This is a genomic window from Bacillus sp. MUM 116, assembly GCF_001866655.1.
Lineage (GTDB): Bacteria > Bacillota > Bacilli > Bacillales > Cytobacillaceae > Neobacillus.
Window position 1 is genome coordinate 57,672 of record NZ_MLYR01000046.1, and the last position, 89,362, is coordinate 147,033.

Consider the following 89,362-nt stretch of genomic DNA (forward strand, 5'->3'; position numbering starts at 1 on the left):
ACCCCTTGGAAAGGGCTACTCCCACTTTCCCTATATGTTCTTGAACATTGTTTTTAACTTCCTTTGCCCCCGAAGTCATGGATAGGTTCATATTTGTACCGGTATCACCATCGGGCACGGGGAAAACGTTTAACGCATCTACCATTTTTGCATTTGCAGCAAGATGATTTGCACCTTGAATCACCATTTCCGCAAAACGTTTTCCATCTAAAGCTGTTATTGACACAAACCTTCCTCCTTACTGAGGTTCGTACTACGAACTTATGGGTTCGTCACTCGAACTCCCTGAACGTAAATATTTACCGAGTCAACGGCAAGTCCAACAGTTTTATCGAGGGTGTATTTTACCTTTGATTGCACGTTGTGGGCAACCTCGGATATTTTCGTTCCATAACTGACGATTATATACATATCAATATGTACTTCCTCATTATCTTGGCGAACAATAACTCCACGTGTAAAATTTTCTTTTCTTAATATTTCTGTAAGACCGTCTTTAATTTGATTTTTTGATGCCATACCGACGATTCCATAACAATCGATTGCTGCTCCTCCAGCGATGGTAGCGATTACTTCATTTGAAATATCAATTTGTCCGAACTTTGTTTTTAATTCAATGGACATGAATCGTTCCCCCTTTTGGAAATTGCTCCTTGACTTACAGTCATTTTACTATAGACATTAGAATAATAAAAGTCATTGTTATTATTCTGAGCTTTTTCGCATTAGGTTTTATTTCATTCGCTATGAGATTTGTCCACTAAAGCGCCAACCGCTTTTCTGTTGTCAAGGAATTTTTCTTGAAACCTTTCTTAACAAGTATTGCAATCATACAGGTTGTATGATAAATTATTAAGGTATCTTTAGACTAGAAAATATGGCACGGCCATTTTTCTATATCCAGATGAAAGCATCTGAAAATGTAAATGCTATATAGCTTTTGGTGTTAAGGAGGGAAATCATTATGCCACGTAAATGTGTAGTAACTGGAAAGAAAACAACAACTGGTAACGCACGTTCTCACGCTATGAACGCAAACAAGCGTACATGGGGTGCTAACCTACAAAAAGTACGTATTCTTGTTGACGGAAAGCCAAAGCGTGTTTGGGTTTCTGCAAGAGCGTTAAGATCTGGTAAAGTAGAGCGCGTTTAATAAAGAAATGTGGGGCATCCAATTAGGATGCCCTTTTCTTTTGCAATTATTTTTTTATCAAAGGCTATTTTCGCATAGATTGTTGTTTTTCGTATAAGTTCATCAACACGTATAACTAAATGCTTCGTGGCATCTTTTCGTAAGAACATTTGCGAAAATTGCCTAGAAACTTAAGTATTTGATCCTTATTAAGGTCCAAAGCAACAAAGTTTACGAAAAGAGCCTTATCAAACAAAAAGCACCCGGATAACGGGCGCTCAACTCAATATATCTATTCGTTTTTCTTAAAAGCCCCAATCATCGCTCGGACAAGTCCGCCTAAAAATTTCGGCAGTTTAATCGTATAAAATTTCATACTGTCCCTCCTCAACGTCATCCACATCTCTTTTTCAAAGCCCTTACCATATTATTCAATCAAATGAAATCAGTACCATATTAATCATGACTTCTTATCACTATTAATATGCCTTCAGAAAATGAAAAAGTACCATGATCACTAATAAGTTCATTACTAATACATAGTGTGGAGCCGAGGGAAATATGCTGATTTTTTAATGGATATTTAAAGCCTTCAAGTGTAAGATTCTCAACATTGGGGGTAACGGGTATAAAAGAAATGTATTTTTTATCTGATTTTTTTTCTATTTTATAGCTTCCCGGTTCCTTTACCCAAACCTCATTAGAGCGATCTATAATATGGATGGACAATTGATTTTGCTTTAACAATGAATGAATTAATAATTGAACATTGGCAAATAGATGATCGAGTCTGCCTCCGGTTGCTCCAAATAGACGGATTTTATCGGGATTTTGATTTATAGCCCAGTCCAAGGCCAACTCCATATCCGTTTCATTTTTTTCAGGCTCGAATCGATTCAGTTTATTAACTTTCCCTTCAATGAAATCAAGTTCCCCAGGTGTAACCGAATCAAAATCTCCAAAAGCAATTTCGGGTGTAATATTTCGTTTCAAAAGTTGATAAACCCCACGATCCACACCTACCCATATTACATTTTCATCTGAATAAAGATCTAAATCAGGCAGATCCTCTTCAGGCCCACCAGCCAAGATGTTAATAATCATGTAAGCCCTACTTTCCATAGTGAAAAAGCCAGCTTTCGCCGGCTTTTTCAGATTATCCTCGAATCATAGATATTGCTTTTGCATAATCACTTTGATTATATACAGCCGAACCTGCCACAAGCACATTTGCTCCTGCTTCAATACAAAGTTTGGCCGTTTCAGGATTTACTCCACCGTCAATTTCAATTTCTAGGTCAAGTCTCTTTTGTTCAGCAAGTTCTTTTACCTTTTTAATTTTAGGCAAAACTTCAGGTATAAATTTTTGTCCCCCAAATCCCGGGTTAACGGACATTAATAATACCATTTCAACATCTGCGATAATATGCTGAATTGTCTCCACTGGTGTCGCTGGATTTAAAACTACCCCCGCTTTTACACCCAAAGATTTAATATAATGGATGGTCCGATGGAGATGGCGGCATGCTTCAACATGGACGGTGATAATGTCCGCTCCCGCTTTTACAAAAGCTTCAATATATTGGTCGGGATTTTCAATCATCAAATGAACATCAAGCGGAAGCTTCGTGACAGGACGAATCGCATCTACGATTAAAGGACCAATCGTAATATTCGGCACGAAATGACCATCCATAACATCTACATGTATATAATCTGCTCCTGCTTGTTCTACCGCTAAAATTTCTTCCCCCAATTTTGAAAAATCTGCTGAAAGGATTGAAGGTGCAATTTTTACCATGGTTTAATACCTCGGCTTTCTCTCTTTAATTTCCTTTAAAAAATCCAAATAGTGCTCATAACGATAGGATGGAATCGCGCCTAATTCCACTCCTGCTTTTACCCCGCATTTTGGCTCACTCACATGAAGGCAGCCGCGAAATTTACAATTTTCACTCGCCTTTTCGATTTCCGGAAAACAAAAGGTTAAATCTTCGGCCTCAATATTGATGAACTCCAACGAACTAAATCCAGGTGTATCAGCAATTAGACCATTACCAATTTTGATCAACTCAACATGTCTCGTTGTATGCTTGCCCCGGCCAAGATGGGTTGATATATCATTGGTTTTCAATTCAAGATCAGGTCGCAGGACATTTAATAATGATGATTTGCCCACACCCGATTGACCTGCAAAAACGGATATTTTATTCTCGACATGAGGATTGAGACGTTCAATTCCTGTCTCAGTTTCCGAAGAAGTAAGGATTACCTCGTATCCGGCTTTTCGATATTGTTCCGCATATTCTGATATGGTTTGTAATTCTTCCTCGGTCGTAAGGTCCATTTTTGTAATACAAATAAGCGGCTTAATATGATTAAATTCTACCAAGACCAGAAAACGGTCTAATAAAACCGTGCTAAAGTCCGGTTCAACCGCTGAAAAAACGAGAATAGCCTGGTCAACATTTGCAATGGGCGGACGAATTAACTCGTTTTTTCTTAGTTTTACTTCGAGAATATATCCTTCTTGATCATTTTCTGCTTGGAAGATGACTTCATCTCCAACCAGAGGGGTAATCTTATTTTTTCGAAAAATCCCTCTTCCGCGGCATTGGATTAATTCGTCATTATGAAGGACATAATAAAAGCCACTTAATGCTTTGACAATTTTACCTTCTGGCATAGCAACACTCCCTGCCTCTTACATGTCTTTACTACTTTAATAAATAGTTTGGATTCTTTCATGCTTTTCGGCTATTATTCCTCATCTGAGTATTTCTTATTTTCATCAATGATGACTTCATTATCCCTGATTACCTTATATCCCGCTTTTTTCCCATAAGGAATTTTTAATTCAATTATTTTTTTTGTGTCCGCTGTGATCGCAAAACTTTCAGCCGGTTCTGTCATACTATGATTCATATCTTCAATAAAAATTCGAATCTCTTGTGGTGTTCCCGGTGTTACAGGCTGGTAAGGGATATTCAATTCGATTGAAACATTTTTAGGCGGTTTTTCCTCTTTTCCTTTCGAAATAACGACAGAAATATTGTAACCTTTTTTTAATTGTGCTCCTGGTTCAGGTGATTGGGAAATTACCATACCTTCCGGAATTTTATCATCATATTTTTCTTCAGATGTATCAATAGTCAGTCCGGTTTCATCGGCATAATCCTGTGCCGCTTTTTTTGTATATTGTCTCAAGTCTTTTAATGCAAAGGTTTCCGGTCCCTTGCTTACCTCAAACTTAAGAACTGTATCCTCCGGAACGATGTTTTCTCCGCTAACCGGATTTTGACTAATAATGGTCCCTGGATCACTGTCGTCATATACTTCAGTTTTAATGATATCTTTAAAGTTTTTTCTTTCTAACAATTGAACGACATCATTATATTGCCGTTGCGTATAATCTGACAGTAGGTATTTTTCTTTCCCTGAACTAATATAAAGCGTAATTTTTTGATTTTCTTTTACCGTTTCCCCGGCTTTAGGGTCCGTCTTAATCACATGTCCTTCCACAACTGTTTCATCGGTTATTTCGATTTTATCACCAGCTTGAAGCCCTTCTAACTTAAGCTTTGAAACTGCATCGTTAACATTCATTCCACTAACATCCGGAATTTTTATATCTTTTGAAGATAATAGGCCGGGTAAATATAAAAAAGAAAAAAGTCCGAGAAGTGCAAGAATGATAAAAGTGGAAATCAAAACAATCGGCCATTTTTTACGTTTCTTTTTATTATTTCCATTTTTCACTTGTTCGTGATGTTTAATGTTGTTTTTATCAGTATTATGAACCAATGTTTCATCGTGGTTTGGATATGGCCGATCATTCGTGATAACCGGGATTGCTTTCGTTGCTTCATTATCAACAGGAATCTCAAACTTCCGCTCATGCATTCTTTCCGGATTAAGGGCTGTTCTTAAATCCTCCTCCATTTCATCCACACTATTATAGCGAAGGAATGGATCCTTTGCGGTTGCTTTTAAAACAATATTTTCAACACTTTGCGGAATGTTTGGATTCCATCTTCTTAGTGAAGGTGTTTCCGATTGAAGATGTTTTAAAGCGATCGAAACAGCTGACTCACCCGAAAAGGGCAGTCTGCCTGTTAATAATTCAAACATCACAATACCCAGTGAATAAATATCGGATTTTCGGTTCGCCATACCTCCTCTTGCCTGTTCTGGTGATAAATAATGAACAGAACCCAAAACGGAGTTAGTTTGCGTGATACTTGTAGCACTTAAGGCCATCGCAATCCCAAAATCGGTTATTTTCACATTCCCACTTCGATCAATCAAAATATTATGTGGTTTAATATCCCGGTGAATAATATGATTTTGGTGGGCATCAGTAATGGCAGATGTCAATTGTTTCATGATATCTATTGCCTCTTCAACAGGAAGCGGTGAACGCCCCTGTATGTATTGCTTTAATGTTTGACCATCGACATATTCCATAACAATATAATAAATAGAATCTTCTTCACCTACATCGTAAATACTAACAATATTGGGATGGACCAGACTAGTTGCGGATTGGGCTTCTCGATGAAAGCGGCGAATGAATTCCTCGTCATTGGCGAAATCAAGGCGCAGGATTTTGACCGCAACATCACGATCTAAAATCATATCATGCGCTAAATAAACATTTGCCATGCCACCTCCGCCAATCATTTCAAGGATTTTATAGCGTCCGCTTATTCTTTTCCCAATAATCATTTATTTTCACCCTCTTTCATCGTCATCAAACGCTAATATGATCAGGGTGATATTATCTTCGCCGCCATTATCATTGGCTATTTTAATAAGTGTTTCTGCTTTCTTTTCAAGGATATCTCCGTTTTGGAGAATTTGAACCATTTCTTGTTCTTTAACCTTATTTGACAGGCCGTCGGAACATAAAAGAAGAAAATCTCCTTCCTCAAACATTATGGTTTTGATATCAATTTTTATCTCCTGTTCAGTACCTAAAGCCCTAAGGATAACATTTTTTCTCGGGTGATGTTCCGCATCCTCTTTTGAAATCTGTCCAGATCGAACCAACTCGTTCACAAGGGTGTGATCATCTGTTAATTGCTGAAATCCGCTTTCATTTAAAATATAGGAGCGGCTGTCACCAACATGAGCAACAGTGGTAAATCTGTCTGTTACAATAATGGCCTCAATGGTTGTTCCCATTCCTTCACATTCAGGATTATTTTTTGAATGCTCAAACAACAGCTTATTTACTTGATTGATATTCGTTTTAAGCCACTCTTCCGCCGAATCGGCTGTTAGCAACCCCTCTGATTGGTCCCATAAATCCTTTAAGTGTGCGACAGTCATTTCACTGGCAATGTCGCCCGCCAAGTGGCCCCCCATGCCATCAGCTACAATCGCAAGAAAGTGTCCATCCTTATTTTGGAAAATCCCGCCATTATCTTCATTATTTTGTCGTACTTTTCCTTGATCCGTTTTAAAAACAGCTTTCACTTATCTTCACCTCGTCTCCTCTTTACGCTCCTTTGCACGAAGTTGTCCACATGCAGCATCAATATCATGGCCGTGCTCCCGGCGAATTGTTACATTTATTCCATGCTTTTTAAGCGTTTTTTCAAAAGCAAAAATTTGATTTCTTGGGGTACGGACATAATCCCTTTCCGGAACATAGTTAACCGGGATAAGATTCACATGGCATTTTACCCCTTTTAACAAGGAAGCAAGCTCCTCAGCATGTTCTACCGAATCATTCACATTGCCAAAAAGTCCGTATTCAAAACTAATCCGTCTTCCGGTCTTATCGATATAATATCGTACTGCTTTCATTAAGTCATCAAGTTTATAAGCTTTATTGATTGGCATTAATTTTGACCTTAATTCGGTATTTGGAGCATGGAGAGAAATAGCAAAATTAATTTGCATATCTTCATCAGCAAATTGGTAAATTTTCGGAATGATCCCGCTAGTAGAAACAGTGATGTGACGTGCACCAATATTCAAGCCTTTATCGTGATTAATGATTTTAAGGAAAGAAAGCATATTGTCATAGTTGTCAAACGGTTCTCCAATCCCCATGATGACAACTGAGCTTACTCTTTCATCTGTTTCATCAAGTGCCTGCTGTACATTGACAACCTGGGCAACGATTTCTCCTGCTTCTAAATGCCTTTTTAATCCACCCAATGTTGATGCACAGAAGGTACAGCCGATTCGGCATCCTACTTGTGTGGTCACACAAACCGAGTTCCCATACTCATGCCGCATGAGTACTGTTTCTATGGAATAGCCATCATGCAACTCAAATAAAAATTTTATCGTGCCATCCGACGATGTTTGTTGAATGACAGTTTTTAAAGTAGTGACAACAAAATGCTTGTCGAGTTTTTCCCGCAGCTCTTTTGATAAATTATTCATCTCTTCAAAGGAAGAAATTCTTTTCTTATACAACCAATCAAAAATTTGTTCGGCGCGAAATGGCTTTTCTCCGTTTTCTGACAGCCAGTCCTTTAATTCATGAAGCTGCAAAGAATAAATGGATGGTTTTTTATTTTCTAATGTCGTTTTACTCTCTGTTGTATTTAATTGTTCCAACTTGTTACCCCTTCTTTCTTAATGCTGCAATATAAAAGCCATCCGAGCCGAAATCCTGAGGGAAAATTTGCAAATCAAAACCGGTAATCAAAGATTGAATGGCTTCCGGCATACGGTCTTTTAAGGTTAAATCCCCTTCAAATTCAGGATGATCCAGTAAAAATGCTTTTATCGTTTTTTCATTTTCTTCTTTATCAACGGTACATGTACTGTAGACAAGTATTCCACCTTGTTTCACTAAAGGGGAAACGGCTTTTAGTAATTTTTCTTGAATGGCACTTAACTGTAAGATATCTTCTTCTTTTTTTGTATATTTCATATCGGGTTTTCTTCTGATTACCCCTAAACCTGAGCATGGTGCATCGAGCAAAACCCTGTCAAAGGATTCTTCAGGATATTGATCTCCAACTTTCCTTGAATCCATTACGATTGTTTTAATATTACCTAAACGTAAACGCTTAGCGTTATCTTGAATTAATTTTACCTTATGTTCATGCAAATCAATTGAATATACGACACCTGTATTGTGCATTTTTTCGGCGATATGTGTACTTTTTCCACCGGGTGCTGCACAGGCATCCAATATTTTTTCATTCACTTGGGCGCCCAAGGCATAAGCTGCAAGCATCGAGCTTTCGTCTTGTATCGTGAGGTACCCTTTCTTAAAGGCATTCGATGCGGCTAAATTTCCCTTTAATGACCGAATTGCTTCCGGGATGATTAGGCTCTTTTCGATTAGGAATCCTTCCTCATCAAGCTCCTCGATACATTCTCTAATTGTGGTTTTCTCCAGATTGATTCTAGCCGTTTGTAATGGCGCCAGAACATTCATTTCACACATTTCTTTCGTCTTTTCATAGCCAAATTGTTCTACCCATCTCGCAATAAGCCATTCAGGATGACTTGTTGCGATGGAAACCCGCTGAATTGGATCGTTAATCTCGTCTAGGGACGGAATCCCTTCGCGCTGAATGCTCCTTAGAACACCATTGACCAAGCCGGCAATCCCTTTATGGCCCCGCCTTTTCGCAATTTCAACTGCTTCATGAATCGCTGCCCGGTCCGGGATTTTATCTAGATAGACCATTTGATATAGCGTTAGTCTTAGGAGATGAGGAACCCAAAATTCCAATTTCTTGCTATTATTTATAAAAGGTTTTAAAAAGAAATCCAGCGCCATTCTCCTTTGAAGCGTTCCATAGGTCAGTTCCGTCAGTAATCCTACATCAATAGGAGGGATTTGGTTTTTCTCAATCGTACTGTTTAATAGCAAGTTGCTGTAAGATTGATTTTTTTCAATCGCTGCCAATAAATCCAGTGCAGCTTCACGTACATTTTTTCTTTTTGTTGTCATATTACTCCCCAAGTCTTTCGCCTGCTGAAATTTTCGAACCTGCTCCTCGTAAAAAATCTTTAGCCGTCATTTTGGTTTTCCCGGATGGCTGAAGTTCGGTTATTTTAATCGCAGTTTCGTCTCCCGTGCTAACCACCAGACTATCTTCTTGAATTTCAACAATCGTCCCTGGTGCCTCACTTTTCGGAGCTTTTACCTTTTCAGACTGCCAAATTTTCAAAACCCGACCATTTATTAACGTAAAAGCTACCGGCCAAGGATTTAAACCGCGAATATGATTATAGATATCCTTCCCAGATTTGCTCCAATTAATTTTTTCTTGTTCCCGTTTTATATTTGAGGCAAAAGTCGCAGCAGCATCATCTTGCGGAATCGCGGTAAGAGTGCCTGCCAATAGCTTCGGTATTGTGTCAGATAACAAATCTGCACCTGCTTTACTTAATTTATCGTGCATAGTTCCTACATTGTCTTCCCCCGTTATTGGGACTTCAACTTGTGTTAAGATATCCCCGGCATCAAGCTTTTCCGCCATATACATAATTGTAATTCCTGTTTTCTTTTTGCCTTGGATAATCGCATAGTGGATGGGAGCTCCCCCACGCAGTTCAGGAAGCAGGGAGGCATGAACATTTATACATCCATAAGAAGGTGCATCAAGAAGTTCCTTTGGTAAAATTTGTCCAAATGCCGCTGTTACAATTAAATCCGGTTCCAATGCAAGAATTTTCTCAAGTTCTGTTTTTTCACGTATTTTTTCAGGCTGATAGACCGGGATTCCATGCTTTATGGCTTCTACTTTTACCGGCGGAGGGGTTAACACTTTTTTTCTTCCTACCGGACGGTCCGGCTGGGTCACCACTCCGATGACATCATAGCCGTCTTCGATGATTCGGCGCAATACTGGTACGGAAAAATCTGGCGTACCCATAAAAACAATTTTGGTCATTTATTGTTCTTCTCCTTTTAACTCGTCTTCCTCAAGGTATCTAGTTACTTTTGAAGTGAATAAGACTCCATCAAGATGATCCATTTCATGTTGAATTGCCCTTGCAAGGAATCCTTCCGCTTCAAAAGTATATTTTTTCCCTTTTCGATTTAATGCTTCTATCTTTACATAATTGGCTCTTGAGACTTCCCCAAAAAGTCCGGGAAAACTTAAACAGCCTTCTGGCCCAGTTTGTTCCCCCGAGGATTCTAAAAGCCTTGGATTAATCATTTCAATGGTACCATGATTATCATCAATATCGACAATGGCAATTCGCTCGTCAAGTCCAATTTGCGGAGCGGCCAGCCCGACTCCATCATATTGAATCATCGTATCATACATATCATCAAGCAATTTTCCAAGCTTCCGGTCAAACTTTGTAACAGCTTTACACGGCTGCTCAAGAATTTCCGCAGGGTAATTTACTATTTTACGTATCGTCAAAGTTGTTCCTCCAAATAAGAAAAGCGCAAGTGCCTTGGTCAGCCCCGACAAGGCTTTAGTTCCTTCGGTGAAGTCGTTTTATAGACTTCATCGGCATGCCTACATCACTGATTTTTCATCCTTGCTGGCATCTGACCAGGTGAACAGACTTCCTCGAATATGCTTTGCCGCAGGAGCAGATATGCAACCTTGAGGGGCAGGACGCTTGTGCTAGACAATTTTCTAAATCGAAAAATAAAAAATAAGAATATTATTACTACTTATTTTCACCAAAAGTTTCTTTTCGTAATCTAAAAGACTATATAATCAAGTGAACTACATTAAAATAAATGGATTTAGATCAATCGAGACATGTAATCCATGGGCCGTATCTTTTTGATATTGATCAAGAATCGTTTTAAGTGTTCTGGAAAGGTCTGGTTCCCGCTTGTATTTTATCAAACATTGATAACGATATCTATTATTAATACGGGGAATAGGCGAGGCTGTTGGTCCTAAAACAACTGTTTCATTCGAAACCTGCGAGCGGATATAACCCGCAATCTTTTCGGTTACCGAAACGACTGTCATCAACTGCTCGTGACTGACTGTAATCAGGGTTAAGAAATAAAATGGCGGATAATGATGGACTTTCCGGACCATCATTTCCCTTTGGTAGAAAAGGTCATAATCTTGGGTTCCTGCGAGTTCAACACTATAGTGCTCAGGTGTATAGGTTTGAATAATCACTTCTCCCGGCAATTGATGCCTTCCTGCCCGCCCGCTGACCTGTGTTAATAATTGAAAAGTTTTTTCAGAAGAACGAAAGTCTGGCAAATGCAGCATTGTATCTGCTGAAAGGACGCCAACAAGCGTAATGTTCGGGAAATCGAGCCCCTTAGCAATCATTTGTGTACCTAAAAGAATATCTGCCTTACCGTCCTGAAAGTCTTGTAAAAGTCTTTCATGTGCCCCTTTTCGACCGGTCGTATCTACGTCCATGCGGATTATCCGTGCTTCGGGAAGGATTTTGCCCAGTTCCGCCTCCACTTTTTGTGTACCTGTTCCAAAATAACGAATATGATCACTTAAACATTCCGGACATTGCTTCGGTACATAGCTTTCATACCCACAATAGTGGCATTTCATTTGTTCACTCGCCCGATGATAGGTTAATGAAATATCACAATTCGGACAATTAATTACATAACCGCAATCACGGCACATAACAAAAGAAGAATGACCACGTTTATTTAAAAATAAAACAGACTGCTGTTTTTTTTCCAATCGATCCTTCAGCTTTTCGAATAAGCTTCGCGAAAACATCGACCGATTTCCTTCCCGCAATTCCTCACGCATATCAATGATTTCCACTGATGGGAGGGCTTGATTGTTCATCCTGTTAGGCAATGACAAAAGCTCATAGACCTTTTTCTGTGCACGCGCAAATGATTCGAGAGAAGGAGTCGCACTGCCGAGCACAACAGGGCAGCCATAAGTTTTCGCACGTTTTATTGCCACTTCACGTGCATGATAGCGCGGCATATCTTCCTGTTTATAGCTTGTTTCATGTTCCTCATCGATAATGATTATTCCAAGGTTTTCAAATGGTGCAAAGATGGCTGACCTGGCTCCGACCACCACACTCACTTCCCGGCGCTGAATTTTCCGCCATTCATCATATTTTTCACCGGCTGACAAACCGCTGTGCATGACCGCAACTAAATCTCCAAACCTTCCTTTAAATCGATTAACCATTTGCGGAGTGAGAGCTATTTCCGGAACAAGGACAATCGCTTCTTTCCCCTTTTCAAGGCAATCTTGAATAGATTGCAAATAGATTTCGGTTTTACCGCTCCCTGTAACACCATAAAGTAAGAAAACTTTATGCTGGTTTTCGTCATTTGCCTTTAAAATCGGTTCAATTGCCGCTTGCTGCTGCACGGTTAAGGCCAAGCTTTTCGTCCGTTCAAATGTTCGATGCTCGTATGGGTCACGATAAACTTCTTCATCCCATTCAACAAGAAGATTCTTTTCAATTAACGCATTAATTGTACTTTTCGTCGTGTGCAAATGATCCAATAATTGTTTTAATTCAACTTCACGATTGTTTTCAATAAAATATTTCAGGACTTCTTTTTGTTTAGCGGCCCTTTGCGGGATTCGTTCCATTTCAACCATTAATTCAGGAAGAGAAATCGATGGCCTTACTTTTTTAATTTGTTTTTTTTTAAGTTTTTCCTTTACCTCATAGATGACTTCAAGATGTCCTTTAGCCGCTTCCCTCTGGAGCGTAGGAACAATCCCGGATTTAAGAGCCTCGTCCCAATAGATCGTTCCGTCCTGATGAAAAAAGGATGGGAGCGGCTCCGGCAAATCATGCCTTTCAACACCGACGGCAAGTTTAACCTTTTTCTGATATTTTGCCTTTAAAGCTGCGGGCAGCATCGCTTGATAGGCAAAAATTTTAAAACAAAGGGTATTTTCCGTCAGCCAGTTTCCAAGATCCAATAATTCTTTATTTAAGACAGGTTCAAGATCCATTGGCTCACATATTTCTCGTAACTGTTTAAACTCTGAATGGTTCTTCAGTTCGGTCACAAACCCTTGTATTTTTCTCGGACCAAATGGTACGATTACCCTCATTCCCGGCTGAATCGTATCCTCCCATTGATGAGGGATTAAATAGTCAAAGGGTTTATCGGTTTGCTTAGTTGGAACATCCACAATAACACTAGCAATTTTCATTTTCCGCCATGTCCTTTAGAAGAGAAGAAATTTCTTCAATAATTTTTTCGGCAACATCATGCTTTGTCATCATTGGCAATTCTTTAACCGTTCCATCTCGTTTAAACATCGTCACAATATTCGTTTCCGTTCCAAATCCCGCACCCTCTGCTTTAACATTATTGGCAACAATTAAATCGGCATTTTTGGCATGTAATTTTTTGCGGGCATATTCCTCGACATTATTGGTTTCAGCAGCAAAACCAATCAGCACTTGCTTAATTTTCCTTTTTCCTAACTCAGCTAAAATATCCTTGGTCCTTTCAAGCTCAATTACCGCATTCCCCGGTTGTTTTTTAACCTTTTCATCATGAACGATTTTTGGACGATAATCGGCAACAGCGGCTGTTTTAATGACAACATCAGCATCTTCAAAAAACTTGAGAGCCGCTTTATACATTTCTTCAGCACTTTCAACCCTTATTACATTTATTCCAGCAGGATTTGGCAGAGATACGGGTCCGGAAATCAAAATAACATTTGCACCATTTTTCCTTGCTTGTTCTGCAAGAGCGAAACCCATTTTTCCTGTTGAGTGATTTGAAATAAACCGTACCGGGTCAATCTTCTCCCTAGTCGGTCCTGCAGTAATGACGACAGTTTTTCCTTTTAACAAGGGTGATTCTTTTTGGAAAAACGTAAGTACCAACTCTACAATTTTTTCAGGTTCTTCCAAACGCCCTTTCCCAACATAGCCGCAGGCAAGATAGCCTTCACCCGGTTCAATAAACTGATAACCAAATTCTGCTAAAGTGGCTAGGTTCTTTTTCACCGCCGGATGGTCATACATATGTACATTCATGGCCGGTGCTATCCATACAGGTGCCGTAGTCGCCAAAAGGAGCGTTGTCAGCATATTATCGGCAAGGCCGTTTGCCAGTTTGGCAATGGTATTAGCTGTTGCCGGGGCAACGATTATGAGGTCTGCCCAATCTGCAAGATTGATATGGGCAATTACATTTGGATCTTTTTCATCAAATGTATCGATATATACTTCATTTCGTGATAATGCTTGAAAGGTTAATGGGGTTACAAATTTTGCAGCAGATTCACTCAAAATCACTTTTACCTGTGCGCCTGCCTGTACTAGTTTGCTTGTTAAGGCAGCGGCTTTATATACAGCTATTCCTCCAGTAACACCTAATACGATTTTTTTATCTTGTAACATAAAGAACCCCCGCTTCTATTCCACACTAATTCATTACTTTTATTATGCTAGAAAAAAACCAAGATTTCATCTTTTTCCTCTGTAATTCTACAAAATTCGTTCATTAGAGTAAAAATAAAAAGGTCTGACACATAAGGAGCTCCTTTGCCGTCAGACCTTCTTTTTTGTTTTCCGGTAGAAATAAGGTTTACTTATTCCGCTGATGTTTCTGGTTTTTTGGAAATACGGTAGGTAAGTTCACCGCTGTAAATTTCTTCAAGTGCTTTTCCTACATATTTATAGGAAACATATTTAGGCATTCTTTCATCTCTTACTTGCGACATAACACGGGCGCGTTTTGCTGCCACGGAAACAAGCGAATATTTTGAGTCAATCTTTTCAAGTAATGAATCAATAGAAGGATATAACATTCTATTCAACCTCCAACAATTTTTTATAGCGATGCTCAACTCGTACCCTGCGGCAATGCTCTGCCATGATAATCGCTTTTATCCGTTCACAAGCGAGCTCAACCTGATCATTTTCCACGACATAATCATATAATTCCATCATTTCAATTTCTTCCCGTGCAGACAGCATACGATTATGAATTAAGTCTTCTGTTTCCGTTCCTCGTGTTACAATCCGATTCTTCAGTTCAGAAAGACTTGGCGGCATCAGGAAAATAAATAATCCTTCTGGAAATTTTTCACGAACCTGGCGGGCACCTTTCACCTCGATTTCTAAAAATACATCTTTTCCGTTATCGAGGGTTTCACGCACATAATCTACCGGTGTGCCGTAATAGTTACCGACAAACTCAGCATATTCTAATAACTTCCCTTGTTCAATTAATTTCTCAAACTCTTCTCGTGTCTTAAAGAAATAATCGACTCCATCCACCTCGCCTCCACGCGGCTGACGTGTTGTCATCGATATGGAGTATTCAAAGGCTGTATCAGGATGTGAAAATATTTCCTTTCGAACCGTTCCTTTTCCAACTCCTGATGGTCCCGAAAGTACGATGAGTAATCCTTTTTCTTGCATATTTCTTACATCCTACCCTTCATCTATAATTTCATCCCGGTCGGCTAATCGATGTGCCACCGTTTCTGGCTGGACCGCTGATAAAATAACATGGTCGCTATCCATAACAATTACAGCACGTGTACGTCGTCCATATGTAGCATCAATCAGGGAACCCCGGTCCCGTGCATCTTGAATAATTCTTTTTATTGGAGCAGATTCCGGGCTAACGATTGAAATAATTCGATTGGCCGAAACAATATTCCCATATCCAATATTAATCAATTTAATTGACATGTCTCTCATCCAATCATCAATAATATATTTTGACCGTGGAAAACTTTTTCTAAACAGGAACTATTCGATATTTTGAACCTGTTCCTTTAGTTTTTCAAGCAAACTTTTGATTTCCACTACCTTTTTGGCAATGCTGGCATCATTGGCTTTGGATCCGATTGTATTTGCCTCCCTGTTCATTTCCTGTACAAGAAAGTCAAGCTTTCTTCCAATCGGCTCCTTTTCATTCAGCGTTTGACCGAATTGCCCGATATGGCTATTTAGACGTGTAATCTCCTCATTAATATCTGCTTTATCAGCAAATACGGCAACTTCCGTCAGAATTCTTGTTTCGTCTATTTGACCCTTTAGCAGTTCCTGCATTCTTTTCATTAAGCGGTCTTGATAGCTCTGAAGAACAAGCGGCGCGTACTCCTGAAGCTCGTTAATCTTTTTTTCTAATTGAGTTAACGAAGAGAGTAAATCCTTTTTTAGTTCCTCGCCTTCGGCCAGCCTCATCTGTTTTAATAATTGAACCGCATCCCCCGTTGCAGCAAGAACTAAATTTTCAAGCTCTTCATTCCCTGTTTCACTTTCTTCGATATGTATAAGTTCACTATTATTTAGTAAATCCTGAAGGGTTACTTTTCCTTCAATCTCATACTTTTCACGGGCACTATTGATAAATTGGTAATATTCCTCAATTAATTTCCAATCAACATGAATCTTGCGGGTAACAGCACTTTCTCCTTCAATGCTCACATAAACCTCAACTCTGCCCCGGCGGATTTGCTGATTTATTGTTTTCTTCAGTTTATCTTCAATTTTCAAGAGCTGCCTCGGCATCCGAATATTGAATTCACAAAATCGGTGGTTAACTGTTTTCACCTCAACAATTACCGAAAATGACTCCGATTCCTTTTTACTTCTTCCAAACCCTGTCATGCTAATAACCATTCTGCTTACACATCCAATCTACATTAGATGATCGGTTTCGATAAAAAAGGTAATAGAGTTTCCTCTACTACCTTTTGGATTATATCATACTTTATTTTGTTTTTCTTAACAAAAATGAACCGGCCAGTAAAAAAGTTGGAATCGAAGATAAACCCAAGATTAATAGCCAATCCTTGGCTAAAATCGGCAGTGTATGGAACACAGGCTGTAATGGCGGATAATAAATGACCACCAGTACAAGTAATAAAGAAGAAATTACTGCCCAAACGAGATATTGATTTCCAAACGGATTCCTCGAAAGGACCGATTTTTCACTGCGGCAATCGAAAACATGAATCAACTGCGCCATAACGAGTGTTGCAAACGCAATTGTCTGTGCATATTCAAGACGACTTGAGTCGTTATGATAGACAATCATAAAGGCAAGCAATGTGACTAGTCCAATTAGAAATCCTCTTGAAACCACTTTCCAGCCCAAACCTCTTGAAAAAACACCTTCATTTGGACTGCGGGGTTTCCGTTTCATTACATTCTCCTCAGGTTGGTCAAGCCCCAGTGCCATCGCAGGCAAGCCGTCTGTTACAAGGTTTACCCAAAGAATTTGAATAGGTACTAATGGTAACGGAAGACCCAGAATCATGGCAAATAACATCACCAAGATTTCTCCTACATTGGAAGCAAGTAAATAGCGGACGAATTTCCGGATATTTTCATAAATATTTCTTCCTTCTTTAATAGCTGCCTTTATGGTCGCAAAGTTATCGTCCAACAATACAAGCGCCGATGCTTCCTTTGCAACATCGGTACCGGTAATACCCATTGCAACGCCAATATCTGCCGCTTTGATTGCTGGTGCATCATTAACACCATCACCTGTCATCGCGACAACATGTCCTTTATTTTGTAATGCCTTTACAATCTTTAATTTATGTTCCGGTGAAACCCTGGCAAAAACTGAAACATCTTCAACCACATTTTCAAGGTCCTCTACTGACATCTGGGCTAATGCCTTCCCATCCAGAACCTTGCTTTTATTCGTTAGAATTCCAAGCTGCGTGGCAATCGCTTTTGCCGTAATCACATGGTCACCGGTAATCATAACCGTTTTTATACCTGCGTCTTTACATTCTTTTACCGCATCTTTCACTTCGGGCCTTGGCGGGTCAATCATTCCTTGGACACCGATAAAGGTTAATTTCTTCTCCGCTTCATGTTCACTTAAGATAACGGTATTGGCGGGAACCGGTTTAAAGGCAATAGCAATCGTTCTTAATGCCTTTGCGGCCAGCCCGTTAATCGCATCCTGAACTTTATTCTGTATTTCCTGTCCCAAATATTGTGTTTTTTCGTTCCAAAGGATGGATTCACAATTTCCTAAAATGACATCTGGAGCACCCTTCGTTACAATAAAATGTCTTCCTTGCTTATCCTTGACATGCATACTCATCATTTTTCTTGCTGAATCAAATGGAAATTCATTGATAATCGTAAATTCCTTTAAGAGGGCAGGCCGATCAAATCCTGCTTTCATAGCACTGACAAGGAGGGCCCCTTCTGTTGGATCACCATCAAGAATGATTTCCTCTTCATTCATGACTAATTCAGAATGATTACAAAGCATTCCAAAAATCAGCATTTGCTGCAATGCTTTCTCATCCTTGGGATGCACTGTTTTTTCATTCCGATAAAACATCCCTTGCGGTTGATATCCGACTCCGTCCACCGTCCATGTATGTCCGCCGCTCCAAAGATGAGTAACCGTCATTTTATTTTGCGTCATCGTTCCCGTTTTATCGGAACAAATAACGGAGGCACATCCAAGTGTTTCGACTGCTTGTATTTTTCTAACAATTGCATTTTTCCTAATCATCTTTTGAACACCAAGCGATAATGCGACCGTTACAATAGCCGGAAGACCTTCAGGAATTGCTGCAACCGCCAGTGAAACTCCCGCTAAAAACATTTCATATAATTCGTGACCTTGAATAACCCCAATTACCACAACAAGCAAAGTTAAAAATAAGGCTACCGTGATTAAAATTTTCCCTAACTGCTCCAAACGGCGTTGCAGAGGTGTTTCCTGTGATTCAGCATTTTGCAGTAAATCAGCAATTTGCCCCATTGCTGTTTTCATTCCGGTACCAATAACAACCCCTGTTCCACTGCCTCTTGAAACCATCGTGCCCATAAAACCTATATTTTCCATATCACCAATTCCCGGATTAGCTGTTTGTAAGGCCTCAATCGATTTAGACACAGGAACAGATTCACCAGTGAGGGCTGATTCCTCTATTTCCAGGCTTTTCGATTCAATGATACGGACATCTGCGCCAATCCGATCTCCGCTTGTAAATTTAAGGATATCGCCAATTATAATTTCTTTTGAAGGAATTTTAATCCACTGACCATCCCTTAGTGCTGAAACTTGCGGTGCTGATAATTCCTTCAATGCTTGCAATGATTTTTCTGCTTTTCGTTCTTGAAAGAATCCTAAAAACCCATTAATAATGACAATTGCGATAATGGCAATTGCATCAATATATTCGCCAAGCAGACCGGAAATTAAAGTCGCCGCCAGCAGCACAAGGACCATAAAATCTTTAAATTGACTAAAAAATAAGAGTAAAGCCGATTGCTTTTCTCCCTCGTCCAATTCATTATAACCGTGCTGGGCAATACGCCTTTTTACTTCCTCCGTTGATAAACCAGAAGAAAAGTCGGTTTCTAAGACCTTTTCTACTTGTTTAATCTCCATTTCATGGAACTTCATCCGACCATCTCACTTCCCCCTCTAATAGACATACTTAATAGAATACATATTCAGACTCGTCCCAAAAAATGCTATTATATAGTTTAAAATAAGACAGGTTTTAATTGAGTACGATATAATTGATGTATAGAAGATTGTAAAGGATGTTTTTCCATGTCATTTGATGGTTTATTTACAAAAGCAATGGTCGATGAACTTTCCCGTTCCTTAAAAGGGGGAAGGATTAATAAAGTTCATCAGCCTTATAAAAATGAAGTAATATTAACAATCCGTGCGAATGGCGTAAACCAAAAGCTGCTTTTATCCGCACATCCAAGCTATGCGAGAGTTCAACTGACAAACGAAGGTTATGAAAATCCAAGTGAACCTCCTATGTTTTGCATGCTTCTCAGGAAGCATATTGAAGGATATATTTTAGAAGATGTATACCAAGTAGATAATGATCGGATGATTGTTTTTGCAATTAAAGGCCGGAACGAAATCGGGGATATTAGTTACAAGCAATTAATCATTGAGATTATGGGAAGGCACAGCAATATTGTATTAGTTGATAAAAGCCGGAATCTCATCCTTGATAGTATTAAACACGTTTCCTTCGCGGTTAACAGCTACAGGGCTATTTTACCAGGACAGCCGTATGTCTTCCCTCCTGAACAAAATAAGCAAAATCCCTTTCAAGCAATGGAAGAGGACGTGTTAAAGAAGCTGGATTTTAATAGCGGCATGCTGGATCGGCAGCTTGTTGAACAATTTTCCGGAATATCTCCGTTATTTGCAAAAGAAGCCGTTCTTCAAAGCGGACTTGCTAATCGCACAACACTGCCAAAAACGTTTATAAGTATGATTAACCAGATTAAAAATGGCAATATTACTCCGACGATTATATCATCAGCCGGAAAAGATTCGTTTTATTTATTTCCGCTTCAACATTTAAAGGGAGAATTCAAAGAATTTCCAACCCTTAGCGAAATGCTGGATCGTTTTTATTTTGGCAAGGCAGAGCGCGACAGAGTGAAGCAGCAAGGGAATGATATTGAACGTTTTATTATCAATGAAAAGGAGAAGAATGAGAAAAAAATTACCAAGTTAAAAGTCACCTTACGTGATGCCGAACGAGCGGATCGATTTCAGCGTTTCGGGGAACTGTTAACAGCAAACCTATATGCTGCTAAAAAAGGGATGAAGGAAATAGAGGTTCTTGATTATTATGATGAATCGGGTGGAACCGTTGTGATTCCGCTTGACCCACGAAAGTCACCTTCAGAAAACGCACAAAAATATTTTTCAAAATATCAGAAGGCCAAAAATGCGGTATCAATTGTCGAAGAACAAATAGAATTGGCACTTGAAGAAGTAGCATATTTTGATACTTTAATGCAACAGATCGTAAGTGCATCACCTAAAGATATTGTTGAGATTAGAGAAGAGCTTGTTGAAGGAGGCTATATCCGCGACCGCCAGAAACGTAATGGAAAAAAGGGGCAAAATGCAAAGCCTGTGCTCGACCATTATATAGCAACAGATGGAACTGAGATAATTGTTGGAAAAAATAATAAGCAGAATGATTATTTAACCAATAAATTGGCTGCAAGGGATGAAGTTTGGCTCCATACGAAAGATATCCCGGGGTCACATGTTGTGGTTCGCACTAAGGAACCTTCCGATGATACGATTTTAGAGGCAGCAGTACTTGCCGCATACTATAGTAAGGCGCGTAATTCAAGCTCGGTCCCAGTGGACTTTACAAGAGTTCGATTTGTTAAAAAACCGAGCGGGGCTAAGCCTGGATTTGTAATTTATGATAATCAGCAGACGGTTTATGTAACTCCGGACGAAGAATTGGTATTAAAATTGAAAAAACATTAAAAAGACCCCGGGATTCCGGGGTCTTAACATTTTTATTCAAACCGCTTACTCCATTCAGCTGGGTTCTTGCTCCAAGTTAAAAGGCTGTCTTTATCGTTTTCACTAATATAGCCTTTTTCGATTGCTGTTTCGACTAATGTTGCAAAGTCCGTTAAAGAGGCTGCAGCAATTCCTTCCTGCTCGAATGCTTCTTTCCCCTTTCCAAGTCCATAAGTAAAAATCGATACAGCTCCAAGCACGTTACAACCTGCTTCTCTTAATGCCTGAACAGCTGTAATTACACTGCCGCCCGTTGAGATTAAATCTTCAACTACAACAACTTTCTGTCCTTTTTCAGCTTTCCCTTCAATCTGATTCCCTTTTCCATGGCCTTTTGGCTTCGAACGAACATAACACATCGGTAAATTCATTAGTTCACTCACCCAAGCTGCATGCGGAATGCCGGCAGTTGCTGTTCCGGCGATAACCTCTGCATCAGGGAATTTCTCAACAATCAGTTTACTTAACCCGTCTGCAATCGCTCTGCGCACTTCAGGGTAAGATAGAGTTAAACGGTTATCACAATAAATCGGGGAGCGAAGACCTGAAGTCCAAGTAAATGGATCATTCGGTTTTAACGCAACCGCATTAATTTCTAAAAGTTTTTCTGCAATCAAATGTTTCATATTGTTACTCCCTTCCATGCTTCCATCCATTGTTCATAACTTTTTAATGGGTCAGCCGACCTTGTAATCGAACGCCCCACGACAATGGAAGTGACACCGGTATTTCTAGCAAATTCCGGAGTTGCCACGCGCTTTTGATCTCCGATATGATCGGAAACCATGCGAATCCCCGGGGTTACTGTATAAAAATCCGAACCGAGTTTTTCCCTAATGGCTCCTGCTTCCCAAGCTGAGCAAACGACCCCATCTAAACCTGCATCCTTTGTCAACGCTGCATAGTGAAGAACGGAATCCATCAATGAACCAGGAATCAGCTGTTCGCGATTCATTTGTTCCTCAGAAGTACTGGTCAATTGTGTCACCGCAATACAAGCAGGGCGCTTACGGCCAGCAGAGGTTCCAGCCTCTAAGCCTTCCAATGCTGCCTGCATCATTTCCTTTCCTCCGGCAGCATGGACATTTACAAGATCGCAATCAAGGTGAGCTAAACCTCTCATGGCACTTTTAACGGTATTGGGGATATCGTGAAGTTTTAAATCTAAGAATATCTGATGCCCAGCTTCCTTTAACATATTAATGATTGAAGGGCCTTCCTGGTAATACAGTTCCATGCCTACTTTTACAAAAAGCTCTTTACCACTAAAAGGCTGTAAAAACTGTTTTACTTCATTTCCATTCGCAAAATCAAGAGCGATGATAAGCGAGTTGTTCATGCTGCTTCCAGCTCCTTCCTTGACACTCACTAATGTGATCAAATCCCAATTTATCTAACAACACAGGCAATTCTTCAATAATCGTTGGGCAAACAAATGGATCCACGAAGTTGGCTGTACCAACAGCCACAGCACTTGCTCCGGCATAATAAAATTCAATCACATCTTCTGCAGTAGCAATCCCGCCCATGCCGATGATTGGAATGTTAACTGCCTGACTGACCTCATAGATCATTCTGATCGCAACCGGTTTTACTGCTGGGCCTGAGAGACCACCTATACGATTGGCTAGAATCGGTTTTCCTGTTTTTAAATCGAGTCTCATTCCCACGAGTGTGTTGATCATCGTTAAACCATCTGCACCGCCATCTTCCACTGCTTTAGCCATTTCCACAATATTGGTTACATTGGGAGAAAGCTTAACATAAACCGGTACCTCGGAAACTTCCTTGACTTTACGGGTTAATTGCTTTGCTACTTCGGGAATCGTTCCAAAAGCAATTCCACCTGTTTTTACATTTGGACAAGAAATATTAAGTTCAAGGGCATGAACGTTCGGAGCCTTTGAAATTTCCTTCGCAACCGCTACATAATCTTCCTCAAGGGAGCCCGCGACATTTGCGATAATCGGAACATCAAATTGCGAGAGCCATGGCAGTTCTTCCGAAACTACTTTTTCTAGACCAGGATTTTGCAGCCCGATTGCATTCAACATTCCAGCAGAGGTTTCTGCTACACGAGGTGTCGAATTCCCAAACCTTGGCTCCGCTGTTGTTGCTTTAATCATGATCGCTCCAAGAACACTTAAATCATAAAACTTGCTATACTCCTTGCCAAACCCAAAACAGCCTGATGCAGGAATAATCGGATTTTTTAAGTTTAAACCTGGCAGTTTAACATCTAAGCGACTCATATTAAAACCTCCCCGGCACGGAAAACAGGTCCATCAATGCATACTTTTTTATAGGAAGTAGTTGAATCGTCCGTTTTACACACACATGCAAAGCATGCCCCTACACCACAGCCCATCCGTTCCTCTAACGATAAAAATAATTTCTTCTCAGAATAGCCTTGTTCAATGGCTCTTAACATTGGTGTCGGCCCGCAAGTATAAATAATATCAAATGATAATTCCTTCATTACATCAGTAACAAATCCTTTATGCCCATAGGATCCATCTGCAGTAGCAATATAGGTTTCGCCATTTTCCGCGAACTTTTCTTCATAAAATACTGCCGATTTTGTTTGAAATCCAAGGATATGAATGACCTTGACCCCTTTAGCACGTAATTGATTGGACAGCTCGTAGAGAGGAGGCACTCCAATGCCTCCACCAACAAGCAGTGCTGTTTCGCCTACAGCTGCTTCTTCAACCGGAAACCCATTTCCAAGCGGTCCCAAAATATCAAGTTCCAAACCTGCTTTCATTTCTGCAAGCAACCCAGTGCCCTGACCTTCCTTCCGATAAATCATCGTAAATTTTTCATCATCGTAGGATGAAATACTAATTGGTCGTCGCAATAATGGATCCCATCCGCCTGTAACGCGAATATGGACAAATTGTCCGGGAGCAGTTATATCCTTAACAAACTCGGCTGCCACGGTAAGCTCATAAATATCTTGAGCTATTTCTTCTTGGCTAATGATTTTGCACATCTCTTTGCGGATCATGTCAAAACCGCCTCTCTTTTTTTCTCGACTGTCATCGCTTCAGTAGAGAAGTTCATTGACTCAATTACCTTAAGAATTGCATCAGCAGTATCTAATGATGTTAAACATGGAACGCCATTTTCAACGGCTTCACGGCGAATTCTAAATCCATCACGTTCCGGCTGCTTTCCTTTTGTTAATGTATTAATAATGAATTGTACTTCGCCATGATGAATAACATCTAACAAAGTTTTTCCTTCTGAACCAATTTTACCAACTACTTTAACCGGTAGACCGGCAGATTCTAATAGGCTAGCGGTTCCGCTAGTTGCCATGAGACGATAGCCAATGGCCGAAAACCGTTTCGCAAGCTGCAACGCTTCATGCTTATCTTTATCTGCAATCGTAAATAATACCGTTCCAAACTTTTGGATGTTCATTCCAGATGCCACTAACCCTTTATAAAGAGCTTTTTCTAAAGTTACATCTTTACCCATTACTTCACCTGTTGATTTCATTTCAGGCCCTAAAGTAATATCGACATCTTTCAATTTCGCAAATGAGAAGACTGGAACCTTTACAAATACGCCTTCCTTTTCTGAAACAAGTCCTGGCATATAGCCTTGCTCGATAATGGATGCACCTAAAATCGCTTTCGTAGCAATTTTCGCCATCGGGATATTTGTAATTTTACTTAAAAACGGTACCGTACGGCTCGAACGCGGGTTAACCTCTAGTACATAAACTTGATCGCCGGCTAAAACATATTGAATATTTAGTAAGCCGATTATATTTAATCCTTTTGCCAATTTCACCGTATATTCAGCAAGAGTCTGTTTTACCTCTTCGGAAAGTGTTTGCGGCGGATAGACTGCAATCGAGTCACCAGAGTGAACCCCGGCGCGTTCGATATGCTCCATAATTCCCGGTATCAATACCGTTTCACCGTCACAAATTGCATCGACTTCAATCTCTTTCCCGGTTAAGTAACGGTCAATCAACACAGGGTGTTCAGGATTAATCTTCACAGCATTTTTCATATAATGAAGCAGTTCTTCTTTACGGTAAACAATTTCCATTGCCCGGCCGCCAAGGACATAGGAAGGGCGGACAAGAACTGGATAACCAATTTCTTCAGCAATTATTAGTGCTTCTTCCACCGATAAGGCTGTTTTACCAAGAGGCTGCGGAATGTTTAGCTCTTCAAGGGCTTGTTCAAATTTATCGCGATTTTCCGCACGGTCCAAATCCTTAAGGCTTGTTCCTAAGATTTTAACTCCATTTTCTTCAAGCTTTGATGCAAGGTTGATTGCGGTTTGTCCGCCAAATTGAACGACAACTCCAATTGGATTTTCCAAATCAATGATGCTCATTACATCCTCAATGGTAAGCGGCTCAAAGTAGAGCTTATCGGAAATACTGAAATCAGTCGAAACAGTTTCCGGATTATTGTTAATAATGATAGCTTCATAGCCGGCTTCTTTTAGCGCCTTCACAGAATGAACCGTTGCATAGTCAAATTCGATTCCTTGACCGATGCGGATTGGTCCGGAACCCAAAACCACTACACTTTCTTTTCCTGTGACAACAGACTCATTTTCTTCTTCATACGTTCCATAATAATATGGAGTTTCCGATTCGAACTCTGATGCACATGTATCTACCATCTTATAAACCGGGACAATCCCAGTCTCCTTGCGCAGATTGTAGATATCTTGTTCCTTACTATTCCATAGTTCTGCAATCTTTTTATCCGTAAATCCTTTTTGTTTTGCCTCAATTAGAATTTCCTTTTCGAAAGGTTTCGCAGTAAGCTTTGTTTCAAGCTCGATAATTCCTTCAAATTTCTTTAGGAAAAACAAATCAATTTTACTCCATTGATGAATAGTTTCAATAGATAGACCGCGTTTTAAGCCCTCTGCAATGTAAAAGAGACGCTCATCCCCTGCTTTACGGATCCGCTTTTCAATTAATTCATCGTTGATATCCGCCGCACCATTCAATTCGAAGTGGTACACACCAGCTTCTAAAGAACGGATTGCTTTTAACAGCGATTCTTCAAATGTACGCCCGATTGCCATAACTTCGCCTGTTGCCTTCATTTGCGTTCCAAGCGAACGGTTTCCTGACTCAAATTTGTCAAATGGCCATCTTGGAATTTTCGTTACAACATAATCAAGTGCCGGTTCGAAGCTTGCATAGGTTTTTCCTGTAACCGGGTTCAGCATTTCATCCAGCGTTAAACCAACAGCAATTTTCGCTGCCAGCTTGGCAATTGGATAACCTGTCGCTTTGGATGCAAGAGCAGATGAACGACTTACCCTTGGATTTACTTCGATGATGTAGTAGTTAAAGCTATATGGGTCTAGAGCAAGCTGAACGTTACAGCCTCCTTCAATCCCAAGAGCACGGATAATTTTTAAAGATACATTTCTTAACAGCTGGTATTCGCGGTCACTTAAGGTTTGGCTAGGTGCCACGACAATGGAGTCGCCCGTATGTACTCCTACCGGGTCGATGTTTTCCATGTTACAAACAACGATGGCATTATCATTCGAATCACGCATGACTTCATATTCAATTTCTTTGTAACCGGCGATGCTTTTTTCGAGCAGACATTGATGAACCGGGCTGTTTTTCAAGCCGCTGGTAATGATTTCTTCTAACTCTTCAGGACTATGACAGATCCCGCCGCCTGTTCCTCCAAGAGTAAAAGCTGGACGGACAATTACAGGGAAGCCAATTTTTTCAACAAATGCCTTTGCTTCCTCTAATTCATGAACAATTTCACTATCAGGTACCGGCTCGTTTAATTCATTCATTAAGCTCCTGAATAATTCACGGTCTTCAGCCTGGTTAATTGCCGATAACTTTGTTCCGAGAATTTCTACTCCACATTCTTCCAAAACTCCTGATTTTGATAACTCAACGGCAAGATTAAGGCCTGTTTGCCCTCCGAGTGTTGCTAAAAGTGCATCGGGACGTTCCTTGCGAATAATGCGGCTGACAAATTCCACTGTCAGCGGTTCGATATAGACAGCATCAGCCATCTCTGTATCCGTCATAATCGTCGCTGGGTTTGAATTTACAAGAATAACACGGTAGCCTTCCTCTTTAAGGGCAATACAAGCCTGGGCACCTGCATAATCAAATTCTGCGGCCTGACCAATTACAATCGGGCCTGAACCGATAACTAAAATGGAGTTAATATCTGTACGTTTAGACATTCGTTGTTACCTCCTGTTTATTAGCTTCCAGCATCGTAAGAAATTGTTCAAACAATTCATTTGCATCTTCCGGTCCTGGTGATGCTTCCGGATGATATTGAACGGTAAATGCCGGATAGTCAAGGTGCTTCAATCCTTCGACTGTCCCATCATTTAAGGCAATATGAGTGATAGCTAACCTTGTATTTTTTATTGATTCCTCTTCAACTGTGTAGCCATGGTTTTGAGATGTTATCGCAATTTTTCCAGTTGCAAGATCTTTTACCGGGTGGTTAGATCCACGGTGACCAAACTTCATTTTCTTAGTGTCTGCCCCGCAGGCAAGAGCAAATAATTGATGACCGAGGCAGATTCCGAATATCGGGATCTTCCCCAAAACTTCTTTAATCATATGAATTGCTTCTGGAACATCTTTTGGATCCCCAGGGCCATTCGAAAGCATGATTCCATCGGGGCGCAATTGAAGAATTTCTTCTGCAGTTGTACGATATGGAACGACAACGACATCACAGCCACGCTCATTTAATTCTCGTAATATTCCATGTTTCATTCCAAAATCAACAAGGACGATCCTTTTTCCGCGTCCTGGACTCGGATAGGAATTTTTCGTAGATACCTGCCTTACCTGATCAATCGGGAGGCTTGTTTGTCTTAAGCTGCTAAGGACTACATTAACATCTTTATCAATACTGCAAATGGCTCCCTTTAATGTTCCATATTTACGAATTATCCTTGTCAATTTACGTGTATCAATCCCGGAAATACCAGGAATTTTCTTCATTTTAAAGTACTCATCTAAGGTAAATTCACTTCTCCAGTTGGATGGAAACTCGACTGCTTCCTTTACAATAAATCCTTTTACTGCAGGATTTATGGATTCAAAATCATCACGGTTAATCCCATAATTTCCGATCAAAGGATAAGTAAGTGTGACAATTTGTCCGCAGTAGGATGGATCCGAAAGAATCTCCTGGTAGCCTGTCATTCCAGTGTTAAAGACGACTTCTCCAACTGTATCAAGATGGCTTCCAAACCCTTCACCGATAAAAACTGATCCATCTTCTAAAATTAGCTGAGCCTTCATTTAGATACACTCCCTTTTTCCCATACTATTTTTCCTTCTGCGATTGTCATTTCCGGCCAGCCCTTACATTTCCAGCCGCCAAATGGAGTATTTTTACCTTTTGATAAAAATTCATCCGGGTTAATTACTTGTTCATCCGATAAATTCAAGAGTACAAGATCTGCTGGTACACCAATCTCAATTTTTCCATATGGAAGTCCAAAAGCTTCAGCCGGCTTTCTCGTTAAAAATTCTATTAATTGCTCCAACGTGATAATATTTTTCATTACAAGATGTGTATAAAGCAGTGGGAAGGCCGTTTCTAACCCTACAATTCCAAACGGTGCCAATTCCATCCCTTCACTTTTTTCTTCAGCAGTATGTGGAGCATGGTCGGTTGCGATAAAATCAATTGTTCCATCCAAAAGTCCTTCAATTAAAGCGTTCCGGTCAGCAGTATCACGAAGCGGCGGATTCATTTTATAATTTGCATCAAGTCCTGGAATGTCATCTTGTGAAAGTATTAAATGATGTGGAGTTACTTCTGCTGTGACATTAATACCAGCTTGTTTCGCATCTCTAACCACCCTGACAGACTCCTTTGTGCTTATATGGCAAACATGATAATGGCAGCCTGCTGCTTCGGCAAGTAACACATCTCTGGCAATTTGGACAGATTCGCAAACAGATGGAATTCCGTTTAATCCATTATTTTTTGCAAATGTTCCTTCATGGACACAGCCTTTATTAATCAAGGTATTTTCTTCGCAATGGGCAACTATAGCCATGTCAAGCTCTGCTGCTTTCCGCATGGCTTGGAGCATCTTTTCAGCGGACTGTACCCCTACCCCATCATCAGTAAAAGCAAATGCCCCAGCTTCTTTAAGTTCATTAAAATTTGTCATTTCCTGTCCGAGCTGACGAATCGTGATAGAACCATATGGCAATACACGGACTTTGGCAGTTTCCTGTATTCGATTTTGCAGCCACTCCATTTGATCTTTACAATCCGGAACTGGTCTTGTATTAGGCATTGCTGCAACAGTGGTAAAACCACCTTTGGCCGCTGCTTCTGTACCGGTTTCAATGGTTTCCTTCTTCTCTCCACCAGGTTCACGAAGATGAATATGTAAATCGATAAAACCTGGTGAAACAAGTAGCCCAGATGCATCTATCTTTCGATCAACATCAACATTAATGTTCTTTTCTATTTTCGTAATAATTCCATTTTCTATTAAGATATCTGATAATTTATTTTCACCATCAAATGCTATATAATTGACGTTCTGAATAAGTAGTTTCATTTGTAAATCCTCCTTTAATGCTTTCAATTGATCTTTTTAATACAGCCATTCTAACAAATACACCATTTTCCATTTGTTTAAAGATTCTTGACCGCTTGCATTCGACCAAGCTATCAGCTATCTCCACATTACGGTTTACAGGGGCTGGATGCATAATAATACTGTTTGCTTTCATTCGCTTTTCCCTCTCTAGGGTAAGTCCAAATTTATTGTGATACTCAGATGCTGTAAAGCTTCCCTTCTTTTGATGACGTTCATGCTGAACACGAAGAAGCATAACAACATCGGCATCTTCTATTGCTTGATCTATCGGTTTAAATCTTGATGAACTTAAACTATAATTATCGAACCATTCTTCCGGACCTGAGAAAACGACATCTGCTCCCAGTCTTGTCAATGTATCCGCATTGGAACGTGCCACCCTGCTATGTCTTATGTCTCCAATAATGGAGATTTTTAGCCCAGTAAATCCCCCGAATTCCTGATAGATGGTTAAAAGGTCAAGAAGCGACTGTGTCGGATGATGACCGCATCCATCTCCTCCATTAATAATCGGGATATTAACCTTTCCGACTAGATCGTCAAAGTACCGATCCTGTTGATGACGAATGACAATTGTATTAACTCCAATGGATTCAAGAGTTTTAACCGTATCATACAATGTTTCCCCTTTTTGAACGCTCGACGTCTGGACTTCAAAAGGAATGACATTCAAACCTAACCGTCTTTCGGCTACTTCAAAACTGCATTTCGTTCTTGTACTATTTTCAAAAAATAAGTTCGCAGAAAACATTTGCCTTTCCGGACGCCATATCATTCCTTCCGCAAATCCCTGTGCATCCTCTAATATTTTATAAATTTCCTCTACCTTCAATTCATTTGTGGTTAATAAGTGCTGTAACAATTAAATCCCCACCCTTCTAGATATGAAAAAAAACACCCTGACCAAATGATTAGGGTGTAAAAACTTTGTACTACACCCTTATAAGCCTCTCAGGACTTCATTTAAAAGGTTAACAATATTATGCTGATTTCCGTTCTTTCACTAATTCATCTTCTTCAAACATATTTTCATTCACTGGAGGTCTTCCAGGAAGAATAAGGTTAAGTAATACGCCGAAAATAGCTGCTAAGGCCATCCCTTGAATCTGGAATGAGTCAGATACTTTAAGGAATGCTCCGCCAATGCCAAGAACAAGGATGACAGATGAAATGACTAAGTTTCTTTTGTCACCAAAATCAATTTTACTATCAACTAACATCCTTAATCCTGAAGAAGCAATAATTCCGAATAAAAGGATGGATACGCCGCCCATAACCGGTGTTGGAATGGTGCTGATTAATGCTGAGATTTTACCAACAAAGCCAAATATGATGGCGAAAACCGCTGCTCCGGCAATCACATAAACGCTGTAGATACGAGTAATTGCAAGGACTCCAATATTTTCTCCATAAGTTGTTTTAGGTGGCCCACCAATAAGTGAAGAAATGAGTGTAGCTGTTCCATCACCAAGGATCGAGCGGTGTAATCCTGGATCTTTAATGTAGTCATGCCCGACTACTTTGCTTAGGACCAGCTGGTGGCCAATGTGTTCAGATAAGGTAACAACAGCAACAGGAACCATTAAGAGTACTAAATCCAAAGTGAATTTTACTTTATAACTTATGAACGGAAACATAAAATCTGGAAGTTCAAACCAATGTGCTTTTAAAACAGGACTGAAATCAACAATTCCTACGATTAAAGCGTAAATATAACCAACGATGATCCCCCCTAAAATTGGGATGATACTTAACATACCTCTTAAGTAAATCGAGAAAACAATCGTTGCTGCAAGCGTCACAAGTGCAACAGAGAAATGAAGCAGACTATATTTATGTGTAACTGGATTATTCATCGCCATGCCAACTGCTGTTCCGGAAATTGCTAAACCAATGACAATGATGACTGGACCAACAACGACTGGTGGCAGCAATTTCATGATCCAACGATAACCTGCCTTACTAATAACAAGTGCAACAATTCCATATATGAGCCCGGCCATGAACGTACCGACCATTGCTGCTCCTGGTCCTCCGGCCGTTTTAGCGGCAATAATTGGCGCGATAAAGGCAAATGATGATCCAAGATAGGCAGGAACTTTAAATTGTGTAATTAAGAGAAAGGCTAAGGTTCCAAGACCACTTGAGATCAATGCAATCGCTGGACTTAATCCAACTAGATACGGCACAAGAATGGTGGAACCGAACATTGCGAATAAATGCTGTAGACTTAAAGTTAACCATTGTCCCGGTTTCGGAACATCTTTTACGCCTAAAATTGGTGAGTTTGCCATTTTTTCTCCTCCAGTTTTGCAAAGGTGTTTAACATTAGTTTGGTTCTATTTTTCATTAAAAAACCTCTTTGTCCATGATGGCACAAAGAGGTTAGAAAATTACCGAATTTTGAATAATAACCCGGTTTTTTCCTCTTTGTCAGCCTCACGGGACTGCATTTAAAAAGGATATCTTTATTTGTCGTAAATACTAACTTGATCAACTTTGTCAATTTCCGCTAACTCAACCACGATTTTTTCCATACTTGATGTAGGAATATTTTTCCCTACGTAATCTGCTCTAATCGGAAGTTCCCGATGGCCACGGTCAACTAATACTGCTAGCTGGATAACGGATGGACGTCCCATATCCATTAAAGCATCTAAACCTGATCTTACCGTGCGCCCCGTATATAATACATCATCTACAAGAATAACTTTTTTATCGGTAATTTCTGCTGGAATATTAGAACCTTTTACAAGTGGTTCTTGATTTTCCGTTCTCTTCGTTAAATCATCTCGATATAAGGTAATATCCAATTCTCCTACTGGGATAGGTTTACCTTCAATCTCTTCAATTTTTTTTGCCAGGCGTTCTGCCAAATAAATTCCTCTTGTTCGAATCCCTACAAGGACACATTCTTCAATGCCCTTATTTTTTTCAATAATTTGATGAGCAATTCGGGTTAACGCTCTCGAAATCGCCTGCTCATCAAGAACAAGTGCCTTTTGATTATTCATAAAAAAACCTCCCGCTGCTCAGCGAGAGGTTAACAATTCTGAAATTAGGCATAATCTTCCCAATCTCATAAACCGTTACCTTCTCAGCCTCACAGGACTGATTTAAAGGTCATATTCAACTATTGTTATCTTACAATACTTTTCATCCAAGTGTCAACGATTATTTCGTAAATATTCATGCAGCCGCTCAAAATCATCCGGCAATGGTGCTTCAAATTCCAGATATTCCTGAGTTCTTGGGTGAACAAATCCAAGTACCCCCGCATGCAATGCCTGCCCGTCAATATCAAGTGTTTTCTTCGGACCATACTTTGGATCTCCTGCAAGCGGATAGCCGATGTATTTCAAATGAACACGAATTTGATGTGTTCTCCCTGTTTCCAATTGACATTCTACAAAAGAATAATCTTTAAAGCGCTCAAGCACATGAAAATGCGTTACCGCATGTTTTCCGTCATCAACCACAGTCATACTTTGCCGGTCTTTCGGATCCCGTCCAAGCGGAGCGTCAATTGTACCAAAATCATGCGGGATAACCCCATGAACAATTGCTTTATATTTGCGGGTTACAGTCTTTTGGACTAATTGATTGACTAAGCTTTCATGCGCCATATCGTTTTTCGCTACCATCAATAGTCCCGAGGTATCTTTATCAATTCGGTGTACGATTCCAGGACGCAGGACTCCATTGATTCCCGATAAATCCTTGCAATGTGCCATAAGTCCATTCACAAGGGTGCCTGTTAAATGACCCGGAGCCGGATGAACGACCATACCTCTTGGTTTATTTACGACCAATACATCTTTATCCTCATAATAAATATCCAAATCCATTTCCTCTGGGATGACATCGAGGGATTCCGGATCTGGAATGGTAATTTCAATAACATCATTTACTGCACATTTATAATTCGTTTTTACCACTTGTCCATTAACAAGAACGTTTCCGTCCTTTATCCATTGCTGGACTTGTGTTCTAGACCACTCTGAATCAAGGGTTGAAATTACTTTATCAATGCGGTCACCCTTTTGTTCCTCAAGAATGGTGTGTTCCATTTTCTCCATAAGATTTCTCCTTTGATTCTCTCTCATCACGCAGCATCGAAATCATTAATAAAATTACACCAATTACTAATGCCGAATCTGCAATATTAAATACTGGAAAATTATAACCAAAAATAAACGTATGAATAAAATCGACCACTTCCTTACGAATTACGCGGTCAATAAAATTCCCGATTGCCCCTCCAAGCATAAAGGAAAGGGAAATCCCCAGCAGCCATTTCCCTTTGGCAGCTTTTTGCAGGTAGTAAATTAAAGCAAAAATGACAACTAATGTGATAACGTAAAATAGCCACATTTGTCCTTGTAAAATTCCCCATGCAGCTCCTCGATTTCTGTGGGAGGTAATATAAAGAAAATTTTCAATGATGGTGATACTTTCACCAAACTGCATTTTACTTACAATTAGCCACTTCGTAATTTGATCCAATACAATAACAAAAATCGCAATTAAGTAATAAAACACTAAGAAATACCTCCACATTTAACATACTTCCTTAGCATTTTAGCATAATAAATGGCGAAACGACAATGTGATGGGTTAAAAAGAGGAATTTATCGGTTTTTTATAATACTTAACTAAGGATTCTGAATCCTTAGTTGTCTTTAACGTGGGGATCATTCTTAATAAATCATCCGGCAATAATTCACCGGAAATTTCACATTGGCCATACTGGCCTTTTTCCATTTTTTCCATAGCGAGATTAATGTCTGCAAGCTCTTCCTCCAAAATCGAAGTAATCCACTCCTGCTTGCTCTTTCCTTTTAATGAATATTCAATTTCTTCTTTTGTTTGACGGAGTTCCAAAAACAGCTTTTCCTGCATGGCATTCATAGTTGTTACCTCCGTTTAAATTAGTGTTACCTTATTATCTCCAGGAGGTCAAAGCTGACACGGGCAAACATTTGACAACCACTACAACAATTAACGGAGGTGGAAAAAATTAAAAGCGGAAGCGCTTTGATCAACCCCGACAGCTGCTTGCGGACCTGACGGTGAAGTCGTTCTTTGACTTCATTGGCATGCCTACATCACTGAATTTTCATCTTTGCAAGCATGCGACGAGGTGAACAGTACTTCCTCGAATATTCTTTGCCGCAGGAGCAGGATAGAATAGCGACCTCGAGGGGCTAGGCGCTGAGGCTAGATAAAATTAAAAGCCCTGTGCTTTTCACAGGGCTTAATCTTAAGCTAAATGTGTATAATTTTCTTTTACAACTTGCGCACAGCGTGGGCAAAGTGTTTTATGCTCTGGATCTTGACCAACTTCTTTTGAAACGATCCAGCAGCGTTCACAGGTCTCACCTTCCGCTTTGGTAACAACAATAGCGGTATTATCCAGTTTAAGCGCATTTTCCGGAGCATCCTCCATAGATCCTGCCACTTTAAAATCGGAGACAATAAATAACTGTTGTAAGTTTTCGTGAATCGAATCTAAAAGAGCTTTTGTTTTGTCATTTACATAAAGCGTAACTTTTGCTGTTAACGATTTTCCAATAACCTTTTCATTTCTGGCTTCTTCAAGTGCTTTTAAAACATCATCGCGAAGTTTCATGAAAGCAGTCCATTTTTCTTCGAGCTCTTTTGCATTTGCATAATCAACATACTCTGGAAGATCTGTTAATTGAACACTTTCTTCCCGAACAGCAGGGATAAACTTCCAAACTTCATCAGCTGTATGAGAAAGAATCGGTGAAACCAATTTCGTTAATGCAAGTAAAGACTCATATAATACAGTTTGGATCGCACGGCGTTCATGATTGTCTTTTGCCTCGATATAAAGGACGTCTTTCGCAAAATCCAGATAGAAAGCACTTAAATCAAGTGTACAGAAATTATTTACCGAATGATAAATGGCTGAGAACTCATAATTTTCATATGCGTTCCGGACCGATTTAATCAATTTATTTAATTTTACCAGCATAAATTGGTCAACTTCACGCAGGTTTTCAAAGGCAACTTTATCAGAAGCCGGATTAAAGTCTGCCAAGTTTCCTAACAAGAAACGGAAAGTATTACGGATTTTTCTGTAAACCTCTGCCACTTGCTTCAAAATCGCATCAGAAACACGAACATCGGCCTGATAATCGACTGAAGCAACCCAAAGGCGAAGAATATCGGCGCCAAGCTGATTCATAACCTTTGCCGGTACAACAACATTTCCAATCGATTTACTCATTTTTCTACCTTCTCCATCAAGGGCAAATCCGTGGCTTAGCACCCCTTTATATGGAGCTTTTCCAGTAACAGCTACTGCTGTGGATAATGATGAGTTAAACCAGCCGCGATATTGGTCAGATCCTTCAAGATAAAGATCAGCCGGGCGAACAAGATCTTCTCTTTCAAGTAACACGGCTTGATGGGAAGAACCGGAGTCAAACCAAACATCCATAATATCTGTTTCTTTTGTAAAATTGCCATTCGGGCTGTCAGGATGGGTAAATCCTTCAGGAAGCAAATCTTTCGCTTCACGTTCAAACCAAACATTTGAACCAAATTGACGGAATAATTCAGATACATGATTAATGGTTTCGTCAGTGATGATTTCTACGCCATTTTCTGCATAAAATACCGGAATTGGCACACCCCAGACACGCTGACGGGAAATGCACCAGTCACCGCGGTCACGAACCATATTGAATAACCGTGTTTCCCCCCAGGCAGGAACCCATTTTGTTTCCTTAACCGCTTCAAGGAGTTCATTACGGAAATCCTTAATGGAAGCAAACCATTGTGCTGTTGCACGGAAAATCACTGGTTTTTTTGTTCTCCAATCATGTGGGTAGGAGTGTGTAATAAACGAAAGCTTTAACAGTGCTCCTTCTTTTTCCAGAGCCTCTGCAATCGGCTTATTCGCTTGATCATAAAATAATCCTTCAAAACCAGGTGCTTCATTTGTCATATGCCCTTTATCATCCACTGGGCAAAGTACATCTAAACCATATTTTTGCCCGACATAGAAGTCATCTTCTCCATGGCCTGGTGCAGTATGAACGCATCCTGTACCGGCATCTGTTGTAACATGCTCCCCTAACATAACTAATGAATCACGGCCATATAATGGATGTGCAGCAATAATATTCTCTAATTCAGAACCTTTTACCTTCTGAATAACTTCTGCATTTTCCCACCCAATCTCTTTTGTAACGGCCTCTAAAAGGGCTTCAGCCACTAAGTATTTATTTCCGTTTGCCGATACAACTACATAGGTCAATTCTGGATAAACAGAAATTCCCAAGTTTGCAGGAATCGTCCAAGGAGTTGTCGTCCAGATCACAATTTGGGTATCGGTATCAAGAACACCTTTTCCGTCCTTCACCTTAAAAGCAACATAAATTGATGGTGACTTTTTGTCTTTATATTCAATTTCTGCTTCAGCAAGGGCAGACTCACTGGATGGTGACCAATAAACCGGTTTTAAACCTTTATAAATATAGCCTTTTTTCGCCATCTCACCGAATACTTTAATTTGTTGGGCTTCATACTCCGGTTTTAAGGTAATATATGGGTTTTCCCAATCACCGCGAACTCCGAGACGCTTGAATTGAGTTCGTTGGTTATCAATTTGTTCCAATGCATATTCAGTACAAAGCTTTCTGAAATCTGCAACACTCATTTCTTTCCGTTTAACGCCTTTGTTGGTCAACGCCTGTTCGATTGGCAGGCCATGTGTATCCCAGCCGGGAACATATGGTGCATGGTAGCCGCTCATCGATTTATAGCGAACGATAAAATCTTTTAAAATTTTGTTAAGCGCATGCCCCATATGGATATCACCATTTGCATATGGAGGACCGTCATGTAGGACAAACATTGGACGCCCTTTCGTCCGCTCCTGCACTTTTGCATAGATATCGACTTCTTCCCATTTCGATTGAATTTCGGGTTCTCTTTGCGGAAGATTACCCCTCATAGGAAACTCAGTTTTTGGCATTAATAACGTATCTTTATAATCCATTTTTCTTCCTCCTGTGATTCTATACATCAATCATAATAGCCATTTAAAAAATAAAAAAACCCTCTCATCCCAATATAGGGACGAGAAGGTTTATTCCCGCGGTACCACCCTTATAGACAGGCACTTATCGCACCTATCCCCTTAAGCATTCGTAACGTGAATAATACGCCAAAGTCTACTTTCCTAAAGGAGTTCGACCCGGGACTCAAGGGTGATCTTCCAATTTTTCACTTTACCAGGCTTCCACCCTCCCCGGTTCGCTAAAAAAGCATTCGAAAAATTGTACTGTCCCTTTCACCGTCATCTTCCATCTAACTAATCTGTTAGAAAATTATATGCTATAACATTACGATTCGTCAAGCTAATGAATCTTCTTCTTCATGAACTTTAAGTTCTGTAGCATCAATTTCGTACTCTAATAAATGGTCCCAGTCATCAGTATTTAACATATCTAGCTGAGCTTCAATCAGCATCTTAAATCTTGTCCGGAAAACCTTGGACTGTTTTTTTAAATCCTCTATTTCCATCGCAATTTTTCGAGCTTTTGATAAGGATTCATTCACAATCCGGTCTGCATTTTTCTCGGCTTCTTTAATAATCAGCTTCGCTTCCTTTTGCGCGCTGCGTTTTACCTCTTCCCCTGCTTCTTGAGCAATCACAATTGATTTGTTTAATGTTTCTTCAATATTTACAAAATGGCTTAAGCGCTCATTCATTTCAGTCAAACGATCTTCCAATTCTTTTTTCTCACGAAGAACTAATTCATAATCCTTAATCACTTGATCAAGAAATTCATTTACTTCATCTTCATCGTAGCCTCGAAAACCTTTATTAAATTCTTTATTGTGTATATCCAACGGCGTTAAGGGCATGATGCCACCTCCATCAATGTTTGCATCGTATGTATTAAAAGTAATATTCGACAAGGTTTTCAATTTTCCTGCTGAAATTCAAATTATTTTTGTTTTCCAACATGCATTCGCCATTTTTCTTTCTTTGTTTTGCCATCAATTGACAATATTTTCACTCTGCCATGTCCACGGACAGAAATTAAATCACCTGCATAACAATCAAACGAAGGGCTTTCGGTTACGGTCCAGTTCACTTTCACTAAACCTTGCTGAATCAAGAGTTGTGATTTTTGCCGGGACAAATGATGAATTCCGGATACCACCGTATCCAAACGTAAAGAAGAAACAGTCAATTCGCTTTCAACCCAATTATCGTGAACAGAAATTGCCTGGTCAAGCTTCAGTTCCTTTATTTTTACAGTGGTCCGTCCAATGGATTGCAAATTCAATTTAATATAATCACTAACCTCCTGCGAAGTAAAAAATTGAACTCTCTCATTTTCAAAAAGTATATCACCGAATTTTCCCCGCTTTAAGCCCAATGACATTAAAGTACCTAAAACTTTTGGATGCTCAATTGTCACAAACTTTGCGGGGTATTCAATTTCAAATAATGCAATTTGGAAATCATTGAGATTCTCCGAAAAATAATCAGGGATAATCAATGCTCTTTTTCTTTCCATTCCGGACTTTCCGCCAAAAATACGGTATTGAATGGAGCCATTTTCCCCAATCAGCACCTTTAAGATATGCTGTTCTCTTGGGTCAAGAAAATCAGTTAATTTAGGAGCATACGAGGTTTCTACATAATCCTTCCAATGTAATACCTGATCAATAAAATCCCGTTCTTCGGGCCGAAAATGCTGATAAATATTCATAGAAGTCTCCTTACATCCCTTAAAAACCCGGATTTAACCAATCCAACTTTGAACGGCCCTTAAACCAACCGGAGCATAATATAGAACGAAAAATGCCGCCAAAGGAGAGATGTCCATCATACCAATTGGAGGAATAATCCGTCTGAATGGCTCAAGGAATGGTTCACAAATTCGTGCAAGAAAAGAACCAATTTGCGAGCTGCTCATATTTGGAAACCACGACATTAAAATATAAATAATTAAAATCCAGCGATAGATTCCAATTAAATCAATTAAAAGAGTAAAAATTAAATTCATTTCCGCTTACCACCTCGTATCTTGAAATTCTCTTTCGTTCATCAATGCTTCTGTAATATTACCTGACACTTCAACATTATCAGGGGTGCATAAAAAAATCCTATCGCCAATTTTTTGAATTTCTCCGCTGATGGTATAAACAGCACCGCTTAAAAAGTCTACAATTTGCCGGCCTTGTTCCTTATCAATTCGCTGCAGGTTAACAACAACGGCACGGCGATTTTTTAAATGGTCGGCAATTTCCGTCGCCTCAGAGTAGGTTCGCGGTTCGACAAGTATCACCTTTGAAGACTTTTGTACACTTTGCAGGCTTACGACATTTTGCGGTTTAACCGGAGGCTTTAGTTGTTTCACCGGTTGCTGAACCGGTTGCTGAACCTCTTCTACGATTTCCTCTTTTTCATCATATTCCTCATCTAAAAAGAAAAATGTTTTTAATTTTGATTTTATACTCATCACAATCCACTCCTAATCATCTTCACCGACTAGTGCTGTTCCAATTCTTACCATCGTCGCACCCTCTTCGATTGCAATCGTAAAATCATTAGACATTCCCATTGATAGCTCTTTACAAGGGGCATAATCCAGATGAAGTTCCTTAATTTGATCCCGCAGCTGTCTTAACGCTTGAAAACAATCACGTAGCACATTTTCGTCGTCTGTGAAAGGGGCCATTGTCATTAAACCTTCAACCCGAATATTTTCAAAAGACTTCAGCTGTTTAATAAAAACGATTGCTTCTTCAGGTGTTAACCCGTGTTTGGATTCCTCTTGAGAAACATTCACCTGAACAAGGCATTTTACCGGGTTTTCGGCACGCTTATTGATTTCTTCTGCCAATGAAAGTCGATCCAATGAATGAATATATTCCACTTTTCCGATGATATTTTTTACTTTCCTTGTTTGTAAAGTGCCTATAAAGTGCCAATTAGGCTTGTCCCCTAACACTTCCCATTTCGCAAGAAGGCCTTCATCCCGGTTTTCACCCAGATTTAAGATCCCAGCCTCGACTGCCTCCTGTGCTCTTTCTGTACTTACATATTTGGTAACGGCAATTACTTTAATTTCATTCGGGTCACGATTTACTTTACGACATGTTTCTAGTATTTGCTGATTAATATGTTCAAGTTTTGCTGCTACTTTCATAAACGATTTAGCTCTCCTTCCAGCCAATAAAACTCATCATTCTTCCTGACCTGCCTCTATCACGACGGTGAGAAAAAAATTCTCTTTCGTCGCAACTCGAGCACAATCCGGTCACAAGAATATTTTGATCGGGTACACCCGCTTTCATCAAGATTTGCCTATTAACCTCACGCAAATCTAATGAATACTGACCTTCATTTACTAAATTATATGGTTTTTTCTCGACATCTTCTAGTGCTTTTTCTACAAAATGAATCACACGGTCATCTACAATATAACATTTTTCACAAATAGACGGTCCAATAGCCGCAAATATTTGATCAGGATTAATTCCTTCCGCTTTAAATGCCATAACCATTTGGAAAGCAATTTCATTTACTGTTCCTTTCCATCCGGCGTGGGCGGCTCCAATCATGCGGTGTTCTGGCGCGATAAAAAAAAGAGGGACGCAGTCAGCAAAGCAGAGCGTTAATAAAATGCCTTCTTCATTTGTATAAAATCCATCCGTCCCTTTAAAAGAATGATCATAGTCAACAGATCCTTTTCCTCGATCTGTCTTCGTGACCTTTTGTATCACAATATCATGGATTTGTTCAGCCCCAACCCATTGGTTCAGAGGGAATTGCAGCATGTCAGCTACCCTCCCTCTGTTTGTACAAACATGAACGGGGTTGTCCCCGACGTGAAACCCCATGTTTAGCTGCTCGTATTCTCCTTTTGAGTCTCCTCCATTTTTAGTTGATATACCGGCAACTAAACCTGGAAATTGCTCCATCCAGTTTTGTATGGTAAATACTGATTGATTTTCTTTAAAAAATGGTTCCATTCTTTAACCTCTTCTTTTTTCTTTAGTTTACCATGAATAGCAAAAATGGTCACCGAAGGGCTAATGGATTCCTTTTTTATGCTTCATCTGAAACTTTTTCCTCAAAGCCTTTATAGCGAACCAATATTACATCTTGGCCAATTTTGATAATATTCTTCCAAGGAATAACGATATCTTGATCCTTACCAAATATACCCAGGACTCTGCCACTCCCGCTTATAACTACGGCCTCTATTCTTCCAGTTGATAAATTTATTTCAATATCGCCTATATTCCCTAGCCTTTTTCCATCCGATACATTGACAACATCTTTTATTTGAAAATCAGAAATTTTAACCATTCCTATTCACTCCCATTTTTCTATATACTATAGAGAATATATGATGAAAAAATGAGATTTATTTAAAAATGAACAAGAAAAAGCGGAAGCGACTTGGTCAGCCCCGACAAGGCTTTAGGTCCTTCAGTGAAGTCGTTCTTTAACTTCATCGGGATGCCTCCATCACTGAATTTTCATCCTTGAAGGCATGCGACGAGGTGAACAGTACTTCTTCGAATGCGCTTTGCCGAAGGAGCAGGATAGTAACCTCGCGGGGCTAGGCGCTGGATAATTAAATAAAGCTGCCCAAAAGGACAGCTTTAATTTTGGATGTTTTTATTCATTTGCCGGATTGCGGCTTTCTCCAAGCGGGAAACTTGTGCTTGTGAAATGCCAATTTCATCGGCTACTTCCATCTGAGTCTTTCCTTGGAAGAACCTCTTTCTCAAGATTAATTTTTCGCGGTCATTTAATCGGCGCATGCCTTCTTTTAAAGCAATCTCTTCTATCCAGTGGATGTCTTTATTTCGTTCATCACTTAATTGATCCATTACATAAATAGGGTCGCCGCCATCATTATAAATCGGTTCGAAGAGAGAAACTGGATCTTGAATCGCATCAAGTGCAAAGACGATTTCTTCATGGGGAACTTCTAACACCTTCGCAATTTCCTCGGCAGTTGGTTCCCTTGATGTTTCGCTCATTAATCGTTCTCTAACCTGAAGAGCCTTATAAGCAATATCTCTCAGGGATCTGGAAACTCGAATCGGATTATTGTCACGTAAATACCGACGAATCTCTCCAATAATCATAGGTACCGCATAAGTGGAAAACTTTACATTTTGACTTAAATCAAAGTTATCTATTGATTTCATAAGTCCAATACAGCCGACTTGAAACAGGTCATCAACAAACTCGCCACGATTATTGAATCGTTGAATAACGCTTAACACGAGTCGCAAATTTCCGTTGACGAGCTTTTCACGGGCAGTTAGATCGCCCTCTTGCATTTGCTTGAAGAGTAATCTCATTTCTTCGTTTTTTAATACTGGAAGCTTTGATGTGTCCACACCGCAAATTTCAACTTTATTTCGAGTCAATCATTTTTCCCTCCTCACAGGAGCTGCTGTACAAAAAACAGTATCTCCTTGAGCAGGAAAAATATGCACTTTTCCTTTGTACCTGATTGACCCTAATTAAGCGAAAATCATGATAATGTCCCGAAATTCTTAGCTTTTTTCTTTAGAAAAATTTTCTTTTTTTCCAAGACTAAACCATTTTATTGAACTCTTTTCTTAATCGTTTGATAATTCTTTTTTCTAGTCTCGAAATATAGGATTGGGAAATCCCCAGCATATCTGCCACATCTTTTTGGGTTTTTTCTTCCCCATTAGTCAGTCCGAAGCGAAGCTCCATAATTTGCTTTTCGCGATCTGTTAACTGATGAAGAGCTTTTGTTAAAAGCTTACGATCCACATTTGCTTCCAAATCCTTTGTAATGATATCATCATCTGTCCCTAGTACATCAGAAAGTAATAATTCATTACCATCCCAATCAATATTTAATGGTTCATCAAATGATACCTCTGAACGAATTTTATTATTTCTTCTTAAGTACATCAGAATTTCATTTTCAATACATCTCGAGGCATATGTAGCAAGTTTAATTTTCTTTTCCGGGTTAAACGTATTAACAGCTTTAATTAAGCCGATTGTACCAATACTGATTAAATCTTCAATATTAATCCCTGTATTTTCAAACTTTCTGGCAATATAAACAACAAGTCTTAGATTTCGCTCAATCAAAATGGATCGTGCCGCTTTATCTCCGCCAGGTAATTTTTTTAAAAGCAGCTCTTCTTCATCTTTGCTTAATGGAGGAGGTAGTGCTTCGCTTCCGCCAATATAAAAAACTTCATCCGTTTTAAATCCTAATTTGATTAATAGTTTATACCAGTAATAGGCCAAGCGTAGTCTCCATTTTTTCATGCAAGTTCCTCCTTCTAAAAATATGTTTTTCAGAGTATAGTAATATTAACTTACTTTCACTGTTTTCCCTGGCTGTCTGGGTCCAGTAAGCATTTTTGGATGGACGATGCATTGGAAGGCATCATCGGGAGAAAGCTCTTGCATAGTAAACGATACAAGACCCTTTTCACAAAGAAAGCAATCACCGTTTTTCTCAATTAAAATAGAGTCAGGCTTTACCGCCATAATTAGCTGATGCTCTTGTCCAACCACGCGATAAGGAATAATTCGAAGCTTGTTTTGCCAATCTGAAGGAAACTCTTCCTCTCCCATTAATAACGTCTCCGTGTTAGCTGCCATCTGTTTTATTGGTTCTGACATTCCCTCCATTTGATTTTTAATTGAAATAAACATAACGGGAAGTTTCGTTAAAGGATCATACAGTTGATTTCCGCTATCCACCAATCCTTTGAATACATATGTCTCAGAATTGATCGTCAGGCTGACACTGACAATTTGGTCAAACTGAATCTTCGTCATCTCCATCCCTTCCACATTCTTTTTTGAGAAGTGCCATGCAATCGGGAACCCGATAAAAACAAACATCCAGCTGATTGGATCCCCAAATCCCTTTAATCCCGCAAGCAACAGGGAGTCTGTCTGAAGGAAATAGTGCGCCCCAATTAGAGCACCACCAATTAAAAACGTTGAAACATATAAGGTCATTAGTGCTTTAATAAAAAAAACCAGACGTTTATATCCAAACGTGACAAGAATCATCAAAACGGAAAAGAGAAGTTTTGTAATCGGGTGGTTTGAATAGTCATGTACGGGTGTAAAAGATAATAAGATGATCAGGGACCCGATAAATCCACCAGATAACAACCTCCATAAACGAATTGTTCTCTTTAAAAAAATCGCCGTTAAAAAAAGGAGTAGACTATCAAATAAAAGGTTTAGGGCCCAGATTATATCTAAATAAACAACCAAACAGCTTCCCCCTTCATTGATTCCCCCAAAAATAATAATGAACACTCATTCCCTTTTCTATTAATCTGTATTTATCTTGTTTAGGAAAAAGTATAACTCACATTGAGCGCTGAAGTGTGTCACTTTCTGTAATCAAAAAAGCAGAAATTTTCACTAGATGTCAGGGATTTTGTCGTATTTTTCCAAAAAAAAGCGGAAGTGCCTGTTTAGCGATGTATGGACTGGAGCTGGACAATTCTCAAAGAGGATGCAATTCTTCCTTATCATTCAATAAAAGAAAAGGCGCAGTCCATTAATGGACTGCACCTTTTCTTTTAATAGATCCTATCTTCTACGGTTACGATTTCTTAAGAAAGTTGGAATATCTAAAGCTTCTTCCTGAGAACCATTTGCGTTTGTATTTCGAACTGATTCTTGTGGAAATTCTTCACGCTTTGGCTCTCTTTTAACGTTTCCGATTGATGGTTTAACCTGGCCAAATGATGGACGGGCCGCTTTCGGCTGCATGACTTCCTCATTAAATCCGGTAGCAATAACAGTAACGATGATTTCATCCTTTAAATTATCATTAATAACAGAACCAAAAATCATGTTTACTTCCTGGTCAGAAGCTGACGCAACAATATCGGCTGCCTCTTGGACTTCATATAAGCTCAAGTTAGAACCACCGGTAATGTTCATCAACACACCCTGTGCACCATCAATAGATGTTTCAAGTAATGGGGAACTAATTGCTTTCTTCGCAGCTTCGGCTGCACGATTTTCCCCAGATGCAATCCCAATCCCCATTAATGCCGAACCTTTATTCGACATAATGGTTTTTACGTCCGCAAAGTCCAAGTTAATTAGTCCTGGGACAGCGATTAAGTCAGAAATACCTTGTACCCCTTGACGAAGAACATTATCCGCTTCACGAAATGCTTCAAGCATTGGTGTACTCTTATCAACTATTTCTAAAAGACGGTCGTTAGGAATGACAATTAAGGTATCTACCGCTTCTTTCATAGCCGCAATTCCACCGGATGCCTGTGTCGAACGTTTTTTACCTTCAAAGGTAAAAGGACGGGTAACAACACCGACTGTCAAAGCCCCAAGTTGTCGGGCTATTTGAGCAATAACAGGCGCCGCTCCGGTACCAGTACCGCCACCCATTCCGGCTGTAACGAATACCATATCCGCTCCGCGCAAAGCTTCTTCTAATTGTTCCTTGCTTTCTTCAGCAGCTTTCTTACCTACTTCCGGATTGGCCCCGGCACCTAGGCCTCTGGTCAATTTTCCGCCAATTTGCATCTTCACTTCTGCCTTTGATAGATTTAAGGCCTGTGCATCCGTATTCACTGCAATAAATTCAACGCCTTGAACCCCATGTTCAATCATACGGTTGACTGCGTTATTTCCGCCCCCGCCAACACCGATTACTTTTATTGTAGCAAGAGAATCTAAATTGGTATCGAACTCTAACATGACAAATCCTCCCTAATTCGTCGATTTTCCTTTTCGTATGCTTATTCGAAAAAGTAACCAAGGATTTTTTTTACTTTTGATGACATTTTTTCTTCTGGCTGCTTTTCTACCTTTGCTTTTGGCTGTTGTTGTTGTTGTTGTTTTGGGACTTTCTTTTCAATCGGTTCCGAAACTGGCGATGGTGCAGCAACAGTCCCCCCTGGTAATCTAGCATTCTTGTAAGCATATTTTATTAAACCAACAGCTGTCGTATATTGAGGCTCTCTTACTCCAATATAATCAGGTATTGCTATGCGAACTCTATTTTGCAATATCACCTGGGCAAGTTCCAGTACGCCTTGCATATTTGCGATTCCTCCGGTCAACACATACCCGCCAGGCAAATTATTAAAGCCTTTCCGTTTCATTTCATGTAAAATCAAGTCAAAGATTTCTTCTAATCTTGCTTCGATTATGTCCGAAATTTCAAGCTGGTTAAATTGTTGATGCTGATCGCTTCCGATAATCGGAACACTGAAAACTTCATCTTCTGAAGCTTCATCATAGAAAGCATGTCCATTTTTAATCTTTATTTTTTCCGCATCCTCGGTAGAGGTACATAAAACCTTTGACAGATCATTTGTAATATGATCTCCGCCTACCGGCAAAACACTTGTTGATTTCAAATGACCTTGTTCGAAGACCGCCAAAGTCGTTGAACCGCCGCCAAGGTCAATTAAGGCCACACCGAGATTTTTTTCATCCTTTGACAAGGCAAAGGAACCGGCTGCGAGCGGCTGAAGGGTTATATCTAGAATTTCCAGACCTGCCCGTTCAACACATCTAAGTGTATTATGCAGAATGGTTTTAGAACCGGTAATAATGGTCCCTTCCATTTCTAAACGGACGCCAATCATTCCACGCGGATCATTAATTTCATCAAGTCCATCGACAATAAATTGTTTGGAAACTACCCCGATAATTTCTCTCTCGGGCGGAATGGAAACCACTTGGGCCGCATCGATCACCCTTAGAACATCATCATTGGTAATTTCTCGATTTGGACTAGAAACGGCGACAACCCCATGACAAGGCTGAAGCATGACATGATTCCCCGTGATTCCGACAATAACCTGTCTGATTTCCATCCCAATCATTCTTTCTGCCTGCTCGATTGCTTTCTTTATTGAATGAACGGTTTCATCTATATCTACAATTGATCCTTTACGCAAACCTTCCGACTTTACATTCCCGACACCAATTATATTTAATGCGTCATTGACCATTTCACCAATGATAACTTTTACACTGGATGTACCGATGTCAAGACTAACATATATTTCATTGCTGTTCATTCTTTGGCACCTCCTTTAGCATTCCTTCAGTCGAACAACAATTTTATTTTGTTCAAGAACAGATTCAATTACATATCTTATAAAATTATTCGTCACAACTAAATGATTCCCTTTAAAATTCGTCAACTTTTTTCTAATTTTTCTTTGTTAGATGACCATTTTGCAATTAAAATTCTTCGAATAACAGCAATATTTTGAAATAACCTGACTCCAAAAGCAAATACTGCCGCTAAATACAAGTCTACACCAAGATGGACACCTAGAAAAGCTAAACTTGCTGCTAAGATTATATTAAAAAAGAAACCCGAAACAAATACTTTTTCATCATAAATATTTTGCAGATTTGCCCGAATCCCGCCAAACAAAGTATCCAAAGCAGCGAGAACTGCGATCGATAAATAATTTGAATATTCTTCGGGGATTCGGACTTCTGTAGATAATCCGAGAACAGTTCCAATGATTAATCCAAGTATGGGAAGCCACATCAATGATTGCCTCCTTCATTCCCTTTAACCGGCTCCATATAACGAATACGTATTGGATTTTCATAAGCAGGAACCGTCACTTTTGTTTTGGGCGAAGATACGATTAATCTTAAATTTTCAACATAAAACTCTTCAATTGACTTAGATACCTTCATGCGATTATACAGTTTTTCCGCAGTATCGATACTGTCGACAACTACTTTTACTTCTATTGGCAGACTGTTAATTGTATGTCCGTCAATTTTTGTTTGGCCATTGATATCACGAATAACGGTAGTGTTAATAACTCTTTGTCCGTCAATCGAAACAAATTTCGCCTCATACATATTTAATTCATTCAATAATCTTTGTAAAAGATCTGGAGGAACCTCCCTGGTTACAGGAGCCCCTAATTCAATTTCCTCAAGAGCAGGTTCAATTTTTAAGGTAATACCGGGATCTGTAACTTTGGTTAAACCGGCTTCTACCTTTAATTCATTCAATGTTTCCTTAAGGACTTGTTCCTTACTTTGCTTATGTTTTGATTCATATGCAGTCAATTTTTCCTCATTTGAACGAATTTCACTTAAGAGTGCCGACTCCAGTTCCTTCTCCTTCAACAAATCTTCACGAATTTCCCATATATCTCTTGTATCACGATCTACCGGTTTTTTAATCGTTTGAAATTGAATCGCAATCATAAAACCGATGATGGCCATGATTAAAGTAAAGCTTAAGTTTTTTTGAGGTTTGTCCACTTTTTTCACCTAACCTTTTATAAGAAAAGCGCAAGCGCCTTGGTCAGCCTCAGGCATAGCACAAACCAAGCCGGCCGAAAGGTTGTTCTTTAACCTTTTGGACGGATTGGCTTGTGACCTCGAGGGGCAGGACGCTTGCGCTGGACAATTCTCGAAGTCGACATTTTCTTTCTTATCTTAAAATATTAAAATGTGGACATACTTAAGAGCTTAATTTCCCAAAATCGGATTCATAGTAATTTCATCATTTTCTTCGAGGGTAAACACAATATTATCATTCACAAGCTGATCCTTTACCCCTCCGGTAAGATTCAATGCCGCAGACAAAACATCAGGGTCGCCGATTGCCGTAATTACAAATGGTGCCGGATGTTGCACACCATCAACCGTAATAACAGGACCATTGCAATTTATGTAGGAATGACTAGTTAATCTTTGCCCATTGATGGCAATAGCCGCTGCACCCGAAATGTATAATTCGTTTACTACTTTAAATACATGAAATTCATGTACTAAATAATTATTGACATTTGTCACTTTTGGATCATAAGCACCGTCGGCCAGGGCTACTTTGACCCCTTTGCCTTTCACCTTTACCTTTCCTAAAAACATTCGGTATTTCTCAGCATCCTCAGCAAGGTTATAAAAAGCTTTAGCTTCTTTTGAAAGATTTTTTTCATTCTCAAGAACCAAATTTTGTTTTTTAGCCAATTCCTTTTCCAGCTTCCTGTTTGTTACCTTTTGTGCATTCAACTGGTTTCTTAAATCAAGGGTTTTCTCCCACTGCCGGTCTGAAAGCTCTCGCGTATCCCTTTGCTTTTCTTTTTGAGTTAAATGATATGAGAAGGCAATCATATACCCAAGCACTAAACACACAAGAGACAAAATTACATGATTACCCTTGACCTTTATCCTTTTCACTTTTTTGTTCCTCCGTCTTTGTATCATATGCCTTGAAATATGAGCCAACTTCCAAGTCAATTACACCTTTTTTATTTGGATCTAATTGGCTTACGATTGAAGGATAATGCACCATTTTTTCTGAAAAACTTCTTAAAGTTGCACTCACTTCGAAACCATCATTCATAAATAAGGAAATATGATACTTGTCCGTTTTTTTCGGAGTAGAGTGGATTTCAGATATGGAATTGACAATTTCGTCAGGAAGACGTTTTAGGCCATCCACCATTTCATTTAAGATAGGACCTTCTTTGAAATCAAAAAGAATCGGAGAATTGCTTGGAAATTCTTTAAACGATTTCCCTTTTAGTATGATTCCATTTTCCATAATAGGGTAATAGAATCCATCATTTTTTAGATAGGCTATTCGTTTATGCTCTTGGATGGTAATATAGATTGTGTTTGGCCACCCAATTTTAACGTTTGCTTTCTTAATTTCAGAGAGTTCCATTAATTTTTTGGAAATTTCCTTGTCATTAACCTTCCAAATATTCGTATTGTTCGTGACCCCAGTTTTCTTAATGATTTCCTTGGTAGAATACAGGTCATTTCCTTCTACTGAAATCCTTTTAACATGGCTTAATGGTGATTGCACATAGGCAATCACTGCAATTAATGTAAAAAACAAAAATAGGAGGAGAATAAGCCTTCTGTTTGCTTTTCGTCGTCTTTGCTCTTTTAACTTAGGTATTCTATCCTCTAAAGCAACAACATTCCCTTTATCCATTTCCTACCTCCCACAAAGAAAAGCGCAAGCGCCTTGATTTGCCCTTCGAGGTCACCCAAAAGAACAACTATAAGCTTGTCCAAACAAAACCAAGTAAATAATTTTAAAGATCTGTAAAGTGAAAACAACGGCACGAAAAATCATGCCGTCATTCTTTTTCTTCCGTTTTTTTCTATATATGATTAGTAATTATATCACAATATTTGTCATTCGCACGAAAAATTCTTGCTAGTAATAGGGAATAAATTTTGGTATTTAGGACTTTTTTAGTTTTTATTTTCGTCCGATGATTTCAACCTCTGTTTCCATTTTAATTTCATATAAACTATAAATGGTGTCTTTTACAAACTGAATTAAAGCAAGGACATCCCCTGCTGTAGCATTTCCAGCGTTAACAATAAAATTTCCATGCATTTCTGAGATTTTGGCCCCGCCAATGGTATATCCCTTTAACCCCGCCACTTCGATTAACTTTCCAGCATAGTTTGGAAGAGGATTTCGAAAAATACTGCCAGCGCACGGAAAATTCCATGGCTGTGTTTCTTTACGGTAATCCTTATTTTTTTGCATCTGTGCAACAATGCCTGTTTTTTCACCGGCTTGAAGCTTGAAAACAGCCTCCATCACAATTCCCGGACGTTTCTTTTGCAGTACAGAAGTCCGATAGGTAAATTCCATCTCTTCGTTCGTAAGCCATTCCATCGTTCCATCTTCAAAAAGAATTAGGGCTTTCGTTAATATTTTACTAATATCCGACCCATGTGCGCCTGCATTCATATATACAGCACCACCGACAGACCCAGGAATTCCACTTGCAAATTCAAGGCCAGTAATGCCCATTTTGCTAATTTTTGTGGCTAAACTTACAAGAGAATATCCGCCTCCGACTGTAATCTCAGAACCGTTAACAGTGAGCTGATCTAAACCGGAACCTAACTTTATCACAACACCTTCAATTCCCTTATCGGAAACTAAAAGATTGGAACCCCGTCCTATTGCCCTCCATGGCAAATGTTGTTTACGAATTACTTCCATAACTTTTATTAAATTTTCAGTTGAGGAGGGTTCTATAAACAAATCCGCCGGGCCACCAATTTTGATGGTGGTATGGTTAGCCAGCAGTTCATTTTGTTTCACCTTTCCAATGTTTAATTCTTGCAATTGTGTTATCAATCCGTCCACTTAATCACCCTAACTTTCTATACCTTTTTATTCAATTTATGCTAAAAGTGAATTTGGGCTACCTTTGTTTTTCGTTTCTCAGTTTTTTTATCAAATCATAGAGCCGGTTCGCAGAATCTGGGACGCCAATTTTTTTTGCCTTATTCTTCATCTCTTTAAGTTTTTCTTTATTTAACAAAATCTGGTCAATGCTTTCAACAAGACTTTTATTATTTAAATCTTTTTCCAGCAATATTTTTGCTGCGCCATTTTCACTTAATGATCTTGCATTTTTTTCCTGATGATTATTGGTAACATATGGACTTGGTATAAGAATGCTTGGAATCCCAAGAGAGGTCAGTTCTGCTAACGTGGTAGCACCTGCTCTGGAAACAACGAGGTCAATTCCTGCAAGTACTTCAGGCATATTATGGATAAACGGTTTGATCATGACATTACTGGGATTGCCGATTAACTCCACTTCCTTTTTAACATCCTCAAAATGTACATCACCAGTTATATATAGAACCTGATAGGTTTTACTTCCAAAATCAGATAATGATTTCACCACAGCATCATTTATTGGTTTTGCTCCGCGGCTGCCGCCAAAAATAAGGACGGCTGGTGTTGTTGTACTTAAACCGACAGATAATCGTCCCTTCACTCCATCATTGCCAATCACTTCAGATGCCCGTGGGTTTCCTGTGTAAACAACCTTTTCCAATGGAAAATATTCTTTCGCTTCCTCAAAGCAGATGGCGATTTTATTCACATATCTGCTTAAGAATTTATTAGTTAAACCGGGAACACTGTTTTGCTCATGAATGATGGTGGGAATCCCAAGTTTGGCTGCCGCATAAACCACCGGACCGCATACATAGCCCCCTGTTCCAATTACAACGTCAGGCTTAAATTCTTTCAGTATTTTTTTACTGTTTCTCGTTCCTTTGAGGAATCGAAAAATCGTTTTAATATTTTCAAAAGAAATTTTTCTTCTGAATCCTGTAATATGAATAGATTTAAAAGGGATATTTGCTTTTGGGACAAGGCTACTTTCTAAACCGTTTTTCGTTCCTATATATAAAAATTCCGCATCTTTAGCCTGTTTTTGAATTTCTCTTATAAGAGCGAGTGCCGGGTAAATATGTCCTCCCGTTCCACCGCCGCTAACAACGATTTTCATAGGTACACCTCATTAATGATTGCTCACACTTAATTACCTTCCTCATTCTACTATAAAAATGAATAAAATAAAGTAAATGAAAACAGAATGTTAGAGAAATGTAATGAAAACTCGCCGATTGGCGAGCCGTAAGTCGAAGACAGAGGCGTAGTTGCACTTATGCGTAATAGGGAAGTATAAACTTGAAAAAGTTTATACTTCCCTATTAGCGAAAAATACCCTGTATTCAACAGGGTATTCAATATCTTGAATAACGGCTAATATTTAAAAGAACACCAATGGCCATTAACATTAAGGTCAAAGAGGACCCACCGTAGCTTAAAAATGGTAATGTAATACCTGTAACAGGCATCAGCCCTGTTACTACGCCGATATTAATCATGACTTGGATGGCAACCATGGCAATAATTCCAACGGCCAGAAAGCTTCCATACAAATCCGGAGCACCGAGCGCAATTCGAATCCCCCTCCAGAGGAGTAATGCAAACAGCAATAAGATAAAGGATCCGCCAATAAATCCCAGCTCTTCAGAAAGGATTGCAAAGATAAAGTCTGTTTGCGGTTCCGGCAAGTAGAAAAACTTTTGCCGGCTTTGACCAAGACCTAGCCCAAACAATCCGCCCGGACCAATTGCAAGGAGAGACTGGATAATTTGAAAACCACTTCCCAGCGGGTCTGACCATGGATCGAGGAAAGATGTAATCCGCTTAATACGATAGGGTGCTGATGCAATTAGCCCAACAAAACCGGCTACACCCATCAGCCCTAAAAAAGTAAAGTGACTAATTCGGGCACCGGCAACAAAAATCATTACAACACAGGTACCCATCATCACCGTACCCGTTCCAAGGTCAGGCTGCAGCATAATCATCGCAAAAGCAATAAATGCAAGTCCAAGTGATGGGATAAGCCCTTTTTTGAAGGAGGTAATGAATTTCTGCCGTTCCGACAAATACTTTGCTAAAAAAGCAATCATGGCAAGTTTCATAAATTCAGAAGGCTGTATCGAAAATGCCCCCACACCTATCCAACTTCTTGAACCATTTCTAACATTACCGATCCCGGGAATTAAAACAAGAACCAATAAGACAAAACAAACGATTAATATTGTTTTGGCCCATGTTCTCCATGTCCAGTAGTTGATATTCATGATGAAAAACATCGCAGCGATTCCAACAGCAGCAAAAAGGGTTTGTCTTTTTGCAAAGAAGAAAGAATCATGAAATTTATATTCTGCCCATACAGCGCTGGCACTGTATACCATGATTAGCCCTACAGCTAGAAGCGTGAAGGTTACAATCATCAAAATGAAATCGGGGGTTGTTCTCTTTGTCGGCACCACTAAACACCTCAACTACCAGTTTTAGGGCTTGTAATGAACCTTGGTGGAGAACAATGATTGTCTAGCTCCAGTGCACGTAAAAAGGACGCTGGAACTTTTCTGTGGACAAGCCCTTACTTAAGCTTATGCACCGCTTCGATAAAAATGTCTCCCCTAACTTCAAAAGTTTTAAATTGATCCCAGCTGGCACATGCAGGAGATAACAAAATCACATCGCCTGATTCAGAATGCTGAAAAGCTACAGGCACGGCTTCCCCAACATTATCGACACGCTTGATTATTTTTATTCCCGTCTCTTTGGCAACACGTTCGAGTTTAGGTGCAGTTTGACCAAATGTAATTAACACTTTAACATTCTTTAAATATGGAATAAGTTCATCAAATTCATTACCTCTATCCAAACCGCCGGCCAATAAAATAACCGGAGTTTGGAAAGCCTTTAATGCAGTAATGGTCGCCAATATATTGGTCGCTTTTGAATCATTATAAAATTTACGTCCGTTGATTTCCCTAACATACTGCAGGCGATGCTTTACCCCAGCAAACGTTTTGAGCACTTCTTGAATGGATTGATTATCTACCCCTGAGAGCTTGGCTGCGACAAGCGCAGATAGGATATTTTCCAGATTATGTATACCCGGCAGAGCGATATCCTTCACTTGCATCACTTTTTCCCCGTTATAACAAATCCATTCATCACAAAGATATGCGCCTTCTGATAATTGGCTTTTTGTTGAAAATGGAATAATTTTAGCTTTGGAATTACGGGCAATTTCCATTGTATCTTCTTGATCGTAATTAACAATTAAATAATCAATTTCTGTTTGATTTTTGGTTATATTTGCTTTCGCCTTGATATATTCTTTTCTTGTTCCATGGTAGTCCAAATGTGCATCGTATATATTTGTTATAATCGCAATTTTAGGAGCGAATGTCTTAATCCCCATTAACTGAAAGGAAGATAACTCGATGACAATCGTATTTTCCTTTGTTGTTTCTTCCGCCACACCTGAGGCAACTGTGCCAATATTTCCGGCAATCAGCGGCTGTTTTTTTCCTTCTTTCAACATTTCATAAACAAGGGTGGTCGTTGTTGTTTTTCCATTTGTTCCAGTAATTCCAATAAACGGTGCTTCGGAAATTTGGTAAGCAAGTTCTACCTCAGTAATAACCGGAATGCCTTTTTCTAAAGCCCCTTCGATGATTGGGTTGCTATACGGGATTCCAGGGTTTTTGACTATCAATTCAAACCCCTCATCAAGAAGTTCTACGGGGTGTTCACCACAAATGACTTTAATCCCTTCTTCCAACAATCCACGTGCTTCCGGGTTTTCCGATAATGGCTTTCGATCGTTTACAGTTACAAACGCCCCAAGCTTATGTAAAAGTCGTGCTGCTGTTACCCCGCTTTTTGCCAGTCCAAGTACGAGAATTTTTTTATGTCGATATGTTTCAACCTGTTTCAATTACAACCACACCTCGATATAGATTCCAAGAATCGCTAATATTAGTCCAACACTCCAAAAAGTCACTACAACCCGCCATTCAGACCAGCCGACTAACTCATAATGGTGATGTAATGGGCTCATTCGGAATATCCGCTTCCCTGTAGTTTTAAAGGAAATGACCTGAAGAATAACCGATAATGTCTCAATAACAAAAACACCACCGATAATGATTAGCAAAATTTCATGCTTGGTTAAAATGGAAATAGCCGCTATTGCCCCGCCAAGTGCTAGCGAACCGGTATCTCCCATAAAAACCTTTGCAGGATGCGCATTAAAAACTAAAAATCCTAAGACTGCACCAACAATCGCAACGGAAAAAATTGCTACCTCCACCTGTGATTGATTCCAGGCAAGAACGGCATATGCCCCGAAAGCGATTGCCGCAGTTCCGGAAACTAAACCATCTAGTCCATCCGTTAAATTAACTGCATTGGAAAAACCTACGAGCCAAAAAATAATGAAAAAGACAAAAAACCAGCCTAAATCAAAGGAATAATTCCAGAAAGGCAAAGTGATTTCCGTTGGAAAGCCATTTTGTTTATAAACAAAATAAAAAATAACCGATATAATAATTTGTCCTAAAAGTTTTTGTTTGGAGGTTAAGCCTAAATTCCGCTTTAAAACCACCTTAATAAAATCATCGAGAAAACCAAGCAAACCAAAGCCGAACGTTACAAGTAAAAGTAAATACGTTTTCACGGTTGGCGCGGAAAACTTTCCTGTCATCACTAAAGTAGTAATAATAATTGAAAATAAAATCATAATTCCGCCCATTGTTGGCGTTCCCGTTTTCTTTAGATGGGATTGCGGTCCCTCTTCGCGAATGCTTTGTCCAAATTTCAACCTTCTTAAGAAGGGAATAAAAATGGGAGAGAGCAATACGGAAATAAGAAATGACATGATGATTGTAAATAAGATTACCTGCTCCAGCATTTTATCCCTTCCTTTCTTGACTTGCCGCATTGGATTTATCAGATAATTCATTCAACATAGCAGCAATATCATATGTTTCGTTATTTTTGTTAAGAATTTTTTTATTTAAGATATCAAATTTTGTTATATTCATTGTCTTTTCTGTTTCTCCATCTAATTTTTCTATATATTGTTTCAAAATTAACCGTACCGCTCCTCCCGGATCTTCCGCAAGAAATACCGGAAAGTGATTTGGAGTGTAGCGGGGCAGCATTTTTCCTTTCTGCCATATTGCAGCAATTGCTCCATTGACAAGCGCCTCTTTTAGGTCACCTGATTCCTCACTAAGGGGTACAAAAATCCCCTTGGGCTGATTTGCACTTGCTTGGTCCGTTACCGTGTAAAACATAAGATTGGCATCATGAGCTCCCCGGATTTCATGAATGAAATTCGCAATATCTTTATAAACTAAATACATCTCCTATCTCCCCTTGATTGCATCTCGAGCCACGAGCCGATCATCAAAATCATAAACATTGTTCCCTATAATTTGGTACGTTTCATGTCCTTTACCTGCGATAAGAATCACATCACCTTCTGACGCACGTTCAACTGCTGCTTCAATTGCTTGTTTTCTGTCGGGTATTACTTCGAATTTTAAGCCTTGTACACCGGATACCATATCATTAAGAATACCCTTAGGATTCTCGCTTCTTGGATTATCGGATGTAAAAATCGGGTCTGTGGCATATTGGCAGGAGATTTTAGCCATCAATGGTCTTTTTGTTCGGTCCCTGTCACCACCGCACCCTACAACTACAAAGATTTTTTTTCGCGCAAACTGCCGGACTGTTTTTAAAACATTCTCCAAGCTATCTGGAGTATGGGCATAATCAACGATGATTGTAAAGTTTTGACCTTTATCAACTAGTTCAAATCTTCCTGCCACTCCTTTAATACTTTCAATAGATTGGATAATTTGAGATATTGGTACACCTGATACAAGTGATGCCGAAACGCCGGCTAAAACATTATAAACATTGAATTTCCCTAATAGCTGAATTTTAACCGGGTATTGATCCTGATTGATGATTAAATCAAAGCTTGTGCCAAAGGATTTCATTTGAATATTTTCCGCCCGGATATCCGCACGATTGGTAATCCCATATGTAATGACATGCGCAGCAGTAGATTTTTCGAACAAAACGGATGCAGATTCATCAGCATTTAGAATGGCGAATTTCGGTTTATTTTTTTCAAAGGTATTTCCCAGCTGAGAAAATAGAAGGCACTTCGCTCGATGATAGTCTTCCATTGTTTTATGATAATCAAGATGGTCCTGGGAAAGGTTGGTAAAAACAGCAACATCATAGTCACAGCCATGAACCCTTCCCATATCTAATGCATGGGAAGAAACCTCCATTACGGCCATTTCAACACCTGCAATGACCATTTGACGAAAGTTTTTCTGCAGGGTAAGACTATCTGGAGTCGTGTTTTTTGTTTCGATTGTCCGGTTGCCTATTTTTGTATACATTGTACCAATCAGACCCGTTTTTCGGCCTGCATCTGAAAAGATTTTTTCAATTAAATGGCTGGTTGTGGTTTTTCCATTCGTACCGGTAATACCGATTAAATGCATTTTTTTCGATGGCTGCCCGTAGAAAGCATCGACGAGAACAGCCATAGCCCGGGTGGTATTCTTTACTAAAATGACCGGAACATCAAGCGGGAGCGTTTTTTCAGCTAAAATAGCTGCAGCACCATTTTTAACGGCATCTTCTGCATAGTCGTGTCCATCCACGGTGTACCCTTTGATACAAATAAATAAGCTTCCTTTTTGCACCTTACGGCTATCATTTTCAATTGAAAAAATTTCCGGATTTGCGCCCGAATACGGGACTAATGAATGCAAATATTCAAGGAGATTTAATAGCTTCATTTTTCACTCAAATCCTCTCATGACTAAGAAGTACATAGCTGCTTTGTCAGAAGACCCTAAGAAGTTTCATCTTATTACAATGCAAGCGTCCTGCCACTCAATTACTATCCTGCTCCTGCGGCAAAGAATATTCAAGGAAGTACTGGTCACCTCGTCGCATGCCTGCAAGGATGAAAATTCAGTGATGTTGGCTGATCGAGGCGCTTACGCTTTTCCTATTTTACATGAAATTAAAACCAAATTCCATTCTACCATTAATTGCAGCGGAAAAATAGGCGGCAGAATACATATTCCAGCCGCCTACCCCATTACTTTTATATCTATTCACCATTCCCAAAATAAAGTCTAATTTTCGAACCTTCTTTTAATTTTGTTCCCGGAGCAGGAGATTGCCTTACCACTACATCCCCTTCACCGCTCGCATCAATTTTCAAATTAATCATTTGCTCACCAATTTCACTCTTTGTCATTCCAACAAAATCAGGCAGTTCGATAACAGGGACATCATCCCAAGCCTTTTTCTTCTCAATTTGGTTTTTGCGAGGCTCAACGCCCATGGCACGCAGGCTGTCCTTCATAATATTTCCAACAATCGGCGCCGTTACTTGTCCCCCGAATTGAACAACGCCCTTCGGATTATCAACAGCCACATAAACTACAAGCTGCGGGTCATCAGCAGGTGCAAAGCCAACAAAGGAGAGAATATAATTATTTTCTAAATAACGGCCATTTTGTGCTTTTTGTGCTGTACCGGTTTTACCACCAATCCGATAAGAGTCAACAAACGCCTTTCCCCCAGTCCCTTGAGCAACAACACTTTCAAGTGCTTCGCGGACCTTTTTAGACGTTGCTTCGGAAATCACTCTTCGTTTTGCCACAGGTGTATTTCTCATCACCACTTCATTTGTTAGAGGATCAAAAATCTCCTTTGCAATATAGGGCTTATAAAGTATTCCACCGTTAACAGCCGCTGCAACCGCTGTAACCTGCTGAATCGGAGTCACCGATACTCCCTGACCAAAAGCAGTAGTTGCCAATTCTACCGGACCAACCCGATTCATATTAAATAAAATCCCTGTTCCTTCACCTTGTAAATCAATTCCTGTCTTTTGGCCAAAACCAAAATTCTTAATATATTTAAACAAGGTATCTTTACCCAACCGTTCTCCCAGTTCAACAAATCCCGGGTTACATGAATTTTGCACAACCTGTAAAAATGTTTCATCGCCATGACCGCCGCGTTTCCAACATCTGAGTCTTGCACCCGCCACCGTTACATATCCAGGATCATGGAAATGCTCCTTCTCCAAATTCACTTTTCCTTCTTCCAAAGCAGCAGCAAGGGTAATAATTTTGAAGGTAGAACCAGGTTCATATGTTGACCACACAGGAAGGTTCCGGTTATATACTTCCTGAGGGACATTTCTAAAATTGGAGGGATCAAAAGTAGGGCGGCTGGACATTCCTAATATTTCCCCATTATTCGGATTCATTGCGATGGCAATAATTCCATCTGGATTATATTTAGCCTCGGCAATATCTAATTCCCGTTCCATAATGGTTTGGATTTTCGTATCAATGGTTAATTGTAAATCAAGACCATTTTTGGGTGCTTCATAATCATCCGGCATATCGTTCATCCGTTTTCCTTTTGCGTTGGCATAAAATTTTACAGCTCCCCGCTCCCCGCTTAGTTCCTTGTCATAATACTTCTCAAGTCCCATCAACCCCTGGTTGTCCACTCCAGCAAAGCCAAGAACATGGGAAAGATAGCTTCCAAACGGATAATGGCGTTTAGAATCTTCACCTATATAAATTCCATCAAGACCTAATGCCCTTATTTCTTTCGCCTTTTCATGGGAAATTTTCCTACCCTCTTTGACTCTGACAATCGATTGTCCCTGGGTAATTTCCTTATAAGCCTTTTCCTTTGTAATATTTAACACGGAGGCAAGTTTTTCGGCTGTTTCCGCAGGGTTGCTAATTTGTCTTGGAACAACCCAAACGGTTGGAGCACTGATATTTGTTGCTAATGGGACCCCATTTCGGTCGACTATCTCTCCACGTTCAGGCTCAAATGGGATATTCCTGCTCCATGAATCTTTGGCACGATTGGTCAACATATCGCCAAGAAAAAACTGTACATACCCAAGTCTGACATCAATAATTAAAAAGACAAGTATTCCAACGAAAAGTGCAATCATTAACCGTTTACGGACAGTTACATTTGAAACACGCATACTTTGAACGAGCCTCCTTTGTGTGGTCGTTCCATTTATATGCTTGTACAATTGCGAATAGACCGTAAGGAAAAAGAAAACTCGCCCACTAAAAATGGGCGAGTTTTCTAATCGCTAGGAGTTTGATCAGAATTTTTTTCTTGTCCGGTATTCCCTATGTTTTTTGACTGCTGTTCCGGAGATTGCAATTGAACGATCAGATTTTCTCCCGATTTTAATGGAGAACCAGGAGTAAGATTCTGTTTCACGACATAACCACTGCCCGCAACATTAAACTTTAAATCAGCTATTTCTGCAAGTTGCATAACATCCCGTAGTGACCAACCCGTCATATCAGGAGCAATCAAATCACCACTAGTTCCTAATAATACTTTTTCACCTTCTAATATCGTTGTTCCAGCCTTTGGAAGCTGCATGGTTACATCTGGTCCCTTTCCGAGAACAATTGGATTAAATCCTTGACTTTTTAAATCTTTGACGGTTTCCGTTACCGAAGCTCCGGAGAAATCACCAATCTTAACAGAAGTGGATTTTTCCAATTTGGAAGGGCGGATATTTAAGTATTGCAAACTATTTTTCATCACCGGATTAAAGATCTCCGAAACAGGGCGGGAGCCCAATTCATAGTTGTCAATTTGCGGCTGCTGCACGGCAACATAAACAATTAATTTCGGATCATTTTTTGGTGCCATCCCTAAAAAGGAAAAAATATAATTCTGTTGCCCTGTTAAATATCCACCCCCATTAGGGTTTGGAATATTCGCAGTACCTGTTTTACCAGCAACACTATAGCCATCAATCTTGTACCGATGTCCTGTTCCATTTTTAGAAGTAACAACCGTTTCAAGATAATCTCTGACTGTTTTCGCTGTTTGTGCTGTTATTGGTGTGCCAGCGACTTCGGTTTCTGTCTGTTTAATTACTTTTCCAGTATCATGATTTACAATTTTATCCACCACGTGCGGCTTCATCATTTTCCCGTCATTGGCAATAGCTGTGGCTGCTTGAATTAGTTCTATTGGTGTAACGGCAGTCCCTTGACCAAACGCTGTAGTTACTTTTTCGATTGGGTAATTAAATTGAATTCTTCCTGCTGCTTCATTTGGAAGGTCAATTCCTGTCGGCCGGTCAAAGCCAAATTTGCTTAAATACTCCCTGAATTTCTCAAAGCCCAATTTCTCATCTGCAATCTTGGCAAAGGCTACATTCGATGAACGCTGCAAACCTTCTAAATACGAAATGGTTCCCCACCCCGAATAATTATGGTCATGTATCGCAGGTGACCGAGGTGAAACTTGATAAGAACCCGATTTATACTTTTCATTCGGATTAAAGACTCCTTCATTTACAGCCGCAGCAAGGGTAAAAATCTTCATTGTCGACCCCGGCTCATAAGAAGTTTCAATTGCCTCGTTATGCCAGCCGTCCGTAATCCCTTCTTTCGTTTTCGGATCAAAGGACGGACGCTGTCCCATTGCTAAAATATCACCCGTTTTTGGATCCGCAACAATCGCGATAATTTTTTTCGGCTTATATTTCTTTGCCACATTATTCATCGCATCTTCTAAAAATGTTTGGATTTTCTGATCAATTGTTAAATAAACATCATCCCCATCCTTGGCCGGAGAAATGTTTTCCTTTTTATCTGGGAGAATATAGCCCCATAGGTCACTTTCATAATTTAGTTTTCCATTTGTTCCAGTTAAATAATTGTTTAGCGTTTTTTCAATCCCCATTTGTCCAACCATTTTATACGATTTATCTTTTTGTTCAACTGGATCCGTATACCCTACTAAATGGGAGGCAAATATTCCGTTTGGATAGAAACGTTTCATTTGCGGAATGAAGGTAATCCCTGGAAGCTTTAAATCCTCAATTTTCCTTTTCGTTTCAATCGAAATATCTTTCCCTGCCCGGCCAAATTCAACCTGGAACATATTTGGTTGGTTTAATCTTCTATAAATCTCCGTTTCATCCATATTAATGTATTTTGCCAATTCCATCGCTGTTTTCTGAGGGTCCGTGACATGCATTGGATGCTTCGGGTCCGTCGTCATCTTTTTACTTAAAATGGCCAAAAGTGAATAGGAAGCTGTGTCTTCTGCGACAACTTCTCCATTTCGATCATAAATAATCCCTCTTGTGGCTTCGAGTGTTCCTGTTCGTGTATATTTTTTCATTGCCTTGGCCGCAAGCGGCTGCCCGGCAGCTTCACCGGATATTTCAATTGAAAAATAGCGGAAAAGTAATACAAAAAAGAGCAGGCCGAATATTACAAATAAACAGGCTGCTCCAACATTCATATAGGGCTGTTTCTTAATCATTTTTGCACAACCTTGACGTTATTTTCATTTAAAACGAGTCCCATTTCCTTTGCTTTTTCATAAATACGTTCATACGTACTTAGTTCGCTTACTTGAACTTTTAAGTCATTATTTGCTTTCTTTTGCATTTCAATCGTGGATTCAGATTCTTGAATCGCTTTATTCACCTGCCAAATTTGCGCTTGATTCGAAATCATGTGAATGGCTCCGAAACAAACCATACCGGCAAACGCTATACCGAGTACCTTCTCCCCGGGTGTGAGCCAGGACTTTTTAACTATTACTTTCGGTTTTGCTTGAATCGATTCTGAAACTTGTTGCTGCTCTTGATATTTCCTGGCAAGATTACTCAAATTTTTCCCCTCCAGCTATTTTTTATATTTTTTCTGCGATTCGAAGCTTCGCAGATCGGGCACGATTGTTTTGTTCGAGTTCTTCTTCAGATGGAAGAATTGGTTTTCGAGAGATTAATTTTAATGTTGGTTTGTACTGATCTGGAATAATCGGTAAACCATGGGGTAAATCAGGGGCTGTGCTCGCCTTTTTAAATGCCGCCTTACAAATCCGGTCCTCTAGCGAATGGAAAGTAATCACACTGATTCTTCCTCCCGGATTTAAAATGTCAATTGCTTGGTTTAATGACTGTTCAAAAACGGATAATTCGTCGTTTACGGCAATTCTTATCGCCTGAAAAATTCTTTTGGCTGGATGTCCGCCTTTTCTCCGAGCCGGCGCAGGGATTGCGTCCTTTATTATTTCAACCAATTCAGCTGTTGTCTCAATTGGTCTGGATTCTCGTGCTGTTTCAATTTTCCTTGCGATTTGCTTAGAAAATTTCTCTTCACCATAGCGAAAAAAGATTCGGACTAAATCTTCATAATCCCAATGATTAACGACATCATAGGCCGAAGTGTGTGCTTCAAGATCCATTCTCATATCCAATGGGGCATCATGATGATAGCTGAATCCTCTTTCCGGTGTGTCTAACTGTGGGGATGAAACCCCTAAATCATAAAGAACACCATCAACTTTCCTGATTCCTAAGGCTTCGAGTTCATCCTTTAAATGTAAAAAATTACTTTTAATAATGGTCAATTTTTCTAGATTAGGCGATAACTTTTCCTTCGCATGAGCAATCGCCGCCTCATCCTGGTCAAAGGCATATAGTTTTCCCTCGGAACCTAATTTTGAAAGAATGAGGGAACTATGCCCTGCACCGCCTAGCGTACAATCAACATAAATACCATCCGGTTTAATATTCAGACCTTCTACAGCTTCGTTTAATAACACTGTTGTATGTTCAAACATTTTTCTAACCACCTTATCCAATCGAAACGATATATAATGAGTTATTTTCATATAACTTTTCCATTATATATCAAAGCCAATCATATTTTCTGCTATATCAGCAAAAGATTCTTCAGACTGGTCAAAATAGTCTTCCCAAATCTGTTTACTCCATATTTCAATTCGATTGGAAACACCGAGGACGACACATTCTTTTTCCAGTTTTGCATATTGAAGCAATGGGGCAGGAATATTAACTCTTCCTTGCTTGTCCAATTCACTTTCAGTGGCACCTGAGAAGAAAAATCGAGTAAATGCACGGGCATCTTTCTTGGTCAGCGGTAAACCTTTCAGTTTTTCCTCCAATACTTTCCACTCTGTTAATGGGTAACCAAACAAACATTGATCCAAACCTCTTGTGATAATAAACATTTCACCTAAATCATCACGAAATTTGGAGGGCACAATCAAACGGCCTTTGTTATCAATGCTGTGATGGTATTCACCCATGAACATAGCCCCTACCCCCACTTTCTATATAAAATGTACCACATTCCCCCACTTTCCTCCACTTATTTTTACTATTCGTTTTCAAGATTTAAAATCCCTTTAAAACTTGTAATTTTTCTCAAAAAAAAGAAACTTCACAAAACGGGAAGTTTCTACATTTTTATTATTTTATGTCGTCCATCAAACTCAAAGCTTAGTTCCATAATATTTCTAATTAAATCAAGTCCGTATTGATTTAAATAATAAAATATATTCCAAGTTCTTTCCTGCGGGAACCCGTCAGGTCTTAACGAAAGATCCACACGATTAAATTTGTTCAGGATGACATCATATTTTAATTTCACGGAATCCTCCAATTTCTTTTGCATGAATTCCAGTTCTTTAATGAGCTTGATCTCATTTTTCTTTAATAATGGAAGAAGGCCTTTATCAAGCTTGACAGTTTTCGCTTCAATCAATCGGTATTGCGACGTCAATTGTTCCTTTGCAGCCAAAAATAAATCTTCCGCTTCTTTATCTTTTACCGAGTCAAGGAACTGCTCTTTTTCCTTTGATGACCCCTTCGTTAAAACAGTAGACAAAGATAAATTTAATTCATCCAAGTCCGTTTCAATAGAACGATCGAGGAATGTAATATTCAGCCTTGGAACAATCGGTGGCATTTTCATATTAAACAATTCAAAAACAAGCTTTAATTCCGCCCAATATGAAATTTCTCCAGGGCCGGCAATAAAAGCAATGGTTGGAAAAAGCAATTCCTGCATTAAAGGTCTTGTCACCACATTATTGCTTAACTTTTCAGGTTCTGTCCCTGCAATCTCCATTAATTCATCCTTTGTTAGTGAGATGCTCCCACTCTTCCCCACAAATCGGTCTGTTTCCAAATTGTATTCGAGAAGAATTCTCTCATTCAATCTTTCATCGTAATAGAATAAATTTGCAGCCCGTTCATTTGCTTCAATTGTTATGGGATAACCCTTTTGACTGATTTCATTCTGCTGTTTTAATAACGAATAGGTAATCGAATTATGATGAATTATTTGCTCAGTCAAAAACTCTTTTTGAATCTGTCGGAAAAGCCGGTCTCCTGAATCAATAATTAATAAGCCGTAATCTTTAAACATCTCCATTACAATGTTTGCAAAAAAATCAACAAACGTAACAGATTTGCTTATTTGCTCCTCAGCAAATGCAATAAGCTTGTTGGTATGATTGGTTTCACCGAAGTTTTCAATTACATTTTGCACCCAGGCCAGACAGATGTCTTTATCCAAGTGAATATCAGAAACCATTTTCTTTTGAAAAACTTTCTCTGGATAAATCCATTTATCCACTCTTTTATCTACCGGAACAAAAACATGATTTACCTCTTGAAAGTCATGGTCCTCACCGGCAATCCAAAATACAGGGATTACAGGAACGCCTAGTTGACGTTCTTTTTGCTCAGCTAATTTAATGATGGAGATCACTTTATGTATCGAGTAAAGAGGTCCTGTTAATATGCCTGCCTGCTGCCCCCCTATGACAACCACGCTTTCAGGATTTAGCAGCTTTTCAAAAGATTTTTCCACCGCTTTCGATGAAGGATATCCCTTCATAAATCCCCTAATATGTTCAGTTAGTTTTTCACGGGGGAAACGACGATTTTTCAATTCTGTTAATCGATCCTGGTCATCAGATATTTGATTATATCGATAATGGAAAAATGTTTGTATATCAGCTGCCTGTTCCAAATAATTAGAAGCAAAGCGGTTTACAGCCGGTAAAGAGAGATTTAAAATCTCCATTAATGTACATCCTTTCTAATCAACCATATTCATTCCTTAAGAGTATAGCATTAACCACTGTTTTTCAAAAAAAACTTTGCTTATGAAAGTGAAACTTCAATCAGTGGGGGCTTTTTCCCACTGATTGTTAGTCCCGTTCTACTGTCTCTAATAACAAGGCTGACGCCCTGTTAAAGAGACAGTACGAACCCGATTGGTTCAACTAAGCCCCTGCTGACGCAGCGGCAAGTTTCACTGTATCTCACAAATCGGGCAGTTACGGGCAGTTGATCCCCCACTTAGCTAGGTTCCTCAAGTTCTTAAAATGGGGAGCTTACTGCACGTTAATGCAGGAGAAAATTCTTGAAAACGATATTTTTTTATGAGAAAAAGGTAAAAGTCAAGGCCCGATGAATCAACCCATAAAATGTAAGAGCCATGTAGGCAAGGAAAAAAAGGACAAAATTACATCTCCAAAATCCTTTTAACAACTTACCGAAAAGAATCTCACCTTTTATTTTCCAATGAACCACCACAAACGTCATCGCAATGAAAATCATTATTACTATTATGATCCAGAAAAACGATTTCCCCCAAATGGTAAGAATTAAAAAATGAACAGCAATAATAAACAAAACCGTCGTAAAATCCAATGCCTTATGGACAGATTTACGCTTATTCTTTGTTAGAAACCTGAAAAACATATAAGCAGCAATAAATCCAAATGGAGGTAGAACGAAAAAAACAGATAAAATTGTCGATAAAATGGTGATCATCGAAAATCACCAATTTTAAGCTCCTTACCCTTTATTAGGAAATAAAGACTTTCAACAAGTGGAGCATTCATCGACCCACTTCTTGCTTTTTCCAATAAAAAGCCTAATATGGCTTCCACTTCTGTTTTTCGATTTGCTTCAATATCTTTGAGCATCGAAGAACGATTGTCAGCCGTTTTATTGCAGATCTCAACTATTTTCTTGAAATGAGGTTCAGGTTTATCTAAATTTAAAAGAATTGAAATCTCATCAAATAAACGGACGACAGTCTGAAAATAAAATTCGTTTTTGATTAATTCACCATTTTTTACTCCAAGGATGGCAGTTAATGGATTGATCACTGCATTGGCAATTAGTTTATTCACCAACATTTCATAAAAATCATCCTTAATGACCATTGGAAATTCACATGGGACCAATGCAGTCAATTCCTTTAAAACGAAATGATCTCCGCGAAAAACTGCAACATTTGTGACACCCTCCCCATTATGGCTGACAGTATAAGCATTTTCCCGATATGCACCATGTTCAACCGAACCAATATAAACCTGCGGTCCCTTCAGGCTCTCCAATTGCTTTATATGGGCCATCCCGTTTTGTAAAAATAACAGTTTTTTCGGGGTTAATGATAAACTATTTATTCTATCAATAATCTCGGCTAGTTGATATCCTTTCACTGCAATAAAAGTTAAGTCTTCCGTCCCGTCCCATTTCGTTACCGGAAAAGCATCGACAAATGCTTGCGTTTCATTATTGTCCTTTTTTAAAATTATTCCGTTTTTTTCAATTGAGTGTGCCTGCTCTTCTGAACGAGTATAAAGTGTAACGTTAAAAACACGGCTCAAATAGGATGCAAATAATAATCCAAGCGACCCGGCACCAATAATTCCAATTTTCAAGAAAATCCCTCATTTTTTCACTTTTCTATTATTTTACCAAAAGCTTTTTCTCATGATAAGAAAAATCCCTTTTCACAAAAGCGAAAAGGGGCTGTTTTTATACAGGATAAACAGGATGTTTACGAACGCTGAATGCTAATTCTTTTGTTTCATAATAAGCTAAACGCTGAATTAATACATCGCGCAGTTCCTTCGGTGCAACGATTTCGTCAACAATTAACTCTGAGGCAAGCTTATAAATATCAATGCTTTCTTTATATTCCGTATGCTTTTCTTGTACAAAAGCGATTTTTTCTTTCGGGTCGACAATTTGGTTTATTTTATTAGAATAAACTGCATTTACAGCTGCTTCCGGCCCCATTACGGCAATTTGTGCTGTTGGTAAAGCGATACAGCAGTCCGGCTCAAAGGCTGGACCAGCCATTGCATAAAGCCCTGCACCATATGCTTTTCTCACAATGACGGAAATTTTTGGGACCGTGGCAGAGCTCATCGCAGCAATTAATTTGGCTCCGTGCCGGATAATTCCGGCCCGCTCTACTTTTGTTCCAATCATAAAGCCTGGGACATCGGCAAGGAATAATAAAGGGATATGAAATGCATCGCAAAGTTGTATAAACTTGGCCGCTTTATCAGCGGAATCCACAAACAAGACACCGCCTTTTACTTTTGGCTGATTGGCGATGATTCCTACTGCTCGGCCGTTGATTCTCGCCAATCCCGTGATAAGCTCTGCCGCAAACAGCTTTTTAATTTCATAAAAACTCTCCAAATCCACTAGGCGGTCAATACATTCATACATATCAAACGGGGCATTTTGATTTTCCGGAATTATCGCTTCCAGGTCACGACCTTCCTTTGGTGCAGTCCCGGCTGTTAACTTTGTTTTTTCTTTAAAGCTCGCGGGAAAATAACCCAGGTATTTTTTAGCAGATTCAATCGCTTCTTCTTCACTATAAACAAGTACATCGCCACAGCCACTTACCGAACAATGCATCCGGGCACCGCCCATTTCTTCCAGGCTGACTTTTTCACCTATTACCTTTTCCGCCATGCGAGGTGAACCAAGATACATGGAGGCATTTTGATCAACCATAATGACAATATCACAGAATGCCGGAATATAGGCACCGCCGGCAGCAGAAGGTCCGAAAAGTAAACAGATTTGCGGGATCATGCCGGAAAGCTTTACTTGATTATAGAAAATCTTTCCGGCACCGCGCCGATTTGGAAACATCTCTAATTGGTCGGTGATTCGCGCACCTGCAGAGTCCACCAGGTAAAGTAATGGAACCTTTAATTTTTCCGCCGTTTCTTGAATGCGGATAATTTTTTCAACCGTTCGGGCTCCCCATGATCCTGCTTTAATGGTAGAATCATTCGCCATGACACAAACGGTTTGACCATTAATCTTACCAATTGCACAAACAACACCATCAGCAGGCAAATCTCCCGCTTGAAAATTTGCAAATTTCCCATCTTCCTCATATTTACCTTCATCAAATAATAATGCTAGTCGGTCTCGAACAAACAGTTTGTTTTGTTCTTTTAGTTTTTCATGATATTTTACGTGGCCCCCCGCATCAATTCTTTTACGATTTTCGATAAGTTGTTCGTTCAAGGTATTGGTTGTCGCCATTGTCCTCCTCCTTATCCAGCTATTCGATTACAAGCAAAATATCGCCTTCATTAACAAAATCACCGGTACTCACTTTACATTCTCTGACAATGCCTTCAGTTGAACTTTCAATCGGGATTTCCATTTTCATTGATTCAAGTATTAATACTTCTTGCCCCAATTTCACACCATCACCGTTTGAAACAAAAATATTTAAAACTGTTCCAGCCATTGATGCACTAATTTCTCTCATGTTCATCAACTCCTTAGTCTACTAATTGTTTTGTTAAGAAATTGGTGGTGTAAAAACCCTTTTGAAACTCATCATTACCGAGAATTCTTAGGAAAATTGGGGCGTTCGTTTTAATCCCTTCAATTTTCAAGCTGGTAAAAAAATTTCCTGCAAGCGACAATGCCTCACTGCGTGACTCTCCATAGAAAATACATTTAGCAATCATAGGATCATAAAAAGGAGATACAGTTCCTCCACTTTCATAACCGGCATCCACGCGGACACCTTGCCTTTTTTCCCACTCGAAAACGGTAATTTTACCAGGAGACGGTAAAAACCGAACAGGATCCTCCGCATAAAGCCGAAATTCAATTGCATGACCAACAGACTTGATTTCCGATTGCTTTTTAGGAAGTTTTTCTCCTCGTGCAATCAAAATTTGCCATTTAACTAGGTCAATTCCTGTGATTTGTTCGGTAACAGGATGCTCTACCTGTAGCCTTGTATTCATTTCCAAAAAATAGAAATCCCCTTGTTCATCCACTATGAATTCAATCGTTCCGGCATTTGTGTAGTCTACTGCTTTTGCCGCCTTGATGGCAGTTTCATACATTTTTTCTCCGGATTTATTGGATAGGAAAGGAGACGGAGTTTCTTCTACAACCTTTTGATGTCTTCTTTGAATGGAACAGTCTCTTTCATATAAATGAACAATATTGCCATGGTTATCACCAAAAACTTGTATTTCAACATGTCTTGAGTTTGCAATATATTTTTCGATAAAAACTTCATCAACACCAAAATAAGCCAAAGTTCTTGACTTTGTCGAAGCATATGTTTTAACGAGCGCTTGCTCATTTTCACATAACACCATTCCGATACCTCCACCTCCGCCACTTGCTTTGAGCATTACAGGGTATCCAATCGTTTTGGCCAAAGAGCATGCATCTTCCAATGTCTTTAATCCATGACTGCTGCCGGGCACCACTGGAACACCTGCCCGTTCCATTGCTTGCCGCGATACGATTTTATCCCCCATTAGCTCAATGACCTCCGGCTTAGGACCGATAAAAATGATTCCTTCCTTGATGGTTCTTAAGGCAAACCTGGCATTTTCAGATAAAAATCCATATCCTGGATGAATGGCATCCACCTTTTCATCTTTGGCAATGGCTAAAATTTTTTCTACCTGCAGATAGGATTTCGTAACCTGAGGCTCACCAACATACACGGCTTTGGATGCCGCTTTAACATAGGGCATTTCTCTATCGGCATCTGAATAGATTGCAACTGTCTCAATCCCCATTTCATGACAGGTTTTTATAATCCGAAGCGCAATTTCTCCCCTGTTGGCAATTAAAATTTTTTGCACATGATTTCCCCTTTCTGAACCTTTTGTCCGCCCACATTATATGTTTCTACAACATTCACGAATTTTCCTGCTATTTTTGAAAACGCTTCCTAAAGTTTAATGGAGGAATTTTTTTTAATTTTGTTATATAATAAAAGTAGTTTGGTTTGAATTATTCAGAAATTATTTTCTTTCCATTTTATTCAGTCATACTTGAATATATACGGATGATGTTATTAATCATTAATAGGGGGTTCTTACCATGGCATCAAAAGTTGAAAAGCTAAGAGTTAATTTTAAAACACTTGAGGAATTTAAAAAATTCAAGCAATACGGCATTCAAGAGTTATCTATGCTAGAAGACTTACAAGAAAATATGGTGGAAGATTATAGCGACTCACCATTTTATGGTATTTATTTCGGAGACACACTTGTAGCAAGAATGAGTTTATATCAAATTGACGCGAAATTTGACCGCTATTTCTACCCGCCACAAAATTATTTAGAACTATGGAAGCTTGAGGTACTGCCTGACTATCAAGGAAAAGGCTATGGCAGACAACTTGTAGAATTTGCAAAAAGTTTTGGTCTGCCTATTAAAACAAATCCTAGGGTCCATTCCAGTGAATTTTGGAATAAAATGGATTTCGATGCCGTTGAATATGATATGGAACGCGACCGGGGCGAAAATCCACTTGTATGGTATCCAGAAGGTGTAGAAGCGCAGCAGAACTAAAATAAAAAGCGGACATAAATGTCCGCTTTTTATTTTTCAACTCTTTCAAGGTTCCCGTTTTTGTCCATTTGGAATCTTACCTTTTGCTGACGATCTTCCTCCTGAAGGACGACCATTTTTCTTGCTCTTTCCATAATTTCAATTAAGGATCGATAATCTTCCTCAATTGCTTTTAAGTTTTTACTTAGTTTTTCATTTTCCGCTGCCAGATAGAAGATTTTCTTTTCTAATTCTTTGATTTTTTCAACTGATTTTTCCCGGTCATCTTCAATGTTTGAACTAACCTCTGCCTTCCTATGAAGCCCCTCTAAAAAATGGATAACGGTTTGAAAACTTACAGTTTCACTATTTGTTTTAATTGTAGTGATTTCCATCACCTCTTCACTAAGTTTCTCTTCTTCCACTTGAGACACATGCTTTTTCAATTCTTTTCGTTGTTTTTTGGCAAGTTCAATCCCTGATTTATATTGTTTCCTGACAAAAGAATTCCACCGGAAGCCACAGGCTGCTGCAGTTCTGGAAAGTTGTTTACCTACTTCCTCAAACGCCTGCAGCTGCGTTCCTCCCTCACGGATATGCCTTAAGACAACTTCGGCAAGCAATAAATCTTCATCTTGTGACCATGCATCTTGACGAGTTGGCGACATTTCAGAATCCCTCCTAGTGTTTTTATTCATACATATGCATCTACTAGAAAAGATAGACTGAAACAGTACCCGATTTCATGGTTAATTCTTTGATTTTTTATTCAAAAACATTTGGACATAATGATGATGGGCTTCACTTTCCCAAAGACGGGCACAAGTTCGAACTTCCTTCTCTATTCTTTCTTGCAGTTTCGTTTCCTCCCACCTTCTAATCCAAATCTGTTTATAGGCTTGCAAAACATCTTTGTCCTTGGATAAGAGATTTTCGAGATATAATTCACATGCTTTTATTGGGTCAGTCTCGTATATGGCGTCAATCAATCCTATTTCATTTAATCTTTCTGCATGATGAATTTCGGCATCCATTAACAACTTCATGAAAACAGGATTTGGCAGCTTTTCCGCCAAAATCGTTCCCCCTCCCCAGCCTGTTGTAATTGCCTGCTTGCCTTGAATGAAACCTGCTTTTGTTCCCTCTCGCGCCAAACGAAAATCACAGGCTATGGCTATCTCACATCCACCTCCAACCGCATGTCCATTCATAATGGCAATAGTCGGTACTGGTAAAGTTAACAAAGAATAAAGAATTTTTGACATTTCTGAAAGCATCGAATAGGCATCTTCCTCTTTTTCAAGTAGGTGAAACACTGCTAAGTCACCACCTGAACAAAATGCATTCTCCCCTTCGCCCGTGATAACCAAGGCCAAAACATCAGGGGCTGCTGAAAGTCGAATAGCTTCCGAAAGCCCTTCCATAACCTCATAATTCACAGCATTTCTTTTATCACTTCTTGTGATGGTAAATAATAAATATCCCTTTTCTGATTTCTCAATGGTATAGGCCAAATTCCGTTCCCCCTTCACCTTTCAATCTGAAATATGTATGGATTGTTCTTTTATGATCATCTCTTATTAACGACAAAAGCACAAGGCTCTATGTCCTTGTGCTTTTTATCCTTATTGAAAATTAGTCGTTAACAACGTCTTTTCCTTTGTATGTTCCGCAAGCTTTACATACGCGGTGAGCGAGTTTCATTTCACCACAGTTTGGGCAACTTACCATACCAGGTACGTTTAATTTAAAATGAGTACGACGTTTTCTCTTTGCAGTTTTAGAAGTTCTTCTAAAAGGTACAGCCATTCTTCCCACCTCCTTAAAGAGTATAAAGAAAGTTATGAAAACCCTAGGATTTCCATTTTGCAACGTGTTTTTCCGATTATGATTCGGAAGAATTGTCATTGTCAAAAAACTTAGCAAGTCCTGCTAGTCTTGGATCAATTTTTTTCGATTGATCCTCTTCATGAATCACTTCCCAATCCTTACCGGATTGCGGTGCAGCTTCTTCATTTTTGACATCTTCGCAAAAAACCTGCATCGGAATCTCAAGTAAAAGGATTTCTCTAATGATTGGCATTAAATCAATCACATCACCTTTTACCTGATAAACTTCCTCTTCAGTTTCATATTCTGAAGCATGTAAGAGGAATGTTTCAGTTGTTTCGACATTGATAGGGAGTTTTACATCCACTAAGGTACGAGAACAAGGAAGAATTAAATGACCTTCAATTTTTATATGAAACGTCACTTTCGTTGAATCAATATCCCCTTTGCCGGTAATGTGCATAGTAGATACCTCTCGGATAGTTGGATCATCTTGTTTAATCTCATCAACCCGAATCGTTTCATCAATCGGAAAATCCTTGTTACGATATTTTTGTATTTGGCTTAATGTCCATTTCAATTGAATCACCCCAAGGCAACAAAAGTAATTATAGCCTTCGATTAAATTTTTGTCAATGTTTTTTCTTTACACCCATAAAGGTGATTTCTTCAAATAAATATCCGTAAAAAGCAATCACTTATAAGTGTGTCCACTTACACTCTTTACAAACATTTATATTGTCATAATGCTTATTTGTTTAATGGATAAGCTCTTCTAAAATTGTAATTTCATAAGGTATTGCGAAAATGAGAAAGAAGATGTTATCAATATGTACAATTCACCACAGTCTTTTCCTACAATGTCTATGGGCGGAGGTTACTTTGGAGGGCCCCTTTATGTGGGAGTAGGACCTTATGGATCATGGGGAGCAGGTATGCCATATTATCACATAGGTTACCCTGGATATTATTATGGACATCTCCATAACGGGTATGATTGGAATGGAAATGGCTGGAATAATCATGATTGGAACGGACATTGGCATGGATATGAATGGGATGACAACGATTAAAAACGCGTAAGAATAATAAAATGAGGGGGATATATAAGATACTCCCTTTTAATCCGTTATAATAAATATACGAAAATATAAAAAATGGAGGGAAATTACCCATTGAAAGCTGTTGGTGTAATAGTCGAATACAATCCATTTCATAATGGACATGCCTTTCATGTTCAAGCAGCAAGAGAAACAGCGAATGCTGATATTGTGATTGCGGTAATGAGCGGAAATTTTCTGCAAAGAGGAGAACCTGCCCTCGTTTCCAAGTGGTACCGAACGAAAATGGCATTATTGGGAGGAGTAGATCTTGTTTTTGAGCTTCCTTATCAATTCGCAACCCAAAATGCCGAGGTTTTTGCCGATGGGGCTGTTTCTATACTGGACGCGGTCCATTGTGAATCTTTTTGTTTTGGAAGTGAAAGCGGTGATATTTCCTCATTTTTGCGTACGATTGACTTTATGGAAGAGCATCAGGTTACCCTTAATGAAAAGGTTAAACGGCATATTAAAACCGGTGTCAGCTACCCAAAGGCATTAGCTTTATCCTTTCAAGAATTTAATGAAACTGAAGGATTATTAAACCTGGCAAAACCTAATAACATCCTCGGATTTCAATATATCAAATCGGTAAAAAAATTGAATAGCCAAATGAAACCTTTAACTGTCGCTCGAATGAATGCCAATTATCATGATGAGCATTTTGCTTCAGAAACGATTGCCAGCGCTACGAGCATTCGGAAAGCGCTCTTTTCCCCTGAAGATGCCAGACCAATTGATCAATATGTTCCTGAACAAACAAGAGAATTATTACGGGAATTTTCCAACCTTTACGGTGGATTTCAGCAGTGGGAAAATTATTGGGGTTATTTACAGTTTCGAATCCTGCAATGCAGTCCGGAAGAGCTGAGGAATATTTATGAAGTGGAAGAGGGAATTGAAAATCGGCTAATCGCAGCAGCTTTGACTTCCAGTAGTTTTCAAGAATTTATGGAAAAAATCAAAACGAAACGATATACCTGGACAAGGCTGCAACGAATTTGTGTACATATTTTAACAAATACAGCAAGGGAAGGTATGAAAAAGCCTGAAAGTGCAAAGTATTTACGATTATTGGGGATGACGCAACAAGGAAAAGCCTATTTGAACAAAGTGAAATCCGGGTTAAAACTCCCACTAGTTTCAAAGTTATCTTCCTATAAACAAAAAGAAATTATGCTTGATATCAAAGCTTCACAAATCTATGCATTTGCATTACCTGAAAAGGTAAGAAATGAATTTATACAGCAAGAATTTAAACAATCCCCCATCATATTAGAATAAAAGACGGTGCGCGGCACCGTCTTTTATTTTTCAGGCAATTTTTCTAAATAGACAACAGCTTCATCAAATGAATCTACCGGGACAATCTTCATTTTTGTTTTAATCTCCTTTGCAGTTTTCACAGCTGCCCGGTAGTTTGAACCTTTGACACCCTTTTCATTTGGAGCAAAAAAGATTTCTGCCCCTGCTTTATTTGCAGCTACAATTTTTTGTTCAATGCCGCCAATCGGACCCACAGTTCCGTCAACATCAATCGTACCTGTTCCGGCAATTTGATAGCCCTTCGTCAAATCCTCTTTAGTTAATTGATTATAGATTTCCAATGAAAACATCAAACCGGCTGAAGGACCGCCAATTTCATCCGTTTTTACTTCAACAGGAGGATTTACTTTTACCTCCTTGTCATCAACTAAATAAATTCCGATTCCAACCCGATTCGGCTGTTTTTTTAATGGCTGAACATAAATTTTGGCTGTTTTTGTTTTTTTATTTCTCATAAACGTTAAGGTTACCTGGTCACCCTTATTTTTCTTCGCAACATAAGAAATGAATTTTTCGGAAGATGGGAATTGATGCCCATCAACCTTATAGATTCGATCACCTGCTTGAAGCTTGCTATCCGCCGGCATTCCAGGCACAACATCTACAACATAAATCCCTTTATATTTGTAATTGACCGGAAGGCCTGCTTTTCGATAAGCAACATCGATTGCATTTAATTTTGACTGGGCCATGAGATAAAGCTGTCTTGCATTATATTCTTCATCCGTCTCTGTTTTATCCAAAACCTCATCTACAGGATAGAGTTCTTCATATTTTTTTATTTTTGCTTCCAGATAAGAATAGATAGTTGCTCTCCCCATTCTTACTGTAGTTAGCATAAAATTCCCCTTTTCATTGTAACCATCCTCCACCTTTATAATGGGGTGAAGCTCTTTTGCCATCCCTGGTTTTGTCACATAATAGGGAAGTGTATAAAACAACCCGCCAATTAAAAGAATGATGATGATTATAAGAGAGCTGACATATATTTTTTTACGCATTCCACCATTACTCCTTCCACTGCTCAATAACCTGTTTGATTTGAGGAATATGTTTTTTAATTTCATCTTCTCCTGCTTTAATAATTTCTTCTATATTGGTGAATGCGCGCGAACTAAACATTTCAACCGGAGGCCGAATCATTATATCAGCAGCAATCTCCCTCGTATTAATGATTTCAGTCTGCATAATATCTATACTTTGCATAATTACATCATAAATCGAGGTAATTTCAGCATTTCTTTTCACCATTGAAACATCCACGGCAATGACAATATCAGCACCCATATCTTTTGCAACCGATACAGGTACACGATCAGAAACACCGCCATCCACTAAAATTCTCCCTTTGTACTTTTCAGGAACAAAAATTCCCGGTATTGAAATACTGGCCCTAACAGCTTCCGCAACCGGACCGGTTCGAAACACTACTTTTTCCCCGGTTAAGAGGTCCGTTGCGACAATTCCAATTGGAAGTGATAAGTCCTCAATATTTTTCCCATGTGTAAAAACCCTGACAAATTCCTTTACTTTTTTTCCGGCGATAAAGCCCATTTTAGGAACAGTAAAATCTAAAAAGTATTTTCGTTTAAAGGCAATTGATAGTTTGTATAAACGATTCACTTCTATTCCAGTACCATAAAAACTTCCGACTAGGGCCCCCATACTGCTGCCGGCTATCAAATGAATAGGAATACCTTCATCCAACAATCCCTTGATAACACCTAAATGCGCAAACCCGCGCGCTCCACCTGATCCAAGTGCTAACCCTATTATTGGCTGTACCATAAAAGTTACCACCCCACTCATCAGCAAAAGTGAAATCTCGTTCAATCTTATGGTCTAATTTCTCGAACTATGAGTATATTTGAGTTATATGAGGACGAGTTGTAAAAGTACATTTGCATGAATATGTCTTATTTTATCATTGAAACTAGGAGATTGCATAGTAACTGTTACCCCTCGGAAGGAGGTCCCCATTGTGTTTCGTTCAAAACTTAAAACGATTGTCTTATCCTTATTGATTACTATTCTAGCTGCCTCTCTCATTAGCTTTCCAAAGGAATCCCTGGAAGCCTCAGTCCGTGGTCTTAAGATGTGGTGGGAAATAGTATTCCCATCCCTGCTGCCATTTTTTATCGTTTCCGAGGTGCTAATCGGCTTTGGAGTCGTTAAATTTATTGGTGTCCTGTTGGAACCCCTTATGCGTCCTATTTTTCGCGTGCCAGGCGTGGGGGGATTTGTATGGGCAATGGGAATGGCTTCCGGGTTTCCTGCAGGTGCAAAATTCACAGCCCGCCTGCGTCAGGAAGGGCAGTTGACCCAAATTGAAGCAGAGCGGCTTGTTTCATTTACAAACTCTTCGAACCCATTATTTATTTTTGGTGCTGTTGCGGTAGGATTTTTTCATAATGCCAAATTGGGCGTCATTCTTGCCTTGGCTCATTATTTAGGTAATATCTGTGTCGGAATCATGATGCGCTTTTATGGCAGAGACAAGAGCAGACATCACGATGAACAAAAGCGAAAATTTATTATTCGATCGGCCTTTTCAACCTTGCATCATACAAGACTTAAGGATAATCGTCCAATTGGAAAAATGCTTGGAGATGCAGTTAATTCCTCGATTCAAACCTTGTTAATGATTGGCGGATTTATTATTTTATTTTCAGTCATAAATACGCTTCTTTATCATTTACATATAACTACACTTTTGGCAAAACTTGTTAAAATGATTTTTTCTGTGTTTTCGTTTACAGAGAATTTAAGTATTCCCTTTATTTCCGGATTATTTGAGCTTACATTGGGGAGCAAACTGACAAGCCAGGTGCATGATGCACCACTTTTGCAACAAACAATGATCGTAAGCTTTATCCTGGCATTTAGCGGCTTTAGTGTTCAAGCGCAGGTTGCAAGTATTTTGGCTCAAGCCAATATCCGCTTCAAACCATTTTTCATTGCGCGCATGATACATGGAGTACTTGCCAGTATTTTTGCCTATCTATTATGGAAGCCGGTTTATCTTCGTTTTTATCAAACAGATCATCCAACGAACGCCATACCTGTTGGTTTATTTGAAAACGGATCATGGATCCACAGTCTTTACGATCAAATGATTGAGGCCGGGCCGCTTATCACGATTATTTCACTTGCTTGTTATACAGTACTTTTATTTCTCAGATTACAAAGAAGCCGGACATAATCATTATGTATGCCCGGCTTCTTTTATTTATTTTTATAAAATTTTTTATGTAAAGCTTTTTCAACATATGGAGGAACAAGTTCTGATATTTTTCCATCGTACTTGGCTACCTCTTTCACAATACTCGAACTTAAAAAAGAATATTGGTTATTCGTCATAATAAAGAAAGTTTCAATTTCTTCATTTAAGACCCTGTTCATAGAAGTAATTTGCATTTCATATTCGAAATCTGAAACAGCGCGCAATCCGCGAATGATCGCATTCGCATTTACTCTTTTGGCATACTCCACAAGCAAACCGGAAAATTCATCAACCTTAACATTAGGCAGGTCTTTTGTTACTTCATTAATCAAATGAATGCGTTCTTCGACTGTAAATAAAGGATTTTTTGAAGAATTGTTTAATACTACAACATATATCTGATCGAAAACTTTGGCCCCTCTTTTTATAATATCTAAATGGCCATATGTAATTGGATCAAAACTCCCTGGACAAACGGCTATGCTAGCCAAAAGGACTCCCCCTCATTAATCACTGATTGTCGAATAAATCGTAATTGCAATAATCCCATATTTTTCATATTTTATTTGTGTTAATTCCCCTACAGCTTGTGGCAGCTCTACATCATGACTATGTTCACATACTACAAGCCCATCTTCTTTTAAAATTTTTTCCTCCATAATTTTTTGCATTAAGCTTACTAGTTGCTGTTTTTTGTAAGGTGGATCTAAAAAGATATAATCAAAACGGATTTCTCTTTTAATTAACGCTTTTAAGGCACGGTCGGCATCGTTTCGATAAACTTCAGTTTTTTCTTCAAAACTGCACGATTTTATATTTTCACGTATGACTTGAATGGCTTTGACATCACGATCAATAAAAATCACTTTATCCAATCCCCTGCTTATTGCTTCAATTCCAAGGCCGCCGCTCCCTGCAAATAAATCAAGTCCGATTCCACCGTTAAAATAGGGGCCAATCATATTAAACAAAGCTTCTTTTACCTTATCAGTTGTTGGCCTTGTTGTATTTCCTGGCACCGCTTTAAGAGGTCTTCCCTTACAACTTCCCGAAACCACTCTCAAAACTATCACCACATTTAATTAAAATATCATTTTTCTCCCCTTATCCTACCATAATTGAATAAACTAGCCAAATAACAAATCAAATTATCAGCGGAATAGAAAAAATAAAAAAACGTGTATAAGCTTTTTCGTTGTGGGGATAATGTTATTAACAACATCAATTCGAGGATGTTGTTGCCAACCGCGGAGAAGACTTACGTTTCCCCATAAGTTCTTCCTCCGGTTTCTCCTCTCCCTTTGCCTTCTATCCTTGGTTAAGGATATAGAAGGACCCTGCAGATTAATTTCTGCAGGGTTTTTTCTTTATGCTTTCCATGTTAAAGTAAAGATGAATTTTAAAAAAAGGGGAGTCATATTAGTGATTCAACGTTTTATTGAATTAGGTGAAGGTTTTTCCGATATATATGAGTTAATTGAACTTTCAAAAGCAAATCAGCATCGGCTGGTGCATATGATGGCCTTACATACAATAATTGATACGAAGCAGGTAACCTCATTAGTTGTTGTTTTAAAGCCAACAGACCCTGGAAAATTCCAGGCGCTCTATATTTGCCGGGAAGGTATCCCGAATCCGAATTATGTCCCGAATCAACGGTACGACTTATTTGTTCAAACCGCTGAGGAGCTTAACAAAACAGTTATTGAACTTTCAGTGAAGGCATCCTCCATGTTTCATGAAAAAGAATTATATTTTCACCACTTAATCGGGATTTTAAGATTAAACCATTATATAATGCCATTACAGTAAGAAAAGCGTAAGCGCCTTGGCCAGGGGCAACAAGCATAAGACGAGCCGGTGGGAAGTTTGCTTTTTAACCTTCTTGACGGATTGGCTTGTGACCTAGAGCCCCTAGGCGCTGGAGCTAGACAAAAAAGGTGAGGAAGGCCCTCACCTTTTTATATTCCCATCTTATAGTCGTATTCTTTAGCCTTATCAGGCGACGAATTTTCGAATTCCTTATTTAAAAAAGGTTTGTAGGATGGTTCAACTTTTTTTACAAATGAAAAGGAATTTAGTTTTTCCATAATTCCCTCAATATCCTCTTGATTACAATACAAAACGACATATTTCAGCTTTTTTGAAACATAATGGACATTCCCGAAGCGTCGTAACATCTTGGCCTGTTTTAATGAGTAAAGCCAAATCACTAAACCTTGTCTCTGTACAAACATACTTTTTTCCCCTTCAACAAACCATCATTATATAATAAGTCTAGCATACCAAATCAATATTACTCAATTCAAACTTTTCTGTATTAAAAAAATCGGCTGGAGTTAGCCGATTTTCTCTCATCAACCACAGCTGCCGCTGCCACAGCCACCGCTGCAGCTATGTCCCGTATCAAAAAAAGGATTACCTGTAGGTACTTTAATATGCTCTGAAACAGCGCCGCCAATTAAGATGCTGACTTTATCCAATAAGGTTTGCAAATCATTTTCTGCCAATTTAAAATCAGCCACCAGCGGATCTAGATCCATTTCACGCTTACATTCACGTACTTCTGTCATAATTTTTTTATAATCAGGGTGGTATTTACCAAAGCGCTGCACGTCTTCATAAAGATCTTTTACACTGACAAAACGCTTTATCTTTCTTTGCGATTCCCGGTTATGCTGTAATTTATATAAGGAAATTTGATATTGTTCCACAACATCAGATTCTAAAATCATTTTTGCCAATTCATCCGCAGAATCTAATAATTCAATTCGTTCAGATGTAGCAAGCATGGCGCTCACCTCCAATCATATTTTAACATGAACGATAGGAGAAAGCGAAATTTACCTTTTACCTAGGGATATTTACCATGAATTCTTTTGTTAATCCATATGGCTGATTATTTAAATCAGTCACCTCAAGTTTTAATTTATGATTTCCAGGCGCGAGCCCCTTGATGATAAAAGCTGCAGTGGAAACCTCCTGATATTTTCTGCCATCGACCCACACAAGCATCTTCCCTAATTTTTCTTTTGTCTTGTCAGATTCGCGAAAACTAATTCCTGTTAGTATACACTCTACCATGACATTTTTCCCTCTTGCTTGGTAATTAACAAATAAAGAGGGGGATTCATTTGAATTTTCGCTAAACACTGAAATATCATCCATTTTATATGTACTTGCATGTACGATAGGAATTAACTTAGGATTCGATTCCGCCTTTGGTACATCGTTTTGACCCCCGGACATAATCGACAATACAAAAATGGAAATAGGCAGCATCCAAATTGTCCTTTTCAATTCCATCACTCCTTTCTTTGTATTGTTTGCCTCCACTTAATTTTTTAATCTTTTTAAAAAAATATACAAATAAAAAGACCACATATTTTATTTAATGTGGTCTTGGATTAACCTTGATTTTTCATTGACTGAAACATATGGAACATCATGGAGGCCATTTGAACATTGTTTGAGAACTTCTCTACCTGATCCGGAATCGTCTTTTTATAATAATGCAATGAGGCAATTTCTAATGATTGTAAATCATAAGGATTTCTGCCAAGTTTTCGATACCAAATCGGCTGTTCCCGAATAAATTGTTTTAATTCCTTTTGGCTTCCCAAATATTCCTGGACATCTTTTCGCATATTTTAATAATCCCTTCTTTTAATCTTTTCGAAATGAAAAAGGATTTATTGGCCCATCTTGCGGCTTTCCGGACGGTTTCGCTCCGTTACTCCCTTGGAATTGAGATAAAACACCTTGAATTGCCCCGATTGCCTGACTTAAGTTATTAATATGGTTTTGGATTTGATTGGGATCCATGTTATTAACCATTCCCATTATATTCGATAACAAGTCTCCCTTTTTTTCTGTTGTTGTTTCCTGCTCTTCACCGTCTTCAGTCAGCTCATTTTTCTTATTTTCCTCTTTTCCAATTTGTTCCCATCTTGCATCCTCTTCTCCAAGAAGATACCAATCTTCGTACAATTCCTGCCAGGTGGCCTTTCCCTTTCGCACTTCTTGAATAATATTAGGATTGTTCTTCACAAATTCCTTAAATTTCACTACAGACGGATGCAGTTTTTTTTGTACCATTTTTCTCACCTCTGCCGACATCAATGCCAATATTACGATATGTTAGAAAATAAAATTTGTGAAAGACTTATATCTCTATAAAACATTTATAATTCCTCATATTAGTGGTAAGATGTTCACGAGGAAAAATGAAAGAGGTAAAGAGATGAAAGACAAATTAATCACATTATTAGAATCATGTATGGAAAATGGAACCGACGCCGATTTGAGTGCCATTGAACATTTTTTGAAGGGAATCCAAAAAACGAGTAACGAAGAAAGACTTTCGTTAATTGATAAGTTTTTTCATACAAATTGTAAGCTTGACGAAAGAACTTGTGAAATCACAATTCCATTAAATCCGGCTCTGAATAATTCTTTTGAAATCGTCCACGGGGGAGTCACAGCAACTCTTTTGGACACCGCAATGGGAACACTCGCGAATTACTTGCTGCCAGAGGGCTTTGGAGCGGTGACGAATCAGCTGAATATCCATTACATTGCTCCTGGAATTGGACCTCGTCTTCGCTGCCATGCTGAACTAATCCACCAAGGAAAGAAAACTTTTGTTTTATCCGGCGAAGTGTACCGGGAAGATGGAAAAAAAATTGCCTATGCCACAGGAACATTTTTTGTCATAAAAAAATAATACATTTGAAAGGCAGGACCCCAATTGATTACACTCATCGTCGTTCCCATTATTATTCTTTTCTTTTATTTGCGGACAAAAAAAGAAATGCGGGAACAAGATGTCAAATGGCGCGCGTTGGCTAATATACCTCAGGAGGCTATATTAATTGGGCAAATTAAAAACATAAATGAGGAAAAACAACGCTTTTATTATCATAGATACATATATGTCCAGGAATTTAAACTACAGACAGAAACCAGACAAGTAATTGTTAAAAAACTCACACCGATTACAAAAGCAGCAGTAATTGAAAAATTTACGGTGGGTGAATTCCTTAAGGTATTTGGAACATGGGAGGGCACTCACTTCATCATTAATCATTTTGAAAGAATAGTGACGAAATAAGAAAAGCGCCTGAGCTGGACCATTCTCAAAGCAATTTATAAATTCTTATTTTATAAAAGAACGACGGCTATACTGATATAGCCGTCGTCCGCCCTATTGATTCCACTTTTGAATAAAATTCTGTGTATAATATTTTTGGTAAACCCCTACACCAAGATGAGAAAAATCTTTATTTAAAAGCGAATCACGGTGCCCTTTACTGTTCAGCCAGCCTTCCACCACGGCTGGTCCATCTGTATAATTGGCGGCAATATTTTCACCTGCTGTTTGAAAAACAACCTTTGCCGATTTTAAGCGGTCTGATAAGCTTCCAAATTTTTTTGATGTATGGGAAAAGTCGTTATTTTCAGCCATATCCTTACTATGCTCAAATGCAGCCTTTGCTGTGTTTTCATCCCACATTAATGGTTTTAAATGATCTCTTACCCGTAAAACATTTGTCAGGTCAAAAATTTGTTTTGTTTCTCCCTCTTCAACGCTTTTCAATGCCTCATTTGTTATTTTAGGAGCTTCAATTAATTTCCCACTATATACAAGTTCATAGGGCCGTTGTTTAATAAGGGTATCCGCATCTAAAAAACGAACACTTGAAAGATTTCCGGTAAATTTATCAATATATAGCTGTACGTACATACTACCTAATTGAATAATTGGCCGTATATTTAAATCCGTATCATTTAACTCAAAACGGTACGAGTTTCCATCCTTATCAATTTCAATGTTTGCATCAATATATTGTGTATTAAAAATTTCTTCCACAGGCTGGCCAATTTCAAATGGTGCAACATCTAAATTATCACCTATCGCATAGACTGTTACGATTCGGTTATTTTCAACCCCAACTTGGACATAACGGGTATAATCTAAGTTATAAATATACCATTGATAGCCAAATGCAGACATGTCAATTCGCTGCGGTTTTCCAAGCTCTTTTTCTAATGCCGGAACTTTTTTACCTATCAACAGGGAGAGTCCTTCTTTTGGTTTTTCCCGAGAAATTTTATTTTGTTTTATATCTGGATTCTTTGGTAATGTCGGATGCATTTCCGATGTATGGTGGTCTTTTATTAAAACTTCATCCTGGTTATCTTGTTTAATACTTATATAGAAACCAATGGTTAAAAAAATAGCTAAAACAATAAGAATTCTCATGAATGTCCGCAGAGGCCTTCATCCCTCTCTAATGCTTTTTCTATGAATAAATAGATATTTTTATTATATCATCTATAACTTTTCAAGTAATAGGTATACATCATCTTAACAGAATAATAACATTATGAACAAGAAAACAGGTACCCAATGGCACCTGTTTCTTGTTTAACTAATGCTGAATCCCATTATAATTTGGTTCCGAGATTTCCGTTAGTGCTTGTTTTGCCTGATCATCGGTCAAATCTCTGATTGCGAAGTCCCCAAGTGAGACAATTCCGACTATTTTATCCCCTTCCACAACCGGAAGACGTCGAATTTGATGTTCAGCCATTAATTTTGCTGCTTCCCTTGTTGAAGCATCAGGAGAAATTGTAATCAGTTCATTACTCATAATCTCTTCTACTTTGGATGAAGGAGGATTTTTTTCTGCCACACATCGCAATACAATATCACGGTCGGTAATCATACCAACAAGTTTTTCATGATCAACAATGGGAATTGCACCAACATTTAATTCCTTCATTTTAACTGCTACTTCATATACATTATCAAGTAAGGAACAACTCTCAACATTATCGGTCATAATTTCACGAATTTTCTCCATATCAAAAACCCCCCATAAGATAATGAAAATCCTTAACAATATTATGTTTTCCATTATCGATTGAATTATTCTGTAAATGATTTCATTGCAACTTGTTACAAATTAAACTATTATTAAATTGGAATTAAATATGCTATTATTCCGAATAATGTCACATAGGGGTAATGCATTGTTTTAGGAGGGAAATTAAAAGTGAAGTTCGAAAATACGGGATTTGAAAAATTTAAAGCTGATTTAAATCGTTTGGACGAAGTTATGCATGATCATGGCTTGATTCGTGAGGGTCAATGGGATTATGAGCGTGTTACATATGATCGCAAGTTTGAATTGAAAGAAGGCATATTTTACTTGCGTGCATTTGGCTATGCCGTAGAAGGAGATGTTGGTGCACATAAGGCCACTATCCAATTAATGACACCGTTATTAGGAAAATATTACTATCCGCATGGTGTAGAATATGGTGAAGGGGAAACCTTCCCTAGCAGCCTTGTGAACCAATGTAAAAAGATTTTAGATGAAGTAAAAGCCGAAATAGAAAAATTTGCCGAATAGGCAAATTAAAGACGCATGAGAAGAAGCTCATGCGTCTTTTTTGGTTAAAAACCAAGGATCGCTTTAATAAGGGATGTTGTTTCGCCGCCTTTGTAAAATACATATAACAATAGGTAGACTGCAATCCCAGTAATTGCCGTGAAAAACCATACTATACACGTAATGGGTCCTAATTTGCGATGGGCCTTAAGTTTATTCTTATAACCGGTAATTAAGGAAATTACCCCTAAAACAGCTCCAGACGTGGCAAGTGTAATATGAAAAATTAAAAATATTGTATAGTAAATTTTAATATTAGCCGGTCCACCGAAGGAGGTATTCCCGATAAATATGGTTCTTGACTCATAAATAATAAAGAAAATAAGTGCGAATATGGCCGCAAGCGTCATCGTTTTTTTATGTGCATCGATTCTTTTTTGTTTTATTTGCCTCCAGCCAATTGCCATTGTAACTGCACTTAAAACGATAAAGGACGTACTAATCGTAGGTAAAATGGGTAAGGACATTTAAGACCCTCTCTTTTAGGTTATTTAATTGCAATTTTAATTTAGTTGCCTTTTTTTTTCAATCAAAAAGCTATGCAGTTGAATTTCATTAAAAAATCTCCCAAGTAAATGGGAGATTATTCTACAGGAGTAGGTTTAAAAGCAGGCTGCAAATCTTGTTTTTCCGATTCTGCTTTATCTTTGTCATACCATTCAAAAAAGACTCGGGCCAATATCACACCGTAAATAATTTCTTGAATGATTTTCATTAGAACCCCGCCAAGCTGCTGATCCTGAATTAATGACATTGAGCTAAACAACTGTGGTCCAGTTAAATTTAAACTCTCAAAATTAGCAGCACCCACGCATAAACTCATTGCCTGTCCCCATACGTGAGGATCAGAATAGGTAGCATAGAGCGGTGTATCTGCAAAAATAATCAACGCACATGCAGGTGTCAAAAGAATTCCATCAGCAAAAATATAGCCAACTTTTTTCAATCCGCTCAAATTCTGATGCTCTGGAATTTCATTGATTAGCGGCCACCACATAAAAATCGCCACAATAAACAATAAAAGTGAATAACCCGCATGGAGCCAAACATTTTGCATAACATGATCAAAAATTATCGGCACATGGTAAAATGAAAAGAATCCATTAAATAAGATTAGTGATATGATTGGCTTTGTAAAAATTGTGAAAAGTGAATGAATGAACTTAATTGAAAATAGCTTTTTCCACACCCAAACTGGAATCCCTAAAATAAAAAGCGGTGGAACAACCAGAACCAGGACTGCCATTTGAATCATATGAACATAAAACATTAGATGTGCCATTAAATCAAGCGGAGATCCTTTTATGCAATAGAGAATGGCAATTGAACTTACAAATAGTAACCCTTTTTTAAAGGTTAAAGGCTCACTCTCAGTAAATCGATTCCGAAATTTAATGGTAAGTAAAAAATAGGCAGCTGTCAGGACAATTAAAAATGTCAAAAAGTATGGGCTCCAAAGTGCTTTAAATCCAAAAATTTCTAATGTAAGCACTACCTATCACCTCAATGTAATATAAACAAATCTGTATTTATTATACCCCTACCACAAGGCCATATCAATAAAACGATCATTTTTACTAAGAAAAGCGTAAGCGCCTTGTTTTGCCTCAGGCATAGCACAAGACAAGCCTGCCGAAATTTGTTCTTTAACCTTTTGGACGGATTGGCTTGTGA

General features: G+C 38.9%; 94 protein-coding genes and 1 other annotated feature (1 of these 95 running past the window's edge). Of the genes, 10 read left to right on the top strand and 84 right to left on the bottom strand.

Features of this window, described 5'->3' with window-relative positions; all coding sequences use genetic code 11:
- Together BIV60_RS12765 and BIV60_RS12770 are read right to left on the bottom strand one after the other, a co-directional pair.
- Positions 1-226, bottom strand: partial view of a DAK2 domain-containing protein gene (locus BIV60_RS12765; protein ID WP_071356123.1) — the 5' end (the start) only. It extends 1,457 nt beyond the left edge of the window; only the first 226 of its 1,683 coding nucleotides appear in the window; the start codon lies at positions 224-226; the stop codon falls past the left edge of the window.
- A 35-nt stretch (positions 227-261) separates the two neighbouring features.
- Positions 262-624, bottom strand: coding sequence for an Asp23/Gls24 family envelope stress response protein (locus BIV60_RS12770; protein WP_026574843.1), 363 nt, complete (start codon positions 622-624; stop codon positions 262-264).
- Positions 625-964: 340 nt separating this feature from the next.
- Between BIV60_RS12770 and rpmB the strand changes: the two genes are divergently transcribed.
- Positions 965-1,153, top strand: coding sequence for a 50S ribosomal protein L28 (gene rpmB, locus BIV60_RS12775; protein ID WP_007087786.1), 189 nt, complete (start codon positions 965-967; stop codon positions 1,151-1,153).
- A 271-nt stretch (positions 1,154-1,424) separates the two neighbouring features.
- Here the strand turns inward: rpmB and spoVM are convergent, their stop codons facing one another.
- The 17 genes from spoVM to BIV60_RS12860 all read right to left on the bottom strand — a co-directional run bounded on the left by spoVM (position 1,425) and on the right by BIV60_RS12860 (position 19,436).
- Positions 1,425-1,508 carry a stage V sporulation protein SpoVM gene (spoVM, locus tag BIV60_RS12780; protein WP_035445740.1) on the bottom strand — a complete coding sequence of 28 codons (84 nt, stop codon included), beginning with the start codon at positions 1,506-1,508 and terminating at the stop codon, positions 1,425-1,427.
- 80 nt (positions 1,509-1,588) lie between these two features.
- Positions 1,589-2,236, bottom strand: a complete 648-nt coding sequence (locus tag BIV60_RS12785) for a thiamine diphosphokinase (RefSeq protein WP_071356124.1) — start codon at positions 2,234-2,236, stop codon at positions 1,589-1,591.
- A 52-nt stretch (positions 2,237-2,288) separates the two neighbouring features.
- A complete protein-coding gene (gene rpe / locus BIV60_RS12790) occupies positions 2,289-2,933 on the bottom strand; it encodes a ribulose-phosphate 3-epimerase (protein ID WP_071356125.1) in 645 nt (214 codons plus the stop codon).
- A 3-nt stretch (positions 2,934-2,936) separates the two neighbouring features.
- The gene (gene rsgA, locus BIV60_RS12795) at positions 2,937-3,818 is read right to left on the bottom strand and encodes a ribosome small subunit-dependent GTPase A (protein ID WP_071356126.1); all 882 of its coding nucleotides are present in this window, start codon (positions 3,816-3,818) and stop codon (positions 2,937-2,939) included.
- A 74-nt stretch (positions 3,819-3,892) separates the two neighbouring features.
- On the bottom strand, positions 3,893-5,860 hold the full coding sequence (gene pknB, locus BIV60_RS12800) for a Stk1 family PASTA domain-containing Ser/Thr kinase (RefSeq protein WP_071356127.1): 1,968 nt from the start codon (positions 5,858-5,860) through the stop codon (positions 3,893-3,895).
- A 6-nt stretch (positions 5,861-5,866) separates the two neighbouring features.
- Complete coding sequence (locus BIV60_RS12805; protein ID WP_071356128.1) at positions 5,867-6,613, bottom strand: Stp1/IreP family PP2C-type Ser/Thr phosphatase; 747 nt, start codon at positions 6,611-6,613, stop codon at positions 5,867-5,869.
- A 6-nt stretch (positions 6,614-6,619) separates the two neighbouring features.
- Positions 6,620-7,711 carry a dual-specificity RNA methyltransferase RlmN gene (gene rlmN / locus BIV60_RS12810; protein WP_071356129.1) on the bottom strand — a complete coding sequence of 364 codons (1,092 nt, stop codon included), beginning with the start codon at positions 7,709-7,711 and terminating at the stop codon, positions 6,620-6,622.
- 4 nt (positions 7,712-7,715) lie between these two features.
- Positions 7,716-9,065 (bottom strand): 16S rRNA (cytosine(967)-C(5))-methyltransferase RsmB, encoded by a 1,350-nt coding sequence (gene rsmB / locus BIV60_RS12815; protein ID WP_071356130.1) that lies wholly within the window; start codon positions 9,063-9,065, stop codon positions 7,716-7,718.
- A gap of 1 nt (position 9,066) precedes the next feature.
- The gene (fmt, locus tag BIV60_RS12820; RefSeq protein ID WP_071356131.1) at positions 9,067-10,011 is read right to left on the bottom strand and encodes a methionyl-tRNA formyltransferase; all 945 of its coding nucleotides are present in this window, start codon (positions 10,009-10,011) and stop codon (positions 9,067-9,069) included.
- The gene (gene def, locus BIV60_RS12825; protein WP_071356132.1) at positions 10,012-10,494 is read right to left on the bottom strand and encodes a peptide deformylase; all 483 of its coding nucleotides are present in this window, start codon (positions 10,492-10,494) and stop codon (positions 10,012-10,014) included.
- A gap of 315 nt (positions 10,495-10,809) precedes the next feature.
- Positions 10,810-13,221, bottom strand: a complete 2,412-nt coding sequence (gene priA, locus BIV60_RS12830; protein ID WP_071356133.1) for a primosomal protein N' — start codon at positions 13,219-13,221, stop codon at positions 10,810-10,812.
- A complete protein-coding gene (gene coaBC, locus BIV60_RS12835) occupies positions 13,208-14,428 on the bottom strand; it encodes a bifunctional phosphopantothenoylcysteine decarboxylase/phosphopantothenate--cysteine ligase CoaBC (RefSeq protein WP_071356134.1) in 1,221 nt (406 codons plus the stop codon). Before coaBC ends, priA begins: the two co-directional genes overlap by 14 nt.
- A 191-nt stretch (positions 14,429-14,619) precedes the next feature.
- Positions 14,620-14,838 (bottom strand): DNA-directed RNA polymerase subunit omega, encoded by a 219-nt coding sequence (gene rpoZ, locus BIV60_RS12840; protein WP_071356135.1) that lies wholly within the window; start codon positions 14,836-14,838, stop codon positions 14,620-14,622.
- 1 nt (position 14,839) lies between these two features.
- Positions 14,840-15,454: a guanylate kinase gene (gene gmk / locus BIV60_RS12845; protein ID WP_071356136.1), complete on the bottom strand. Its 615-nt coding sequence runs from the start codon at positions 15,452-15,454 to the stop codon at positions 14,840-14,842.
- A 12-nt stretch (positions 15,455-15,466) separates the two neighbouring features.
- Positions 15,467-15,730, bottom strand: coding sequence for an extracellular matrix/biofilm regulator RemA (gene remA, locus BIV60_RS12850; RefSeq protein WP_026574829.1), 264 nt, complete (start codon positions 15,728-15,730; stop codon positions 15,467-15,469).
- A 60-nt stretch (positions 15,731-15,790) separates the two neighbouring features.
- Positions 15,791-16,666, bottom strand: coding sequence for a YicC/YloC family endoribonuclease (locus tag BIV60_RS12855; protein WP_071356137.1), 876 nt, complete (start codon positions 16,664-16,666; stop codon positions 15,791-15,793).
- A 91-nt stretch (positions 16,667-16,757) separates the two neighbouring features.
- The gene (locus BIV60_RS12860) at positions 16,758-19,436 is read right to left on the bottom strand and encodes a calcium-translocating P-type ATPase, PMCA-type (RefSeq protein ID WP_071356138.1); all 2,679 of its coding nucleotides are present in this window, start codon (positions 19,434-19,436) and stop codon (positions 16,758-16,760) included.
- A gap of 153 nt (positions 19,437-19,589) precedes the next feature.
- Between BIV60_RS12860 and BIV60_RS12865 the strand changes: the two genes are divergently transcribed.
- On the top strand, positions 19,590-21,302 hold the full coding sequence (locus BIV60_RS12865; protein ID WP_071356139.1) for an Rqc2 family fibronectin-binding protein: 1,713 nt from the start codon (positions 19,590-19,592) through the stop codon (positions 21,300-21,302).
- A gap of 32 nt (positions 21,303-21,334) precedes the next feature.
- Here the strand turns inward: BIV60_RS12865 and pyrE are convergent, their stop codons facing one another.
- The 48 genes from pyrE to BIV60_RS13110 form a co-directional block, all read right to left on the bottom strand.
- Positions 21,335-21,967: an orotate phosphoribosyltransferase gene (gene pyrE / locus BIV60_RS12870; RefSeq protein ID WP_071356140.1), complete on the bottom strand. Its 633-nt coding sequence runs from the start codon at positions 21,965-21,967 to the stop codon at positions 21,335-21,337.
- On the bottom strand, positions 21,964-22,680 hold the full coding sequence (pyrF, locus tag BIV60_RS12875) for an orotidine-5'-phosphate decarboxylase (RefSeq protein WP_071356141.1): 717 nt from the start codon (positions 22,678-22,680) through the stop codon (positions 21,964-21,966). The genes pyrE and pyrF overlap by 4 nt, the downstream gene beginning before the upstream one ends.
- A complete protein-coding gene (locus BIV60_RS12880) occupies positions 22,652-23,593 on the bottom strand; it encodes a dihydroorotate dehydrogenase (RefSeq protein ID WP_071356142.1) in 942 nt (313 codons plus the stop codon). Before BIV60_RS12880 ends, pyrF begins: the two co-directional genes overlap by 29 nt.
- A complete protein-coding gene (locus BIV60_RS12885) occupies positions 23,590-24,351 on the bottom strand; it encodes a dihydroorotate dehydrogenase electron transfer subunit (RefSeq protein ID WP_071356143.1) in 762 nt (253 codons plus the stop codon). The genes BIV60_RS12880 and BIV60_RS12885 overlap by 4 nt, the downstream gene beginning before the upstream one ends.
- Complete coding sequence (carB, locus tag BIV60_RS12890) at positions 24,348-27,557, bottom strand: carbamoyl-phosphate synthase large subunit (protein WP_071356144.1); 3,210 nt, start codon at positions 27,555-27,557, stop codon at positions 24,348-24,350. Before carB ends, BIV60_RS12885 begins: the two co-directional genes overlap by 4 nt.
- Positions 27,550-28,641, bottom strand: coding sequence for a carbamoyl phosphate synthase small subunit (locus tag BIV60_RS12895; RefSeq protein WP_071356145.1), 1,092 nt, complete (start codon positions 28,639-28,641; stop codon positions 27,550-27,552). Before BIV60_RS12895 ends, carB begins: the two co-directional genes overlap by 8 nt.
- Positions 28,638-29,924, bottom strand: coding sequence for a dihydroorotase (locus tag BIV60_RS12900; protein WP_071356146.1), 1,287 nt, complete (start codon positions 29,922-29,924; stop codon positions 28,638-28,640). The genes BIV60_RS12895 and BIV60_RS12900 overlap by 4 nt, the downstream gene beginning before the upstream one ends.
- On the bottom strand, positions 29,884-30,828 hold the full coding sequence (locus BIV60_RS12905) for an aspartate carbamoyltransferase catalytic subunit (protein WP_071356147.1): 945 nt from the start codon (positions 30,826-30,828) through the stop codon (positions 29,884-29,886). The genes BIV60_RS12900 and BIV60_RS12905 overlap by 41 nt, the downstream gene beginning before the upstream one ends.
- A gap of 118 nt (positions 30,829-30,946) precedes the next feature.
- Positions 30,947-32,260, bottom strand: a complete 1,314-nt coding sequence (locus tag BIV60_RS12910; protein WP_071356148.1) for a solute carrier family 23 protein — start codon at positions 32,258-32,260, stop codon at positions 30,947-30,949.
- Positions 32,261-32,434: 174 nt separating this feature from the next.
- On the bottom strand, positions 32,435-32,980 hold the full coding sequence (gene pyrR / locus BIV60_RS12915) for a bifunctional pyr operon transcriptional regulator/uracil phosphoribosyltransferase PyrR (protein ID WP_071356149.1): 546 nt from the start codon (positions 32,978-32,980) through the stop codon (positions 32,435-32,437).
- 153 nt (positions 32,981-33,133) lie between these two features.
- Positions 33,134-34,045 carry an RluA family pseudouridine synthase gene (locus tag BIV60_RS12920; RefSeq protein WP_071356150.1) on the bottom strand — a complete coding sequence of 304 codons (912 nt, stop codon included), beginning with the start codon at positions 34,043-34,045 and terminating at the stop codon, positions 33,134-33,136.
- Positions 34,017-34,508 (bottom strand): signal peptidase II, encoded by a 492-nt coding sequence (gene lspA, locus BIV60_RS12925; protein WP_071356151.1) that lies wholly within the window; start codon positions 34,506-34,508, stop codon positions 34,017-34,019. The genes BIV60_RS12920 and lspA overlap by 29 nt, the downstream gene beginning before the upstream one ends.
- 75 nt (positions 34,509-34,583) lie before the next feature.
- Positions 34,584-34,877, bottom strand: coding sequence for a hypothetical protein (locus BIV60_RS12930; RefSeq protein ID WP_071356152.1), 294 nt, complete (start codon positions 34,875-34,877; stop codon positions 34,584-34,586).
- Positions 34,878-35,229: 352 nt separating this feature from the next.
- Positions 35,230-38,001: an isoleucine--tRNA ligase gene (gene ileS, locus BIV60_RS12935; protein WP_071356153.1), complete on the bottom strand. Its 2,772-nt coding sequence runs from the start codon at positions 37,999-38,001 to the stop codon at positions 35,230-35,232.
- Positions 38,002-38,074: 73 nt separating this feature from the next.
- Positions 38,075-38,308: a binding site (T-box leader), on the bottom strand.
- 49 nt (positions 38,309-38,357) lie between these two features.
- Complete coding sequence (locus BIV60_RS12940; protein ID WP_071356154.1) at positions 38,358-38,873, bottom strand: DivIVA domain-containing protein; 516 nt, start codon at positions 38,871-38,873, stop codon at positions 38,358-38,360.
- Between the two features lie 83 nt (positions 38,874-38,956).
- Positions 38,957-39,730: a YlmH family RNA-binding protein gene (locus BIV60_RS12945; protein ID WP_071356155.1), complete on the bottom strand. Its 774-nt coding sequence runs from the start codon at positions 39,728-39,730 to the stop codon at positions 38,957-38,959.
- A 33-nt stretch (positions 39,731-39,763) separates the two neighbouring features.
- Positions 39,764-40,027 carry a YggT family protein gene (locus BIV60_RS12950; protein WP_071356156.1) on the bottom strand — a complete coding sequence of 88 codons (264 nt, stop codon included), beginning with the start codon at positions 40,025-40,027 and terminating at the stop codon, positions 39,764-39,766.
- A 6-nt stretch (positions 40,028-40,033) separates the two neighbouring features.
- Positions 40,034-40,483 carry a cell division protein SepF gene (locus tag BIV60_RS12955; RefSeq protein WP_071356157.1) on the bottom strand — a complete coding sequence of 150 codons (450 nt, stop codon included), beginning with the start codon at positions 40,481-40,483 and terminating at the stop codon, positions 40,034-40,036.
- Positions 40,484-40,495: 12 nt separating this feature from the next.
- Positions 40,496-41,173, bottom strand: coding sequence for a YggS family pyridoxal phosphate-dependent enzyme (locus tag BIV60_RS12960; RefSeq protein ID WP_071356158.1), 678 nt, complete (start codon positions 41,171-41,173; stop codon positions 40,496-40,498).
- Between the two features lie 7 nt (positions 41,174-41,180).
- Positions 41,181-41,999 (bottom strand): peptidoglycan editing factor PgeF, encoded by an 819-nt coding sequence (gene pgeF / locus BIV60_RS12965; RefSeq protein WP_071356159.1) that lies wholly within the window; start codon positions 41,997-41,999, stop codon positions 41,181-41,183.
- A 76-nt stretch (positions 42,000-42,075) separates the two neighbouring features.
- The gene (locus BIV60_RS12970; RefSeq protein ID WP_071356160.1) at positions 42,076-42,339 is read right to left on the bottom strand and encodes a YlmC/YmxH family sporulation protein; all 264 of its coding nucleotides are present in this window, start codon (positions 42,337-42,339) and stop codon (positions 42,076-42,078) included.
- Between the two features lie 299 nt (positions 42,340-42,638).
- Positions 42,639-43,418 carry an RNA polymerase sporulation sigma factor SigG gene (gene sigG, locus BIV60_RS12975; RefSeq protein ID WP_071356161.1) on the bottom strand — a complete coding sequence of 260 codons (780 nt, stop codon included), beginning with the start codon at positions 43,416-43,418 and terminating at the stop codon, positions 42,639-42,641.
- Between the two features lie 169 nt (positions 43,419-43,587).
- Positions 43,588-44,307, bottom strand: a complete 720-nt coding sequence (gene sigE, locus BIV60_RS12980) for an RNA polymerase sporulation sigma factor SigE (RefSeq protein WP_071356162.1) — start codon at positions 44,305-44,307, stop codon at positions 43,588-43,590.
- Positions 44,308-44,352: 45 nt separating this feature from the next.
- The gene (gene spoIIGA / locus BIV60_RS12985; protein ID WP_071356163.1) at positions 44,353-45,276 is read right to left on the bottom strand and encodes a sigma-E processing peptidase SpoIIGA; all 924 of its coding nucleotides are present in this window, start codon (positions 45,274-45,276) and stop codon (positions 44,353-44,355) included.
- 324 nt (positions 45,277-45,600) lie between these two features.
- Positions 45,601-46,740, bottom strand: a complete 1,140-nt coding sequence (gene ftsZ / locus BIV60_RS12990) for a cell division protein FtsZ (protein ID WP_071356164.1) — start codon at positions 46,738-46,740, stop codon at positions 45,601-45,603.
- 41 nt (positions 46,741-46,781) lie between these two features.
- Positions 46,782-48,074 carry a cell division protein FtsA gene (gene ftsA / locus BIV60_RS12995; RefSeq protein ID WP_071356165.1) on the bottom strand — a complete coding sequence of 431 codons (1,293 nt, stop codon included), beginning with the start codon at positions 48,072-48,074 and terminating at the stop codon, positions 46,782-46,784.
- Positions 48,075-48,196: 122 nt separating this feature from the next.
- Entirely contained in the window at positions 48,197-48,559 is a 363-nt protein-coding gene (locus BIV60_RS13000) for a small basic family protein (RefSeq protein WP_071356166.1), read from the bottom strand.
- Positions 48,559-49,296 (bottom strand): DUF881 domain-containing protein, encoded by a 738-nt coding sequence (locus BIV60_RS13005; RefSeq protein WP_071356167.1) that lies wholly within the window; start codon positions 49,294-49,296, stop codon positions 48,559-48,561. Before BIV60_RS13005 ends, BIV60_RS13000 begins: the two co-directional genes overlap by 1 nt.
- A 210-nt stretch (positions 49,297-49,506) precedes the next feature.
- Positions 49,507-50,244: a DUF881 domain-containing protein gene (locus tag BIV60_RS13010; RefSeq protein ID WP_071356168.1), complete on the bottom strand. Its 738-nt coding sequence runs from the start codon at positions 50,242-50,244 to the stop codon at positions 49,507-49,509.
- Complete coding sequence (locus BIV60_RS13015; RefSeq protein WP_071356169.1) at positions 50,192-50,983, bottom strand: cell division protein FtsQ/DivIB; 792 nt, start codon at positions 50,981-50,983, stop codon at positions 50,192-50,194. The genes BIV60_RS13010 and BIV60_RS13015 overlap by 53 nt, the downstream gene beginning before the upstream one ends.
- Positions 50,984-51,256: 273 nt before the next feature.
- Complete coding sequence (murB, locus tag BIV60_RS13020; RefSeq protein WP_071356170.1) at positions 51,257-52,165, bottom strand: UDP-N-acetylmuramate dehydrogenase; 909 nt, start codon at positions 52,163-52,165, stop codon at positions 51,257-51,259.
- Between the two features lie 58 nt (positions 52,166-52,223).
- A complete protein-coding gene (gene murG, locus BIV60_RS13025; protein ID WP_071356171.1) occupies positions 52,224-53,327 on the bottom strand; it encodes an undecaprenyldiphospho-muramoylpentapeptide beta-N-acetylglucosaminyltransferase in 1,104 nt (367 codons plus the stop codon).
- A 238-nt stretch (positions 53,328-53,565) separates the two neighbouring features.
- Entirely contained in the window at positions 53,566-54,666 is a 1,101-nt protein-coding gene (spoVE, locus tag BIV60_RS13030; RefSeq protein ID WP_071356172.1) for a stage V sporulation protein E, read from the bottom strand.
- Between the two features lie 116 nt (positions 54,667-54,782).
- Entirely contained in the window at positions 54,783-56,135 is a 1,353-nt protein-coding gene (murD, locus tag BIV60_RS13035) for a UDP-N-acetylmuramoyl-L-alanine--D-glutamate ligase (RefSeq protein ID WP_071356173.1), read from the bottom strand.
- A complete protein-coding gene (mraY, locus tag BIV60_RS13040; RefSeq protein WP_071356174.1) occupies positions 56,136-57,110 on the bottom strand; it encodes a phospho-N-acetylmuramoyl-pentapeptide-transferase in 975 nt (324 codons plus the stop codon). It lies immediately after the preceding gene.
- A gap of 1 nt (position 57,111) precedes the next feature.
- The gene (locus BIV60_RS13045; RefSeq protein WP_071356175.1) at positions 57,112-57,567 is read right to left on the bottom strand and encodes a hypothetical protein; all 456 of its coding nucleotides are present in this window, start codon (positions 57,565-57,567) and stop codon (positions 57,112-57,114) included.
- 3 nt (positions 57,568-57,570) lie between these two features.
- Entirely contained in the window at positions 57,571-59,031 is a 1,461-nt protein-coding gene (locus tag BIV60_RS13050; RefSeq protein WP_071356176.1) for a UDP-N-acetylmuramoyl-L-alanyl-D-glutamate--2,6-diaminopimelate ligase, read from the bottom strand.
- Positions 59,032-59,351: 320 nt separating this feature from the next.
- Complete coding sequence (locus BIV60_RS13060; protein WP_071356178.1) at positions 59,352-61,271, bottom strand: stage V sporulation protein D; 1,920 nt, start codon at positions 61,269-61,271, stop codon at positions 59,352-59,354.
- A 107-nt stretch (positions 61,272-61,378) separates the two neighbouring features.
- Positions 61,379-63,595, bottom strand: coding sequence for a penicillin-binding protein (locus BIV60_RS13065; RefSeq protein ID WP_071356179.1), 2,217 nt, complete (start codon positions 63,593-63,595; stop codon positions 61,379-61,381).
- Entirely contained in the window at positions 63,592-63,948 is a 357-nt protein-coding gene (ftsL, locus tag BIV60_RS13070; protein WP_071356180.1) for a cell division protein FtsL, read from the bottom strand. Before ftsL ends, BIV60_RS13065 begins: the two co-directional genes overlap by 4 nt.
- Before the next feature lie 22 nt (positions 63,949-63,970).
- Positions 63,971-64,903, bottom strand: a complete 933-nt coding sequence (gene rsmH / locus BIV60_RS13075; RefSeq protein ID WP_071356181.1) for a 16S rRNA (cytosine(1402)-N(4))-methyltransferase RsmH — start codon at positions 64,901-64,903, stop codon at positions 63,971-63,973.
- Positions 64,904-64,966: 63 nt separating this feature from the next.
- Positions 64,967-65,398, bottom strand: coding sequence for a division/cell wall cluster transcriptional repressor MraZ (gene mraZ, locus BIV60_RS13080; RefSeq protein ID WP_071356182.1), 432 nt, complete (start codon positions 65,396-65,398; stop codon positions 64,967-64,969).
- Positions 65,399-65,544: 146 nt separating this feature from the next.
- Positions 65,545-67,179 carry a bacillithiol biosynthesis cysteine-adding enzyme BshC gene (gene bshC, locus BIV60_RS13085; protein ID WP_071356183.1) on the bottom strand — a complete coding sequence of 545 codons (1,635 nt, stop codon included), beginning with the start codon at positions 67,177-67,179 and terminating at the stop codon, positions 65,545-65,547.
- 359 nt (positions 67,180-67,538) lie between these two features.
- Positions 67,539-67,934, bottom strand: coding sequence for a DUF3397 domain-containing protein (locus BIV60_RS13090; protein WP_071356184.1), 396 nt, complete (start codon positions 67,932-67,934; stop codon positions 67,539-67,541).
- Positions 67,931-68,833 carry a 2-dehydropantoate 2-reductase gene (locus BIV60_RS13095; protein WP_071356185.1) on the bottom strand — a complete coding sequence of 301 codons (903 nt, stop codon included), beginning with the start codon at positions 68,831-68,833 and terminating at the stop codon, positions 67,931-67,933. Before BIV60_RS13095 ends, BIV60_RS13090 begins: the two co-directional genes overlap by 4 nt.
- Before the next feature lie 97 nt (positions 68,834-68,930).
- On the bottom strand, positions 68,931-70,472 hold the full coding sequence (locus tag BIV60_RS13100; protein ID WP_071356186.1) for an acyl-CoA carboxylase subunit beta: 1,542 nt from the start codon (positions 70,470-70,472) through the stop codon (positions 68,931-68,933).
- A 19-nt stretch (positions 70,473-70,491) separates the two neighbouring features.
- Positions 70,492-70,704 carry an acetyl-CoA carboxylase biotin carboxyl carrier protein subunit gene (locus BIV60_RS13105; RefSeq protein ID WP_071356187.1) on the bottom strand — a complete coding sequence of 71 codons (213 nt, stop codon included), beginning with the start codon at positions 70,702-70,704 and terminating at the stop codon, positions 70,492-70,494.
- A gap of 13 nt (positions 70,705-70,717) precedes the next feature.
- Complete coding sequence (locus BIV60_RS13110) at positions 70,718-72,055, bottom strand: acetyl-CoA carboxylase biotin carboxylase subunit (protein ID WP_071356188.1); 1,338 nt, start codon at positions 72,053-72,055, stop codon at positions 70,718-70,720.
- Positions 72,056-72,296: 241 nt separating this feature from the next.
- Here BIV60_RS13110 and BIV60_RS13115 point away from each other — a divergent pair, with 241 nt between their 5' ends.
- Positions 72,297-72,770, top strand: a complete 474-nt coding sequence (locus tag BIV60_RS13115) for an N-acetyltransferase (protein ID WP_071356189.1) — start codon at positions 72,297-72,299, stop codon at positions 72,768-72,770.
- 29 nt (positions 72,771-72,799) lie between these two features.
- Here the strand turns inward: BIV60_RS13115 and BIV60_RS13120 are convergent, their stop codons facing one another.
- The 4 genes from BIV60_RS13120 to BIV60_RS13135 all read right to left on the bottom strand — a co-directional run bounded on the left by BIV60_RS13120 (position 72,800) and on the right by BIV60_RS13135 (position 75,159).
- Positions 72,800-73,417 (bottom strand): RsfA family transcriptional regulator, encoded by a 618-nt coding sequence (locus BIV60_RS13120; protein ID WP_071356190.1) that lies wholly within the window; start codon positions 73,415-73,417, stop codon positions 72,800-72,802.
- An 81-nt stretch (positions 73,418-73,498) separates the two neighbouring features.
- Entirely contained in the window at positions 73,499-74,263 is a 765-nt protein-coding gene (locus tag BIV60_RS13125; RefSeq protein WP_071356191.1) for an enoyl-CoA hydratase/isomerase family protein, read from the bottom strand.
- 121 nt (positions 74,264-74,384) lie between these two features.
- A complete protein-coding gene (gene rpmF, locus BIV60_RS13130; RefSeq protein WP_024029176.1) occupies positions 74,385-74,558 on the bottom strand; it encodes a 50S ribosomal protein L32 in 174 nt (57 codons plus the stop codon).
- A 76-nt stretch (positions 74,559-74,634) separates the two neighbouring features.
- A complete protein-coding gene (locus BIV60_RS13135; protein WP_071356192.1) occupies positions 74,635-75,159 on the bottom strand; it encodes a YceD family protein in 525 nt (174 codons plus the stop codon).
- A 319-nt stretch (positions 75,160-75,478) separates the two neighbouring features.
- Between BIV60_RS13135 and BIV60_RS29660 the strand changes: the two genes are divergently transcribed.
- Together BIV60_RS29660 and BIV60_RS13140 are read left to right on the top strand one after the other, a co-directional pair.
- On the top strand, positions 75,479-75,652 hold the full coding sequence (locus BIV60_RS29660; RefSeq protein WP_177177289.1) for a hypothetical protein: 174 nt from the start codon (positions 75,479-75,481) through the stop codon (positions 75,650-75,652).
- Positions 75,653-75,754: 102 nt separating this feature from the next.
- Entirely contained in the window at positions 75,755-76,963 is a 1,209-nt protein-coding gene (locus BIV60_RS13140) for a nucleotidyltransferase (protein ID WP_071356193.1), read from the top strand.
- A gap of 23 nt (positions 76,964-76,986) precedes the next feature.
- Here BIV60_RS13140 and BIV60_RS13145 read toward each other — a convergent pair whose 3' ends face one another.
- Together BIV60_RS13145 and BIV60_RS13150 are read right to left on the bottom strand one after the other, a co-directional pair.
- Positions 76,987-78,006, bottom strand: coding sequence for a SepM family pheromone-processing serine protease (locus BIV60_RS13145; RefSeq protein ID WP_071356194.1), 1,020 nt, complete (start codon positions 78,004-78,006; stop codon positions 76,987-76,989).
- A 7-nt stretch (positions 78,007-78,013) separates the two neighbouring features.
- Entirely contained in the window at positions 78,014-78,793 is a 780-nt protein-coding gene (locus tag BIV60_RS13150) for a patatin-like phospholipase family protein (RefSeq protein ID WP_071356195.1), read from the bottom strand.
- A gap of 193 nt (positions 78,794-78,986) precedes the next feature.
- On the opposite strand from BIV60_RS13150, the gene ylbJ reads away from it, so the two are divergent.
- Entirely contained in the window at positions 78,987-80,207 is a 1,221-nt protein-coding gene (gene ylbJ / locus BIV60_RS13155) for a sporulation integral membrane protein YlbJ (protein WP_071356196.1), read from the top strand.
- Positions 80,208-80,230: 23 nt separating this feature from the next.
- On the opposite strand, the gene coaD is transcribed toward ylbJ, so the two are convergent.
- Both coaD and rsmD read right to left on the bottom strand, forming a co-directional pair.
- Positions 80,231-80,719, bottom strand: a complete 489-nt coding sequence (gene coaD, locus BIV60_RS13160) for a pantetheine-phosphate adenylyltransferase (protein ID WP_071356197.1) — start codon at positions 80,717-80,719, stop codon at positions 80,231-80,233.
- 15 nt (positions 80,720-80,734) lie between these two features.
- A complete protein-coding gene (gene rsmD / locus BIV60_RS13165) occupies positions 80,735-81,292 on the bottom strand; it encodes a 16S rRNA (guanine(966)-N(2))-methyltransferase RsmD (protein WP_071356198.1) in 558 nt (185 codons plus the stop codon).
- A 358-nt stretch (positions 81,293-81,650) separates the two neighbouring features.
- Here rsmD and BIV60_RS13170 point away from each other — a divergent pair, with 358 nt between their 5' ends.
- A complete protein-coding gene (locus BIV60_RS13170) occupies positions 81,651-82,040 on the top strand; it encodes a DUF7147 family protein (protein WP_071356199.1) in 390 nt (129 codons plus the stop codon).
- 149 nt (positions 82,041-82,189) lie between these two features.
- Here the strand turns inward: BIV60_RS13170 and BIV60_RS13175 are convergent, their stop codons facing one another.
- The 5 genes from BIV60_RS13175 to BIV60_RS13195 form a co-directional block, all read right to left on the bottom strand.
- Positions 82,190-82,465 carry a YlbG family protein gene (locus BIV60_RS13175; RefSeq protein WP_071356200.1) on the bottom strand — a complete coding sequence of 92 codons (276 nt, stop codon included), beginning with the start codon at positions 82,463-82,465 and terminating at the stop codon, positions 82,190-82,192.
- Between the two features lie 120 nt (positions 82,466-82,585).
- Complete coding sequence (locus BIV60_RS13180; protein WP_071356201.1) at positions 82,586-83,020, bottom strand: YlbF/YmcA family competence regulator; 435 nt, start codon at positions 83,018-83,020, stop codon at positions 82,586-82,588.
- Positions 83,021-83,078: 58 nt separating this feature from the next.
- Positions 83,079-83,528: a hypothetical protein gene (locus BIV60_RS13185; RefSeq protein WP_083402235.1), complete on the bottom strand. Its 450-nt coding sequence runs from the start codon at positions 83,526-83,528 to the stop codon at positions 83,079-83,081.
- 107 nt (positions 83,529-83,635) lie between these two features.
- Complete coding sequence (locus BIV60_RS13190; protein ID WP_071356203.1) at positions 83,636-83,875, bottom strand: YlbE-like family protein; 240 nt, start codon at positions 83,873-83,875, stop codon at positions 83,636-83,638.
- A gap of 19 nt (positions 83,876-83,894) precedes the next feature.
- Positions 83,895-84,326, bottom strand: a complete 432-nt coding sequence (locus BIV60_RS13195) for a YlbD family protein (RefSeq protein WP_071356204.1) — start codon at positions 84,324-84,326, stop codon at positions 83,895-83,897.
- Between the two features lie 145 nt (positions 84,327-84,471).
- On the opposite strand from BIV60_RS13195, the gene BIV60_RS13200 reads away from it, so the two are divergent.
- Positions 84,472-84,954: a PaaI family thioesterase gene (locus tag BIV60_RS13200; protein ID WP_071356205.1), complete on the top strand. Its 483-nt coding sequence runs from the start codon at positions 84,472-84,474 to the stop codon at positions 84,952-84,954.
- A gap of 24 nt (positions 84,955-84,978) precedes the next feature.
- Entirely contained in the window at positions 84,979-85,341 is a 363-nt protein-coding gene (locus BIV60_RS13205; protein WP_071356206.1) for a hypothetical protein, read from the top strand.
- 93 nt (positions 85,342-85,434) lie between these two features.
- On the opposite strand, the gene BIV60_RS13210 is transcribed toward BIV60_RS13205, so the two are convergent.
- A complete protein-coding gene (locus BIV60_RS13210; RefSeq protein WP_071356207.1) occupies positions 85,435-86,493 on the bottom strand; it encodes a CAP domain-containing protein in 1,059 nt (352 codons plus the stop codon).
- Between the two features lie 169 nt (positions 86,494-86,662).
- Positions 86,663-87,097: a CBS domain-containing protein gene (locus BIV60_RS13215; protein ID WP_071356208.1), complete on the bottom strand. Its 435-nt coding sequence runs from the start codon at positions 87,095-87,097 to the stop codon at positions 86,663-86,665.
- A 192-nt stretch (positions 87,098-87,289) separates the two neighbouring features.
- Between BIV60_RS13215 and BIV60_RS13220 the strand changes: the two genes are divergently transcribed.
- Positions 87,290-87,649: a YugN family protein gene (locus BIV60_RS13220; protein WP_071356209.1), complete on the top strand. Its 360-nt coding sequence runs from the start codon at positions 87,290-87,292 to the stop codon at positions 87,647-87,649.
- Between the two features lie 44 nt (positions 87,650-87,693).
- Here the strand turns inward: BIV60_RS13220 and BIV60_RS13225 are convergent, their stop codons facing one another.
- Together BIV60_RS13225 and ctaG are read right to left on the bottom strand one after the other, a co-directional pair.
- Positions 87,694-88,155 (bottom strand): DUF420 domain-containing protein, encoded by a 462-nt coding sequence (locus BIV60_RS13225; protein ID WP_071356210.1) that lies wholly within the window; start codon positions 88,153-88,155, stop codon positions 87,694-87,696.
- Positions 88,156-88,271: 116 nt separating this feature from the next.
- A complete protein-coding gene (gene ctaG, locus BIV60_RS13230; protein WP_071356211.1) occupies positions 88,272-89,180 on the bottom strand; it encodes a cytochrome c oxidase assembly factor CtaG in 909 nt (302 codons plus the stop codon).
- Positions 89,181-89,362: the final 182 nt, after the last annotated feature.

Coding starts and splice junctions, on each gene's coding strand:
- BIV60_RS12770 (WP_026574843.1), bottom strand. CDS start 624: ATGTCCATTGAATTAAAAACAAAGTTCGGACAAATTGATATTTCAAAT.
- rpmB (WP_007087786.1), top strand. CDS start 965: ATGCCACGTAAATGTGTAGTAACTGGAAAGAAAACAACAACTGGTAAC.
- spoVM (WP_035445740.1), bottom strand. CDS start 1,508: ATGAAATTTTATACGATTAAACTGCCGAAATTTTTAGGCGGACTTGTC.
- BIV60_RS12785 (WP_071356124.1), bottom strand. CDS start 2,236: ATGATTATTAACATCTTGGCTGGTGGGCCTGAAGAGGATCTGCCTGAT.
- rpe (WP_071356125.1), bottom strand. CDS start 2,933: ATGGTAAAAATTGCACCTTCAATCCTTTCAGCAGATTTTTCAAAATTG.
- rsgA (WP_071356126.1), bottom strand. CDS start 3,818: ATGCCAGAAGGTAAAATTGTCAAAGCATTAAGTGGCTTTTATTATGTC.
- pknB (WP_071356127.1), bottom strand. CDS start 5,860: ATGATTATTGGGAAAAGAATAAGCGGACGCTATAAAATCCTTGAAATG.
- rsmB (WP_071356130.1), bottom strand. CDS start 9,065: ATGACAACAAAAAGAAAAAATGTACGTGAAGCTGCACTGGATTTATTG.
- fmt (WP_071356131.1), bottom strand. CDS start 10,011: ATGACCAAAATTGTTTTTATGGGTACGCCAGATTTTTCCGTACCAGTA.
- priA (WP_071356133.1), bottom strand. CDS start 13,221: ATGAAAATTGCTAGTGTTATTGTGGATGTTCCAACTAAGCAAACCGAT.
- coaBC (WP_071356134.1), bottom strand. CDS start 14,428: ATGTTACAAGATAAAAAAATCGTATTAGGTGTTACTGGAGGAATAGCT.
- rpoZ (WP_071356135.1), bottom strand. CDS start 14,838: ATGTTATATCCTTCTATTGATTCATTACTTGAAAAGATTGACTCAAAA.
- gmk (WP_071356136.1), bottom strand. CDS start 15,454: ATGCAAGAAAAAGGATTACTCATCGTACTTTCGGGACCATCAGGAGTT.
- remA (WP_026574829.1), bottom strand. CDS start 15,730: ATGTCAATTAAATTGATTAATATTGGATATGGGAATATTGTTTCGGCC.
- BIV60_RS12855 (WP_071356137.1), bottom strand. CDS start 16,666: ATGGTTATTAGCATGACAGGGTTTGGAAGAAGTAAAAAGGAATCGGAG.
- BIV60_RS12860 (WP_071356138.1), bottom strand. CDS start 19,436: ATGAAGTTCCATGAAATGGAGATTAAACAAGTAGAAAAGGTCTTAGAA.
- BIV60_RS12865 (WP_071356139.1), top strand. CDS start 19,590: ATGTCATTTGATGGTTTATTTACAAAAGCAATGGTCGATGAACTTTCC.
- pyrE (WP_071356140.1), bottom strand. CDS start 21,967: ATGAAACATTTGATTGCAGAAAAACTTTTAGAAATTAATGCGGTTGCG.
- pyrF (WP_071356141.1), bottom strand. CDS start 22,680: ATGAACAACTCGCTTATCATCGCTCTTGATTTTGCGAATGGAAATGAA.
- BIV60_RS12880 (WP_071356142.1), bottom strand. CDS start 23,593: ATGAGTCGCTTAGATGTTAAACTGCCAGGTTTAAACTTAAAAAATCCG.
- BIV60_RS12885 (WP_071356143.1), bottom strand. CDS start 24,351: ATGATCCGCAAAGAGATGTGCAAAATCATTAGCCAAGAAGAAATAGCT.
- carB (WP_071356144.1), bottom strand. CDS start 27,557: ATGTCTAAACGTACAGATATTAACTCCATTTTAGTTATCGGTTCAGGC.
- BIV60_RS12895 (WP_071356145.1), bottom strand. CDS start 28,641: ATGAAGGCTCAGCTAATTTTAGAAGATGGATCAGTTTTTATCGGTGAA.
- BIV60_RS12900 (WP_071356146.1), bottom strand. CDS start 29,924: ATGAAACTACTTATTCAGAACGTCAATTATATAGCATTTGATGGTGAA.
- BIV60_RS12910 (WP_071356148.1), bottom strand. CDS start 32,260: ATGGCAAACTCACCAATTTTAGGCGTAAAAGATGTTCCGAAACCGGGA.
- pyrR (WP_071356149.1), bottom strand. CDS start 32,980: ATGAATAATCAAAAGGCACTTGTTCTTGATGAGCAGGCGATTTCGAGA.
- BIV60_RS12920 (WP_071356150.1), bottom strand. CDS start 34,045: ATGGAGAAAATGGAACACACCATTCTTGAGGAACAAAAGGGTGACCGC.
- BIV60_RS12930 (WP_071356152.1), bottom strand. CDS start 34,877: ATGAATGCCATGCAGGAAAAGCTGTTTTTGGAACTCCGTCAAACAAAA.
- ileS (WP_071356153.1), bottom strand. CDS start 38,001: ATGGATTATAAAGATACGTTATTAATGCCAAAAACTGAGTTTCCTATG.
- BIV60_RS12940 (WP_071356154.1), bottom strand. CDS start 38,873: ATGCCCTTAACGCCGTTGGATATACACAATAAAGAATTTAATAAAGGT.
- BIV60_RS12945 (WP_071356155.1), bottom strand. CDS start 39,730: ATGAATATTTATCAGCATTTTCGGCCCGAAGAACGGGATTTTATTGAT.
- BIV60_RS12950 (WP_071356156.1), bottom strand. CDS start 40,027: ATGAATTTAATTTTTACTCTTTTAATTGATTTAATTGGAATCTATCGC.
- BIV60_RS12955 (WP_071356157.1), bottom strand. CDS start 40,483: ATGAGTATAAAATCAAAATTAAAAACATTTTTCTTTTTAGATGAGGAA.
- BIV60_RS12960 (WP_071356158.1), bottom strand. CDS start 41,173: ATGAAAGTAGCAGCAAAACTTGAACATATTAATCAGCAAATACTAGAA.
- pgeF (WP_071356159.1), bottom strand. CDS start 41,999: ATGGAACCATTTTTTAAAGAAAATCAATCAGTATTTACCATACAAAAC.
- BIV60_RS12970 (WP_071356160.1), bottom strand. CDS start 42,339: ATGGTTAAAATTTCTGATTTTCAAATAAAAGATGTTGTCAATGTATCG.
- sigE (WP_071356162.1), bottom strand. CDS start 44,307: ATGAAAAAATGGAGACTACGCTTGGCCTATTACTGGTATAAACTATTA.
- ftsZ (WP_071356164.1), bottom strand. CDS start 46,740: ATGTTAGAGTTCGATACCAATTTAGATTCTCTTGCTACAATAAAAGTA.
- ftsA (WP_071356165.1), bottom strand. CDS start 48,074: ATGAACAGCAATGAAATATATGTTAGTCTTGACATCGGTACATCCAGT.
- BIV60_RS13000 (WP_071356166.1), bottom strand. CDS start 48,559: ATGTGGCTTCCCATACTTGGATTAATCATTGGAACTGTTCTCGGATTA.
- BIV60_RS13010 (WP_071356168.1), bottom strand. CDS start 50,244: ATGATACAAAGACGGAGGAACAAAAAAGTGAAAAGGATAAAGGTCAAG.
- BIV60_RS13015 (WP_071356169.1), bottom strand. CDS start 50,983: ATGGATAAAGGGAATGTTGTTGCTTTAGAGGATAGAATACCTAAGTTA.
- murG (WP_071356171.1), bottom strand. CDS start 53,327: ATGAAAATCGTTGTTAGCGGCGGTGGAACGGGAGGACATATTTACCCG.
- mraY (WP_071356174.1), bottom strand. CDS start 57,110: ATGCTGGAGCAGGTAATCTTATTTACAATCATCATGTCATTTCTTATT.
- BIV60_RS13045 (WP_071356175.1), bottom strand. CDS start 57,567: ATGTATTTAGTTTATAAAGATATTGCGAATTTCATTCATGAAATCCGG.
- BIV60_RS13050 (WP_071356176.1), bottom strand. CDS start 59,031: ATGAAGCTATTAAATCTCCTTGAATATTTGCATTCATTAGTCCCGTAT.
- BIV60_RS13060 (WP_071356178.1), bottom strand. CDS start 61,271: ATGCGTGTTTCAAATGTAACTGTCCGTAAACGGTTAATGATTGCACTT.
- BIV60_RS13065 (WP_071356179.1), bottom strand. CDS start 63,595: ATGATTAAGAAACAGCCCTATATGAATGTTGGAGCAGCCTGTTTATTT.
- rsmH (WP_071356181.1), bottom strand. CDS start 64,903: ATGTTTGAACATACAACAGTGTTATTAAACGAAGCTGTAGAAGGTCTG.
- mraZ (WP_071356182.1), bottom strand. CDS start 65,398: ATGTTCATGGGTGAATACCATCACAGCATTGATAACAAAGGCCGTTTG.
- bshC (WP_071356183.1), bottom strand. CDS start 67,179: ATGGAGATTTTAAATCTCTCTTTACCGGCTGTAAACCGCTTTGCTTCT.
- BIV60_RS13090 (WP_071356184.1), bottom strand. CDS start 67,934: ATGATCACCATTTTATCGACAATTTTATCTGTTTTTTTCGTTCTACCT.
- BIV60_RS13100 (WP_071356186.1), bottom strand. CDS start 70,472: ATGGCGACAACCAATACCTTGAACGAACAACTTATCGAAAATCGTAAA.
- BIV60_RS13105 (WP_071356187.1), bottom strand. CDS start 70,704: ATGAGAGAAATTAGTGCATCAATGGCTGGAACAGTTTTAAATATTTTT.
- BIV60_RS13115 (WP_071356189.1), top strand. CDS start 72,297: ATGGCATCAAAAGTTGAAAAGCTAAGAGTTAATTTTAAAACACTTGAG.
- BIV60_RS13120 (WP_071356190.1), bottom strand. CDS start 73,417: ATGTCGCCAACTCGTCAAGATGCATGGTCACAAGATGAAGATTTATTG.
- rpmF (WP_024029176.1), bottom strand. CDS start 74,558: ATGGCTGTACCTTTTAGAAGAACTTCTAAAACTGCAAAGAGAAAACGT.
- BIV60_RS13145 (WP_071356194.1), bottom strand. CDS start 78,006: ATGCGTAAAAAAATATATGTCAGCTCTCTTATAATCATCATCATTCTT.
- BIV60_RS13150 (WP_071356195.1), bottom strand. CDS start 78,793: ATGGTACAGCCAATAATAGGGTTAGCACTTGGATCAGGTGGAGCGCGC.
- BIV60_RS13175 (WP_071356200.1), bottom strand. CDS start 82,465: ATGTTTGTACAGAGACAAGGTTTAGTGATTTGGCTTTACTCATTAAAA.
- BIV60_RS13180 (WP_071356201.1), bottom strand. CDS start 83,020: ATGCTTGCTACATCTGAACGAATTGAATTATTAGATTCTGCGGATGAA.
- BIV60_RS13190 (WP_071356203.1), bottom strand. CDS start 83,875: ATGCGAAAAGATGTCCAGGAATATTTGGGAAGCCAAAAGGAATTAAAA.
- BIV60_RS13195 (WP_071356204.1), bottom strand. CDS start 84,326: ATGGTACAAAAAAAACTGCATCCGTCTGTAGTGAAATTTAAGGAATTT.
- BIV60_RS13200 (WP_071356205.1), top strand. CDS start 84,472: ATGAAAGACAAATTAATCACATTATTAGAATCATGTATGGAAAATGGA.
- BIV60_RS13210 (WP_071356207.1), bottom strand. CDS start 86,493: ATGAGAATTCTTATTGTTTTAGCTATTTTTTTAACCATTGGTTTCTAT.
- BIV60_RS13215 (WP_071356208.1), bottom strand. CDS start 87,097: ATGGAGAAAATTCGTGAAATTATGACCGATAATGTTGAGAGTTGTTCC.
- BIV60_RS13225 (WP_071356210.1), bottom strand. CDS start 88,155: ATGTCCTTACCCATTTTACCTACGATTAGTACGTCCTTTATCGTTTTA.